The organism is Streptomyces changchenzhani (assembly GCF_039766235.1).
Taxonomy (GTDB): domain Bacteria; phylum Actinomycetota; class Actinomycetes; order Streptomycetales; family Streptomycetaceae; genus Streptomyces.
The window spans coordinates 1-112,034 of sequence record NZ_JBDHNH010000014.1 but is presented as its reverse complement, the minus strand read 5'-3'; the positions used below and the strand labels follow the sequence as shown (position 1 = coordinate 112,034).

Annotated in this window: 101 protein-coding genes, 1 other RNA gene and 10 pseudogenes (1 of these 112 running past the window's edge); 52 read left to right on the top strand and 60 right to left on the bottom strand. The window is 70.0% G+C overall.

The genetic code is table 11. The features are described 5' to 3' along the window. The 7 genes and pseudogenes from pulA to ABCR94_RS33715 form a co-directional block, all read right to left on the bottom strand. Positions 1-197: the beginning of a pullulanase-type alpha-1,6-glucosidase gene (pulA, locus tag ABCR94_RS33745; protein WP_521978416.1), read on the bottom strand. It extends 5,140 nt beyond the left edge of the window; 197 of the gene's 5,337 nt are visible here — the first part of the coding sequence; its start codon is at positions 195-197; its stop codon lies beyond the left edge, outside the window. A gap of 17 nt (positions 198-214) precedes the next feature. Further along, a pseudogene (locus tag ABCR94_RS33740) lies at positions 215-1,594 on the bottom strand (alpha-amylase); the annotation flags it as partial. A 617-nt stretch (positions 1,595-2,211) separates the two neighbouring features. Next, positions 2,212-3,273, bottom strand: a complete 1,062-nt coding sequence (locus tag ABCR94_RS33735; RefSeq protein ID WP_347124710.1) for a LacI family DNA-binding transcriptional regulator — start codon at positions 3,271-3,273, stop codon at positions 2,212-2,214. Continuing rightward, entirely contained in the window at positions 3,258-4,928 is a 1,671-nt protein-coding gene (locus tag ABCR94_RS33730; RefSeq protein WP_347124708.1) for a glycoside hydrolase family 13 protein, read from the bottom strand. The genes ABCR94_RS33735 and ABCR94_RS33730 overlap by 16 nt, the downstream gene beginning before the upstream one ends. A gap of 77 nt (positions 4,929-5,005) precedes the next feature. After that, positions 5,006-5,860, bottom strand: coding sequence for a sugar ABC transporter permease (locus ABCR94_RS33725; RefSeq protein ID WP_347124769.1), 855 nt, complete (start codon positions 5,858-5,860; stop codon positions 5,006-5,008). A gap of 23 nt (positions 5,861-5,883) precedes the next feature. Then, a complete protein-coding gene (locus tag ABCR94_RS33720) occupies positions 5,884-6,894 on the bottom strand; it encodes a carbohydrate ABC transporter permease (protein ID WP_347124707.1) in 1,011 nt (336 codons plus the stop codon). Positions 6,895-6,918: 24 nt separating this feature from the next. Further along, complete coding sequence (locus ABCR94_RS33715) at positions 6,919-8,196, bottom strand: extracellular solute-binding protein (protein ID WP_347124706.1); 1,278 nt, start codon at positions 8,194-8,196, stop codon at positions 6,919-6,921. Between the two features lie 336 nt (positions 8,197-8,532). Between ABCR94_RS33715 and ABCR94_RS33710 the strand changes: the two genes are divergently transcribed. The 4 genes from ABCR94_RS33710 (at position 8,533) to ABCR94_RS33695 (ending at position 12,432) form a co-directional block, all read left to right on the top strand. Continuing rightward, entirely contained in the window at positions 8,533-10,134 is a 1,602-nt protein-coding gene (locus tag ABCR94_RS33710) for a glycoside hydrolase family 13 protein (protein WP_347124704.1), read from the top strand. 25 nt (positions 10,135-10,159) lie between these two features. Continuing rightward, on the top strand, positions 10,160-11,179 hold the full coding sequence (locus ABCR94_RS33705) for a LacI family DNA-binding transcriptional regulator (protein ID WP_347124703.1): 1,020 nt from the start codon (positions 10,160-10,162) through the stop codon (positions 11,177-11,179). A gap of 123 nt (positions 11,180-11,302) precedes the next feature. Continuing rightward, positions 11,303-12,199 carry a phosphatase PAP2 family protein gene (locus ABCR94_RS33700; protein WP_347124702.1) on the top strand — a complete coding sequence of 299 codons (897 nt, stop codon included), beginning with the start codon at positions 11,303-11,305 and terminating at the stop codon, positions 12,197-12,199. 71 nt (positions 12,200-12,270) lie between these two features. After that, positions 12,271-12,432 carry a carbohydrate-binding protein gene (locus ABCR94_RS33695; RefSeq protein ID WP_283516339.1) on the top strand — a complete coding sequence of 54 codons (162 nt, stop codon included), beginning with the start codon at positions 12,271-12,273 and terminating at the stop codon, positions 12,430-12,432. A gap of 30 nt (positions 12,433-12,462) precedes the next feature. Here ABCR94_RS33695 and ABCR94_RS33690 read toward each other — a convergent pair whose 3' ends face one another. From ABCR94_RS33690 to ABCR94_RS33680, 3 genes are all read right to left on the bottom strand, one after another. After that, complete coding sequence (locus ABCR94_RS33690) at positions 12,463-15,450, bottom strand: bifunctional [glutamine synthetase] adenylyltransferase/[glutamine synthetase]-adenylyl-L-tyrosine phosphorylase (protein WP_347124700.1); 2,988 nt, start codon at positions 15,448-15,450, stop codon at positions 12,463-12,465. 353 nt (positions 15,451-15,803) lie between these two features. Continuing rightward, a complete protein-coding gene (glnA2, locus tag ABCR94_RS33685) occupies positions 15,804-17,165 on the bottom strand; it encodes a gamma-glutamylpolyamine synthetase GlnA2 (RefSeq protein ID WP_347124698.1) in 1,362 nt (453 codons plus the stop codon). A 261-nt stretch (positions 17,166-17,426) separates the two neighbouring features. Then, on the bottom strand, positions 17,427-17,855 hold the full coding sequence (locus tag ABCR94_RS33680) for an ANTAR domain-containing protein (protein WP_347124696.1): 429 nt from the start codon (positions 17,853-17,855) through the stop codon (positions 17,427-17,429). 305 nt (positions 17,856-18,160) lie between these two features. On the opposite strand from ABCR94_RS33680, the gene ABCR94_RS33675 reads away from it, so the two are divergent. The 3 genes from ABCR94_RS33675 (at position 18,161) to ABCR94_RS33665 (ending at position 20,763) form a co-directional block, all read left to right on the top strand. Continuing rightward, positions 18,161-18,439, top strand: coding sequence for a helix-turn-helix domain-containing protein (locus tag ABCR94_RS33675; protein WP_347124767.1), 279 nt, complete (start codon positions 18,161-18,163; stop codon positions 18,437-18,439). Positions 18,440-18,712: 273 nt separating this feature from the next. Beyond that, positions 18,713-18,916: a cold-shock protein gene (locus ABCR94_RS33670; RefSeq protein ID WP_028811307.1), complete on the top strand. Its 204-nt coding sequence runs from the start codon at positions 18,713-18,715 to the stop codon at positions 18,914-18,916. A 311-nt stretch (positions 18,917-19,227) separates the two neighbouring features. Continuing rightward, entirely contained in the window at positions 19,228-20,763 is a 1,536-nt protein-coding gene (locus ABCR94_RS33665; RefSeq protein WP_347124694.1) for a DEAD/DEAH box helicase, read from the top strand. Positions 20,764-20,816: 53 nt separating this feature from the next. On the opposite strand, the gene ABCR94_RS33660 is transcribed toward ABCR94_RS33665, so the two are convergent. The 3 genes and pseudogenes from ABCR94_RS33660 to ABCR94_RS33650 all read right to left on the bottom strand — a co-directional run. Further along, positions 20,817-21,323, bottom strand: coding sequence for a DUF6328 family protein (locus ABCR94_RS33660; protein ID WP_347124692.1), 507 nt, complete (start codon positions 21,321-21,323; stop codon positions 20,817-20,819). 56 nt (positions 21,324-21,379) lie between these two features. Continuing rightward, positions 21,380-21,961 (bottom strand): hypothetical protein, encoded by a 582-nt coding sequence (locus tag ABCR94_RS33655; RefSeq protein ID WP_347124776.1) that lies wholly within the window; start codon positions 21,959-21,961, stop codon positions 21,380-21,382. After that, positions 21,960-22,073 (bottom strand): annotated as a pseudogene (locus tag ABCR94_RS33650) (LLM class F420-dependent oxidoreductase); the annotation flags it as partial. The pseudogene ABCR94_RS33650 and the gene ABCR94_RS33655, both read right to left, overlap by 2 nt. A gap of 99 nt (positions 22,074-22,172) precedes the next feature. Between ABCR94_RS33650 and ABCR94_RS33645 the strand changes: the two are divergent. From ABCR94_RS33645 to ABCR94_RS33635, 3 genes are all read left to right on the top strand, one after another. Next, positions 22,173-22,550 carry a hypothetical protein gene (locus ABCR94_RS33645; protein WP_347124690.1) on the top strand — a complete coding sequence of 126 codons (378 nt, stop codon included), beginning with the start codon at positions 22,173-22,175 and terminating at the stop codon, positions 22,548-22,550. 64 nt (positions 22,551-22,614) lie between these two features. Further along, positions 22,615-23,265, top strand: a complete 651-nt coding sequence (locus tag ABCR94_RS33640) for a thioredoxin-like domain-containing protein (RefSeq protein WP_347124688.1) — start codon at positions 22,615-22,617, stop codon at positions 23,263-23,265. Then, the gene (locus tag ABCR94_RS33635) at positions 23,265-23,924 is read left to right on the top strand and encodes a DUF305 domain-containing protein (protein WP_347124687.1); all 660 of its coding nucleotides are present in this window, start codon (positions 23,265-23,267) and stop codon (positions 23,922-23,924) included. Before ABCR94_RS33640 ends, ABCR94_RS33635 begins: the two co-directional genes overlap by 1 nt. A gap of 42 nt (positions 23,925-23,966) precedes the next feature. Here the strand turns inward: ABCR94_RS33635 and ABCR94_RS33630 are convergent, their stop codons facing one another. The 3 genes from ABCR94_RS33630 to ABCR94_RS33620 are packed head-to-tail and all read right to left on the bottom strand — an operon-like array spanning position 23,967 to position 25,953. After that, a complete protein-coding gene (locus tag ABCR94_RS33630; RefSeq protein ID WP_347124686.1) occupies positions 23,967-24,443 on the bottom strand; it encodes a DUF5990 family protein in 477 nt (158 codons plus the stop codon). Next, positions 24,440-25,294, bottom strand: coding sequence for an alpha/beta fold hydrolase (locus ABCR94_RS33625; protein WP_347124685.1), 855 nt, complete (start codon positions 25,292-25,294; stop codon positions 24,440-24,442). Before ABCR94_RS33625 ends, ABCR94_RS33630 begins: the two co-directional genes overlap by 4 nt. Further along, positions 25,291-25,953, bottom strand: a complete 663-nt coding sequence (locus ABCR94_RS33620; RefSeq protein WP_347124684.1) for a DUF998 domain-containing protein — start codon at positions 25,951-25,953, stop codon at positions 25,291-25,293. Before ABCR94_RS33620 ends, ABCR94_RS33625 begins: the two co-directional genes overlap by 4 nt. A gap of 171 nt (positions 25,954-26,124) precedes the next feature. Here ABCR94_RS33620 and ABCR94_RS33615 point away from each other — a divergent pair, with 171 nt between their 5' ends. Continuing rightward, positions 26,125-27,879 carry an NAD+ synthase gene (locus tag ABCR94_RS33615; RefSeq protein ID WP_347124683.1) on the top strand — a complete coding sequence of 585 codons (1,755 nt, stop codon included), beginning with the start codon at positions 26,125-26,127 and terminating at the stop codon, positions 27,877-27,879. 112 nt (positions 27,880-27,991) lie between these two features. On the opposite strand, the gene ABCR94_RS33610 is transcribed toward ABCR94_RS33615, so the two are convergent. The 3 genes and pseudogenes from ABCR94_RS33610 to ABCR94_RS33600 all read right to left on the bottom strand — a co-directional run. Next, positions 27,992-29,212 (bottom strand): MFS transporter, encoded by a 1,221-nt coding sequence (locus tag ABCR94_RS33610; protein ID WP_347124682.1) that lies wholly within the window; start codon positions 29,210-29,212, stop codon positions 27,992-27,994. Positions 29,213-29,336: 124 nt separating this feature from the next. Beyond that, positions 29,337-30,359, bottom strand: a complete 1,023-nt coding sequence (locus tag ABCR94_RS33605; protein WP_347124681.1) for an endonuclease/exonuclease/phosphatase family protein — start codon at positions 30,357-30,359, stop codon at positions 29,337-29,339. 183 nt (positions 30,360-30,542) lie between these two features. After that, positions 30,543-30,761 (bottom strand): annotated as a pseudogene (locus tag ABCR94_RS33600) (TetR-like C-terminal domain-containing protein); the annotation flags it as partial. Between the two features lie 241 nt (positions 30,762-31,002). Here ABCR94_RS33600 and panB point away from each other — a divergent pair. From panB to ABCR94_RS33585, 3 genes are all read left to right on the top strand, one after another. Continuing rightward, the gene (gene panB, locus ABCR94_RS33595; protein WP_347124679.1) at positions 31,003-31,866 is read left to right on the top strand and encodes a 3-methyl-2-oxobutanoate hydroxymethyltransferase; all 864 of its coding nucleotides are present in this window, start codon (positions 31,003-31,005) and stop codon (positions 31,864-31,866) included. Positions 31,867-32,012: 146 nt separating this feature from the next. After that, on the top strand, positions 32,013-33,071 hold the full coding sequence (locus ABCR94_RS33590) for an efflux ABC transporter ATPase subunit, DrrA-related (protein ID WP_347124678.1): 1,059 nt from the start codon (positions 32,013-32,015) through the stop codon (positions 33,069-33,071). Continuing rightward, on the top strand, positions 33,068-33,901 hold the full coding sequence (locus ABCR94_RS33585) for an ABC transporter permease (RefSeq protein ID WP_347124676.1): 834 nt from the start codon (positions 33,068-33,070) through the stop codon (positions 33,899-33,901). Before ABCR94_RS33590 ends, ABCR94_RS33585 begins: the two co-directional genes overlap by 4 nt. 100 nt (positions 33,902-34,001) lie before the next feature. Here the strand turns inward: ABCR94_RS33585 and ABCR94_RS33580 are convergent. Then, positions 34,002-37,647, bottom strand: a pseudogene (locus ABCR94_RS33580) (AfsR/SARP family transcriptional regulator). 247 nt (positions 37,648-37,894) lie between these two features. On the opposite strand from ABCR94_RS33580, the gene ABCR94_RS33570 reads away from it, so the two are divergent. Continuing rightward, positions 37,895-38,692, top strand: a complete 798-nt coding sequence (locus tag ABCR94_RS33570; protein ID WP_347124672.1) for a site-2 protease family protein — start codon at positions 37,895-37,897, stop codon at positions 38,690-38,692. On the opposite strand, the gene ABCR94_RS33565 is transcribed toward ABCR94_RS33570, so the two are convergent. Together ABCR94_RS33565 and npdG are read right to left on the bottom strand one after the other, a co-directional pair. Beyond that, positions 38,682-38,906 carry a hypothetical protein gene (locus ABCR94_RS33565; protein ID WP_347124670.1) on the bottom strand — a complete coding sequence of 75 codons (225 nt, stop codon included), beginning with the start codon at positions 38,904-38,906 and terminating at the stop codon, positions 38,682-38,684. The two genes, ABCR94_RS33570 and ABCR94_RS33565, sit on opposite strands and share 11 nt — an antisense overlap. A 127-nt stretch (positions 38,907-39,033) precedes the next feature. Continuing rightward, positions 39,034-39,738: an NADPH-dependent F420 reductase gene (gene npdG / locus ABCR94_RS33560; protein ID WP_347124669.1), complete on the bottom strand. Its 705-nt coding sequence runs from the start codon at positions 39,736-39,738 to the stop codon at positions 39,034-39,036. 92 nt (positions 39,739-39,830) lie between these two features. Here npdG and ABCR94_RS33555 point away from each other — a divergent pair, with 92 nt between their 5' ends. Further along, a complete protein-coding gene (locus ABCR94_RS33555; RefSeq protein ID WP_347124667.1) occupies positions 39,831-40,433 on the top strand; it encodes a hypothetical protein in 603 nt (200 codons plus the stop codon). A 224-nt stretch (positions 40,434-40,657) separates the two neighbouring features. Here the strand turns inward: ABCR94_RS33555 and ABCR94_RS33550 are convergent, their stop codons facing one another. Continuing rightward, positions 40,658-40,891: a hypothetical protein gene (locus ABCR94_RS33550; RefSeq protein ID WP_347124665.1), complete on the bottom strand. Its 234-nt coding sequence runs from the start codon at positions 40,889-40,891 to the stop codon at positions 40,658-40,660. Between the two features lie 58 nt (positions 40,892-40,949). Between ABCR94_RS33550 and map the strand changes: the two genes are divergently transcribed. Further along, positions 40,950-41,807, top strand: coding sequence for a type I methionyl aminopeptidase (gene map / locus ABCR94_RS33545; protein ID WP_347124663.1), 858 nt, complete (start codon positions 40,950-40,952; stop codon positions 41,805-41,807). Between the two features lie 226 nt (positions 41,808-42,033). Next, positions 42,034-42,702 (top strand): biliverdin-producing heme oxygenase, encoded by a 669-nt coding sequence (locus ABCR94_RS33540; RefSeq protein WP_347124661.1) that lies wholly within the window; start codon positions 42,034-42,036, stop codon positions 42,700-42,702. 97 nt (positions 42,703-42,799) lie between these two features. On the opposite strand, the gene ABCR94_RS33535 is transcribed toward ABCR94_RS33540, so the two are convergent. The 4 genes from ABCR94_RS33535 to ABCR94_RS33520 form a co-directional block, all read right to left on the bottom strand. After that, positions 42,800-43,186 (bottom strand): PIN domain-containing protein, encoded by a 387-nt coding sequence (locus ABCR94_RS33535; protein ID WP_347124659.1) that lies wholly within the window; start codon positions 43,184-43,186, stop codon positions 42,800-42,802. Further along, on the bottom strand, positions 43,183-43,461 hold the full coding sequence (locus tag ABCR94_RS33530) for a hypothetical protein (protein WP_347124658.1): 279 nt from the start codon (positions 43,459-43,461) through the stop codon (positions 43,183-43,185). Before ABCR94_RS33530 ends, ABCR94_RS33535 begins: the two co-directional genes overlap by 4 nt. 136 nt (positions 43,462-43,597) lie before the next feature. Beyond that, the gene (locus tag ABCR94_RS33525) at positions 43,598-45,166 is read right to left on the bottom strand and encodes an HtaA domain-containing protein (protein WP_347124656.1); all 1,569 of its coding nucleotides are present in this window, start codon (positions 45,164-45,166) and stop codon (positions 43,598-43,600) included. A 46-nt stretch (positions 45,167-45,212) separates the two neighbouring features. Next, on the bottom strand, positions 45,213-46,649 hold the full coding sequence (locus ABCR94_RS33520) for an HtaA domain-containing protein (RefSeq protein ID WP_347124654.1): 1,437 nt from the start codon (positions 46,647-46,649) through the stop codon (positions 45,213-45,215). A 142-nt stretch (positions 46,650-46,791) separates the two neighbouring features. Here ABCR94_RS33520 and ABCR94_RS33515 point away from each other — a divergent pair, with 142 nt between their 5' ends. The 7 genes from ABCR94_RS33515 (at position 46,792) to ABCR94_RS33485 (ending at position 54,644) form a co-directional block, all read left to right on the top strand. Continuing rightward, positions 46,792-47,841 (top strand): heme/hemin ABC transporter substrate-binding protein, encoded by a 1,050-nt coding sequence (locus ABCR94_RS33515; RefSeq protein WP_347124653.1) that lies wholly within the window; start codon positions 46,792-46,794, stop codon positions 47,839-47,841. Positions 47,842-47,888: 47 nt separating this feature from the next. Next, a complete protein-coding gene (locus ABCR94_RS33510) occupies positions 47,889-48,980 on the top strand; it encodes a FecCD family ABC transporter permease (RefSeq protein WP_347124766.1) in 1,092 nt (363 codons plus the stop codon). Positions 48,981-49,261: 281 nt separating this feature from the next. Beyond that, positions 49,262-50,119 carry a heme ABC transporter ATP-binding protein gene (locus ABCR94_RS33505; protein ID WP_347124652.1) on the top strand — a complete coding sequence of 286 codons (858 nt, stop codon included), beginning with the start codon at positions 49,262-49,264 and terminating at the stop codon, positions 50,117-50,119. Positions 50,120-50,307: 188 nt separating this feature from the next. Next, positions 50,308-51,450, top strand: a complete 1,143-nt coding sequence (gene efeO / locus ABCR94_RS33500) for an iron uptake system protein EfeO (RefSeq protein WP_347124650.1) — start codon at positions 50,308-50,310, stop codon at positions 51,448-51,450. Between the two features lie 12 nt (positions 51,451-51,462). Beyond that, on the top strand, positions 51,463-52,764 hold the full coding sequence (gene efeB, locus ABCR94_RS33495; protein ID WP_347124649.1) for an iron uptake transporter deferrochelatase/peroxidase subunit: 1,302 nt from the start codon (positions 51,463-51,465) through the stop codon (positions 52,762-52,764). 16 nt (positions 52,765-52,780) lie between these two features. Further along, the gene (gene efeU / locus ABCR94_RS33490; RefSeq protein ID WP_347124647.1) at positions 52,781-53,776 is read left to right on the top strand and encodes an iron uptake transporter permease EfeU; all 996 of its coding nucleotides are present in this window, start codon (positions 52,781-52,783) and stop codon (positions 53,774-53,776) included. Continuing rightward, complete coding sequence (locus ABCR94_RS33485) at positions 53,709-54,644, top strand: SCO2278 family lipoprotein (RefSeq protein WP_347124764.1); 936 nt, start codon at positions 53,709-53,711, stop codon at positions 54,642-54,644. Before efeU ends, ABCR94_RS33485 begins: the two co-directional genes overlap by 68 nt. A gap of 148 nt (positions 54,645-54,792) precedes the next feature. Here the strand turns inward: ABCR94_RS33485 and ABCR94_RS33480 are convergent, their stop codons facing one another. Then, the gene (locus ABCR94_RS33480; protein WP_347124645.1) at positions 54,793-55,557 is read right to left on the bottom strand and encodes a bifunctional DNA primase/polymerase; all 765 of its coding nucleotides are present in this window, start codon (positions 55,555-55,557) and stop codon (positions 54,793-54,795) included. A 150-nt stretch (positions 55,558-55,707) separates the two neighbouring features. Between ABCR94_RS33480 and ABCR94_RS33475 the strand changes: the two are divergent. Beyond that, a pseudogene (locus tag ABCR94_RS33475) lies at positions 55,708-56,481 on the top strand (glycerophosphodiester phosphodiesterase); the annotation flags it as partial. A 138-nt stretch (positions 56,482-56,619) separates the two neighbouring features. Here the strand turns inward: ABCR94_RS33475 and ABCR94_RS33470 are convergent. Further along, positions 56,620-57,234 (bottom strand): TetR/AcrR family transcriptional regulator, encoded by a 615-nt coding sequence (locus tag ABCR94_RS33470; RefSeq protein WP_347124644.1) that lies wholly within the window; start codon positions 57,232-57,234, stop codon positions 56,620-56,622. A 183-nt stretch (positions 57,235-57,417) separates the two neighbouring features. On the opposite strand from ABCR94_RS33470, the gene ddaH reads away from it, so the two are divergent. Further along, positions 57,418-58,263, top strand: a complete 846-nt coding sequence (gene ddaH / locus ABCR94_RS33465) for a dimethylargininase (RefSeq protein WP_347124642.1) — start codon at positions 57,418-57,420, stop codon at positions 58,261-58,263. 63 nt (positions 58,264-58,326) lie between these two features. Here ddaH and ABCR94_RS33460 read toward each other — a convergent pair whose 3' ends face one another. Continuing rightward, positions 58,327-59,343 (bottom strand): small ribosomal subunit Rsm22 family protein, encoded by a 1,017-nt coding sequence (locus ABCR94_RS33460; protein WP_347124641.1) that lies wholly within the window; start codon positions 59,341-59,343, stop codon positions 58,327-58,329. A gap of 167 nt (positions 59,344-59,510) precedes the next feature. On the opposite strand from ABCR94_RS33460, the gene ABCR94_RS33455 reads away from it, so the two are divergent. Further along, the gene (locus ABCR94_RS33455; RefSeq protein ID WP_347124639.1) at positions 59,511-60,815 is read left to right on the top strand and encodes a hypothetical protein; all 1,305 of its coding nucleotides are present in this window, start codon (positions 59,511-59,513) and stop codon (positions 60,813-60,815) included. Positions 60,816-60,981: 166 nt separating this feature from the next. Here the strand turns inward: ABCR94_RS33455 and ABCR94_RS33450 are convergent, their stop codons facing one another. Next, entirely contained in the window at positions 60,982-62,268 is a 1,287-nt protein-coding gene (locus tag ABCR94_RS33450; protein ID WP_347124637.1) for a Bcr/CflA family multidrug efflux MFS transporter, read from the bottom strand. Between the two features lie 78 nt (positions 62,269-62,346). Here ABCR94_RS33450 and ABCR94_RS33445 point away from each other — a divergent pair, with 78 nt between their 5' ends. Further along, entirely contained in the window at positions 62,347-63,342 is a 996-nt protein-coding gene (locus ABCR94_RS33445; protein ID WP_347124635.1) for a Gfo/Idh/MocA family protein, read from the top strand. On the opposite strand, the gene ABCR94_RS33440 is transcribed toward ABCR94_RS33445, so the two are convergent. After that, positions 63,339-64,958 (bottom strand): alkaline phosphatase D family protein, encoded by a 1,620-nt coding sequence (locus tag ABCR94_RS33440; protein WP_347124634.1) that lies wholly within the window; start codon positions 64,956-64,958, stop codon positions 63,339-63,341. The genes ABCR94_RS33445 and ABCR94_RS33440 overlap by 4 nt on opposite strands. Before the next feature lie 98 nt (positions 64,959-65,056). Here ABCR94_RS33440 and ABCR94_RS33435 point away from each other — a divergent pair, with 98 nt between their 5' ends. From ABCR94_RS33435 to ABCR94_RS33425, 3 genes are all read left to right on the top strand, one after another. Further along, positions 65,057-65,836, top strand: a complete 780-nt coding sequence (locus tag ABCR94_RS33435; protein ID WP_347124632.1) for an SDR family oxidoreductase — start codon at positions 65,057-65,059, stop codon at positions 65,834-65,836. A gap of 43 nt (positions 65,837-65,879) precedes the next feature. Continuing rightward, entirely contained in the window at positions 65,880-66,755 is an 876-nt protein-coding gene (locus ABCR94_RS33430; RefSeq protein WP_347124630.1) for a PhzF family protein, read from the top strand. A 75-nt stretch (positions 66,756-66,830) separates the two neighbouring features. Beyond that, positions 66,831-67,280: a lamin tail domain-containing protein gene (locus ABCR94_RS33425; RefSeq protein ID WP_347124629.1), complete on the top strand. Its 450-nt coding sequence runs from the start codon at positions 66,831-66,833 to the stop codon at positions 67,278-67,280. A gap of 46 nt (positions 67,281-67,326) precedes the next feature. Here ABCR94_RS33425 and ABCR94_RS33420 read toward each other — a convergent pair whose 3' ends face one another. From ABCR94_RS33420 to ABCR94_RS33410, 3 genes are all read right to left on the bottom strand, one after another. After that, entirely contained in the window at positions 67,327-67,650 is a 324-nt protein-coding gene (locus ABCR94_RS33420) for a nuclear transport factor 2 family protein (protein ID WP_347124627.1), read from the bottom strand. Between the two features lie 91 nt (positions 67,651-67,741). After that, a complete protein-coding gene (locus ABCR94_RS33415; RefSeq protein WP_347124626.1) occupies positions 67,742-67,906 on the bottom strand; it encodes a hypothetical protein in 165 nt (54 codons plus the stop codon). 410 nt (positions 67,907-68,316) lie between these two features. Next, positions 68,317-69,354, bottom strand: coding sequence for a TerC family protein (locus ABCR94_RS33410; protein WP_347124624.1), 1,038 nt, complete (start codon positions 69,352-69,354; stop codon positions 68,317-68,319). A gap of 159 nt (positions 69,355-69,513) precedes the next feature. Between ABCR94_RS33410 and ABCR94_RS33405 the strand changes: the two genes are divergently transcribed. Next, complete coding sequence (locus ABCR94_RS33405) at positions 69,514-69,654, top strand: hypothetical protein (RefSeq protein WP_347124623.1); 141 nt, start codon at positions 69,514-69,516, stop codon at positions 69,652-69,654. 211 nt (positions 69,655-69,865) lie between these two features. After that, positions 69,866-70,270 carry a hypothetical protein gene (locus tag ABCR94_RS33400; RefSeq protein WP_347124621.1) on the top strand — a complete coding sequence of 135 codons (405 nt, stop codon included), beginning with the start codon at positions 69,866-69,868 and terminating at the stop codon, positions 70,268-70,270. Positions 70,271-70,843: 573 nt separating this feature from the next. Here the strand turns inward: ABCR94_RS33400 and ABCR94_RS33395 are convergent. Beyond that, positions 70,844-71,059 (bottom strand): hypothetical protein, encoded by a 216-nt coding sequence (locus ABCR94_RS33395; RefSeq protein ID WP_347124620.1) that lies wholly within the window; start codon positions 71,057-71,059, stop codon positions 70,844-70,846. A 457-nt stretch (positions 71,060-71,516) separates the two neighbouring features. Here ABCR94_RS33395 and ABCR94_RS33390 point away from each other — a divergent pair, with 457 nt between their 5' ends. Further along, positions 71,517-71,663 (top strand): hypothetical protein, encoded by a 147-nt coding sequence (locus ABCR94_RS33390; protein WP_347124618.1) that lies wholly within the window; start codon positions 71,517-71,519, stop codon positions 71,661-71,663. A gap of 93 nt (positions 71,664-71,756) precedes the next feature. Here the strand turns inward: ABCR94_RS33390 and ABCR94_RS33385 are convergent, their stop codons facing one another. The 3 genes from ABCR94_RS33385 to ABCR94_RS33375 all read right to left on the bottom strand — a co-directional run bounded on the left by ABCR94_RS33385 (position 71,757) and on the right by ABCR94_RS33375 (position 73,614). Then, positions 71,757-72,500: an EamA family transporter gene (locus tag ABCR94_RS33385; RefSeq protein WP_347124616.1), complete on the bottom strand. Its 744-nt coding sequence runs from the start codon at positions 72,498-72,500 to the stop codon at positions 71,757-71,759. 33 nt (positions 72,501-72,533) lie between these two features. Next, a complete protein-coding gene (locus tag ABCR94_RS33380; protein ID WP_521978397.1) occupies positions 72,534-73,112 on the bottom strand; it encodes an IS630 family transposase in 579 nt (192 codons plus the stop codon). Positions 73,113-73,422: 310 nt separating this feature from the next. After that, positions 73,423-73,614, bottom strand: coding sequence for a hypothetical protein (locus tag ABCR94_RS33375; protein WP_347124614.1), 192 nt, complete (start codon positions 73,612-73,614; stop codon positions 73,423-73,425). Positions 73,615-74,172: 558 nt separating this feature from the next. On the opposite strand from ABCR94_RS33375, the gene ABCR94_RS33370 reads away from it, so the two are divergent. Together ABCR94_RS33370 and ABCR94_RS33365 are read left to right on the top strand one after the other, a co-directional pair. After that, positions 74,173-74,460 (top strand): chaplin, encoded by a 288-nt coding sequence (locus ABCR94_RS33370; RefSeq protein WP_347124613.1) that lies wholly within the window; start codon positions 74,173-74,175, stop codon positions 74,458-74,460. 573 nt (positions 74,461-75,033) lie between these two features. Further along, positions 75,034-75,396 (top strand): annotated as a pseudogene (locus ABCR94_RS33365) (nucleotide sugar dehydrogenase); the annotation flags it as partial. A gap of 22 nt (positions 75,397-75,418) precedes the next feature. Here the strand turns inward: ABCR94_RS33365 and ABCR94_RS33360 are convergent. Further along, the gene (locus tag ABCR94_RS33360) at positions 75,419-76,447 is read right to left on the bottom strand and encodes an IS630 family transposase (RefSeq protein ID WP_347122526.1); all 1,029 of its coding nucleotides are present in this window, start codon (positions 76,445-76,447) and stop codon (positions 75,419-75,421) included. Here ABCR94_RS33360 and ABCR94_RS33355 point away from each other — a divergent pair. Both ABCR94_RS33355 and ABCR94_RS33350 read left to right on the top strand, forming a co-directional pair. Continuing rightward, positions 76,446-76,964 (top strand): UDP binding domain-containing protein, encoded by a 519-nt coding sequence (locus ABCR94_RS33355; protein WP_347124612.1) that lies wholly within the window; start codon positions 76,446-76,448, stop codon positions 76,962-76,964. The two genes, ABCR94_RS33360 and ABCR94_RS33355, sit on opposite strands and share 2 nt — an antisense overlap. Positions 76,965-77,290: 326 nt before the next feature. Continuing rightward, positions 77,291-77,842, top strand: a complete 552-nt coding sequence (locus tag ABCR94_RS33350; RefSeq protein WP_347124610.1) for a hypothetical protein — start codon at positions 77,291-77,293, stop codon at positions 77,840-77,842. 67 nt (positions 77,843-77,909) lie between these two features. On the opposite strand, the gene ABCR94_RS33345 is transcribed toward ABCR94_RS33350, so the two are convergent. The 5 genes and pseudogenes from ABCR94_RS33345 to ABCR94_RS33325 form a co-directional block, all read right to left on the bottom strand. Then, positions 77,910-78,122, bottom strand: coding sequence for a DUF397 domain-containing protein (locus ABCR94_RS33345; RefSeq protein ID WP_347124608.1), 213 nt, complete (start codon positions 78,120-78,122; stop codon positions 77,910-77,912). Then, positions 78,119-78,610: pseudogene (locus ABCR94_RS33340) on the bottom strand (DUF5753 domain-containing protein); the annotation flags it as partial. The pseudogene ABCR94_RS33340 and the gene ABCR94_RS33345, both read right to left, overlap by 4 nt. Positions 78,611-78,637: 27 nt before the next feature. Further along, on the bottom strand, positions 78,638-79,504 hold the full coding sequence (locus ABCR94_RS33335) for an IS3 family transposase (protein ID WP_347118397.1): 867 nt from the start codon (positions 79,502-79,504) through the stop codon (positions 78,638-78,640). Between the two features lie 50 nt (positions 79,505-79,554). Beyond that, entirely contained in the window at positions 79,555-79,884 is a 330-nt protein-coding gene (locus ABCR94_RS33330; RefSeq protein ID WP_347116874.1) for a transposase, read from the bottom strand. Positions 79,885-79,936: 52 nt separating this feature from the next. Continuing rightward, positions 79,937-80,287, bottom strand: a pseudogene (locus tag ABCR94_RS33325) (helix-turn-helix domain-containing protein); the annotation flags it as partial. 488 nt (positions 80,288-80,775) lie between these two features. Between ABCR94_RS33325 and ABCR94_RS33320 the strand changes: the two are divergent. Both ABCR94_RS33320 and ABCR94_RS33315 read left to right on the top strand, forming a co-directional pair. Continuing rightward, on the top strand, positions 80,776-80,988 hold the full coding sequence (locus ABCR94_RS33320; RefSeq protein WP_347124607.1) for a hypothetical protein: 213 nt from the start codon (positions 80,776-80,778) through the stop codon (positions 80,986-80,988). 571 nt (positions 80,989-81,559) lie between these two features. Then, positions 81,560-82,678: an rRNA adenine N-6-methyltransferase family protein gene (locus tag ABCR94_RS33315; protein WP_347124762.1), complete on the top strand. Its 1,119-nt coding sequence runs from the start codon at positions 81,560-81,562 to the stop codon at positions 82,676-82,678. Positions 82,679-82,832: 154 nt separating this feature from the next. Here the strand turns inward: ABCR94_RS33315 and rnpB are convergent. Then, positions 82,833-83,236: RNase P RNA component class A (rnpB, locus tag ABCR94_RS33310), an RNA gene on the bottom strand. A 124-nt stretch (positions 83,237-83,360) separates the two neighbouring features. Between rnpB and ABCR94_RS33305 the strand changes: the two are divergent. Both ABCR94_RS33305 and ABCR94_RS33300 read left to right on the top strand, forming a co-directional pair. Then, positions 83,361-83,654, top strand: a pseudogene (locus tag ABCR94_RS33305) (MerR family transcriptional regulator); the annotation flags it as partial. Further along, on the top strand, positions 83,599-84,159 hold the full coding sequence (locus ABCR94_RS33300; RefSeq protein ID WP_347124605.1) for a hypothetical protein: 561 nt from the start codon (positions 83,599-83,601) through the stop codon (positions 84,157-84,159). The pseudogene ABCR94_RS33305 and the gene ABCR94_RS33300, both read left to right, overlap by 56 nt. On the opposite strand, the gene ABCR94_RS33295 is transcribed toward ABCR94_RS33300, so the two are convergent. Continuing rightward, the gene (locus ABCR94_RS33295; RefSeq protein ID WP_347124603.1) at positions 84,110-85,549 is read right to left on the bottom strand and encodes an RNB domain-containing ribonuclease; all 1,440 of its coding nucleotides are present in this window, start codon (positions 85,547-85,549) and stop codon (positions 84,110-84,112) included. The two genes, ABCR94_RS33300 and ABCR94_RS33295, sit on opposite strands and share 50 nt — an antisense overlap. 396 nt (positions 85,550-85,945) lie before the next feature. On the opposite strand from ABCR94_RS33295, the gene yaaA reads away from it, so the two are divergent. Together yaaA and eda are read left to right on the top strand one after the other, a co-directional pair. Next, positions 85,946-86,749 carry a peroxide stress protein YaaA gene (gene yaaA, locus ABCR94_RS33290; protein ID WP_347124601.1) on the top strand — a complete coding sequence of 268 codons (804 nt, stop codon included), beginning with the start codon at positions 85,946-85,948 and terminating at the stop codon, positions 86,747-86,749. Between the two features lie 60 nt (positions 86,750-86,809). Further along, a complete protein-coding gene (gene eda / locus ABCR94_RS33285; protein ID WP_347124600.1) occupies positions 86,810-87,427 on the top strand; it encodes a bifunctional 4-hydroxy-2-oxoglutarate aldolase/2-dehydro-3-deoxy-phosphogluconate aldolase in 618 nt (205 codons plus the stop codon). Positions 87,428-87,628: 201 nt separating this feature from the next. Here the strand turns inward: eda and ABCR94_RS33280 are convergent, their stop codons facing one another. Continuing rightward, positions 87,629-88,648 carry a serine aminopeptidase domain-containing protein gene (locus tag ABCR94_RS33280; RefSeq protein WP_347124598.1) on the bottom strand — a complete coding sequence of 340 codons (1,020 nt, stop codon included), beginning with the start codon at positions 88,646-88,648 and terminating at the stop codon, positions 87,629-87,631. A gap of 101 nt (positions 88,649-88,749) precedes the next feature. On the opposite strand from ABCR94_RS33280, the gene ABCR94_RS33275 reads away from it, so the two are divergent. Together ABCR94_RS33275 and ABCR94_RS33270 are read left to right on the top strand one after the other, a co-directional pair. After that, positions 88,750-89,340 carry a GNAT family N-acetyltransferase gene (locus ABCR94_RS33275; RefSeq protein WP_347124597.1) on the top strand — a complete coding sequence of 197 codons (591 nt, stop codon included), beginning with the start codon at positions 88,750-88,752 and terminating at the stop codon, positions 89,338-89,340. Continuing rightward, positions 89,337-90,212: a PaaX family transcriptional regulator C-terminal domain-containing protein gene (locus tag ABCR94_RS33270; RefSeq protein WP_347124595.1), complete on the top strand. Its 876-nt coding sequence runs from the start codon at positions 89,337-89,339 to the stop codon at positions 90,210-90,212. The genes ABCR94_RS33275 and ABCR94_RS33270 overlap by 4 nt, the downstream gene beginning before the upstream one ends. A 28-nt stretch (positions 90,213-90,240) precedes the next feature. Here ABCR94_RS33270 and ABCR94_RS33265 read toward each other — a convergent pair whose 3' ends face one another. Genes ABCR94_RS33265 through ABCR94_RS33255 form a run of 3 tightly spaced genes read right to left on the bottom strand, consistent with a single transcriptional unit; the run spans position 90,241 to position 93,138 of the window. Beyond that, positions 90,241-91,509 (bottom strand): bifunctional RNase H/acid phosphatase, encoded by a 1,269-nt coding sequence (locus ABCR94_RS33265; RefSeq protein WP_347124593.1) that lies wholly within the window; start codon positions 91,507-91,509, stop codon positions 90,241-90,243. A 4-nt stretch (positions 91,510-91,513) separates the two neighbouring features. Continuing rightward, entirely contained in the window at positions 91,514-92,257 is a 744-nt protein-coding gene (locus tag ABCR94_RS33260) for a zinc ribbon domain-containing protein (RefSeq protein ID WP_347124760.1), read from the bottom strand. Next, positions 92,254-93,138 carry a Nif3-like dinuclear metal center hexameric protein gene (locus ABCR94_RS33255; RefSeq protein WP_347124591.1) on the bottom strand — a complete coding sequence of 295 codons (885 nt, stop codon included), beginning with the start codon at positions 93,136-93,138 and terminating at the stop codon, positions 92,254-92,256. Before ABCR94_RS33255 ends, ABCR94_RS33260 begins: the two co-directional genes overlap by 4 nt. Before the next feature lie 238 nt (positions 93,139-93,376). Here ABCR94_RS33255 and ABCR94_RS33250 point away from each other — a divergent pair, with 238 nt between their 5' ends. Beyond that, on the top strand, positions 93,377-94,519 hold the full coding sequence (locus ABCR94_RS33250) for a hypothetical protein (protein ID WP_347124589.1): 1,143 nt from the start codon (positions 93,377-93,379) through the stop codon (positions 94,517-94,519). Positions 94,520-94,905: 386 nt separating this feature from the next. Here the strand turns inward: ABCR94_RS33250 and ABCR94_RS33245 are convergent, their stop codons facing one another. Genes ABCR94_RS33245 through chsH3 form a run of 3 tightly spaced genes read right to left on the bottom strand, consistent with a single transcriptional unit; the run spans position 94,906 to position 97,843 of the window. After that, positions 94,906-95,847: a 3-oxoacyl-ACP reductase gene (locus ABCR94_RS33245; protein ID WP_347124587.1), complete on the bottom strand. Its 942-nt coding sequence runs from the start codon at positions 95,845-95,847 to the stop codon at positions 94,906-94,908. Positions 95,848-95,896: 49 nt separating this feature from the next. After that, positions 95,897-96,973: a Zn-dependent alcohol dehydrogenase gene (locus ABCR94_RS33240; RefSeq protein ID WP_347124585.1), complete on the bottom strand. Its 1,077-nt coding sequence runs from the start codon at positions 96,971-96,973 to the stop codon at positions 95,897-95,899. A 15-nt stretch (positions 96,974-96,988) separates the two neighbouring features. Continuing rightward, complete coding sequence (gene chsH3 / locus ABCR94_RS33235) at positions 96,989-97,843, bottom strand: enoyl-CoA hydratase ChsH3 (RefSeq protein WP_347124584.1); 855 nt, start codon at positions 97,841-97,843, stop codon at positions 96,989-96,991. 394 nt (positions 97,844-98,237) lie between these two features. Between chsH3 and ABCR94_RS33230 the strand changes: the two genes are divergently transcribed. Continuing rightward, the gene (locus ABCR94_RS33230) at positions 98,238-99,392 is read left to right on the top strand and encodes a sensor histidine kinase (RefSeq protein ID WP_347124758.1); all 1,155 of its coding nucleotides are present in this window, start codon (positions 98,238-98,240) and stop codon (positions 99,390-99,392) included. After that, a complete protein-coding gene (locus ABCR94_RS33225) occupies positions 99,389-99,994 on the top strand; it encodes a response regulator (protein ID WP_347124582.1) in 606 nt (201 codons plus the stop codon). The genes ABCR94_RS33230 and ABCR94_RS33225 overlap by 4 nt, the downstream gene beginning before the upstream one ends. A gap of 23 nt (positions 99,995-100,017) precedes the next feature. On the opposite strand, the gene ABCR94_RS33220 is transcribed toward ABCR94_RS33225, so the two are convergent. The 3 genes from ABCR94_RS33220 to ABCR94_RS33210 form a co-directional block, all read right to left on the bottom strand. Further along, positions 100,018-101,448 carry an MFS transporter gene (locus ABCR94_RS33220; RefSeq protein WP_521978396.1) on the bottom strand — a complete coding sequence of 477 codons (1,431 nt, stop codon included), beginning with the start codon at positions 101,446-101,448 and terminating at the stop codon, positions 100,018-100,020. A gap of 222 nt (positions 101,449-101,670) precedes the next feature. Then, positions 101,671-102,861 (bottom strand): lipid-transfer protein, encoded by a 1,191-nt coding sequence (locus tag ABCR94_RS33215; RefSeq protein ID WP_347124578.1) that lies wholly within the window; start codon positions 102,859-102,861, stop codon positions 101,671-101,673. A 43-nt stretch (positions 102,862-102,904) separates the two neighbouring features. Continuing rightward, a complete protein-coding gene (locus ABCR94_RS33210) occupies positions 102,905-105,115 on the bottom strand; it encodes an acyl-CoA dehydrogenase family protein (protein ID WP_347124576.1) in 2,211 nt (736 codons plus the stop codon). Between the two features lie 285 nt (positions 105,116-105,400). On the opposite strand from ABCR94_RS33210, the gene ABCR94_RS33205 reads away from it, so the two are divergent. After that, positions 105,401-106,018, top strand: a complete 618-nt coding sequence (locus ABCR94_RS33205; RefSeq protein WP_347124575.1) for a TnsA-like heteromeric transposase endonuclease subunit — start codon at positions 105,401-105,403, stop codon at positions 106,016-106,018. A gap of 111 nt (positions 106,019-106,129) precedes the next feature. Beyond that, positions 106,130-107,035: pseudogene (locus ABCR94_RS39295) on the top strand (integrase); the annotation flags it as partial. 459 nt (positions 107,036-107,494) lie between these two features. Here the strand turns inward: ABCR94_RS39295 and ABCR94_RS33195 are convergent. The 3 genes from ABCR94_RS33195 to ltrA form a co-directional block, all read right to left on the bottom strand. After that, positions 107,495-108,073, bottom strand: a complete 579-nt coding sequence (locus ABCR94_RS33195; RefSeq protein ID WP_347124571.1) for a dienelactone hydrolase family protein — start codon at positions 108,071-108,073, stop codon at positions 107,495-107,497. 90 nt (positions 108,074-108,163) lie between these two features. Next, complete coding sequence (locus ABCR94_RS33190) at positions 108,164-108,757, bottom strand: tyrosine-type recombinase/integrase (RefSeq protein WP_347124569.1); 594 nt, start codon at positions 108,755-108,757, stop codon at positions 108,164-108,166. A gap of 123 nt (positions 108,758-108,880) precedes the next feature. After that, positions 108,881-110,641, bottom strand: coding sequence for a group II intron reverse transcriptase/maturase (ltrA, locus tag ABCR94_RS33185; RefSeq protein WP_347124351.1), 1,761 nt, complete (start codon positions 110,639-110,641; stop codon positions 108,881-108,883). Positions 110,642-112,034 lie beyond the last annotated feature (1,393 nt).

The window sequence follows — 112,034 nt, the reverse complement described above, 5'->3', positions numbered from 1 at the left end:
CGGTCGGGCAGGACGAAGTAGAACTGCTCGCGGTTCAGGTCGTGCCGGGCCGGCTCGGCCGCGAGCTTCGCGTCGGACGGCGGGGCGGGCGTCGGCTTCGGCCTGGCGGCCGCGGCCGGGACGGCGGGCGCGAGCGCGGCGCACAGGGCCACGCTGACGACACCGATGGCCGCTCTTCGCAGGGGCGGGCGTATCACTGGGGTTCCCTTCAGGGGGTGCAGGTACGGGCGTCGGCGTGCAGCGCGACAGCCGTGTTGGCGCCGAGGGACGCGGTGAACCGGCCGGAGCCGTCCACGTTCACACCCCTGCCGCTCTGGACGTCGCAGTAGGTGCCTGCGGGCAGCGAGGTCTGGAAGGTGCGGTTGAGCGCCGAGCCCTCATGGTTGATGGCGACGTACGCCTTGCTGCCACGGCCGAAGGCGATCTGATCGCCGCCGTTGTCCCACCAGTTGGTGACGGACTGCCCTCGGGCGGCGTTACGGAAGGCCACCATGGAAGAGATCTCCCGCCAGTTGTGCTGGCACTTCCAGCCGTCGCTGTAACAGGCGTTCACCGTGCCGCCGTTGGGCGGTCCGGCGTCCCGGTCGGAGAACTCATAGCCCGAGTGCACGTCCGGTGAGCCGTAGGGCCAGGCCAGCATGAAGACGTTGGCCAGGGTGTAGTTGGCGCCGTCCTTGTAGCTGAGGGTGTCGCCGCCGCGCTCGGTGTCGTGGTTGTCGACGAAGACGGCGGACTTGCCGCTCTCCATGAAGCCCCAGCCCTCGCCGTAATTCTTGAGGTAGGCGAGGTTCTCGTTGTTGAAGACCTGCTTGAGGCTGCGGGCGTAGCGGAACTCCTGGACATCACCGGTGCCGAGGTACTCGGCGGGCGAGACGGCCTCGCCGCCGCCGAAGATCGCCTCCTGCTTCCAGTAGGCGCCGGGGTTGCTCAACTTCCCCTTGATGGCGGCCAGATCACCGGCGGGGATGTGCTTGGCGCCGTCGATCCGGAAGCCATCGACGCCCAGCGACGACAGATCGTTGAGGTACGCGGCGATCCTGCCGCGGACGTACTCCTCGCCCGTGTCGAGGTCCGCGAGGCCGACGAGTTCGCAGTTCTGGACGTTGCCGCGGTCGCCGTAGTTGGTGATGTGCGACCGGCAGTCGTCCAGGTCGGCGCCCGAATAGATCCCCGGGTAGGTGTACTTCTGGTACGAGGAGCCGCCGGTGCCCGTTCCGTCGCCAGCCGCCATGTGGTTGATCACGGCGTCGGCGACGACCTTGACGCCGGCGGCGTGGCAGGTGTCGACCATGTTCTTGAACGCGGCGCGGTCGCCGAGCCGCCCGGCGATCTTGTAGCTGACGGGCTGGTACGACGTCCACCACTGGCCGCCCTGGATGTGCTCCTGGGGCGGCGACGCCTGGACGTAGCCGTATCCGGCCGGGCCCAGGGTGTCCGTACAGGCCTTCGCCACCGAGGCGAACTTCCACTCGAACATGACGGCGGTGACGTCCTTGACGCCGGGCGGGGCCGCCTGCGCGGAGCCTGCGGGGACGACGAGGGCGGCGGCGCCGGCGGTGAGAGCGAGCGCGGTGGACAGGAGTCTGCGAGCCATGGGGTGTTCCTCCTGCATGGGGGGAGGTGCGGGTGGCGGGTGTCGGTGGGCCTCGCGTGGCAACGCGCCCTGCCCTCAAGACTCCTGAATGTTCTTGCTGCAAGAAATGAAAAGCTTGCCGCGGAGCAGACCGTACGAGCCCTCACCAGCGGGGTCAACCCTCTGGACACGGTCCGCTAACCCCCCGGAAATCTCCGGGATTTCTTGCTGCAAGGTCTTTCGCAAGCAATTGCGGCCCTGTTACGTTCTTCTCGACTCCGGCTCGGCCGGCCGGGGGTCCCGGCACGCCCGGGTCCCACGCGCCCGACCGGCCGGGCCGGGCCGACAGGGAGACCCCGGGGCCAAGAAACACCCCGCCGCCCAGCCTGGGCGGGCGCCGGGGGCTCCCTGCGGGTGACGACGCCTGCGGCGGGCTTGTCCCCTACCCGCCCCTTCCCGAAGTCCTCAAACGCCGGACGGGCTGAAGTGAGCAGGGTTTTCAGCCCGTCCGGCGTTTGAGGACACGCCCGAAGGGCGTCCGGGGGTCTGGGGGCTTGCCCCCAGTTTCGGGAAGGGGCGGGTAGGGGACAAGCGCCGCAGGCAACCCGCACCCACGCACCGGCCCGCACCCCGCCCCCTCAACGCCCCCGCACCTGCGCAGTAGACCCCCGCACCACCAGCTCCGGCTGGAACACATACTCCGTGCGCTGCACCGGACTCCCCCCGATCTCCTCCAGCAGCGCTCCCACCGCCGCCGTCGCCATCGCCTGCACCGGCTGTCGCACCGTGGTCATCGGCGGGTCGGTGAAGGCGATCAGCTGCGAGTCGTCGAAGCCCACCACCGACACATCACCCGGCACCTCAAGACCGCGCCCCCGCGCGGCCCGCACCACCCCGAGCGCCATCATGTCGCTGCCGCAGACAATGCCCGTGCACCCCCGGTCGAGCAGCGCCCCCGCCGCGACCTGCCCGCCCTCGACGCTGAACAGCGTGTGCTGCACGGCGGGTTCGGCCTCGTCGCGCGAACGCCCGAGCACAGCGGCGAGCGCTTCGACGAAGCCCTCCCGCTTACGACGCGAGGGCACGTACCGCCGCGGCCCGAGCGCGAGCCCGATCCGCTCGTGGCCAAGCTCGGCGAGGTGCCCGACCGCCATCCGCATCGCCGCGTGGTCGTCGGGCGACACGAAGGGCGCGCTGATCGCCCCGTTGAAGCCGTTGATGAGGACGAACGGCACACCCCGCGCCGCCAGCGCCGCATACCGCGCGGGGTCCGCCGACAGGTCCGCGTGCAGCCCGGACAGGAAGACGATGCCGCCCACCCCGCGCTCCACGAGCTGCTCGACCAGCTCGTCCTCCGTCGCCCCACCGGGCAGCTGGGTGCACAGCACGGGCGTGTAGCCGTGCCCGGCGAGGACCTGTTCGATGACCTGCGCGAAGGCCGGGAAGATCGGGTTGGTCAGCTCGGGCGTGACCAGCCCGATCAGGCCCGCACTGCGCCGCCGCAGCCGTACGGGCCGCTCGTAGCCCAGTACGTCGAGCGCCGCCAGCACTCGCTGGCGTGTGGTGTCGGCGACGCCCGGCTTGCCGTTCAGGACCCGGCTGACGGTGGCCTCGCTGACGGAGGCCTGCGCCGCGATGTGCACCAGCCGCGGGGAGGCGGGGCCGCCCCGCGGCGCGGGAACGGTCACACCGCCCACCACACGGCAGTGTCGGCGGGCAGCTCGAAGTCGCCCTCACCCGGGGCGACTTCGCCACTGGCGAGCAGCATGCGGCCGGGCGCGGGCAGAGTGACGGGCGCCCGCGTCGTATTGACCGTGCAGACAAACCCGTCACGGGCGAAGGCCAGCACCCCATCGGGCGCGGCCAGCCACTCCACCGCGGTCCCGGCACCCAGGCCCGGATGCTCGCGGCGCACGGCCAGCGCGCGGCGGTACAGCTCCAGCGTCGATTCCGGGTCGCCGCTCTGCGTCTCGACGCTCAGCGCGCCCCAGCCCTCGGGCTGCGGCAGCCAGCTGCCGCCCGTGCCGAAGCCGTACGAGGGCCCTGCGGCCGTCCACGGGATCGGCACCCGGCAGCCGTCGCGGAAGCCGTCCTGGCCCTCGGCCCGGAAGAAGGACGGGTCCTGGCGGGCCTCGTCGGGCAGGTCGGTGACGTCCGGCAGGCCGAGCTCCTCGCCCTGGTAGACGTACGCCGAACCGGGGAGCGCCAGCATGAGCACGGTCGCGGCGCGGGCCCGGCGCAGGCCGAGTTCGCGGTCGCCGGCCTCGCGGAGCTGGGTGCCGAGGCCGGGCGGGTTGGCGAAGCGCGTGGTGTGGCGGGTGACGTCGTGGTTGGACAGCACCCAGGTCGCGGGGGCGCCGACGGGGTGCATCGCGGCGAGCGAGGTAGTGATGACCTCGCGCAGCGCGACCGCGTCCCAAGCGGTCCCCAGGTACTGGAAGTTGAAGGCCTGGTGCATCTCGTCGGGGCGTACGTAGTTGGCCGTGCGCTCCACGGTCGGCGTCCACGCCTCGGCGACGGCGATGCGCTCGCCCGGGTACTCGTCGAGGATCTGCCGCCAGGAACGGTAGATCTCGTGGACACCGTCCTGGTCGAAGAACGGCATCACGTCATTGCCGAGCAGCTTGAGCTGGTCGTGCGCGCCCAGGTCGGGCAGCCCTTCGGCCTTGACCAGGCCGTGGGCGACGTCGACGCGGAAACCGTCGACGCCCATGTCCAGCCAGAACCGCAGGATCGAGCGGAACTCGTCGGCGACGGCGGGGTGTTCCCAGTTGAAGTCGGGCTGCTCGGGGGCGAAGAGGTGCAGATACCAGTCGCCGGGCGTGCCGTCCGGGTTGACCGTCCTGGTCCAGGCGGGGCCGCCGAAGATGGACTCCCAGTCGTTGGGGGCCAGTTCACCGCTCACACCCTTTCCGGGAAGGAAGTGGTAGCGGTCGCGCAGCGCGGATCCGGGGCCCTCCTCGATGGCCCGCTTGAACCACTCGTGCTGGTCCGAGGAGTGGTTGGGCACCAGGTCGACGATGATGCGCAGGCCCAGCTCGTGGGCGTCGCGGATCAGCGCGTCGGCGTCCAGGAGCGTGCCGAACATCGGGTCGATGGCTCGGTAGTCGGCGACGTCGTACCCGGCGTCGGCCTGCGGCGACGCGTAGAAGGGGCTGAGCCAGACGGCGTCGACGCCGAGCTCCTTGAGGTACGGGAGCCGTCCGCGTACCCCTTCGAGGTCGCCCATGCCGTCACCGTTGCCGTCGGCAAAACTGCGCGGATAGACCTGGTAGATCACCGCGTCCCGCCACCAGCCGGTGCGCCGGTCGCCAGTGGTGGGGGCGCTGGTGGGAGCAGCGAGGTGCTGGGTCATGTCGTCCCTGGTTGTGAGGCGTGGGGGCGGCTCGGGCCGGTCGGGTCCGGAGCCGCCGCAGGAGTGCTTAGGGGGTGTCAGGACTTCGTCGCTCCGGCGGTCAGTCCGGACACGAGGTGGCGCTGGGCGAGCGCGAAGATCACCGCGGCGGGTACCGCGACGATCACGGCTGCCGCGGTGAGCGAACCCCAGTCGCTGGTGTACTGGTTGACGAAGGTCTGCAGGCCGCCGGCGAGGGTGAGGTTCTCCTCGCCCGTCATGAACGCGGAAGCATAGGCGACTTCGGCCCAGCCTGTGATGAAGCTGTAGAAGCCCGTCACCACCAGACCCGGCTTGGCGAGCGGCAGGATCAGCCGCCAGAAGACACCGAAGGGGTTGAGTCCGTCGACCCGGCCCGCTTCGTCGATCTCCACCGGGACGGTGTCGAAGTACCCCTTCATCATCCAGGAGCAGAACGGCACGGCGATCGTCAGATAGGTGACGACCAGGCCGACGGGCTGGTTGAGCAGACCGAGGTCGGCCATCAGGTTGTACAGCGGCACGATCAGCACCGCGACGGGGAACATCTGGGTGATCAGCAGCAGCCACATCAGGGGCCGCATGCCGGGGAACCTGAAGCGGCTGACGGCGTAGCCGGTGGTGGCGGAGATGAAGACGGCGAGCACGGTGGTCATGCCGACGACCAGCACGGAGTTGCCGAACCAGCTGAGGAACTCGGTGTCGTTGACGACGTGGTCGTAGTTGCTGAGGGTGAAGTCCTTCACCAGGTCGGTGGAGAACGCCTCGTCCTTGGGCTTGAACGAGGTGACCAGCAGCCACAGCGGCGGGAAGACCGCGACGACGGTGGCGATGAGCAGGGTCGCGTGCAGGCCGAAGGAGGCCAGTCGGCTGCGCTCGCCCCGGTTGTGGCCCTTTTTGCGCGTGTTGCGCATGGCCGACTTGTTCGCGGTGTTGGTCACCACACTTCTCCCTGCTTGCGGAGCGCACGGCGGTAGACCACCGCGAAGAGCGACAGGAGCAGCAGAATCAGCACGCCCCAGGCCGCGGAATTGGCGAAGTCGCGTGGGCTGACGACGAAGGACAGCCGGTACGCGTAGGTCACGAGGATCTCGGTGGAGTCCCCCGGGCCGCCCCTGGTGAGCAGATAGATCACCGGGAACATGTTGAACGTCCAGATACTGCTGAGCAGGACCACGGTGCTGCTGACGGCGCGCAGCCCCGGCAGGGTGATGTGGCGGAAGCGCTGCCAGGGGCTCGCGCCGTCGATCTCCGCGGCCTCGTACAGCTCACCGGGGATGGACTGGAGCCCGCCGAGCATGGCGACCAGCATGAACGGCACACCGAGCCATACGTTCACCGCGATCACGGAGAACTTCGCCCAGGTCGGGTCGTTCAGCCACGGCACGGCGTCGATGCCGCCGCCGGACAGCAGCGAGTTGAGCAGGCCCTTCTTCTCGTTGAAGAGCAGCCGCCAGGTGAAGACGGAGATGAACGCCGGTACGGCCCAGGGCAGGATCAGCGAGATCCGGTAGAAGGAGCGCCCGGCCATCTTGCGGTTGAGCATGTTGGCCAGGGTCAGGCCGAGTGCGAAGGTGACGGTGACGCAGCAGACCGTCCAGATGACGGTCCAGCTGAGCCGGTCCCAGAACACCCCGTCCTGGAGGATGGCCGTGAAGTTGTCGAGACCGACGGACTCGTACGTCGCCGGGATGTGGTTGACGCCGATGGAGCGCTCGACGTTCGCCTCGTTGGCGTTCGTCGTCGACAGGTAGATACCGCGCGCCAGCGGATAGCCGATGATCACGCCGATCACGATCACCACGGGGGCGATCATGCTCCAGGCGTACCAGTGGGTGGACAGCGACCTGCGCAGCCGCCCGGGTGTCTTGTCGGTCCCGCGGCCACGGCCGCGGGCGCTGTGTGCGCCCGCGGCCGTGGCTGCCGACCGGCCGGTCTCGACAGCCATGGATCGGTCAGCCTCTCCCGTGAATTACTTGTAGCCCTTGAGCAGCTTGCGGTAGGCGTCGCCGACGCCCTTCGCACCCTGCTCGGGGGTGGCCTTGCCGCTGAGGACCTTGCCCATTTCCAGCCGGATGGGCTCGAAGAGCGCGTTGGCCTCGGGGATCCAGGGCCGCTGCACGGACTTCTCGACGGCGGGGAGGAAGAACTGCACCATCTGGTTGTTCTCGACGGTCGGCGCCGAGTAGACGGAGGTGCGGGTCGGCAGCAGGCTGAGCTTCTCGGTGGTCTGCTGCTGGACCTTGGCGGAGCTCATGTACTTGATGAACTCGTAGCTGGCGTCGAGGTTGCCCGACCCGGCGTAGGCGGCGAGGTTCCAGCCGCCCTGCGGGGAGGCCTGGCGTGCGGTGCCGGCCGGGACCGCTGCGACGCCGAGGTTGTCCTCGTCGTCCTTGAACTGCTTGCCGGCGAGAGCGCCCTCGATGGACCAGGGTCCGTCGAGCATCATCGCGACGTCGCCGTCCTTGAACGCGTTCAGCTGGTTGTTGTACCCGTCGCTGGCGTCGGTGACGGCCGCCTTGGAGTCGACCAGGTCCTTCATCACCTCGAACGCCGCGGCGCCCTCGGCGTCGTCGACGAGGATCTCCTTCGACTTGGTGTCGAGGAGGTCGCCACCCTCGCCGTAGAGGTAGGGGAGGTAGAAGTACGGGTCGTCGCCGCGCAGGTACAGGCCGGTCTTGCCGCTCTTCGACCGGACCTTCTTCGCGGCTTCCTTCACGTCGGCGAAGGACGCGGGGACGTCCACACCGGCTGCCTTGAGCATCTTCTTGTTGTAGAAGAGCGCGAGGCTGTCGATGGTCTGCGGGGCGGCGTACGTCTTGCCCTTGAACTTGGTGCTGGCCGCCGCCTGCTTCAGGTAGTCCGCCTCCTTGTCGAGCGCGGAGGTGCCGTCCAGCGGGGCGAGGTAGCCGAGGTTGGCGAAGTCCGCGACCCAGGCGACCTCGGTGCGCATCACGTCGGGGGCGCCGGAGTTGCCGCCGGCGGCGTTCTTGAACTTGGCGTTGGCCTCACCGAAGGGCACGCTGACGTACTTGACGTCGACCTTCTTGTGCTCCTTCTCGAAGCTCTCGGCGATCGCCTTGTACGTCGCCTTCTCGGCGTCGTTCGAGGTGTCCCAGAAGGTGACCGTGCCGGAGAGCTCTCCGCCGGAGCTCTTCTTGCCGCCCTCGTTGTCGCTGTCCCCGCCGCACGCTGTCGCCGCCAGTGCCAGGGCCGAGACCAGCGCGGTGGCCGCTATGCCACGCCGCATGTGAACTCCTTCAACAGATGCCCGAGATGACAGATGCCGGGTGCAGCTCCTGCCGACCGCTCCCTTGCGGCGCCGGGTCGTCGAGGAACGTAACAAGGATGAAAGAAGTCCGAAAGACCTTGCGAAGATTTTCCGCAAGAGCAGCCGATCGTTACATCCACGTGTCCTCAAGGTTGCCGTATTACCCCTTGCCAGGCAGGCTGCACAAGGGTTGATGACCTTGCTGCCGACTCTGAAAGCACTACCGCAAGGACTTGCAGGACTGTTACTTTCGGAGGGCGCCAGCGTTGATCTGGTAGTTGCAGATCCATCCGCCCGCACGAGAGGGACCCCAACATGTCGCAGGAGCTCACGACCCCGCAGACCACACCGCGCGGCTGGTGGCGCGACGCCGTCATCTATCAGGTGTACGTGCGGTCCTTCGCCGACAGCAATGGCGACGGCATCGGAGATCTGCGCGGAATCCGCGAGCGTCTGCCGTACGTCGCACAGCTGGGCGCCGACGCGGTGTGGCTCACGCCCTTCTACGCCTCCCCGCAGGCGGACGGCGGCTACGACGTAGCCGACTACCGCGCCGTCGACCCGCTCTTCGGCAGCCTCGACGACGCCCGCGAGCTGATCAACGCGGCGCACACGCTGGACCTGCGCGTAATCACCGACATCGTCCCGAACCACACCTCCGACCAGCACGTCTGGTTCCGGGCGGCGCTCGCGGACCCGCAGGGGGGACCGGCCCGCGGGCGCTACCACTTCCGCCCCGGCCGGGGCGCGGGCGGCGAACTGCCGCCCAACGACTGGGAGTCCGTCTTCGGCGGGCCCGCCTGGACCCGCACCGCCGACGGCGACTGGTACCTGCACCTGTTCGCACCCGAGCAGCCCGACCTCAACTGGGAGAATCCCGAGGTCCACGAGGAGTTCGACTCGATCCTGCGCTTCTGGCTGGACCTGGGCGTGGACGGATTCCGTATCGACGTGGCCCACGGCATGGTCAAGGCCGCCGGCCTGCCCGACATCGGCGCCCGCGAGCAGGCGAGGATGATCGGCTCGCAGGTCCTGCCGTTCTTCGACCAGGACGGTGTGCACGACATCCACCGCGGCTGGCGCAAGCTCCTGGACTCGTACGACGGTGAGCGCATCGGCGTCGCGGAGGCCTGGGCCCCCTCCCCCGAGCGGCTCGCGCTGTACGTACGCCCCGACGAGCTGCATCAGGCCTTCAACTTCCAGTTCCTCAACTGTCCTTGGGACGCGTCGGCGATGCACGCGGTCATCGACGCCTCGCTCGCCGCGACCGGCTCCGTCGGCGCCCCCACCACCTGGGTGCTGTCCAACCACGACGTGGCCCGCCATGTCACCCGCTACGGCGGCGACCACCACCCGCTGGGCCTGCGCCGCGCCCGCGCCGCCGCGCTGCTGATGCTGGCGCTGCCCGGGTCGACGTACATCTACCAGGGCGAGGAGCTCGGCCTGCCCGAGGTCACCGATCTGCCCGACGCGGTCCGCCAGGACCCGTCGTTCTTCCGCAGCGACGGGCAGGAGGGCCTGCGCGACGGGTGCCGGGTCCCGCTCCCCTGGTCCGGCGACCAGGCCCCGTACGGCTTCGGTTCGGGCGGCAGTTGGCTCCCGCAGCCCGACAGCTTCAAGGGGCTGACCGTCGAGGCCCAGACCGGCGACCCCCGCTCCACTCTGGAGCTCTACCGCTCGGCGCTCGCCCTGCGCCGCGAGCTGCCGGGTCTGGGCGACGGCCCGATGAGCTGGCTGCCGGCCACGGACGGCGTGCTGGTCGTGGGCAGGCCCGGCGTCGTCTGCACGCTCAACACCACCGGCGATACGGTCGAAGTGCCCACCCCGGGAAGGCTCCTGATCGCCTCCGTGGCACCCGCCGTTTCCGGTGCCACGACTGCCCTATCGGCTGATTCCTGCGCATGGTGGGCAATCTGACATGCGACCGGTACAGTCCATTCCCATGACCGCACGGCTTGCCGACATCGCAGCTCAGGCGGGGGTCAGTGAAGCGACGGTCAGCCGCGTGCTCAACGGCAAGCCGGGGGTTGCCTCGGCCACCCGTGAATCCGTACTTGCCGCACTAGACGTCCTCGGATACGAGCGCCCCGTCCGGTTGCGCAGGCGCAGCGCCGGGCTGGTCGGCCTGATAACCCCCGAGCTCGAAAACCCGATCTTCCCGGCCCTGGCCCAGGTCATCGGCCAGGCCCTGACCCGCCAGGGCTACACCCCGGTCCTCGCCACCCAGACGCCCGGCGGCTCCACCGAGGACGAGCTCACCGAGATGCTCGTCGACCGCGGTGTCTCCGGCATCATCTTCGTCTCGGGTCTGCACGCGGACACCACGGCCGACATGCAGCGTTACGAGCAGCTGCGCGCCCAGGGTGTCCCCTTCGTCCTCGTCAACGGTTTCTCGCCCAAGGTCCAGGCGCCGTTCATCTCGCCCGACGACCGGGCCGCGATGCGGCTGGCCGTGACGCACCTGGTGGCCCTGGGGCACACCAGGATCGGTCTTGCCGTCGGCCCCAAGCGGTTCGTCCCAGTGCTGCGCAAGATCGAGGGCTTCCGGGCCGGCATGCAGGAGCAGCTCGGTCTGGCATCGGAGGAGACGGAGGAGCTGATCCAGCACTCCCTGTACACCCTGGAGGGCGGCCAGGCGGCTGCCTCGGCCCTTATCGAGCGGGGCTGCACCGCGGTGGTGTGCGCCAGCGACATGATGGCGCTCGGTGCGATCCGGGCCGCCCGCCGGCTGGGTCTCGACGTACCGCGTGATGTCTCCGTCGTGGGCTTCGACGATTCACCCCTGATAGCGTTCACCGACCCGCCACTGACGACCATCCGCCAGCCGGTGACGGCGATGGGACAGGCCTCGGTGCGGGCGCTCCTCGAAGAGGTCGGCGGGACGCCTGCGCCGCACAGCGAATTTGTCTTCATGCCGGAATTGGTCGTACGCGGTTCAACAGCTTCGGGGCCCCGGTCGTAAAAATCCCCAGGGATCCCTAGGGACTCCTACAGCCTGTCTAGTCCTTGAGCCGTAGAGCATGCGTGCGAGATCCGACCGGGGGATGATCGGTCTGGGGATGCACATCTGGCAAACTCTCTCCACATGGGTGACGTGACCGTGAAGACTCTGGAAGGCCGTACGGCCACCGCTCCCGCACCCGAACGGGAGGCGGAGCGGAAGCGGCCGTCGGCGCGGCGCACCGTGCTGACGGGGCTGAGGAGACTGCGTTCGCCCGGCCGTCCCCGGATCTGGTTCGAGGTCCTGCTGATCGCGGTGAGTTACTGGACGTACTCGCTGATCCGCAATGCCGTGCCGGAGCAGAAGGCCGCGGCGCTGCGCAACGCGGACTGGATCTGGCAGGCCGAGAAATCGCTCGGCATCGCCTTCGAGCAGTCGGTCAACCACGCCGTGGATTCGGTGACATGGCTGATCGTGTCGATGAACTACTACTACGCGACACTGCACTTCGTGGTGACCATCGGCGTCCTGGTCTGGCTCTTCCGCAGCCATCCCGGCCGTTACGCCGCGACCCGCACGGTGCTTTTCGCGACTACGGGGGTCGCCCTGCTCGGTTACTTCCTGTATCCGCTGGCGCCGCCCCGGCTGATGAACGGGCAGAACTTCATCGACACGGTCCTGGTGCACCACACCTGGGGCTCCATGGCGTCGGGCGACCTCAAGCACATGTCCAACCAGTACGCCGCGATGCCCTCGATGCACATCGGCTGGTCGCTCTGGTGCGGCCTGACGATCTTCGCGCTGGCCGCCGCGCCGTGGGCGAAGATCCTCGGTCTGCTCTACCCGACGGCCACCCTCGTGGTGATCGTCGCGACCGCCAACCACTTCTGGCTGGACGCGGTGGGTGGCATGCTCTGCCTGTCCTTCGGCCTCGCCGTCAGCTACGCCTGGTACGGCGCGCTGCCGCACCGGCTGCCCAAACTGGTCGACGACGAGCGGCCCCGCCCGCGCCGCAGCCTGCGCAGCCGCCTCCGGGTCTGATCCCGCGCACGGCCGTGGGAAGATTCCTCCTGGGGCGGCAGCGAGCCGCCCCAGCGGAGAGGCGTCATCACATGGCAGCGGGATTCTCGGACTGGAAAGTCAACAAGCAGTACTCGGAGAGCGACCGCGTCGCCTACCGGGGCAAGCAGTACCGCTGCGTGGCGCCGCACAAGTCGAACTCCGCGAACAACCCGAAGACGGCCGTCACCCTGTGGAAGAAGGACACCCCCTAGCCAGGTGGCCCGGCCGCGCCCTACTGCGCCCTACCCGCCGTAGAACAGCTCCTCCATGACACCCCGGGCCCTGCGCGTCGTACGCCGGTAGTCGTCCAGCATGTCCCCGACGTGCCCGGGCTCGTACCCCAGGTAGCGCCCCATCGCGCCCAGTTCCTTGCCGTCCGAGGGGAATGTGTCGCCGGCCCGGCCGCGCACCAGCATCACCGCGTTGCGCACCCGCGTCGCCAGCACCCACGCCTCGTCGAGTACCGACGCGTCCTCCGTCGAGATGAGCTCCGCCGCGTGCGCGGCGGCCAGCGCGTCACGGGTCCGGGTGGTGCGCAGGCCCGGCTCGACCCACCCGTGCCGCATCTGCAGCAGCTGCACCGTCCACTCCACGTCGGACAGGCCGCCCCGGCCCAGCTTCGCGTGCAGCGTCGGGTCGGCGCCGCGCGGCATGCGCTCCGACTCCATCCGGGCCTTGAGCCGCCGGATCTCGCGCACCGCGTCCTCGCCGAGGCCCTCCACCGGGTACCGCATCGGGTCGACGAGGTCGATGAAGCGGGCACCGAGTTCCGCGTCGCCCGCCATCGGCACGGCGCGCAGCAGCGCCTGGCTCTCCCAGACCAGCGACCAGCGCCGGTAGTACGCCTTGTACGACTTCAGGGTCCGCACCATCGGCCCGCTCTTGCCCTCCGGGCGCAGATCCGCGTCGATCATCAACGGCGGGTCGGACGTGGGCAGTTGGAGCAGCCGGCGCATCTCGGCGACGACCGTGTTGGCGGCCTGCGCCGCTTCCTGCTCGTCGGCGCCCTCGCGCGGCTCGTGGACGAACAGGACGTCCGCGTCGGAGCCGTAGCCCAGCTCGTGGCCACCGAACCGCCCCATCCCGATGACCGCGAACTTCGTCGGCAGGGTGTCCCCCCACTGCTCGCGCACCGCGGCCCGCAGCGCGCCGGACAGGGTGGCCGCGTTCAGGTCGGTCAGCGCGTTGCCGACCCGGTCGACGAGCGCGCCGGGGTCGGACTCGGCGGGGCTCTCCTCCGTGCCGTACGAGCCGATGAGGTCACCCGCCGCCGTACGGAACAGCTCGCGGCGCCGCACCCCGCGCGCCACGGCGACCGCGGCCTGCGCACCGTCCGCGCGCCCCACGGCGGCCAGCACCTCCTGCTCCAAGGGGGCCCTGCCGCGCGGCTTCAGCCCCTCCGGGTCGCCGAGCAGGGCCACCGCCTCCGGGGCCCGCAGCAGCAGGTCGGGGGCGAGCCGCCCGGCGGACAGCACCCGCGCCAGGTTCTCGGCGGCGGCGCCCTCGTCCCGCAGCAGCCGCAGGTACCAGGGCGTCTTGCCGAGCGCGTCGGACACTTTGCGGAAGCCGAGGAGGCCCGCATCCGGGTCGGCGGAGTCCGCGAACCAGCCGAGCAGCACCGGCAGCAGGGTCCGCTGGATCGCGGCCTTGCGGGTCACGCCCGACGACAGGGCCTCCAGGTGGCGCAGGGCGCCCACCGGGTCGGCGTACCCCAGCGCTTCGAGCCGCTGCCCGGCGGCCTTGGGGCTGAGCCGGATCTCGCCGGGCGCGAGCTGCGCGACGGCGTCCAGGAGCGGCCGGTAGAAGATCTTCTCGTGCAGCCGCCGCACCACCGACGCGTGCCGTTTCCACGCCCGGTTCAGCTGTACGACGGGCTCCACACGCAACCCCAGTGACCGCCCGAGGCGCCGCAGACCGGGCTCGTCCTCGGGGACGAGGTGGGTGCGCCGCAGCCGGTAGAGCTGGATGCGGTGCTCCATCGAGCGCAGGAAGCGGTACGCCTCGTCGAGCTGCGCGGCGTCCGCCCGCCCCACATAGCCGCCCGCCGCGAGCGCGCCGAGTGCCTCCAGGGTCGAGCCGCTGTGCAGGCTGGCGTCGCTGCGCCCGTGCACCAACTGGAGGAGCTGCACGGCGAATTCGACGTCGCGCAGGCCGCCGGGCCCCAGCTTGAGCTCGCGCTCGATCTGGGCCGGCGGGATGTTGTCGATGACTCGGCGGCGCATCTTCTGCACGTCGGGCACGAAGTGCTCGCGTTCGGCGGCCTGCCACACCAGTGGTGACACGGCCGCCAGGTACTCCTCGCCGAGCCCGGGGTCGCCGGCCACCGGGCGGGCCTTGAGCAGCGCCTGGAACTCCCAGGTCTTGGCCCATCGCTGGTAGTAGGCGAGGTGGCTGGAGAGGGTCCGTACCAGCGGCCCGTTGCGTCCCTCGGGCCGCAGATTGGCATCCACCGGCCAGATCGTGCCCTCTTCGTTGGTCTCCGAGCAGATCCGCATCAGATGGGAGGCGAGCCGGGACGCCGCGCGTACGGCCTTGCCCTCGTCGGCGCCGTCCGCCGCCTCACCCACGAAGATCACGTCGACGTCGGAGACGTAGTTGAGCTCGTGGCCCCCGCACTTGCCCATCGCGATGACCGCGAGGCGGCAGATCGCGGCGTCTTCGGGCGCGGCCCTGCGGGCGATGGCGAGCGCCGCCCGCAGCGTGGCGGTCGCCAGGTCGGCCAGTTCGGCGGCGGCCTCGGCGACGTCGGTCGTACCGCACACGTCGCGGGCGGCGATGGCCAGCAGGCAACGGCGGTACGCGACCCGCAGCTTCACCGGGTCGTCGGCCTGCGCCAGACCACGCTCGAACTCGGCCACCCCGGGGTGCAGGTCCGCCGCCTCGTAGGTGACGAGCGCGTGCCAGTCGCGCGGGTGGCGCGCCAGATGGTCGCCGAGCGCCTCGGAGGCGCCGAGCACCCCGAGCAGCCGGTCCCGCAGCGGCTTGGCGGTGACCAGCGTGTCGAGCAGGACATGGCGCTCACCCGGGTCCTGCGCCTCCACCAGGCGCAGCAGGCCCAGCAGCGCCAGATCGGGGTCGGCGGTCGCGCCGAGCGCGTCCAGGAGCACCGGATCGGTGCGTACGCCGGACAGCTCAGGGGCGTCGAGATGCCGCTCGGCGGTGGCAGGATGGGTGAATCCGTGCCGCAGCAGCCGCGTGAAAGTGCTGCTTCTGCGCCCCGGCACCGCCATGCCTGCCTCCCGTGCGACCGTCGGACTGTCCCGTCCGATCAAGGTCCGGTTCCTGAGCCTAGCCCCAAGCCTCGGCGGACGGCCCGTCCCAGGTCCGTCCGCAGGTCAGGCGCCCGCGGATGCAGCGACATGTGCCACATCAACTGTTTTCGGCAGCGATGAACGCGATGCCCCTTCCGTCGTCTTCACAGCTGCTCACACGGAAGGCCGTGGACAGCAGCATGTACGAGGGCACCGGTTCCGCGCCGGACGGCCCACAGACGGCCCAGGCCGCGTGACACACCTCCGGGCCAGTAGCCGCACGGCACTGGCCCGGAGGTGTCGTATGGCGGGATTAGCCGCCTGACCTGCGCCTACAGCACCGGCAGGTTCTTGCGCAGCTCGAAGGCGGTGACCTCGGAGCGGTACTCCTCCCACTCCTGCTTCTTGTTGCGCAGGAAGAAGTCGAAGACGTGCTCGCCCAGCGTCTCGGCAACCAGCTCGCTGCGCTCCATGAGCGTGATGGCCTCGCCCAGGTTCTGCGGCAGCGGCTCGATGCCCATCGCGCGGCGCTCGGCGTCGGACAGCGCCCATACGTCGTCGTCGGCGCCCGGGGGCAGCTCGTAGCCCTCTTCGATGCCCTTGAGGCCGGCGGCGAGCAGGACGGAGTACGTCAGATACGGGTTGGCGCCGGAGTCGATGGAGCGGACCTCGACGCGGGCCGAGCCGGTCTTGCCTGGCTTGTACATGGGGACGCGGATCAGCGCGGAGCGGTTGTTGTGGCCCCAGCAGATGTACGAGGGGGCCTCACCGCCGGAGCCCGCGGTGCGGGTGGAGCCGCCCCAGATGCGCTTGTAGGAGTTGACCCACTGGTTGGTGACGGCCGAGATCTCCGCGGCGTGCTTGAGCAGGCCCGCGATGAAGGACCGGCCGACCTTGGAGAGCTGGTACTCCGAGCCGGACTCGTAAAACGCGTTGCGGTCGCCCTCGAAGAGGGAGAGGTGGGTGTGCATGCCGGAGCCGGGGAATTCGCTGAACGGCTTCGGCATGAAGGTGGCCTGCACGCCCTGCTCCAGCGCGACCTGCTTCATGACGAGGCGGAACGTCATGATGTTGTCGGCGGTGGAGAGCGCGTCGGCGTACCGCAGGTCGATCTCCTGCTGGCCGGGGGCGCCCTCGTGGTGGCTGAACTCGACGGAGATCCCCATGGATTCGAGCATGGTGATCGCCTGGCGGCGGAAGTCCATGCCGACGTTCTGCGGGGTGTGGTCGAAATAGCCGGAGTTGTCGGCGGGGGTGGGCCGGGTGCCGTCGAGCGGTTTGTCCTTCAGCAGGTAGAACTCGATCTCGGGGTGGGTGTAGAAGGTGAAACCCAGGTCCGAGGTCTTGGCGAGGATCCGCTTGAGCACATAGCGGGGGTCGGCGAAGGACGGCGAGCCGTCGGGCATCAGGATGTCGCAGAACATCCGCGCCGTGCCGGGGGCCTCGGCGCGCCAGGGCAGGATCTGGAACGTGGCCGGATCAGGCTTGGCGATCATGTCGGACTCGTAGACGCGGGCGAAGCCCTCGATCGCCGAGCCGTCGAAGCCGATGCCCTCGTCGAAGGCCTGCTCCAGCTCCGCCGGTGCCACCGCGACCGACTTCAGAAAGCCGAGTACGTCGGTGAACCACAGGCGCACGAAACGGATGTCGCGCTCCTCAAGCGTACGGAGCACGAATTCCTGCTGCTTATCCATTTCCACCCATCCTTGCTGGTCAAGCGCCTGCTCCCACGCCGCGGGCACGTCGGGGTCTCTGAGCATCCCACCACACGGTTTCCAACACATTGCGGGTCCTCGGCCGAACAACCCGTGTCGACCGGGTGTACCGCTTCCTGCCCATAGTGCCTGCTGGCAGGCGCCCCGCGTAACGCACGGTCGAGGGCCCGTCCTCCGGTACGTCGACCCGCGCATCGACCAGTACCTCGACGGGATACAGCGCCCGGGCTCGCCGGGCCGTCAGCTCTCGGGGTGCCCCGGAGATACGGGGCTCAGGAGTGCCGGGTCGGCGGTGCCGTCGAGAACCTGGCCGGCGACCACGGTGAGCCGGGACTGGTGGGCGCGGGCGTAGACCCGCATGGCCTGGAAGGCCTCCTCCACACCAACCTTGCGGCGCTGGGAGAGGAACCCCTTGGCCTGCTCGATGATGACCCGGCTGTCCAGGGCGCACTGCAACTGCGCAGTCACTGTCTTCTGTTCGGTGACCGCGCGCTGCTGGAGGATGCCGATGGTCGCGGTGTCCGCGAGCGCCTGCCCCAGCCGCAGCTGCGGGGGGTCCAGCGGGCCCGGCCGGTCGCGGTAGAGGTTGAGCGAGCCGATCGCCTGGCCGTGCAGACGCTGCGGGGCCGGGTGTGCGGCCCGCCCGATGGCGCCCGTCAGCGTTCTCACCCTGCGTTGTCAAGGTCTCGCGCACAGTCCCTGGCGCACAAGGGCGCACAAGGGCGCACACGGACAGCCCTCGTGCCGCAGGAACGCCATTCCCGGCCTGCCACGGGCGGCTCACCCGGTCCGGTCCGAGGCTCCGGAACAGGAAATCTGTCACGGCCGGAGCAGACATGCCACACTTGGAGTGACCCGCTCCACGCGTATTGGAAAGCGCGTTTCAGAAGATGGTGCAAGTGACCGCAGAGATCCACCGCGACACCCGGGACACCGGGGCAGACCGGTTCGACGACGACTACCCCGCCTACACGATGGGCCGGGCGGCCGAGATGATCGGCACGACCCCCGCCTTCCTGCGGGCCATCGGTGAGGCACGGCTGATCGCCCCGCTGCGCTCCGAGGGCGGCCACCGCAGATACTCCCGCTACCAGCTGCGTGTCGCCGCCCGCGCCCGCGAACTGGTCGACCAGGGCACTCCGATCGACGCCGCCTGCCGAATCGTCATTCTTGAGGACCAGTTGGAAGACGCCCTGAAGATCAACGAGGGGCTGCTCAGACATGCCGATGAGCCCACGAATCGCAATATCTAGTCCCGCAGCTACAGAATTTAAAGCGCGGGCGGGGAGGGTTTATGGCGGCACGGCAGAGTGACGTAGCCCTCCCCGCCCGTCCGCCCACACCGTGCTACTGTTGATCTCAGTTGCAGTTGTGGTTCCCAAAAACTTCAAGTGCTCCCGCAGCCTCCTGCTGCTGGGTGCACTTTCGTATTTCCGGTGCTTTTTCCGGACGGGGCAATCATCGCGGCAACGCGACGCGAGGTCCACACAGGGTGGTCCTCCAGCACAGCTCCAAAGGAGAAAAAAATGGCTTCTGGCACCGTGAAGTGGTTCAACGCAGAAAAGGGCTTCGGCTTCATCGAGCAGGAGGGTGGCGGCGCTGACGTCTTCGCCCACTACTCCAACATCGCCACGCAGGGCTTCCGTGAGCTTCAGGAAGGCCAGAAGGTGACCTTCGACGTCACGCAGGGCCAGAAGGGCCCGCAGGCCGAGAACATCGTTCCCGCCTGACGCTGACGCGTACACGAGTGGGGCCCGCACCCGAGGGTGCGGGCCCCGACTCGTTGCCCCGGATCGTTGCCCCCATTCGATCGCCGTATGACGCGATCGTGCATGAGCGGTCGGCCACGATTCACGCCGATCCCATTCCCTCCGCTTTTCATGAGCGGATCCCAGCCACTTCGAAGCGTCTGATCCAAGGTATTCACCTTTCAGCACGGACTTCATTTCGGCTTTTTTATCTCGGCTCGTTCTTGCGGTTCCTTGCGGCACTATCTGCTGCCCGGAATTCCTCGATACGTGCCCATCGAGGAAGGTTCAGCATGAACCGCACAGCACGCTCCAACGACCGTTTCGCCCGCCCCCGTTCCGGCGGTCACGCCGGTGCAGCCGGTGGTAGCCGCAGCGGTGGCAGCAGCCCCGAGCGTTTCCGCTCGCAGGCTCCCACCCGCTCTTCCGGTGGACGCCCGCCGGCCCGCCGCCAGTCCGTCGCTCCGCAGGGCGAGTTCGCCCTGCCGGTCAGTACGACTCCGGCACTGCCCGCCGTCGAGGCTTTCGCCGACCTGGACATGCCCGCGGCGCTGCTCGCCGCGTTGACCGCCCAGGGTGTGACCGTTCCGTTCCCGATCCAGGCCGCCACGCTGCCGAACGCGCTCACCGGGCGCGACGTCCTGGGCCGCGGCCGCACCGGCTCCGGCAAGACCCTCGCCTTCGGTCTGGCCCTGCTTGCCAGGACCGCCGGTCAGCGCGCCGAGCCGCGTCAGCCGCTGGCCCTGATCCTGGTCCCGACCCGCGAGCTGGCCCAGCAGGTCACCGACGCGCTCACCCCTTACGCCCGCGCCGTCCGGCTGCGTCTTGCCACGGTCGTCGGTGGCATGTCCATCGGCCGCCAGGCCGGTGCGCTGCGCGGCGGTGCCGAGGTCGTCGTCGCGACGCCGGGCCGTCTCAAGGACCTGATCGAGCGCCGTGACTGCAGCCTGGACCAGGTGAAGATCACGGTCCTCGACGAGGCCGACCAGATGACCGACATGGGCTTCATGCCGCAGGTCACCGAGCTGCTCCAGCAGGTTGCGCCGGGCGGCCAGACGATGCTGTTCTCGGCCACCCTGGACCGTAACGTCGACCGGCTCGTCCGGAACTACCTGGAGGACCCGGTCGTGCACTCGGTCGACCCCTCCAAGAACGCCGTCACGACCATGGAGCACCACCTCCTGCACGTCCACCCCGCCGACAAGCAGGCCACGACCACCGAGATCGCGGCCCGCGAGGGCAAGGTGATCATGTTCCTGGACACCAAGCACGCCGTGGACCGGCTGACCCGCGACCTGCTGCACAGCGGTGTCCGGGCAGCGGCGCTGCACGGCGGCAAGTCGCAGCCGCAGCGCACCCGGACGCTCGACCAGTTCAAGAGCGGTCATGTCACCGTGCTGGTGGCGACCAATGTCGCGGCGCGCGGCATCCACGTCGACAACCTCGACCTGGTCGTCAACGTGGACCCGCCCACCGACCACAAGGACTACCTGCACCGCGGCGGCCGTACCGCCCGCGCCGGTGAGTCCGGCAGTGTCGTGACGCTGGTGCAGCCCAACCAGCGCCGCGAGATGACCCGCCTGATGATGGCCGCCGGGATCACCCCGCACACCGCCCAGGTCCGCTCCGGCGACGCCGAGCTGGCCCGGATCACCGGTGCGCAGACCCCCTCCGGTGTCCCCGTGGTCATCTCCTCGCCGGTCTCGGAGCGCCCGAAGCGCAGTGCCGCTTCGCAGCGTGGCCGCCGCAGCGCGCCGGCGCAGTCGCGCCGCACCGCGTACGGTGCCGGCACCGGCACCGGCACCGGCACCCGTGGCGGCGCCGCGTAACGACGCGTGAACGCGCGTAACGCTTGACCTGTACGGCCAAGGACTGACTCCGGTCAGTCCTTGGCCGTACTTGCGTACCGAGCCCAGGCGGGCAGCACGAACCAGCACAGTACGAACCACAGCACCAGGCCCCCGACCAGCCACAGCGCGAAGGTGTTGTGCAGTGCGACGCGGAGTATGAGCAGCAGCGACGAGGCCATCGTGCAGAGCAGCAGGAGCAGGCCGCAGACGGTGAGCCGGGAGGCCCAGACCACCGCCTCCTCCTTCATCCGCTGCCCGGCGACCAGCCGGTGGAAGGACACCGGGCCGACGAGTGCGCCCATCGTGGTCGCGCCCAGGATGACGGTGACGACGTAGATGTTCCGGTCGACGTCCGACAGTTCGGTGAAGCGCGGTTGGAAGACGACCGTGAGCAGGAACCCGAAGAGGATCTGCACGCCGGTCTGCGCAACCCGCAGTTCCTGGAGCAGTTCCGCCCAGCGGCGGTCAGCGCGCTCCTCGGGCGATTCGTCGCGCCCGCGTCTCGCGCCCTGGCTGTCCTGAGTCTTGTCGGCCGGCATGGCAGAGCTCCCTCTTTGTGCACCGGACTTCCGTACGCCCGGTGTCTGTTACGGAGCTACTGCCCGCTTTCCAGCCGCAGTTGCAGCTCCTTTTCCTGATCTCCCGAGACGGCGCCTTCCTCATGCACGCTGAACGCGGCGTCGAGCTGCTCGCGCAGCCGGTCCACCGCCTTGTAGCCGCCCTGGACGGTAGCCGGAACGGAGCCCGTCAGCGGCGTGGGCCGGGCCTGCTCCCGTACGTCCGACACTTCGAAGGTCGCGCTCCACACCATGGGGCGGGATCCCGGCTGCTCGACGGGTACGTCGTCGGAGTCACGGTCGGACTCGAAGGAGGTGCGCAGCGCTATTAACACGGTGTGCGCGTCCTCCTTGGAGCATCCGGTGAGCTCCACCAGGACCTTGGTGTCGGACTGTTCTGCGGCGTTCACCGTGGTTCTTTCCTCTCTTCCGTGCACTGCTGTGGCTCTTCGGTGCACTGCTGTGGCTTTTCCGTGCACTGCCGGGGCCGGCGGCACTTCCAGCCTGGCCCGGTGCGCCCGCTCGCGCGACCGCTGGACCGGGTCCGGGCGCCGGACGGTCTCACCGGGCGGGTACCCGCCCGCGCCGAGGCGGAACCGGCCCTCGGCGAGCCGTGGCATGGTCCGAGGGTACGGAGAAGTCGAACCCGGCGTGTTCCGCACCGACCACCTGCTCGACGAGGTCTCGGGGGCCGGCCTCTTCCGCCGTCATCGCGTATCCGATTTGCACCATGAACCACGGATTGACGATCCGCCGGATCCAAAACATCCGGTTGTCTCCGGGCGACCCGTATGACGTGGGAAAGGCGCGCGCCCACTACGATCTCGGGCCATGGGGGGACTGCGGCGATTCCGCACCGGGCGCGTCACGCGCACCACAGGTCCCATGGCGCTGCTGAGCGTCGCGGCGACCCTCTTTGCCGCGCTCTTCGTCTGTCTGGGCGCCGCCGAGTCCCGTGAGCAGCACGCCGCCGTCACGGTCGCCGTTCAGGCACCGGGCGCCCAGGCGTACACCTGCCCGTACGACTCCCAGCACTGCGGCGTCTTCGCGCACCTCTCCCCCGCCGTGCTCACCGCTCCGCCGCCGGCCACCCCGGTGGCCGCCGAGCCGCTGTACGGGGCGCCGCCGCTCACCGCGAACCCGGTCCGCGACGCCGGGGCGCTGCCGCGCGCGCCGGGCCGCCATGTCCTTCAGGTGATGCGGACGTAGCAGGGCCCGCCCGCAGCAGGGCTTTCGTCATCCCCCGACCCTTTCCCCAGAAGGACACAACACGATGGCTAGCAACAAGGGCTCCAACACGTCACGCAAGGCCCGAATAGAGGAGATGCGGCGCGCCGAGCAGTCGCGCGAGCGCCGCAACCGGCTCATCGCGGTCGTCACCAGCGCAGTGGTCGTCGTCGGCCTGGTCGGCTTCGGGTCGTACCTCTTCATGAAGGAGTCCGACAAGAAGGAGGACCGGGTGGCCCAGGCCAAGGCGCCCGTGACGGGCGAGAAGTCCTGGGACGCGAAGAAGCTGGGCCGCAACCACGTCACCAAGGAAGTCTCGTACCCGATGACGCCGCCGGTGGGCGGTGACCACAACCAGGCGTGGATGAACTGCGACAGGAACGTCTACAAGGAAGAGATTCCCAAGGTCAACGCGGTGCACTCGCTGGAGCACGGCGCGGTGTGGGTGACGTACAACGACAAGGCATCGGACGCCGACGTCAAGAAGCTCACCGAGAAGGTCGGCAAGACGTCGTACTCGCTGATGAGCCCGGTCAAGGCCCAGGCCGGCGCGCTGATGCTCAGTGCGTGGGGCAAGCAGCTCACCGTGGACAGCGCGTCGGACAAGCGGGTCGAGCAGTTCTTCACCAAGTACGTACAGGGACCGCAGACGCCCGAGCCCGGCGCGGCCTGCACGGGCGGGCTGGGCACACCGTGATGACCCGCACGTACTGGGCGGCCGTCACGGCCGTCGTCCTGGCGCTGCTGTTCGCGGCGGGGGCCGTCACGGTCGCCGTCGGGAACGGGAACGACGACGCCTCCGGTACGCCCCGTACGCCCGCGGTCGACTCCGCGGACGCGGGGTTCGCCCGGGACATGTCGGTGCACCACCAGCAGGCGGTGGAGATGTCGTTCATCGTGCGCGACCGCACGAAGGACGAAGAGGTGCGCAGGCTGGCGTACGACATCGCCAACACTCAGGCCAACCAGCGGGGCATGATGCTCGGCTGGCTGGATCTGTGGGAGCTGCCGAAGGTGTCGTCGGACGAGCCGATGGCGTGGATGGCGTCCGGTGAATCCGGCCGCTCCGCCCACGGGACGCACAAGGCGCGTGACGGGTCGCTGATGCCCGGCATGGCGACCAGTGCCGAGCTGGCGAAGCTCGGCAGGGTGGACGGCAAGCAGGCGGAGATCCTCTACCTCCAGCTGATGACCGACCACCACAAGGGCGGGGTCACGATGGCGCAGGGCTGCGCCGACCGCTGTGAGGTCGGTACGGAGCGCCTCCTCGCCCAGGGCATGGTCGATGCCCAGCAGTCCGAGATCGGCCTGATGGCGGACCTGCTCAAGGCGCGCGGCGCGGCCCCGCGTCCCTGACGGGCCCGGCTCACCCGGCAGGCGAAGCTCACGCGGCTGCCGTCATCCGTCCGCCCCGGCGCTCCACGCGATCCGGGGCGGACGGACGGCGGCGCAGAGCGGCAGCCCGCAGTCGTCCGTGAGCCCGAGCGTCCCTTCCAGCACGCCGCTCGCGGCGATCAGCTCGGCGGGCAGGTCCGCGAGGAAGATCTTGATCCGGCGGAACATCGCGAACTCCCCGCCCGGCGGCTGCTCGCCCCAGGTGAGGTAGACGAAGCGGACCCCCGGCCGCCCCTGGACGTACGGTCCGCGGAAGTCTGCGTCGAGGGCTCCCTGCGGGTCGGCGAGGATCTCGACGGGGATCTCGAAGAGCGCCTGCCGTGCGTCGGCCGACACCACCTGGTCCGGCTCGCGGCCGCACTGCGTCCCGACATGGACGTGCCGGAACTCGCCGCAGGTCGCGCCGGGCAGGTCGCTGCCGACGATCCGCAGCGTGATCCGCCGGCTCACCCGGGTGGCTACCGCCTTACTGCTGCTCATGCTTCTCCTCCCACGGCGCGGGCCACCGCGTCCGGGCGGTCCAGCATCATCAAGTGCCCCGAGGGCCCGACCGCTTCGAAGCGGGCACCGAGCACGCCCGCCTGGTCCCGCTGCCGCTCCAGCCAGCGCCGCGTGAAGCGGCCGTCCCGGCCGTCGTGCGCCGCGAGAACGACGAACGGGACCCCGTCCGGCAGCGGGAAGCGGTCGCGCAGCGCGAGGAGTTCGGCGGCGACCGCGCGATAGTGCGTGTTCTCCAGGAGCGCGCCGCGCAGGACACGCGAGGTGCGGTAGCAGCGGCGCACCAGGGCGTCGGCGGCCGGGTCGGGCGCCAGGCCCGTGCGCGACGCGCGGACGACCGCGTGGCGCACCGGTGGGCCGAGCGCCGCCGGTGCGCCGACCGCGGACAGGGCCGCGCCCAGGGCGCGGGCGGCGGCGGTGCGCAGCGCGGGGGCCGGGGGCGTCCGCACGTGCTCCTCGACGCTGGAGTCGAGGAGCACCACGGAGGCCGTACGGGCCGGGTGGAGGCGGGCGAACGCCTCGGCGTGGAAGCCGGCGATGGAGTGACCGACGACGGTGGCCGGCCCCGGCAGGGACAGCGCGTCGAGGATCGCGGCGATGCGGTGCGCCTCGCCCGCGGCGGTGGGCGCCGTGGCCGCGGCGCCGCTGAGGCCGTGGCCAGGACGGTCGAAGCGCACCACCGTGCGCGAGGGCGCGAGCAGGGGCACGACGGGGTCCCAGTCGAACCAGCTCATCGCGAGCCCCGCGCTCAGCACACACACGGGGCCGCTGCCCTCCACGACCACATGGTGGGGCACCCCGCCGATCCGGATGAAGCTGCGCGTCGATGTCACTCGTACAGCTTCTCGCGTGCCACTGACAACGCGAGCACCGCCAGCCAGACGGCCACCAGCAGCACTTGGAGCCGCTGCCCGGCGCCCAGCAGCAAGGTGCCGTTCCCCGCTTCGAAGCGGGCGACGGACGTCAGCGTCCAGACGGTGGCGGCCAGTTCCGCGGCGACGAGAGCGGGGCCGACGCGGGCGAGGGGCGGCCACCAGCCGTAGCGGCGGGCGGCGACCGTGAGGGCCACGACTCCGACGATCGCGCCGGTCGTCGCGAGGCTGCTGCTCCACGCGTGCGCGGCGTGCGTGGCCGGGACGAGGCCGGCCGTCTCGCGGGCCGCGCACGCCGGGTCCACGGTCGGCGCGCAGCTCAGGGGCAGCCGCGAATCCGTCGCGGTCGCCGCACCGAAGAGGACCAGGCCCGTCCAGCCGACGACCGCCCAGGGTCTGTCCGGCCTCCGCACGGCCAGGGCCGTCAGCGCGCCGGCGAGGACGAGGAGTCCGGCGAGCAGGTCCGTGGCCCGGAAGAGCCCGCCGAGGGGCTGGTCGGCGGCGGCCAGTTCACTCACGTAGGTCCGGACGGGGTCGAGGCCGGTCGCGAGGACGACTTCGAGGACCCACGAGGTGTACGCGACCGCGCCGAGCGCGAGGAGGGCGGCTACGGACCGCATTCCGTAAGGGGACATAGGGGGCTTATGTTACGTAGTCCGACGGCCCGAACGGCGATCCCGGGACCCCCACCGGTCCGGCCGCAAGCGCCGATACGGCCCCGCGCCCGCACGTGGGGCGCCCCACACCTATCCATCCGGACATCGCGTCGCACTGACGATTACACTGACCCCGTGCCTCAACTACGCCTCGCTCTGAATCAGATCGACTCGACCGTCGGCGACCTCACCGGCAACGCCGAGTCGATCGTGCACTGGACCCGGCATGCCGCCGAGCAGGGCGCCCACCTCGTGGCGTTCCCCGAGATGGCGCTGACCGGCTACCCCGTCGAGGACCTCGCGCTGCGGTCGTCCTTCGTCGAGGCCTCACGCGACGCCGTGCGCGCGCTCGCGGTGCGCCTCGCGGACGAAGGCTTCGGTGAGATCCCGGTCGTCGTCGGCTATCTGGACCGCTGCGAGAAGGCCCAGCCCCGCTACGGGCAGCCCGCGGGCTCCCCGCAGGACGCCGCCGCCGTGCTGTACCGCGGCGAGGTCGCGCTGACCTTCGCCAAGCACCATCTCCCCAACTACGGCGTCTTCGACGAGTTCCGGTACTTCGTGCCGGGCGACTCGATGCCGGTCATCCGGGTCCACGGCATCGACGTGGCCCTCGCCATCTGCGAGGACCTCTGGCAGGACGGTGGCCGGGTCCCGGCCACCCGGTCTGCCGGTGCCGGTCTGCTGCTGTCCATCAACGCCTCGCCGTACGAGGTCCACAAGGACGACAGCCGCCTCGACCTGGTGCGCAAGCGCGCCCAGGAGGCGGGCTGCACCACGGCGTACATCGCGATGACCGGCGGCCAGGACGAGCTGGTCTACGACGGCGACTCGATCGTCTGCGACCGGAACGGCGAAGTCGTCGCGCGCGCCCCGCAGTTCTCCGAGGGCAGCATGCTGCTCGACCTGGACCTGCCGGCCGCCGCCCCCGACGCGCCGACCGGCATCGTCGACGACGGGCTGCACATCGACCGCGTGATCCTCTCCGAGGACCCCCTCCCGGCGTACGAGCCCGAGCTGGCCGGTGGCTACGCGGAGCGTCTGGGGGACGACGAGGAGGTGTACACGGCGTTGGTCGTCGGCCTGCGCGCGTACGCCGCCAAGAACGGCTTCAGCTCCGTCCTGATCGGCCTGTCCGGCGGCATCGACTCGGCGCTGGTCGCCGCGATCGCCTGCGACGCGCTGGGCGCGCAGAACGTGTACGGCGTCTCGATGCCGTCGAAGTACTCGTCGGACCACTCCAAGGGCGACGCGGCCGAGCTGGCCCGGCGTACCGGACTGAACTACCGGACCGTGGCGATCGAGCCGATGTTCGACGCGTACATGGGTGCGCTGGAGCTGACCGGGCTCGCCGAGGAGAACCTCCAGTCGCGGCTGCGCGGCACGACGCTGATGGCCATCTCCAACCAGGAGGGCCAGATCGTGCTCGCGCCGGGCAACAAGTCCGAGCTGGCGGTGGGCTATTCGACGCTGTACGGCGACTCGGTCGGCGCGTACGGGCCGATCAAGGACGTCTACAAGACGTGGATCTTCGCGCTCGCCAAGTGGCGCAACAAGGCCGCCGAGGAGCGGGGCCAGACCCCGCCGATCCCGGAGAACTCCATCGCCAAGCCGCCGAGCGCGGAGCTGCGGCCCGGCCAGGTCGACACGGATTCGCTGCCGGACTACGACGTGCTCGACCGGATTCTGGAGCTGTACGTCGACCGGGACCAGGGCCTGGAGCAGATCGTGGACGAGGGCTTCGACCGGGAGCTGGTCGCGAAGATCCTGCGGATGGTGGACACGGCGGAGTACAAGCGCCGGCAGTACCCGCCGGGCACGAAGATCTCCGCGAAGGGCTTCGGCAAGGACCGGCGGCTGCCGATCACCAACCGGTGGCGCGAGTCGGTCTGAGCGAGGAGAAACGGTACGGCGCGGGGGCAGGCCCCCGGCCGCCGATCACCGGTCCTCGAACGCCGGACGGGCTGAATTTCGGCCCGTCCGGCGCTTGAGGACTTGGCCCCCGTCAGGAAACCGAGTCCCGCTCCCGTTCGCGCACCGCGCCCGACGCCACCACCCGGGACGGGCTCGGCGTCCGGTCGAGCAGTCCCGCCGTCACCGCGATCCCCAGACCCACGGCGGCCAGCACCGCCCCTACCAGCGTCGGGGACATCCAGCCCCAGCCCGCCGTGATCGCCATGCCACCGAGCCAGGCGCCGCCCGCGTTCGCGATGTTGAACGCCGAGTGGTTGGAGGCGGAGGCCAGCATGGGGGCGTCCTTGGACTTGTTCATCACCAGCATCTGGAGCGGTGTGGTGGTCATGAAGCCGACCGCGCCCAGCACCACGACGGTGACCAGCGCCGCCCACTGCACATGCACGGTGTAGTTGAACGCGAGCAGTACGACCGCCAGCGCGCCCAGCGAGCCGTACAGCGTGGGCCGCAGTGCCCGGTCGGTCAGCGGGCCCGCCACCAGTGCGCCGAGCGTCATGCCGATGCCGAAGAGGGCCAGCACCACGGTCACGGAGGACTCGCCGAAGCCCATCACCTCGGTCGTCATGGACGCGAGGTAGGAGTACACGGCGAAGACACCGGCGAAGCCGAAGACGGCGGTGAGCAGGCCGAGCAGGACCTGCCGGTTGCCCAGCGCGCGCAGCTCGCGGCCCAGGCTCTGGTGCGCGTCCACGGGGATGTCCGGGATCAGCCGGGCGAGCGCGGCCATCGCCACCAGGCCGATGACGGAGACCACCAGGAATGTGGCGCGCCACCCCAGGTGCTGCCCGAGGAGCGTCGCCAGGGGAACGCCGACGACATTGGCGACCGTAAGGCCGAGGAACATCGTCGCGACGGCCCGCGCCTGGCGCCCGTCGGTGACGAGCCGGGCAGCGACGACCGCCCCGACGCCGAAGAAGGCGCCGTGCGGCAGCCCGGCGAGCACCCGGCCCGCCACCAGCCAGCCGAAGTCGGGGGCCAGCGCGGAGGCGAGGTTGCCGACGATGAAGAGCGCCATCAGGAGGAGCAGCATGCGCTTGCGGGGGATGCGCGAACCGAGGGCCGTGAGCAGCGGGGCCCCGATCACGACGCCGATCGCGTACGCCGAGACGAGGTAGCCGGCGGTGGGCACCGAGGTGCCCAGGTCGTCCGCGACATTGGGCATCAGGCCCATCATCACGAACTCGGTGGTGCCGATGCCGAAGGCGCCGACGGCTAGGGCGAGCAGGGCTACGGGCCGGGGCGGCCGGGGCATGGCGAACCTTTTCGACGAGAGAGGGGAGGGTGCGTACGAGGACTACGTTCCCGTACTGAACAAAGTCTCTCAGGTGAATTGTTCCGCGACGTAAACGCGAGGTTGCGGCAGCCGGGCCGGAACGTCAGATCTGGACGCGGGCCGCGATCGGCAGATGGTCGCTGGCCGTCTCCGGCAGCGTCCAGGACGACACCGGATCGATGCCCTTCACCATGATCTGGTCGATCCGCGCCATCGGGAACGACGCGGGCCAGCTGAAGCCGAAGCCGTCGCCCGCCGCGCCCTGCGTGGAGCGCATCTGCGAGGTGACGGCGTTCAGGGAGCGGTCGTTCATGGTGCCGTTGAGGTCACCGAGCAGGATGATCTTGTCGAGCGGATCGCGGGCGATGGCCTCGCCGAGCGCGTCGGCGCTGGCGTCGCGCTGTCCTGCGGTGAAGCCCGCGTTGACCTTGACCCGTACCGAAGGAAGGTGTCCGAGATACACGCCGACCTTGCCCGCGGGCGTCGTCACCGTGGAGCGCATGGCCCGGGTCCAGCCCATCTTGATGTCGACGGACCGGGTGTCGGTCATCGGGTACTTGCTCCACAGCCCGACGGTGCCCTGCACCGAGTGGTACTTGTACGTGCCCGACAGGGCCTGCTCGTACGACGGCACCGCGCTCGCCTTGAGCTCTTCGAGCGCCACCACATCGGCCCCCGACTCGGCCAGCACCCGGGCGGTGCCCTCGGGGTCGGAGTTGGCAGCGTTGACGTTATGGGTGGCGACCGTGAGGTTGCCGCCGCTGTGCGACTTGTCGGTGAACAGGCCGCCGAAGATGTTGAGCCAGAAGAGGGCCGGCAGCAGCAGGGCCACCAGCGCGGTCGCTGAGCGCCGCACCACGCCGATGATCAGCAGGACAGGGACGCCCAGGCCGAGCCAGGGCAGGAAGGTCTCGTTGAGGCTGCCGAGGTTGCCGATGGTGTTGGGGATCTGCGCGTGGAAGACCATCAGCAGCGTCAGCAGCACCGCGCAGAGGGCGAGGACGATGCCGCGCCGCCAGATGCCGCGGCTGCGCCGCAGGCGGTCGAACAGACGCCGGATCCGGGGTCCGGAGTGCTCGCCGTCGGAGCTGCCAGTCCCGGTGTCCGTCATGTACGCCTGCGTCATTCCGCTGCCCTCACTGCCTTGCCGTGCCACGCCCGTGACTGACCCTAGGCGATGACCGACGACTTTCCCCGCCGTCCCGCGCGACGGCCGTACTGCCACGAGGACGACATCGGGCCGTGGCGGGTTCCAGGAGTTACGGCCGACAGGGCCCGCTGTGACGAAACGCGCATATGAGGACTCCGGTCAGCGCGGCGGGCGCAGCCCGTCCAGTACCGCGTCGACGATGCGCGCGGCCAGGTCGTCGTCGAGTGTCGCGGCGGGCCTGATGACGGTCCGCACCAGCATGGGGCCGACCACCAGGTCGTTGAGCAGCTCGATGTCGAGGTCGCCGCGCAGTTCGCCCTCGGCGATGCCCCGGCGCAGCACTTCCAGCGTCTGGCGGCGCCGCGCCTCGATCACCGTGCCTGGGGAGGCCGGGAGGTCGACATGCCGAGACCGCACCTCCATTTCGATACGGCACCGTCTCGTTTTGTAAAGACTTCGCCCTCCGAATGCCCTCCGCATGCCCTCCGGATGCTTTCCGGGCGCTTTCCGGGCGCTTTCCGGGCGCCGACCACTTCCCGTCGGGCGACGGTTGATGCCACCATGGGAGTGATCCGGGGACGCCGTCAGGGCGCCTCGAGATGACGAAGGAGCACTGGCCATGTCGCTTCAGGCTGCCCAGAAGACATCCGCCGACAGCAGCAAGGCGCTGTACGGCGGCAGGGGGACCCGCCGCATCACCGTCCACGACATCGCCGCCGCCAAGGAGCGCGGCGAGAAGTGGCCCATGCTCACCGCCTACGACGCGATGACCGCCTCCGTATTCGACGAGGCAGGCATCCCGGTCATGCTCGTCGGCGACTCCATGGGCAACTGTCACCTCGGCTACGAGACCACCGTGCCCGTCACGATGGACGAGATGACCATCCTCTCCGCCGCCGTCGTACGGGGCACCAAGCGCGCCCTCATCGTCGGCGACCTGCCCTTCGGCTCGTACCAGGAGGGCCCGGTACAAGCGCTCCGCAGCGCGACCCGGCTGGTCAAGGACGCGGGCGTGGGCGCGGTGAAGCTGGAGGGCGGCGAGCGTTCGCTGGCCCAGACCGAGCTGCTGGTGCAGGCCGGAATCCCGGTCATGTCGCACCTGGGCCTGACGCCACAGTCCGTTAACACCCTGGGCTACCGGGTGCAGGGCCGCGGCGACGAGGCCGCGCACCGGCTGGTGCATGACGCGAAGGCGGCGCAGGACGCGGGCGCTTTCGCGGTCGTACTGGAACTCGTGCCCGCCGAAGTGGCCGCCGAGGTCACCCGCTCGCTGCACATCCCGACCGTCGGCATCGGCGCCGGGCCCGACACCGACGCGCAGGTCCTCGTCTGGACGGACATGGCGGGCATGACGGGCGGCAAGGTGCCACGCTTCACCAAGCAGTACGCGAACCTGCGGCAGACCCTTGGGGATGCCGCGAAGGCGTTCGCCGACGATGTTGTCGGAGGAGCGTTCCCGCAGGAGGAGCACACCTTCCACTAAGAGCTGCCGCCACCGCTTCCACCAGCGCTCTCACCAGAAGTTTCCTCAGCCACTGTCGCACCACGGCGGCCCGCCGACTCCCCCCCGTCGGCGGGCTGTCGGCATTCTGTCGGCCGAATGTCAGAGGCGGGTGCTTCCATGGCGGCATGACGCGAATCAACAAGAGCCCCACGGACGGCGCGACCAACGCCGTCGAGGTGCGGGGACTGGTCAAGCACTACGGCGAGACCAAAGCACTGGACGGCGTGGACCTGAACGTCCGGGAAGGCACCGTGCTCGGTGTCCTCGGACCCAACGGCGCCGGCAAGACCACACTCGTACGCTGCCTCTCCACCCTGGTCCAGCCCGACGCCGGCACGGCCGTCGTGGCCGGCTTCGACGTGGTGAAGCAGCCCCGGCAGCTCCGCCGCACCATAGGCCTGACCGGGCAGTACGCCTCGGTCGACGAGAAGCTCGCCGGCTGGGAGAACCTGTACATGATCGGGCGGCTGCTCGATCTGTCCCGGGGCGCCGCCCGCAAGCGCGCGGACGAGCTGCTTGAGCGGTTCTCGCTCACCGACGCCGCCAAAAAGCCGGTCATGCAGTACTCCGGCGGTATGCGGCGGCGGCTGGACCTGGCGGCATCGATGATCGGACAGCCCGCCGTGCTGTACCTGGACGAGCCGACGACCGGCCTCGACCCCCGCACCCGCAACGAGGTGTGGACCGAGGTGAAGCGGATGGTCGGCGAGGGCGTCACCGTCCTGCTCACCACGCAGTACATGGAGGAGGCCGAGCAGCTCGCGAGCGAGCTGACGGTCATCGACCGCGGCCGGGTCATCGCGGGCGGCAAGGTCGACGAGCTGAAGGCGAAGGTCGGCGGCCGCACCCTGGAGGTCCGCCCGGTCGACCCGGGCCAGCTGCCCCTGATGGCACTGGCACTGAGCGAGGCGGGCCTCGACGGCATCGCGGGCTCGCAGATCGTCGACAGTGAGAATCTGCTGTACGTGCCGATTCTCAGCGACGAGCAACTGACCGCGGTGGTCGGCCTGCTGGGTGCACGCGGCTTCGGCATCGCGCACATCGGCACCCATCTGCCCAGCCTGGACGAGGTGTTCCTGGCCATCACGGGCGAGAAGACCAGCGAAGCGACCGAAACCACGCAGGGCACCCAGGACGAGGACGTTCAGGGCGAGAGCATCCAGGACAAGGAGTTCGCGGCATGAGCGCGGCGACAGTGACACCGGCCGCGACACCCGCGAAGGTGAGCGACGACGAGGGCCGGATCGGCCTGCGGGCCAATCTGCGGCACATCAGCGCCCTGGCACGGCGCAATATGCTGCAGATCAAGCAGGACCCGGAGTCGATGTTCGACGTCCTGTTCATGCCGATCATCTTCACCCTGCTGTTCGTGTTCGTCTTCGGCGGCGCGATGGCGGGCAAGGGCAATCAGGCCGAGTACGTCAGCTATCTGGTCCCCGGCCTGATGGCGATGATGGGCATGAACGTCGCGATGGCCGTCGGCACCGGCATCAACGAGGACTTCCAGAAGGGGGTCATGGACCGGTTCCGGACGATGCCGATCGCCCGGTCCTCCGTCCTCGTGGCGAAGATCGTCGTCGAGGTCGGCCGGATGATGGTGGCCTTCACGATCCTGCTGATCGTGGGCTTCCTGCTGGGCCTGACGGTCGAGACGGGACCGCTGCATGTGCTGGGTGCGATCGGTCTTTCGCTCGCCTTCGGCGCCTCGCTGATGTGGATCTTCATTCTGATCGGGCTCTCCGTCAAGACGGCGCAGGCCGTGCAGGGCATCGCGATGCTGGTGCTGATGCCGCTGCAGTTCGGCTCGTCGATCTTCGCGAAGCCGGCCACGATGCCCGGCTGGCTGCAGAACTTCACCGACTACAACCCCCTGTCGAACCTGGCGGACGCGGCGCGCGGACTGTTCAGCGGCGGCCCGATCGCCCAGGACGTGTGGATGACGCTGGGGTGGGCGGCGCTCATCACGCTGATCACGGCGCCGCTCGCGATCTCCAAGTTCCGCAAGAAGACCTGACGGACGGGCCCGGCGGATGTGCCCTACGGACGCGAGCCGACGGATGTGCCCGACGGATGGGAACCGACGCCGGGGGTGGGGGCCGTCCGCCGGTCCCGCGTCAGACGAGGGCGGCGGCCTCCTCCAGGGTGAGGGCGCCGCCCTCGGCGTACGCCGTCTCGTAGGCCGCGTCGCCCAGTGCGGCGCGCACCACCGCCTCGGCGTCGTCCCTGGCTTCACGCTCCTGCCCGGTCGCGAAGTGGCCGGACGGCAGCAGAGCACCGTAGGCGCCGAGCAGCCGGGCGGCGTCCGAGGTACGCCGGGGACCGCCGAGACCCGCCAGTGCGCGGGCGGCCATCATCAGGTGGACCGCGGGCATCTGCGGGGCGACCATCCGCGACAGGGGCTCGCCGGAGCGCACCAGGGCTCGGCGCACCGTGGAGAGAGCGCGGGCGTACTTGCCCTCCAGGTTGTCCAGCCAGCCGAGGAGGCCGAGGACAAAGCCCTCGAAGATCGCCAGGTTGGAGCGCTTGAAGTCCTGTCTGAGCTGATCCAGTTGGGCGCGCGCCTCGACGGTCCGACCCGTCCGGCCCAGCCACATCGCCAGATACAGCCGGGCGGCCGGCTTCGACTCCTGACCGCGGTGCTCGACCCTGGCCAGGATGTCCCGCAGCATCACCTCGGCCTGCTCGCCGTCGCCCGTCTCCATCAGCACCCCGGCCAGCCGCGCCCGCAGCAGGGACACCTGCACATGTGCGCCGAGTCGCCGCGCATGCCCGACGGCGGCGCGGAAGTCGCTTGCGGCGAGGGCGAATTCGCCGCTGCGTTCGTGCGCCTCGCCGCGCGCGGACAGCGCTTCCGCCGCGCCCCACGAGTCGCCGAGCCGGGTGAAGATCTCCAGGCTCTCGTCGGCGTCCCGGCCCGCGTCGCCCACCCAGTCGCTGCGGTTGGCGAGGATGTTGGCCCGCGTTTGGAGGGCGGCGGCAAGCTCCCACTCGTAGCCGAACGCGCGGCTGGCTTCGACGGTCGCGTCGATGACCTCCTTCAACTGCCCGACCTCGCCGGTCAGCATGATCGCGAAGAACCAGAGTGTGCCGGGCGCGCGGCAGGTCTGCGGCAGACCCGGCCGGTAGACCTGTACGACGCGGCGCAGCTTGGCCAGGCCCTCGGTGGTGGTCCAGTCGTCGAACTCGTGGTTCATGCTGGCCAGATGGATCAGCCGGGCGCCGCGCCGGGCCTCCAGGAGCTGCTCGGGTGCCATCGGCGGCGGGGCGTCCGTGCAGCGCTCGTGCAGGGCGGGGGCGGGAGTGAGCGGCGGGTCGAAGGGGTCGGGGCCGAGCTCGGCGGCGGCCAGGGACCAGTGCCGGGCTTCGGCGCGCAGGTCGCGGATCTGCCAGTACCAGGCGAGGGAGTGGACGAGGCAGAGCGCCTCGTGCTCGTCGCGGGCGGCTATGGCGCGGCGCAGTGCGGTGCGCAGATTCTCGTACTCGACCTGGAGGCGGCTGATCCAGACGCGCTGTCTGCTGCCCCGCAGCAGGGGGTCGGCGTGGCGGGCCAGCTCGCGGAAGTGGACGAGGTGGCGGCGCTCGGCACCGGCGCGCTCGCCCGCTTCGTCGAGGCGCTCGGCGGCGTACTCGGCGACGGTCTCCAGGAGGCGGTAGCGCATTCCGGTATCGGCCGTGTCCTGGGCGTCCTGGGCGTCTCCGGCGTTCTCGGGGCCCTCGGCCTTCTCGGGGCTCTCGGCCTTCTCGGGGCTCTCGGCCTTCTCGGGGCTCTCGGCCGCACCCGAAGGGGCCGCCACCACCAGGGACTTGTCGACCAGGGAGCCGAGCAGCTCCAGCGCGTCGGGGCCGCAGACCGCCTCGGCGGCGGTCAGGTCGCAACCGCCCGCGAAGACGGACAGGGCGCGCAGTGCCGCCCGCTCCTTCTCGTCCAGCAGGTCCCAGGACCAGTCGACGACCGCGCGCAGCGTCTGCTGGCGAGGCAGCACCGTGCGGCTGCCGCCGGTGAGCAGCCGGAAGCGGTCGTCGAGGCGGTCGGCGATCTGGCGCGGGGTGAGCATCCGCAGCCGGGCGGCGGCCAGTTCGATGGCGAGCGGCAGCCCGTCCAGGCGGCGGCAGATCTCGGCGGCCGCCGCCGGGTCGTCCTCGGTCAGGAAGCCGGGCTTCGCGGCGGCACCGCGGTCGGCGAGGAGTCGCAGGGCCATCGGGTCGGGAAGTGGCTCCACGGGCCGTACGACTTCGCCCGGCACGCCGAGGGGCTCGCGGCTGGTGGCCAGTACGGTCACCCCCGGGCAGCGGGCGAGGAGTTCCTCGGCGAGGCGGGCGGCGGCGCCGATGACGTGCTCGCAGTTGTCGAGCAGGATCAGCAGGTGGCGGCGGGCGCAGTGCTCGGTGAGGAGGAGCAGCGGGTCGTCGCCGTGCCGTTCGGCGGCGCGCAGCCCCTCGGCCCCTGCCCCGCGCAGCACGGTCTCGCGAGCGCCGAGCGCGGCGAGTACGGCTTCGGGCACGGCTTCGGGGTCGTCGACGGGCGCCAGCTCGGCCAGCCACACCCCGTCGGGCCAGGCCTCGTTGCCGGCCTCGGCGGCCTCCTGGGACAGCCGCGTCTTGCCCGCGCCGCCGGGGCCGAGCAGCGTGACGAGCCGGGCGCCCGCGAGGTCGCCCCTGATGACCTCGATGTCGGTGTCGCGCCCCACGAAGGAGGTCAGCCGGGCCCGGAGGTTGCCGGGGGCGGCGCGGGAGGTGTGCCCGGGGCCGGGGGGCACGGCCGTTCCCCGCCGCCGCGCCCCTTACCGAAACCGGGGGCGGGCCCCCGGACCCCGTTGCGCGCCCGTCGTGCGTCGCCGCCGTCCCGGCTGCCGAATCGCCTCCCGCGCCAGGTCCACCGGCGTCGATCCCGTACGCCGGGACGCGCGCGCTTTCCACGCCCCGCCGGCCGCCTCCGCCCTCCGGACCGTCCCACACACCGCTGCCGTTGACAGCGGGCCCGTGCGCAGGGGGCCGTCCCCCGGCTGTACCGGGGTCGGTCGGCGTGGGGGTTCCGAGTGTGGACGGGGTCAGCAACTCGGCGTGCAGGGAGCGCAGTTCGGGTCCCGGGTCCGCGCCGAGGCGGGCGGCCAGGTCCCGGCGGATCTCCTCGTACGCCGCGAGTGCCTCCGCCGTGCGGCCGGCGTCACGCAGCGCGCGCAGGCGCAGGGCCTGGAGCAGTTCGTCGATCGGGTGGTCGTCGCAGAGCGCGGCGAGTTCCGGCAGGGCCTCCTCCGCGCGGCCCAGCGCGAGCGCGGCCGTGAGGCGGGCGCGGCGGGCGGTCAGCCGGCGGGTCTCGCAGCCCGCGGCCTCGCCCGTACGGTCGGGGAGGTCGGCCAGCGCCGGCCCGTGCCACAGGCCGAGAGCATCGTCCAGCAGGGCCGCCGCCCGGCCCGGGTCACCCTCGCCCAGGGCCCGTAGGCCCTCCGCCGTGAGCCGCTCGAAGCGGTACAGGTCGACGTCCTGGGGCTCGGCGCACAGCTGATAGCCACCGTCCACGGAGGTGATCGCCGCATGGCCGAGCGCCCGGCGCAGCCGACTGACCAGCGCCTGCAATGCCCCGGTGGCATCGGCGGGGCATTCACCGCCCCACACCTCGTCGGCCAGCGCGCCGACCGGCACCGTGCGCCCGGCCCGCAGCGCCAGCACCGTGAGCAGCGCGCGCAGCCGAGCCCCGCCGATGGCGACGGGCGTACCGTCGTCGCGGAGTACCTGCGTGGGGCCAAGAATGCGGTAGCGCACTCGCCCATTGTCCGGGACGCACAACCGCCCACCCACCGCGCTCTCCGGGCGTGGCGCCTGCGAGCTTCGCGGCTCCGGCGGCCCGGCGTCGTCGTACTGGATCCTGCGTGGCTCCATGAATGCAGCTTTGCCGGAACTACCACTGCCGCGCGAGACGTTTTCGCAGTGTCACCGGTACGGTCGGGCACCACGCCCGAGCGGTGTCCGCCCAATGCCCGCCCGATGCCCGCACCCCAGGAGTCCGCGCATGACCACCGCCATTACCCGTCGCGACCGGCGGATCAGTCCCGTCTTCCTCGGGATCGTCGCCGTCATGGCGGTCTCCGGCTGGGCGGTGTGGACGGAGTTCTCGGTGAGCGTCGGCTTCGCCGCCTTCCTCTTCGTCACGTCCGCGTGGATCGTCTCGCTCTGTCTGCACGAGTACGCGCACGCCCGCACCGCCCTGCACAGCGGGGACATCTCCATCGGTGCGAAGGGCTATCTGACCCTCAACCCGCTGAAGTACACGCACGCGCTGCTCAGCATCGTGCTGCCGGTGCTCTTCGTGATCATGGGTGGCATCGGGCTGCCGGGTGGCGCGGTCTTCATCGAGCGGGGGCGCATCCAGGGCCGCTGGAAGCACAGCCTGATCTCGGCGGCGGGGCCGCTGACCAATGTGCTGTTCGCGGTCGTGTGCACCGCGCCGTTCTGGCTCGGCGCGCTGGACGGTGTGCCGAACGTGTTCCGTTACGCGCTCGGGTTCCTCGCACTGCTCCAGGTGACGGCCGCAATCCTGAACTTCCTGCCGGTGCCGGGCCTCGACGGTTACGGCGTGATCGAGCCCTGGCTCTCGTACAAGATCCGCCGGCAGGTCGAGCCGCTCGCGCCGTTCGGGCTGCTGCTGGTCTTCGGTGTGCTGTGGATCCCCGGGGTCAACCACATCTTCTTCGACGCGGTCGACGCGATTCTGCGGGGCCTGGGCGTCACCGATTGGGACACGTACTGGGGCCAGCAGTTCTACCGCTTCTGGCAGGGCGATCCGAATGTGCCGTCGATCACTCCGTAGCGGACCTGGTGGTGGGCCCCGTGGTGGGCCCCGTGCCGGAGACCGCCGTCCGGTCGGCCTTCGCCTTGCGGTGGTAGTACCAGGCCAGGTTCGAGGCGACCGCGGCGAGCAGGATCCAGACGACGCCGATCCACCTGCCCTGGACAAAGGCAACCACCGCGGCAGCGACGGCGAGGACGCATACGACAAGGGCGTACACGGCGAGGCGGGGCATGGGAGTTGGCTCCTGTCCGGGGGCTGACTGCTTCCCGACCAGTGTCCCCCATGCCCCGGACGTGCTCATACGCCGGTCTTACGTCGGTCTTTGGACGCGGTTTCGGTCGCGGTTTCGGACGCGGGTCCTACACGTCGGTCACGCGCAGGCCGGCGTGCGCCTTGTAGCGGCGGTTGACCGAGATCAGGTTGGCGACCAGCGACTCCACCTGGTGCGCGTTGCGCAGCCGCCCGGCGAAGACGCCCCGCATGCCGGGGATGCGGGCCGCCAGCGCCTGCACGAGGTCGGTGTCGGCGCGGACCTCGCCCAGCACCATCACATCGGTGTCGATCTCCTCGACGGACGTGTCCTGGAGCAGCACCGCCGACAGGTGGTGGAAGGCGGCGGTCACCCGCGAGTCGGGCAGCAGGGCGGCGGCCTGTTCGGCGGCGCTGCCCTCCTCCGGCTTCAGCGCGTACGCACCCTTCTTGTCGAAGCCGAGCGGGTTCACGCAGTCGATCACGAGCTTGCCCGCGAGCTCCTCGCGCAGCGACTCAAGCGTCTTGGCGTGCCCGTCCCACGGCACGGCCACGATCACGATGTCGCTGCGGCGCGCGCACTCCGCGTTGTCCGCGCCCTCGACACCGAGGCCCAGCCCGGCGGCGGCGCTCTGCGCGCGCTCGGCGGCCCGCGAGCCGATGATCACCTGCTGGCCGGCCCTGGCCAGCCGGTACGCGAGCCCGCGCCCCTGGTCCCCGGTCCCGCCGAGCACGCCGACGACCAGCCCCGACACGTCGGGGAGGTCCCAGGGGTCCTTGGCCGCGGGCTTCTGCGCACTGTCAGTGGAAGTCATGAGCCGACCCTACTTGTTGGTAGCGCGCTCTTCCGGGTGAGGCACGGTCATTCGGCGGCGGCCCCCGGCGGGGGTCCGACAGGATGCGGGACATGGATGCCGTACGTGTGGCGCTGCTGCGTGAAGTCCTGGCGGGGACCGAATGGTTGGGGTCCACCCGGCGGTTCGCCGGGGCGTTGCGGTCCTCCGTCGTCCCGCAGGGCGGGGGGTTGTTGCTGGTGGGGACCCAGCAGTACGAGCCCTGGCATCTGGCCGCGCATCTCGTCGACGAGGCGGCCTGGTCCGGGCTGACGGAACTGAACCCCACCCTCGTACGCCATCGGGTGCGGCCCGCGGAGCCCGCGCATCTGTCGGTCGGGCTCGGCAGGATCGAGGCGGCGCGGCGGGGCGAGACGCTGCTCGTCGTGGCGCCGGGGCCACCGGAGGCGGGGCTGCTGGAGCGGGTGCACGACGCGCGGCGAGCCGGGGCGACCGTGCTGTCGCTGGACGGGGGCGACCGCGAGATCCGGGGGCTCGCGCACGAGTCGCTGTCCGTGCCCGCGGGGGGCGATGTGAATCTGGACACCGTGCAGCACCTGGTCAGTGCGGCGGCCGGGGAGAATGTCCTGCCTGCGCCCCGGGGGCGGCGGCGGTTCCGGGACCGGCTGTCCCGGCTCGCCGATCAGCTGACGGCGCCGCCGCCGGAGCGGTGGTAGCCCGAGCGTGCGGGTCGCGGGGGCGCGGGTGGCGCGGGCGTGCGGGTCGCCGGGGGCGCGGGGCTGCCCCCTACCCGCCCCTTCCCGCTGCGTCATTTACGGCTGCCGCCGCGTGGCGGGGCTCCGCCCCGGATCCCGGTCCTCAAACGCCGGACGGGCTGAAATTCAGCCCGCCCGGCGGGCCCCAGGCCCTACGGACCCTGCCCCTACAGGCCATACACCCCCTACCCCCCGTCCTCCCCCGGCGTCGCGTTCTTGTCGTGCCACTTGGGATCGTTCTCCCACTGGAGGTTGCGGGCCGCCGCCGTCTCCATCGCGTGCCTCGCCTCCTCCCGACTCGCGTACGGCCCGAACCGGTCCTTGCCCGGACAGTCCGGGCCTTCCTCTACGGTCTTGTGCTCCAGGCAGTAGAACCACTCGCCCGGCTTTCCGACCGTCCGCTTCTTGAACAGGGCCATCGTCGGCTCCTTCCTCTGCCGCCATGCTGCCCGATAGCGGCTGGATACACTCGCTGGCATGTCTGGCCAGTCACTGCTCGTACCCGGAGAGATCTCTCCCATCCGTTCCGTCCCCGGCAACATCCGGCGTCCCGAGTACGTCGGGAAGCCGATGCCCACGCCGTACAAGGGCCCGGAGGTGCAAGAACCCGAACTCGTCGAACGGATGCGCATCGCGGGCCGCATCGCCGCGCAGGCGATGGAGGAGGCCGCCAAGCACATCTCGCCCGGTGTCACCACGGACGAGCTCGACCGGGTCGCGCACGACTTCATGGTCGATCACGGCGCGTACCCCTCGACGCTCGGCTATCGCGGATACCCGAAGTCACTGTGCAGTTCCGTCAACGAGGTCATCTGCCACGGCATCCCGGACTCCACGGTGCTGCGCGACGGCGACATCGTGAACCTCGATGTGACGGCGTACATCAACGGTGTACACGGCGACAACAACGCCACCTACCTGTGCGGCGACGTCGACGAGGAGTCGCGGCTGCTGGTGGAGCGCACCCGCGAGTCCCTCGCCCGCGCCATCAAGGCCGTCAGGCCGGGCCGCCAGATCAACATCATCGGGCGGGTCATCGAGTCCTATGCCAAGCGCTTCGGTTACGGCGTGGTGCGGGACTTCACCGGTCACGGCATCAACACGTCGTTCCACTCCGGGCTGATCGTCCCGCACTACGACAGCCCGAACGCGACCACCGTCATGCAGCCCGGCATGACCTTCACCATCGAGCCGATGCTCACGCTGGGCACCCACGACTACGACATGTGGGACGACGGCTGGACCGTGGTGACGAAGGACCGGAGGCGGACCGCGCAGTTCGAACACACGCTCGTCGTGACGGAGACCGGGGCGGAAATTCTCACGCTGCCGTAGGGGAAGCCGGGGAAGGGGGCCTCGGGGGAGCCCCCGAGGAGGCACAAAGGGAGCTTCAGAGGGAGCCGTAAAGAAAATTGGGGCGTAGCGTTTTTACCGACAGATCGTCGGGAACCAATTGACTTAGGCATACCTAAGTAGGAGGATCGGAGCTGGCGGCTCCCACAGCTGCCGACGCGCGCCCCTCTCTTCCTTTCCCGTCCCCCTCGGTCCCCGGAGGCCCGCCTTGGACGCAACCGCCACCGCCGTCACCCCGTTCTCCACGCTGATCCGCACCGTTACGCACGAGCAGCACACCGAGGTGAACACCTCCACCTTCATGAGTGACCTGCTCGACCGCCGGCTCGGTGTGGACGCGTACACGCGCTACACCGAGCAGCTGTGGTTCGTGTACCGCGCGCTGGAGGACGCCGCCGAGTCCCTGCGGAACGACCCGGTCGCGGGCCCGTTCATGCAGACCGAACTGATGCGCACCGCCGAGCTGGAGCGCGATCTGGCGCATCTGCGCGGCGCAAACTGGCGCGACGGCCTGGCGCCATTGCCCGCGACCGCGGCGTACGCGGCGCGGGTCACCGAGTGCGCGCGTACCTGGCCCGCCGGGTATGTGGCGCACCACTACACGCGCTACCTCGGGGATCTGTCGGGCGGTCAGGTTCTCCGTGACACGGCGGAGAAGACCTGGGGCTTCGAGCACAAGGGCGACGGCGTGCGCTTCTATGTCTTCGAGAAGATCACCAACCCCGCCGCGTTCAAACGGGGTTACCGCGAGCTGCTCGACCAGGTGAACGCGGACGACCTGGAGAAGCAGCGCATCATCGACGAGTGCAAGCGCGCCTTCGACTTCAACGGCGCGATCTTCCGCGAGCTGAGCGGGGAGTTCCCGCTCAGCGCGTAGCAGTTGCCTTTGCGACGTCGGGCCCGTGCCGCTGCTGCGGTACGGGCCCCACTCGTGGCGAGCCGCTGGTGCGGGGCGAAGCCCCTCCCCGGCTTGGTCAGGCGATCGCCGTGGGGTCGATCGGGTCGACTCCGGTGTCCTTGTAAAGCGCCGGCTGCAAGGACACGACAACCCGTCCGCCTGGCCACTCGGCGCAGGGGCGTGACAGATGCACCGCTTGCGTGACGCGCCAGTCCACACCGGCCCCGATGAGTACACCGGCGGCCAGGGCTGCGGTGAGATCGACGGGCTCCACTTCGAGGCCGGGCAGGCTGGCGACGTGCTCGCCCAGCCCGGTGCGGTCGCCTTCCGCGGCTGCGAGGGAGAGCGCCGGAACATGGCCGACGGCCTTCCCCTCGGCAGCTGCGACAACGAGCGCGGACAGCTGCCGGTGCCCGGCTCCGAGAGTCAGCAGCGCCGTATGGTCGAGAACGAATGGGATCACGCGGCGCCCCCGCCCTGATTCCCACGGGCCGCAATCGCGTCCAACAGGCGTCCACCGGCGGCCTCGTCGGCCGTGGTGAGCTCCACGCCCATGTGCTTCCGAAGGTAGGCGCGGGCGGCTGCACCACGGGCCTTGAGCTCCGCGTGGGTGGGCTTGGAGTTCGCGAGGTCTTCCACGAGGCCACGGATCGTGGTGCCCTGTTCCGCAGCCAGTATGCCGAGCCGGTCCCGGGCGGCCTTCGAGACCTTGATGCTGGTGTCGATGTCATCCTTCATGCAGCCACTCTACCCGCGGTAGAGCCACAGGCGCAGCCCACTCCGTACAGCGGGACCCCGACGGCGGGGCCGCACCGCCGTGTCGCGCGGTGCGGCCCCGCCGTATGGGGACTTGGGGCGGGGTGTCCGGGCCCGATCAGGCCTGGGTGCGGCGCCTGCGGGCGGCGAAGACCACTGCGGCGCCCGCGGCCACGACGATGCCGGAGGCGCCGATGAGGGTCCCGGCCGGGACCTCGGAACCGGTGGAGGCGAGGTTGCCGCCCGTGGAACCGCCTGTCGTGCCCGCGCCGCCGACAGTGCCGCCGCCGGTGAGCGAACCGGTCGTGGAGCCCGTGGTCGAACCGGTCGTGGAGCCGGTCGTGGAGCCGCCCGTGCCGGTGCCGCCCGTGGTGCTCGTGCCGCCGCTGCTCGCCGGCAGCTGCCCGCCCTCGGTGACGGAGACCGCGACGGCGACCTTGTCGAGCTGGTCGCCCGCCTTGTAGGGCGCGCCGAAGATCTTCGCGCCGTCGGCGGTCAGGGTCGCCGGGACGCCGGAGAGCGCGACGACGCCGTCCTTGGCCTTGAGCGAGCCCGCCTTCAGGGTCAGGTCGGCGAGGGGGCGGTCCTTGAACGTGACGGCCTTGTGGGTCTCACGGTCGTTGGAGACGCCGTCCACCACGATCCTGCCCTTGGTGCCGCTCGCCTCGACACGGAAGTTGGCGAACTTCGTGTCCAGGACCCACTTGCCGCTCGCGTCCTTGTGGCCGAGGAAGCGGACGGAGCCGCCGAAGGCCGCGTCGAGGGTGTTCTTCCCGGCGTCGAAGGTTCCCGTGCCCTTGGGGAAACGCCAACCCGCGCCCTGCTTGACGGCGCCGCCTGCGAGCTCGATCTTGCCGTGCGCGATGGGGCCGTTGATGTAGTCGACGAAGCGCTTGTAGAGACCCCAGTCGAGGTTGCCGTCGACGATCTCGCCGGCGGCGGCGGTGGGCTTGTCGGTCGGCTTGTCCGTCGGCTTGTCCGTCGGCTTGCCGGTCGGGGGGTCGGTGGGCTTGTCCGTCGGGGGGTCGGTCGGCTTGCTGTCCACTGCCTTCACCGAGAGCGTGGCCGGGTCGAGCGGGTCGCCCGCCTTGTAGAAGCCGCCGAACGCGCCGACGCCGGCCTCCGTCAGTTTCGCCGGGATGTCCTTGAAGACCATCGCGCCGCCCGCGCCCTGACCGGGCCGTACCGCCGACAGGTCGAGGTCGGCGACCGCGACGTCGTCCGTGATGACGACCTTGCCCGTCCCCATGTCCTTGGACGAGACATCGGCGGTGATCGCACCGGCCTTGCCCGCCGTGCTGAGCTTCAGGTCGGAGAACTTGAGGTCGAGCGCGCCCCCGTGGGCGGTGAAGCGCACACCGCCCTGGAAGGTCGTGTCGGTGGCGTGCGTCGTGGTGTTGTAGGTGCCCTTGCCGTCCACGAAGGTGAACACACCGTTGTCCGCGGCCTGCTTGGCGCCGCCCTCGGTGGTGATCTTCCCGGACCCGCCGACGTAGTCGCGGAACGTCTTCTTGATGCCCCAGTCCAGCGTGCCGTCCTTCAGTTCCATCGTCGGAGCGGCGGCCCCGGGCCGGCCGGTCGTGGGCTCGTCCGCCGCGAGCGCGGGGAAGGCGAAGGCGGTCGCGCCGAGCGCGGTCACGGTGGCGACTGCGGCGGTGATGGCTATCGGGCGGCGGGTGGCTGCCATGGTCGGTCGTCTCCTTGGGGAAAGTGAAAGGTACTGCGGGGGAAGGTCAGTTCTGGTCGGAATCGGCAGCGGCTGCCGTCGGTGTGCGGCGCTTGCGGGCGATGAACAGCCCGAGCGCGGCGGCGAGGAGGACCCCGGCGCCGATCGCCACGTACACACCGGTGGGGTTCGAGGAAGAGGCGGCGGAAGCGGCCGGAGCCGGGGAGGCCTCGGCCTTCTTCTCGGGCCGCGCGGTGGGCTTCGCGTCACTGCCGAGGTCGGGCAGGGCGGGGAGCTGCGCCTTCTTGTCGACGGCGACAGCCAGCGAGACCGGGTCCATCCCGGTGCCCGCCTTGTACATGGCGCCGAAGGCCTTCGCGCCGCCCGCGGTCAGTTTCGCGGGGGATTCGGTGAGGGCCAACAGGCCGTCCTTGGGGCGAAGTTCCTTCGCCTCGAAGGTGATCAGGGGGACGGCTTTGTCCGTCGGGCCCTCGGCTGTGGTGACGTCCGCGACGAGCGTGCCCCGGCCGTCCTTCACGCCGACCGTGACCTTCGCGAGGGTCAGGTCCAGGTGCTGCCCGGTGAAGCGGACACTGCCGGCGAAGTCCGCGGCGAGGGTCTGCTTCTTCTCGTCGTACGTTCCCTTGCCCTTGGGGAAGCGGAAGAGCGCCCCGCCGTCCTGGGCGCCGTCGGTCAGTTCCCACTTGCCCTTGGAGATGGACCCGGTGACGTACTCGCGGAAGGTGCGGCGTACGCCCCAGTCCACAGCCGCGTTCTGGAACGCGCCCGTGGCCTTGGGCTGCTTCTTCGCCGGCCTCGGCTTCTTGGCCTTCGGGTCCTTCTTGCCGTCGGGCTCGGCCGACGGGGCCTTGGTGGGCGCTGCCGCCACATCGGCCGACAGGCTCACCGGGTCGAGCTGTGTACCGGCCGCGTAGTACCCGGCGAAGGCCTTCGCGCCCTGCGAAGTCAGCGTCGCGGGGAGGCCGTTGAGGGCGATCGGGCCGCCGGCGCCCTTCATGTTGATGCCGGAGACGCCGAGGTTGGCAAGCGGCACCTGTGAGGACGTGGTGACCCGGCCGGTCCCCTTGTCCTTGCTGACCATGTCGGCGAAGAGCGTGCCGCTGCCACCGGATATCCGGACCGTGGGCCTGCCGATCGTCAGGTCCAGGTCATGCCCGCCGTCGGGCTTCTTGTGGCCGGTGAAGTGGACCGCGCCCGAGAAGGCGGCGCTCAGGGTGCCGCTGCCGGGGTCGTACGTACCGGCTGCCGAATGGAAGCGGAACTGGCTGCCGCCGACCGTGGCGGCCCCGCCCTGCAGGCTCCAACTGCCCTTCGCTATCGGTCCTGTGACATAGCTCTGGAAGGAGGACTTGATGCCCCAGTCCAGCCTGCCGCCCTGCACGGTGCGGTCCGCCGCCCGGGCGGCGGTGGCTGGGATCAGGGCTCCCAGCAGTGCCGCGAGAAGTGCGGCGGCGAACGCGCGGGCCGGTCTGGACGACAACATCAGGGTCCCTCCGAGGTCTGGTGAGCGAGGTAAGGCTAACCTAAGCTAACCCTCCTCGGTCCGTAACCCTCGGACCTCGGCAAACTTCAACACCCTCATCAACCACATCGGATCCCCACAGAACGACAGGACGGTGCCCTTAGTGCGATCGCCAGCCGCGTCCCCGCGCATCCCACGCCTGGCAGGTGCACTGCTGTCCGTGCTCGCCCTGGCCGTCGCCGCCACCGGCTGCGGCGGTACGTCATCGGGCTCGGACACGGGCTCGGACACGGGCGCGGACACCAAGGCCGCCGCCGGCGCCGCCGACCGCGTCGAGCCGCTCCCGGCCGCGCCGGAGCCCCGGCTGCCCGTCACCGTGCAGTCCGCGGACGGCAAGCAAGTGAAGGTCGCGTCCACGGCCCGGATCGTGCCGCTGACCGGCAGCCTGAGCGAGATCGTCTTCACGCTCGGCCTCGGCAAGCAGGTCGTCGCCCGGGACATCACCGCCACGTTCGAGCAGGCCAAGGATCTGCCGGTAGTGACACGTGCGCACGACGTCTCGGCGGAGAGCGTGCTCTCGCTCCGGCCGACCCTCGTACTCGCCGACACCTCGACGGGTCCGGCCGAGGCCATCGATCAGATCCGCGACGCGGGAATCCCTCTCGTGGTGGTCGAGCCGGCCAAGAGCCTCGACGATGTCGGCCCGCGCATCGCCGCGGTGGCGGGCGCGTTGGGCGTCGAGGCCGCCGGTGACGCGCTGGCCGAGCGGACCGCGGACCGGATCGCCGCCGTACAGAAGGACATCCCCGAGCCGGCCGCGGACGGGAAGAAGCCGCGGGTCGCGTTCCTCTACTTGCGGGGTACTGCGTCGGTGTATCTGCTCGGCGGGCTTGAATCCGGGGCGAGTTCACTGCTTGAGGCGGCGGGTGCGGTCGACGCGGGCAAGGCGTCCGGGCTGAGGAAGGACTTCACCGCGATCACGAGCGAGGCCCTGGCGAAGGCCGCGCCCGACGCGATCCTGGTGATGGCGAAGGGCCTCGACTCGGTCGGTGGCATCGACGGCCTGGTGAAGATCCCCGGTGTGGCCGAGACGCCCGCCGGCCTGGACCGCCGCGTCGTGTCCATCGACGACGGGGTGCTGCTCAACTACGGTCCGCGCACCGACCAGGTGCTGCGCTCACTCGTCGAGCAGCTCTACGCGAAGGGGAAGTGACGGTGGCCGTCTCCCCTCCTTCGATTCCCTCGATACGTTCCCAGTGCCTGGGCGACGCACCCGAAGCGGCCGATCCGCGGCCGGCGCCCGCCGAGAAGCGGGGGCGCCGGCCGCGCGGCACCGCCTTCGCCCTCACCTTCGGGCTCATCGGCGCGCTGGTCATCCTGGCGCTGCTCTCCGCGGGCATCGGCTCGTACCACATCGCCCTCGGCGACATCGTCGCCTCCGCCCAGCACCGCGTCGGCCTCGGCGGTGCGCCGCTCGACCGGGTCGGGGAGAGCGTCCTGTGGAACGTGCGGCTACCGCGCGTCGTGCTCGCGCTGCTCGTCGGGGCCTCGCTGGGCTGCGCGGGCGCGCTGATGCAGGGCGTGTTCGGCAATCCACTCGCCGAACCGGGCGTCATCGGCATCTCCGCGGGCGCGGCGGTGGGCGCGGTCGCCTCGATCGCGCTCGGGCTGAGCTTCTTCGGCAACTGGACGGTGACCATCTGCGCGTTCATCACCGGGCTGATCACCGTGCTGCTCGTATACGCGCTGTCCCGGTCCGGCGGGCGGACCGAGGTCGTCACACTCATCCTCACCGGCATCGCGGTGAACGCGTTCGCAGGCGCGCTCATCGGCCTTTTCATCTTCTTCGCGGACAACGCGCAGATCACCCAGATCACCTTCTGGCAGCTCGGCTCGCTCTCCCAGTCGACCTGGCCCAAGGTCCTCGCGGTGCTGCCCTGCGCGCTGCTCGGCCTCGCCGTCGCTCCCTTCTACGCCCGCAAGCTGGACCTGCTGGCGCTCGGCGAACGTCCGGCGCGGCATCTCGGTGTCGACGTCGAGAGGCTGCGAGTCGTACTGGTCCTGGTCGTCGCCCTGCTCACCGCGGCGGCGGTCGCGGTGGCCGGGATCATCTCCTTCGTCGGCCTGCTCGTCCCGCATCTGCTGCGGATGGCGAACGGACCTGCGCATCGCTTCCTGGTGCCCGCGAGCGCGTTGGGCGGGGCGCTGATCCTGGTGGCGGGCGACCTTGCCGCGCGGACGGTCGCATCGCCCGCGGAGTTGCCGCTCGGGGTGCTGACCGCGCTGTTCGGCAGCCCGTTCTTCTTCTGGCTGCTGCGGAGGACGCGGCGGCGGCAGGGTGGGTGGGCGTGAGGGGGGCGGCGGGTGCGGGTCGCCTGCGGCGGGCTTGTTCCCCACCCCGCCCCTTCCCGAAACCGGGGCAGGCCCCGGACCCCTGGACGCCCTTCGGGCGTGTCCTCAAACGCCGGACGGGCTGAAAACCCTGCCCACTTCAGACCGTCCGGCGTTTGAGGACCGGGGTCTGGGGCGGAGCCCCAGTTACGGGAAAGGGCGGGTAGGGGATCAGCGCCGCAGGCAACCCGCACCCGCCCCACCATTCGCACCCACCACCCGACCACCCCAAAGGCGCCCACATGATCCGCAACCTCTTCGCCCCCCGGCCCCGCGCACTCCCCCTCCCCCACTCCCCCGGCACACCCGCCGCCGAGGCGCACGCTCTGCATGTCCGGCTCGGGGCCCGCGAAGTGCTCAGCGGTATCGACCTGACCGCCCGCTCCGGCGAGGTGCTCGCGCTCGTCGGGCCCAACGGGGCCGGCAAGTCGACCCTGCTCGCCGCCCTCGCCGCCGACCTGCCCGCCGCCGCCGGAGAGGTCCGCATCGACGGGCGCCCCGCCCCCACCTGGTCCGCGCCCGAGCTGGCCCTGCGCCGCTCCGTGCTGCCCCAGTCCGCCGACCTGTCCTTCCCGTTCCCCGTCGAGGACGTCGTACGGATGGGGCGGGCGCCCTGGGCCGGTACCGACCGGGAGGACGAGGACGACCCGGCGGTGGCGGAGGCGATGGCGGCCACCGAAGTCGCGGAGTTCGCCGGCCGCCCCTTCTCCGCCCTGTCCGGCGGCGAGCGCGCCCGGGTCGCGCTCGCCCGCGTACTGGCGCAGCGGGCGCCCCTGCTCCTGCTCGACGAGCCGACCGCCGCGCTGGACCTGCGCCACCAGGAGCTGGTGCTGCGGATCTGCCGGGACCGGGCGGCGGCCGGGGACGCCGTGGTCGTCGTACTGCACGATCTGGGGCTGGCATCGGCGTACGCGGACCGGGTCGCGGTCCTGCAGGGCGGGCGGGTCGCTGCGGAGGGGCCGCCGGCCGAGGTATTCGGTGAGGCGTTGCTGAGCGAGGTGTACCGGCAGCCCGTCGAGGTGCTGGCGCACCCGCGGACCGGGGCGCCCCTGGTGCTCCCCCGGCGGGACCCCCGCCCCGGCCGGAACACCGACTATTGACCTGCGCTTGACCCTTCCGTGGGCTCTCCGAGGGGCAGCTGTGACCGTCCCGTATCCGGACATGACCCATGAGAGCCGAATCACTGGACGACCGGGGTTGGGTCAGGTAAGCCTCGGATAAGTTAGGTCAGCCTCACCCGAGGCTCCGAGGCCCTTCGCCTCCCCGATCCAGCCGCATGGAGCCCGAAATGCGACCCGTCCGTCTCTCTGCCGTCACCGCTGTCGCCACCGTGGCGGCACTGGCCGCCATCACGGGCTGCGCCGAGAAGAGCGATACCAAGGGCGGCGACGGCGCCGTCCAGGTCACCGCCAAGGACGACTCGTGCGAGGTGTCGAAGAAGGAGTTCCCGGCCGGCCATGTCGAACTGGCCGTGGAGAACAAGGGGTCCAAGGTCACCGAGGTCTACCTCCTCTTCCCCGACGACCGCATCGTCACCGAGCGCGAGAACATCGGCCCCGGCACCAAGGCCACCATCACCGCCGAGGTGAAGGCCGGCTCGTACGAGATCGCCTGCAAGCCCGGCATGAAGGGCGACGGCATCCGGCAGAAGGTCGAGGCGACCGGCGGCGGCAAGGTTGCCAAGCGCAGCCCGGAGATGGACGCGGCCGTCGCCGCGTTCCGTACGTACGTACAGGCGCAGGCGGACGAGACGCTGCCCAAGTCCAAGGTCTTCGTGGACGCGGTGAAGAAGGGCGACATCGAGGCCGCGAAGAAGGCGTACGCGGACTCGCGCATCGGCTGGGAGCGCACCGAGCCCGTCGCCGAGTCCTTCGGTGACATCGACCCCAAGGTCGACCTGCGCGAGGACGGCCTGGAGAAGGGGCAGGAGTGGACCGGCTGGCACCGTCTTGAGAAGGCCCTGTGGCAGGACAAGAAGATCGGCGCCGAGGAGAAGACCCTCGCCGACACCCTGCTCAAGGACCTCACCGACTGGCAGAACCGGGTCGGCAAGGCCGAGATCACCCCGACCTCGATGGCGAACGGCGCCAAGGAGCTCCTCGACGAGGTCGCCACCGGCAAGGTCACCGGTGAGGAAGAGCGCTACAGCCACACCGACCTCGTCGACTTCAAGGCGAACGTCGAGGGCGCGGAGAAGTCGTACGCGCTGCTCAAGCCGATCGCGTCAAAGAACGACCCGAAGCTCACCGCTGAACTCGACACCCAGTTCAAGGCGTTGAACGACCTGCTCGACAAGTACCGCGAGGACAAGACCTCTTACGTGTTCACGTCGTACGACAAGGTCGGCAAGGCGGAGCGCAAGGAGCTCAGCGACGGCGTCAACGCGCTCGCCGAGCCGCTGTCGAAGCTCGCCGCAGCAGTCGTGAAGTAGGAGGGCCCCGGCATGCCTGACGAGACCAACTCATCGACCCCATCGACCTCATCGACCCCATCGACCTCACTGACCGAGACCAACTCATCGGCTCCGTCCCGTCGTTCGCTCCTCGGCTGGGGCGGCGCCGGGCTCGCGCTCGGCGCCGCCGCGGCCGGTGGCGCGGCGGCCGCGCTGACCTCGGGGGACAACACCGCGCCCGCCGCGTCCGTGGGCGCCGCGGTGCCCTTCCACGGCCCGCACCAGGCCGGGATCGCCACCGCCGTGCAGGACAGGCTGCACTTCGCCGCGTTCGACGTGACGACGAAGGACCGTGCGGCCCTCGTCGAGCTCCTCAAGGAGTGGACGGCGGCAGCGGCCCGTATGACGGCGGGGCACGCGGTCGGCGAGGGCGCGTACGGCGGTCTCGCCGAGGCACCGCCGGACGACACCGGCGAGGCGCTCGGCCTCAAGCCGTCCCGCCTGACGCTGACCATCGGCTTCGGCCCGTCCCTGTTCGCCAAGGACCGCTTCGGACTCGACGGCCGGCGCCCCGAGGCGCTCGTCGACCTGCCGGTGTTCCCCGGCGACAACCTGGACGCGGCGCGCAGCGGCGGCGACCTGTGCGTACAGGCCTGCGCGGACGACCCGCAGGTCGCCGTGCACGCCATCCGCAACCTGGCCAGGATCGGCTTCGGCAAGGTCGCCATGCGCTGGTCCCAGCTCGGCTTCGGCAAGACCTCGTCGACAACGCCCGACGCGCAGACCCCGCGCAATCTCTTCGGCTTCAAGGACGGCACCCGCAATGTCGCGGGCACCGACGCCGCCGAGCTCGACAAGCATGTGTGGGTACGGGAGAAGGACGGGCCGGCCTGGATCGCGGGCGGCTCCTACCTCGTCGCCCGCCGCATAGCGATGCGCATCGAGACCTGGGACCGCACCTCCCTGTCCGAGCAGGAGGACATCTTCGGCCGTGACAAGGGCGAGGGCGCGGCGGTCGGCAAGGCGCGCGAGCGCGACGAGCCCAACCTCAAGGCGATGCTGCCGACTTCGCACGTCCGCCTCGCCCACCCGGACACCAACAGCGGCGCCCGGATGCTGCGCCGCGGCTACTCCTTCACCGACGGTACGGACGGGCTCGGCCGCCTCGACGCGGGGCTGTTCTTCCTGGCGTACCAGCGTGATGTGCGGGAGGCGTTCATTCCCGTACAGCGCAGTCTGGCGCGCGGTGACGCGCTCAACGAGTACATCCAGCACGTGGGTTCGGCGCTCTTCGCCGTCCCGCCGGGCGTCCGTGACAAGGGCGACTGGTGGGGCCGGGCGCTGTTCGAATAGGAGAAGGAGACCCGCCGTGTTCAGCAACTACCTGATCGGCTTGCGCGAGGGCCTCGAAGCGAGCCTCGTCGTCTGCATCCTGATCGCCTATCTGGTGAAGACGGAGCGACGCGACGCGCTGCGCCCCATCTGGATCGGCATCGGGGTGGCCATCGCCCTTTCGCTCGCCTTCGGCTTCGGCCTCGAATTCGGCTCGCAGGAGCTGACGTTCGAGGCGCAGGAGCTGCTCGGCGGCTCCCTGTCGATCATCGCGGTCTGCCTGGTGACCTGGATGGTCTTCTGGATGCGGCGCACCGCACGGCATTTGAAGGCCGACCTGCACGGCAAGCTGGACGCGGCTCTGCAGATGGGCACCGGCGCGCTGGTCGCGACGGCGTTCCTGGCGGTGGGGCGCGAGGGCCTGGAGACGGCATTGTTCGTCTGGGCCTCGGTGCGGGCGGCCACCGAGGAGTCGGGGTCGACCTCGGCGCCGCTGACGGGTGTGCTCCTCGGCATCGCCACCGCGATCGCGCTGGGCTGGCTGTTCTACAAGGGCGCGGTACGGATCAACCTGGCCAAGTTCTTCACCTGGACCGGCGGCATGCTGGTCGTGGTGGCCGCGGGTGTGCTCGCGTACGGCGTGCACGACCTCCAGGAGGCGCGGTTCCTCGGCGGGCTCGGCAGCAAGGCGTTCGACATCAGCACGACCGTCCCGCCGGACAGTTGGTACGGGACCCTGCTGAAGGGTGTCTTCAACTTCCAGCCCGACCCGACCGTTCTCCAGGTCACGGTGTGGGCGCTGTACCTGGTCCCGACGCTCGTGCTGTTCCTGTCCCCGGTAGGGTTCCGGACATCGGTGGGCACGAGCACGACGTCGGTGGGCACGAAGACACAGAAGGCAGCGCATGAGCAGGCTGAGGCTGGGGCGGCTGGCGGCGACGATCGCGAGCGCGGCGGCGTTGTCGATGACGGCGAGCGGGTGCGTGACCGTGCACGGCGAGCTGGAGATCGTACCGGCGGCGACGGAGACTGAGGCCGCGCAGGCTCTCAAGGACTTCACGCTCGCCTACAACAAGGCGGACAAGGCCTACGATCCGGCTCTCGACGCGGGCCGGGTCACCGGCCCGCTCGGCGCGATCAACCAGGCCGGGCTGAAGGCGCGGCAGATACAGAACCCGGACGGCAATCCGCGGCATCAGCCGCTGGAGCTGGCCGACGCGCAGTTTGTGCTGCCCAAGAAGGCGGGCTGGCCGCGGTGGTTCGTCGCGGACACCGACAGCAACCGTGACGAGGACGGCGGCCGGCAGGACAGCCGCTGGCTGCTGGTCTTCGTACGGGGCGGCCCGAACCAGCTCTGGGAGGCGTCCCACCTGGCGGTCCTCGCGAACGCCCAGGTGCCGCAGTTCACGAAGGACAAGGACGGCTTCGCCGAGCCCGTCGTGGCGGACGCGGCGGACTTGGCCGTGGCGCCGGAGGATCTGAGCGAGCGGTACGCGGCGTATCTGCGGGACGGTGAGGCGGGGAGCTTCGTGCCAGGACCGCACACCTCCGGGCTGCGCAAGACCCGCGCGGCCACGGCGCGGCGGCCTGGACGGGCCGTGCAGTACGTCGACCAGCGACTGGACACCGGGACGTACGCGCCGCTGGGCCTGGCCACGGAGGACGGCGGGGCCGCGGTCTTCTTCGCCACCCGCCAGTTCGAACAGCAGACCGTGGCCAAGGGGGTCCGGCTGGAGCTCAACGCGGATGTGCGGGCGCTGATGACCGGCACCGCGCGGACCAGCCTCACCAAGGAGCGCGTCTCCAGTCAGATCGCGCAGGTGGCGCCGAGGGACGCGGACAAGCCGCTGGTCGCGGTGCTGGCCCAGATCCAGGGGCTGACGGCCGCGAAGGGCGCGTAGCCTGCGGCGCGTAGCCCGGGGGTACGTGGCGTGGCGGGCGAATGTGGGTGCGGGTGCCGCTGGGTGCGGGCAGGTGCGGGTCCGGGTGCGGGTAGGCGAAAGCCCCCGCACCGTTGGGCGGCGCGGGGGCAGAGGCGGGGTCCGTTCGTCAGCGGCCCAGTGGCCAGGCCACCGCGTGGTGGTCCTCCGGGTCGTCCTCGCCGACGAACCGCGCACAGGCCTCGGTCAGCGTCTCAAGCAGCGTGAGCGGATCCGGCAGCGGATGCTCGGGACCACGTACCCAGCTCACCTCGTGGCCGCCGGGCAGCTGCGCGGGCGGCACCAGGACATAGCTGCCGCGGCAGTGCCAGCGCAGGCCCGGATGCGCGTCCATCGTCTCGGGGTGGCAGTCCAGCTCGCACGGCCACCACTCGTCCTCGTCCTCGGGGGTGCCCCGGGTGGCGGTGAAGAAGAGCAGGCGCGCGTCGCCGTTGCTGCCGCCGAACTCGGCGACAGGACCCACCTCGATACCGGCCGCCAGCAGCCGCTCCAGCGCACCCAGACCCGCTTCGAGCGGGACGTCGAGCACGTCGTTGACCATGCCCGTCGCGGTGATGAAGTTGGCCTGGGGCTGACCCTGGGCCCAGCGGGTGATCTGCGCGCGGTCAGTGGTGGACTGCGTCTGCCAGGCGAAGGAAATCGGGTGTCTGGCCGGAGTGGGACAGCCGACCCGGTCGCACGAACATCGGTAGCCCACCGGGTGCGCGGCAGGGGAGAGCGGCAGACCGGCGGCAGCGGCGGCCAGGAGCAGCGTCTGACGGTCGACGCCGTCCGGGTCGGTCGCCTTGGGGCGTCGGCGCAGCCACTGGGGCAGCCTGCTCTCCAACGAAGGCCTGCTCTCTGTGCCGCCGTAGCGGCCGAAATCGGCGCCCATTCAACCCCTCACCTCAGCGTTGCACTCTCCATGCTGCCACCATCCTGCGCCTCAGGTGGCCGCAGTGCCCATCCGGGGTACGCGGGCCGATATCACAAGGGTGGTGTCATTGACGACTTTGTCACGATAAGTGGCCCTACCGTGGCGGCCATGATCACACGCACCCCGCTGGCGGTCGCACTGATCGCGCTTGTCCTGCCCTGTTACGGACAGACCGACACGGGTCCCGTGACCGCGGGCCCGCTCCCCCGCCCCGTGTACACCGCACACCGCGGCGGTTCCCTCGAAGTGGCCGAGAACAGCATGTCCGGGCTTGTCGCGGCGTACAAGCGCGGTACGGCGCAGGTCCTGGACGTGGACACCCGGATGCTGCGCGACGGGACGCCGGTGGCACTGCACGACGCGACGCTGGACCGTACGACGCACTCGAAGGGGCCCGTGAGCGAACTCACTCCCTCGCAGTGGCGGAAAGTGCGGCTGCGCGGAGGTGAGTTCAACGAGCGCCCGCCGACGGTCGCGGCCGTCCTCGACCGGCTCGGCGGGAAAATCGTCCTGTCCCTGGAGGCCAAGGACCCCGGGAGCCTGCCGGGGCTGGCCCGCGCGATCCACGACCGGGATCTCGACCGCTCGGTCTTCGTCAACTCCAACCAGCCCGAAGTGGTCCTGGGGGCTCACCGGCTCGGTCTTATGGCCCAGTTGTGGCGCTCCGCGAAGCAGTTGCGGACGGACGACCCGAGCGCCTGGAAGGGGTACGTCGATGTCCTGGACGTCGATCACCGGGCGCCGGACGCGGTGCTGCGGCGCGCGGCGCGGTCCGGCGTCCCCCGGGTGTGGGCGCACACCGTGAACACCCCGGCGGCCCGCGACCGGGCGCTGCGCCTTGGCTGCGACGGAATCGTCACGGACGCGCCCGCGCTGCTGGCGCACGGGACGGGGGTCCGGTCGGCGCGGGGCGGTTCGGAGATGGATGGTTCGGCGCGGGCCGGTTCAGCGCGGGCCGGTTCAGCGTGGGCCGGTTCAGCGTGGGCCGGTTCAGCGTGGGCCGGTTCAGCGTGGGCCGGTTCAGCGTGGGGCAAGGCCGCCCAGGGTGTAGTCGACGATCGCGTCGGCGTACGCGTGGCTGAGCGGCAGCGTCCGCAGCAGCCAGCGGTGCGCGAGCGGCGCCACCAGCAGCTCCAGGGCGATGCGCGGGTCGATGCCGTCCCGCACGTCCCCCGCCTCCTGCGCCGCCCGCAGCCGCTTCACGTACAGCTGGAGCTGCGGTTCGAGAAGCTTGACCACGAACTCGGCGCCCAGCTGTGGATCCACGATCCCCGCCGCGGTGAGCGCCCGGCTGGGCGCCTCGTACTTGGGGTCGAGCAGCTCGTCCACGGTGGCCCGCAGGACCGCCTTGAGGTCGGCCGCGAGATCGCCGGTGTCCGGGATCTCGTACTCCCCTTCGCCCGCCGCGGCGGCGGCCCGGTCGCCGAGGTCGATGAACGCTTCGAGCAGGACGGCGGCCTTCGACGGCCACCAGCGGTAGATCGTCTGCTTGCCGACGCCGGCGCGGGCCGCGATGCCCTCGATGGTGGCCCTGCCGTAGCCGACCTCGCCGACCAGCGAGAGGGCCGCGTCGTAGATCGCCCGGCGGGAGCGCTCGCTGCGGCGCGAGGAGTCCGGTGACTTGGTCTCTGCCATGGGGCCAATTCTAGCAGCGGTACGAGACGACGCGTCTCGCTGCGGTGAGTGGGGTGGTGACAGGTGCGAGTGCGACCCGGTGCGGGTGGTGACCGAGTGTGAGTGGTGACCAGCTGTGAACCACCCGATCGGTGCACAGCGCGACGCCCTCTCGCGGCGGACCATGGCTGTCACGCACACTCGGTGCCCCATGCCGCTCGTGAGGAGCCCTCATTGCCTCGTGACGCCTCGCCCCGCCGCTATCTGATGTGCCCCCCGGAGCACTTCAGGGTGACGTACTCCATCAACCCCTGGATGGATCCGGCCAAACCGGTCGACCTGCCGCTGGCCCTCGCCCAGTGGGAAGTCCTGCGCGACCGCTACCGCTCCCTAGGCCATACCGTCGAGCTCCTGACCCCCCGGCCCGGACTGCCCGACATGGTCTTCGCCGCGAACGGGGCCAGTGTTGTCGACGGACGGGTGCTCGGCGCCCGCTTCGCCTATGCCGAACGGACCCTGGAGGCCGAGGCACACCTGGAGTGGTTCCGGGCGCACGGCTTCACCGAGGTCCACGAGCCCGTGCACATCAACGAGGGCGAGGGCGACTTCGCGGTCACCTCGTCCTGGATCCTCGCCGGGCGCGGCTTCCGCTCCAGCCCGCTCTCGCACGACGAGGCGCAGGAGTTCTTCGGCCGTCCCGTGATCGGCCTGGATCTGGTGGATCCGCGCTACTACCACCTGGACACGGCGCTTTCGGTGCTCGACGACCGCACGGACGACGTCATGTACTACCCGGGCGCGTTCTCGCCGGGCAGCCGGGCCGTCCTCGCCCGGCTCTTCCCCGACGCGATCGTCGCGCAGGAGTCGGACGCGGCGGCGCTCGGGCTGAACGCGGTGAGCGACGGCCGCCATGTGCTGCTGCCGCAGGGCGCGGTCGGGCTCTTCGGGCCGCTGCGGGAGCGGGGCTTCGAGCCGGTCGCGATGGATCTCGGCGAGCTGCTCAAGGGGGGCGGCAGCGTGAAGTGCTGCACGCAGGAGTTGCGCGGGTAGCGGCTGTCCCCGAGTGCGCCGTACGGGCCCGAGTGCGCCGGTCCGTACGGCGATTCGTGGTGCTCAGCTTTCCGGCTGAGGCGGCCACTCGTCGCCCCAGTCGATGTCCCGGGCCGCGCGGTACAGGTCGCCGTGGCGCTTCTTGGTGACGGTTTCGCGCGCGAGGCCGTCGCTCTCGGTGCAGAGCTCCAGCTGGACCATGCCCTTGCGGATCTGCGGCCTGCGGACGATGCGGGCCGCGACCGGGTCGGCGTCGAAGCGGACCGCCGCGACATAGCTGAACTTCTCGTCCTCGTACGCGAGCGAGCCGCCCTTGACCTGCCGGTGCAGCGAGGAGCGGCTCACCCGGGCCGAGAAGTGGCACCAGTCGCTGCCGCCCTCCTCGTTGAGCGCGGTGATGGGGCAGGCGCCACTGTGCGGGCAGGGCGCGGCGATGCGCAGGCCGGCCGCGAGCAGCAGGTCCCTGGCCTCGATGACACGGCGATAGCCGTCGGGGGTGCCGGGCTCGACGACAACCACGGCCTGGGCGGCGCGGGCGGCCTCCGTGACGACGCTCGCGCGGGCCTCGGGGGTGAGCTCCTTGAGGACGTACGAGATGGTCACGAGATCGGTGCTCTCGATACGGAGCGCCGGTCCGATGCGGGCGCGTTGCCAGTCGGCGGCGCGCAGGGTGGGGGAATCGGAGGCGGCGGCCAGTTCGCGGCCGAGGGTGAGGGCGGGCTCGGCCCAGTCCAGGACCGTGCTGGCGGGTCCTGCCGGCCAGGCCTCCGCGACGGCCCAGCTCGCGGCCCCCGTCCCGCCGCCGATGTCCGTGTGCGTCGCCGGGGTCCAGTCCGGAGCGGCGTCGCGCAGTGCGCCGAGGACGGACCGGACCGCCTCGAAGGTCGCGGGCATCCGGTACGCGGCGTACGCGGCGACGTCGGAGCGGTCGCGGAGCACGGGGGTGTCGGTGGGGGTGGTCCCCCGGTAGCTGGCGATCAGCCGCTCGACGGCCAGGGTGGCCTGCTTGGGCGGCAGCCCGTCGAGGAGCCCGGCGAGGGCGGTGCGCAGGGCTTCCGCGGTGGGGAGGGTGGAGTTCACCGGCCGATTCTAGGCGGGGTGGGGGTGGGGTGTGCGCGGGGCGGGTCGGTGAAGGGCGGTGCGGGGCGGTGCGGGGCGGTGCGGGGCGGGGGGCTGTGCGCGGTCTGTGCGGGAACCTGCTTTTAACTGGTGTGGTGTGAGCGATAGTTGTCGCTGCGGACGGGACTATGACCGGGGGGACCATGGAACAGCGGGTCGTACGGGTGGCTCTGGTGGCCGGTGTGATCGTGCTCGGCCTGCTGGTCCTGCTGGCCACCTGCGGTGGGGGCAGCGGCAAGGACAGGTCCGGTGCGGCACCGCGGGAGCCCGCCAAGCGCAGTGCCGATCCCTCTGTTCGGTTGCCCGTTCCCGCCGAGTACGACGCCGCGCCGCGGTGGCAGGTTCGTGGTGCCTCGCCCGAGTACGCCATCGCCCGGGGCGCGGACCGGATCGGCCTCGTCGAGCGGGTCCGCGCCGACCGGTTCAGGCTGCGGGCCATCGACGCGGCGTCCGGCGCGACCCGGTGGAAGAGCGAGGCCTGGCGGCCGCTGTCCGATCCGCGCCACTTTCCCCGGCTTCTGTCCGTCGGCAAGGACGGGCGGGAGTACTTCGTCACGTGGTCGTACGGGAAGGTGCTTGGACGGGACGATGCCTTGGCTGAGGCGAAGGCTGTTGTTGTTTTGGATGCGTACGCCGTGGAGGACGGTTCCCGGCGCCGGGTCGAGCTTCCCTGGGCCGGTGTGCCCAGCGTCGACGGCTCGGGCCCCGGCATCCTCGTCAGCGACGGGGGCGCGGACAGTGCGGTCGTGGACCCCGCCACGGGGCGGGTCTCGCGGGTCGCCGCCAAGGCGCTCGGTGCTCCCAAGGGGTGCCGGGACTGCCGGGTGCAGACCGAGGTGCGGGCGGTTACCGACAAGGGGCTGCTGGTGAGTGGGCGGCGGGAGTTCTGGGTGCGGGGCGGCTGGCACAGCCGGAAGGCCGCCCCGGCGGGGACCGTTGCGGCGTCCGGCGTGCCGATTTCGGTGGCGGGCGGGCACGTTCTCGCCACGTGGCAGAAGAAGGGCCGGGCGGGTGCGGCGGACTTCGAGGTGTGGGCAGTGCACGACGCGGCTGGCGGCCGGGTGTCGGCGCGGGTCGAGTGCCGCAAGCCGGCCATAGCTTCGGGCAGCCGTGCGCGGGCGGTGCTCTCGCCCGAGGGGCGGTATCTGGTGGCCGGGCGGGTGGGCTTCGACCTGGAGACCGGTCGGGGGCGCTGCTTCGAGGCTGTGGACGGTACGAAGCCGCTGTGGCTGACGGTGGTCACTGATACGGGGGTTGCTTACGGCACTACGGGGGCGCGGGTGCCTGTGCGGGTTGATCTTGGTGGTGGTTTGGCGACCGCGCTTCCGGCCAGTGTCTCTGTTCCTGATGCGGAAGTGGCCGGTGTGGGGGTGTTCGTGTGGGCTGATCGTATGGACCGGCCCTATCTGTTCGGGCATGCCCGGCGGGGGTGACGGGCGCCGGGGCCTCCGGGAGCGGCGTTCGGGACTGCATGATTTAGGCGCACTGCGGGGTCGCCCAAGGCCCTGGCGGGGAAGAGGCCCACAAATCACGCTTTACGTCCCGAACACCACTCCCTGCGGCCCCGACCCCCTCCCGGGGTCGGCGACCCCCACCCCGCTAGAGCGAAGCCTTCTGCCAGGGGCGGCAGAGCAGGAGGAAGCAGGCCAAGGAGGCCAGGGCGCAGGTCAGTTGGACTATCGCCATCGGGACTGCTGTTGATTCGCCCGCTATGCCTACGAGCGGAGATGCGATCGCGCCGATCAGGAATGACGATGTGCCCAGCAGCGCGGACGCCGAGCCTGCTGCGTGCGGGGTGCGCATCAGAGCCTGGGCGTTGGTGTTCGGCATGGCCAGGCCCATCGCCGACATCAGGACGAAGAGGCCCGCCGCGATCGGGAACAGGCCTACCTCGCCGAAGACCCCTGTCGTCATGAGGAGGAGCGCGAGTGAGGCGACGGCTATGGCGGACAGGCCGAAGGTGAGCACCTTGTCCATGCTGACTCGGCCCACCAGGAGCCTGCCGTTGATCTGGCCGACGGCGATCAGGCCGATCGAGTTGATGCCGAACAGCAGGCTGAAGGTCTGGGGTGAGGCGCCGTAGATTTCCTGGATCACGAACGGGGATGCGGCGATGTACGCGAAGAGCGCGGCGAAGGCGAGGCCGCCCGCCAGGACGTAGCCGGTGAAGACCCGGTCCGCGAGCAGGCCCCGCATCGTGCGCAGGGCCACCTTGACGCCGCCCTCGTGCCGTCGCTCGGGCGGCAGCGTCTCGTGCAGCCACTTCCATACGACGAGGGTGAGGAGTACACCGATGACGGTCAGGACTACGAAGATGCCGCGCCAGTCGGTGAGCCGCAGCACCTGGCCGCCGATGACCGGTGCGATCACCGGAGCCACGCCGGAGATCAGCATGAGGGTGGAGAAGAAGCGGGCCATCTCGACGCCGTCGAAGAGGTCGCGGACGACCGCGCGGGCGATGACGATGCCCGCGGCGCCGGCCAGCCCCTGGAGTAGCCGGAACGCGATGAGGAGTTCGACGGAGGGCGCGAAGGCGCAGATCGCGGTGGCGACGACGTACACGATCATGCCGAGGAGCAGCGGGCGGCGGCGGCCCCACCGGTCGCTCATCGGGCCGACGACCAGCTGCCCGAGCGCCATGCCCGCCAGGCACGCGGTCAGGGTGAGCTGCACGGTCGCCGCGGGCGCGGTCAGGGCCTGGGTGACCTGGGGAAGCGCCGGGAGGTACATGTCCATGGAGAGCGGCGGCAGTGCGGTGAGTCCGCCGAGCACCAGGGTGACCAGCAGGCTCGTACGGCGGGCGATGGCGGCGGAGCCGTTGGCGGCCTTGGTTTCGGCGTCCGCCCCGAGTATGTGTCCTTGCTTGGTCTGGCCGCTCACCGGCATCACTTCTCCATGTCGTCGAATCTGTACCTATGCTCTCAGCTCGTCCGGTGTGGTTGAGACCTTTTCTTTGGGGCTGAGATGGACAAGACACGCGTGCGGTGGGGTGTGCTGGCGACGGGCGGGATCGCGTCGGCGTTCACGGCGGAGCTGCTGAAGATGGACGATGCCGAGGTCGTCGCGGTGGGATCGCGTACGGAGGCCTCAGCGAAGGCCTTCGCTGACCGGTTCGGGATAGCGCGGGCGTACGGCAGCTGGGCGGAGCTCGCGGCGGATCCGGATGTTGATGTGGTGTACGTCGCGGGTCCGCACTCCGCGCACCGGGCCGCCGCGGGGCTGTGTCTGGCCGCGGGCAAGGCCGTGCTGTGCGAGAAGTCGTTCACACTCAATGCGGGCGAGGCCGAGGAGCTTGTTGCCCTGGCACGGCAGCACGACCGCTTCCTGATGGAAGCCATGTGGATGTACTGCAACCCGGTGATCCGGCGGCTCGCGGAGGTCGTGAAGGACGGTGCGATCGGTGAAGTGCGCACCGTGCACGCCGATTTCGGGCTGGCCGGGCCCTTTGCCGCCGAACACCGGCTGAGGGATCGTGGGTTGGGCGGCGGTGCGCTTCTTGACCTTGGCGTGTATCCGGTTTCCTTCGCGCAGTTGTTGCTGGGTGAGCCCGATCGCGTACAGGCGGACGCACTGTTGTCGCCCGAGGGCGTCGATCTGAATACCGGCATGCTGCTCGGCTGGGAGTCCGGTGCGACGGCGCTGCTCAGCTGTTCCATCACCGCCGACACTCCGATGACGGCGGCCGTCACCGGGACCGGCGGCCGTGTCGAGTTCGAGCGCGGGTTCTTCTATCCGGAGCGGTTCGTGCTGCATCGGGAGGGACGGGAGGCGGAGGAGTTCACCGCCGGGGACGGCGATCGTCACAGCCTGCGGTACGAGGCCGCCGAGGTGATGCGTTGTCTGCGTGCGGGTGAGAAGGAGTCGCCGTTGGTGCCGCTGGCAGGGAGTCTCGCGGTGATGCGGACGCTCGACGCGGTGCGTGACCGCATCGGCGTCCGCTTTGCCGGAGAGCGGCGCTAGGAGAGTTCCAGGCCCGGCTTGCCTGCTTGGGTGGTGAGTGAGGCCGCTGTGGTGATGGGTGCGGTGGGTGTGGTGACCGTGGGCACCGTGCGGAAGTCCGCGCGGGCCTCCTTGGTGCCCAGCGTGATGCGGGTGTAGCCGCGTCTGCCGTTGTAGAACTTCAAGTGCGTGTTGCCCTGCATCAGGTTGTTGTAGTTGGCGGGTCTGTCCGCGCCGTCCTTGCCGCTGGAGACTGATGTGGTGACCAGTTCGGTGCCTACGGTGGGTGAGGTGGGGTTCTCGAAGTCGCGCTTGATGTCGAAGGCGTACGAGACGTGTACGTCTCCGGTGAGCACCATCAGGTTCTCGACGCCCGCGGCCCGCGCCCCGTCGAGGAACCGGGTACGTGCGGCCGGGTAGCCGTCCCAGGCGTCCATGCTCACCTTCGGGTCGTTCACGCTGCGCCGTCGGGCGAAGGTGACCTGTTGGGGTACGACGTTCCACAGGGCCCGGGACTCGTGCCAGCCGTTGAGCAGCCAGCGCTCCTGCGCCTTGCCCATCATGGTGCGCGAGGGGTCGTCGGACTCCGGGCCGGGGAACTGCCAACCGTCGCCGTAGGCCTGGTCCGAGCGGTACTGGCGGGTGTCGAGGATGTCGAACTGCGCTAGCCGACCGAAGCTCAGGCGGCGGTAGAGCCGCATGTCGGCGCCTTGGGGCCGTTGCGGGGCGCGCAGCGGCTGGTTCTCCCAGTACGCGCGGTACGCCGCGGCCCTGCGCAGCAGGAACTCCTCGGGCGGTACGTCGTTCTCGGGGGTGCCGCCCGCGTAGTTGTTCTCCGTCTCGTGGTCGTCCCAGGTGACGACGAAGGGGTGCGCGGCGTGTGCGGCGCGCAGGTCCGGGTCGGACTTGTAGAGGGCGTACCGCAGCCGGTAGTCCTCCAGGGTCGTCGTCTCGTGGTTGAAGTGGGCGGGCAGTGTGCGGTCGGTGTAGGCGCGGGCGCCGCCGGTCGCGTTCACGGCGTACTCGTAGAGGTAGTCGCCGAGGTGGAAGACGACGTCGAGGTCCTCTTCGGCGAGGTGCTTGTACGGGGTGAAGTAGCCGTCGTGGTAGGCCTGGCAGGAGACTGCGGCCAGTTTCAGGTCGTTGATGCGCGCGCCCGGGGCGGGCGCCGTGCGGGTGCGGCCGACCGGGCTGATCCAGGTGCCCGCGCGGAAGCGGTAGTAGTAGACGCGGTCCGGGGCGAGCGCCTCGGCCTCGGCGCGCACGCTGTGGTGGAGCTCGGGGTGTGCGGTGACCGTGCCGCGCCTGACCACGCGGGTGAAGCGCGCGTCGTGGGCCAGCTCCCAGCGGACTTCGATCCGGGCTCGGGGCAGGCCGCTGTCCGGTTCGTACGGCTTCGGGGCGAGCCTGGTCCACAGCAGTACGGACCCCGGGAGCGGGTCGCCGGACGCGACGCCCAGGGTGAACGGGTCCTCGGTGATCCTGCTGGCGTCGACCTCGGCGGCCTGCGCGGTGCCGGGCAGGTTCGTCGCGAAGGCGAGCGCGGCGGCGGCCCCGGTGACGGTGATGAATCTGCGGCGGTTGATGTGCCGTGCGGCGGCCCTGAGTTCCTGTTCGTGGCGCGATGCGATGGTCATCTGCCCCTCCCCTGACGGCTGTTGTCAGGGGAATTGGAGTGGCACGGGACGTCGCGCCGCTTTCGTGTACGTGTACGGGTCACGTACGCTGCGGGGCCATGAGCCATGAAACCCCGCAGACCCCTCCGTTTCACCGGTCGCAGATCGCCGTCGTGACCGGAGCGGGCTCGGGCATCGGCCGGGCCATCGCACTGGAGCTGGCCTCGGCGGGCTGGTCGGTGGCGCTGGCGGGGCGGCGCGTCGAGGCGCTGGAGGAGACGGCCGCGGCCGCCGGGGGCGAGACCTTGTGCGTACGGACCGATGTATCGCGTCCCGACGAGGTCGACGCGCTCTTCGGCGCGGTGCGTGAGCGGTACGGGCGGCTCGATCTGCTCTTCAACAACGCGGGCACCTTCGGGCCGCGCGGTGTGCCCCTTGAGGACATCGGATACGAGGAGTGGCGCTCGGTCGTCGACGTGAATGTGACCGGCGCCTTCCTGTGTGCGCAGGCCGCCTTCCGGCAGCTGAAGAACCAGTCGCCGCAGGGTGGCCGGATCGTCAACAACGGCTCGATCTCGGCGCACACACCCCGGCCGGGGTCGGTCGCGTACACGACGACGAAGCACGCGATGACGGGCCTCACCAAGTCGCTGTCGCTGGACGGGCGTCCGTACCGGATCGCGTGCGGCCAGATCGACATCGGCAACGCGGCGACCGACATGACCGAGCGGATGCGGACGGGGGTCCCGCAGGCGAACGGCGAGCTGATGGCCGAGCCGGTGATGGATGTGCGGGACGTGGCGCGCACGGTGCTCCACATGGCGGAGCTGCCGCTGGAGGCGAATGTGCAGTTCGCGACGGTCCTGGCAACGACGATGCCGTACGTGGGGCGGGGCTGAGCGCGCCGGGAACACTCGGGCCGCTTCGGCGGTTGGGCGCGTTATGACTTCCTTCACCGATGCCGAAGTGCTGCGCTACACCGCCTTCTCCAGCGACCCGGCGGGCGGCAATCCGGCCGGGGTCGTGCTGGACGCCTCCGGGCTCGACGCCGCCCGGATGCTCGCCGTCGCCGCCGGACTCGGCTACAGCGAGACGGCGTTCCTCACCGAGGAGCTGGAGCCCGGCCGCGCCTACGCCGTCCGCTACTTCAGCCCCGTCGCCGAGGTCCCCTTTTGCGGCCACGCCACCGTCGCGACGGCCATCGCGCTCGCCGAGCGCAACGGCCGGCCCGTCGACCTGGTCTTCGAGACCCCGGCGGGCACGGTCCCCGCGACGGTGACCGTGGCCGAGGACGGTACGTACCGGGCGACGCTCACCAGCGTCGAGCCGCGCGTCGAGGAGATCTCCGCGGACGACCTCGCGGAGGCGCTGGCCGCGCTGGACTGGCCGGCCGGCGATCTCGACCCGGCGTTCCCGCCGCGCATCGCGTTCGCGGGCGCCCGGCATCTGGTCCTCGCGGCCGGCACCCGTGAGCGGCTCGCGGACCTGTCGTACGACTTCGAACGGCTGACGGCGCTCATGCACCGGCTCGACCTGACGACACTTCAGCTGGCGTGGCGCGCGGACGCGACGACCTTCCACGTCCGCGACCCCTTCCCGGTGGGCGGTGTCGTCGAGGACCCGGCGACGGGCGCGGCCGGTGCCGCCTTCGGGGCATACCTGCGGGAGGTCGGATCCGTACCGGACGACGTGGTACTGACACTCCATCAGGGTGAGGACATGGGCCGACCGGGCGTACTGACAGTCGAAATCCGCGCGGGTGACCGACGAATCCGGGTGGGTGGACCGGGCGCTCGGATCCCGGACGGGTCGGCCTGACCGGAGTGGGTCCCTCCGCAGGGTTACGCGACTAGGCTCCACTCCTCTTCACGTTTCACACACACGGAGTGCACCTTGCGCATACATGTTGCCGCCTTCGCCGTCCTGGCAAGCTCCTTGCTCGTCGCCACCCCCGCCCAGGCGGCCCCGCACCAGGGCGGCCTGCACCTCGGCAAGATCCAGTACGACAGTCCGGGCAGCGACCGCGGCAGCAACGCCTCGCTGAACGCCGAGTGGGTCGAGATCCACAACAACACCCGTTCGGCGATCCAGCTCAAGGGCTACAAGCTCAAGGACAACACCGGCTACACGTACACCTTCGGTACGTACAAGATCGGCGCCGGAAAGATCGTGCGCGTGCGCTCGGGCAAGGCCACCAACACCGCGGCCAACCGCTACTGGGGCCGCGCCTGGTACGTCTGGAACAACACCAGCGACAAGGCCCGCCTGATCAAGCCCAGCGGCACGCAGGTCGACTCCTGCGCCTGGACGACCCGCGACCCCGGCACCAAGATCTGCCACTGATTCAGCGGCTGGTTGCCCGCCCGGTCAGGAGCGGGCAACCGGGCCGTCAGGCCTGCCCCGTCTCGAAGCGGGCGATCTTGCCGTTCTCCACGATGAACACCCAGGCGGTGCGCATCTCGCCCCACGCCTCGTTGCGGTAGCGCACCACCAGGGACAGGCCGCTCGCCTTCTGCGACTCGACCTCCATGTGCCCGCTCGACGAGAAGATCTCCCGCTCCGTCCAGTCGGCGAGGTCCCGCTCGGTCCCGTCGTCGGACATGGTCGCGCCGGGCGCCAGTGCCTGCTGGAACGCGTCGCGGTCATTGGCGTTGACGGCGGCGACGAACGCGCGCACGGCCGGTTCGGACAGCTGTTGGGCGGAAACGGTCACAGCACTCTCTCTCCTTCAGTACGTCCCCGATGTCCCAGGGGCTCCCACCCTGCCCCGCCCCTCGTGTGCCCGCACCCCGAACGACGAACCGTCAGCGCTTGAAGGACCCGGAGGTCAGCACAGCAGGGCCGCCCCCGGCACGGCGGCGAAACCGGCCGCGCACCCCCAACACTGCGGCGAGCAGCGAGAACACGGCCGGGGCGAGCCCCAGCCGGTACAGCGCGCGGATCGTCGCGGTCTTCGCAGACTGTTGCATCGGTTCTATGGCGCGCACCGCCCGGAAGGCCTTTCCCGACCGGACTCCCCGGAGGTTGAGACTGCCCCTCACTCCGTGGCGGTCTTACGAATGGGCTCTTGGCCTCTCTGGTTCGGCGTGTACTCGTGGCAGGCAGGGTTCCGACACGGGCCTGGACGCCAGATGGGCACAAAGACACCGAGCGTCTTGTGCCGCTGGATCTCAGTCGGGAGGGGCTGTTGGCAGGCTGGACACACGTGGTCGGCCCGCGGCTGGGTTTCACGCTCTTTGCTGGCCAATCCAGCGGAGTTTTTGGAAAGGCTTTACCCTGCTTTGTCCTTATATTGCCTCCGGAGGTCCCAGCGCCGCCCAACTGCTGATGGAGCAGAGCGTTGGCGAACGGCAAGACCCCAGCCCCCCAGGCCCAAAAACTACTCGCGGGTATGCGGTTCGTCCCGCCCATTCCCTTCGCTGCCGGCAACCGGCTTTCCGTCACGGGCACCCTCGGCCTGCCCCGTGGACTCGGCAGGGCCTGGATCGAGGGGGCGCCGCACGCTCAGCACCACCGACGTGGCGAGGACGACGACGATCACCGCCAGGCTCACGGGTGAAGGGATTTCAGGGATGGCGCTACTGAAGATCTTGTGTGATGCCTGCAGGATGAGCTTGACACCAATAAAGGCCAGGATGATCGCGAGGCCCATGCTCAGATAGTGGAAGCGATCCAACAGTCCCGACAGCATGAAGTACAGCGCCCGCAATCCCAGAATGGCGAATGCGTTACTCGTGTAGACGATGAACGCGTCGTCACTGACCGCGAGCACGGCGGGCACACTGTCCACGGCGAAGATCAGGTCGGCAGCCTCGATCGCGGCGACGACTGCGAGGAGCGGCGTGGCCACGCGCTTCCCGGCTTCCTTGACGAAGAACTTCGCGCCGGCGTACTCGTCCCGGACCGGGATGATCTTACGGAGCAGCCGCACAGCAAAGCTCTTCCCGGGATCGAAGCTCTCTTCCTCCCCTTTGAGGATCTTGTACGTGCTGTAGAAGAGGACGGCCGCGAAGGCGAACAGAACAGCGGTGAAGCGGCTGACCACCGCCACGCCGGCGGCGAGAAAGACGCCGCGGAAAACCAGGGCGCCGATGACACCGAAGAACAGAACCCGGTGCTGGTAGGCGCGGGGCACCTTGAAGTAGGCGAAGATCAGGGCGAAGACGAACAGGTTGTCGACCGACAGGCTCTTTTCCAGCAGCCAAGCGGTGGTGTACTCCGTGCCCGCTGTTCCGCCGAGGACGAGGAAGACAACCCCGGCGAACAGGAGCGCAAGTCCCACCCAAAGCCCGCTCCACAGGGCTGCTTCCTTGAAGCCGATGACATGCGCACTGCGATGGGCCAGCAAATCCACCGCCAGCGACACGATCACGGTCGTGGCGAACGCTCCCCAGAGCCACAGCGGCACATCGAGCACGCGTGAAACCTCGCAATGATCTGCCGGAAACCGACCTCTTTAACCGAGTATGCCCCCCCAGTCCTCCCCATCGCTGTCCGAGGTTGCAGGGCCCAATGCAGACGCCCGCCCCCGCCCGCCGGACCACCAGCACCCGCCGAGCACACCCCGGCGCAGCAGATGCCCGCCCCGGACACCGGTGACGACGCGATCGCGTTCCTGCAGAACGTCCTGGCCCGAGCCGTGTACCTCGAAGACGTCCTTCCCGCCCCCTGCCCGCGCGCCTCTCCGACCGTCAGCTCGGTGAACGCCTACGCCTGACCACCATCCGCCGACTCACCAACGCCATCAACCACCTACAAACACACAGCACCAACAACAGCTGAGCCACAGCACCCACCGCACGGGGCCGCTTCTCCCACACACGGGAAAACCGGCCCCCAGCACATTGCCCCTCCCCTCGTCAGCCTGGCCGATGTGCTCGGCCTCAAGTCCGGCGAGACGCGTGAGACGGTCCACCTGACCGGCCGCCGTGAGGTCACTGGGAGGGCTGCCGTCCGGGGACGAGGGCAGCGAAGGGGGACTGCTTCTGACGACCGCCTCGCTCCTCCTGGAAGGCGTCAGCGACCTGCTCGGTGCCGTCACCATCACCCTTGACCAGGACTGGCCGTCGCCCGGCTGGCTGGTCCCGACCAACCGCGACGACGCGTTCCCCGTCCTCGTGACCCTGCACTCTCAGATCCGCGTTGCCGTCGAGAACTTCCCCGGCCTCCAGCTCGCCAGCAACCAGTCGTCCGAACTGCTGGGCCGCGACGTCACGACGCTCAACAGGGCGTCCCTCGACAGCAGCCAGGTGCTCCCGCTCCACGACAACCCCAGGCAGCCCTGCCTGGTGATCGAGGGCTACGCGCCCACGATCCGCCTGACCACCGAGTAGGCAGCAGCCCGTCGCCGCCCTCGTCAGCTCACCCGACCAGTGCCGTGAGCAAGGCTCACCGCAACGGTCTTGCCCACGGCAGCGTCACAGCCGCATCCGAGCGCCGCCACGGCCCCAACAGGGGGCCGGGGCACAGGACCATCCCTCACGTGCCGAACCTGTCTGAATAGCCCTCGTTTATCAGCAAGGCACGTTGCGAAAGAGCTACTTGTCTCACATGCCTCAATGGTTCCTGGCACCCGAGACAACCGCCCCGCAGAGCGGAATTACCGCGGCATTCGGATAAGTGCTCTCCACCAGTCGCCCTGCCCTCCGGCCAATGACGCTGACTTCGAAACGGTGCTCGATGTGAACGCGTCGCCACACCTCATGATGGCGACCGACGGACGCAGAACCCGGCCCTTGGAAGCTTTCGTGACGACGTGACAGCCCGTACTCGGAGTGCCTATGTCCGGAACATGCATGAACCCCGGAACTGGAGGTTCCGGGGTCCTGGCCAACCTACTGGTGTTCAGATGCTCCGGCAGGTCGAGTAATGCCCCAGGCCATAACGCCTTGTCGCAAACGTCACTGTCAGATGCCGGTGGTCTGCACCGTGACAAGACCGGCGAGCTGCGAAATGGGCACGGCGGGCGCGAGGGACTGGGCAGTCCCGACGACGTCGCCGATGCTCACAGAGCCGCCGTTACCGGCGACCTCGGCACCGGCGCTGGCCATACCGCCGGAAACATTGTCCAGCTCGCTGTCGGAAATCTCGCCGGTCTCGATGGGGGTGAGGTCCTTACGCATAACTTTCCCTTCCTTTCAATGTTCTGGGGTTCCTGAAATGGCGTCGGCCGGGTCTACGGAAAAGCAAATCCGACCGGCTCAACGGTCGCCTGATGCCCGAAAATCAGGCACCAATAATTACGACTCCCGGCAGGATGGAAGCACACCACCGGACCGCCCAGCAACTTACTGTCCGGTTCTTTTCGGGGCACACACTTCGTCACCACAACATGCCCTGAAGTGCAGTTTTGCCCAACAGTGGGTGGCGAACTCCATCACATGGAAGCTACTGCCCAACGCTCACAGAAAAGCCCCGCACATGTCCCCGATAGGGGCATATCTGCATTTGCGGTTCGCCGGAGACCCAGCGAGGCGAGATGCACAAGATGTCCGCTTCTTCCGCTTATCGATCTGTAGGTGAACCGAAAATGGCATTTAGCGGCGAGGCCCCTGGCGCACATGCCGTTTCCAGTTCTGCATGAGCGCGACAGCCATCCTGCCGGCGAGCGCCGAGCCGGCCGCCTGGCCGACTGCATTGCCCTCTCTGGCGACCGGAGACAGCCTCGGCGGCATCGATTGCGACGTTGTGCACGGTCAACTGATTCACCTCGATGATGGGGAATGAGTTTCGGATTTTTTGGCTGCTCTTCCCACTCTGTGCTGGAGGAGCAGCACGTTCGTGACCTCGCCCGGCAGGGCGGGCCGGCGGGTCATGGCTTTATAGCCCCGAGCGTTCGTGCGTCGCCGAGTATTTTGGCTGTGGCATGGTGTCAGGGCCGTGACCCTTCTCGGCAGCCGCGCGGGTGGAGCCGATGGATGCTGCGGCGACGGCGGCGATGCCGACGGATTGCAGAGCGCTGAGGTGCTGGCCGAGCAGCACGAGTCCGACGACGGCGCCGACTGCCGGCTCGAGGCTGGTCAGGATCCCGAAGACTCGGGGCGGCATCCGGCGCAGCGCCTCCAGGTTGAACGAGTACGGCAGGACGCTGGAGAGCACTGCGACGGCCGCGGCGAGCAGCAGCACGCGCGGGTCCAACAGCTGACTGCCGCCCTGCGCGATGCCGTACGGCATGCTGAGCAGTGCGCCCCACGCGACGGCCAGTGCCAGGCCGCGTCCGTCGCTGACGCGCTGGGCCAGGCGGGCGGAGACCAGGATGTACCCCGCCCAGCACGCGCCGGCGGCCGCGGCGAAGCCGATGCCCGCGAGGTTGAGTGATATGCCGCCCTTGCCCAGGATCAGGACGCCGATCGCGGCGAGGAGCGGCCACAGCAGGTCCAGCGGGCGCCGTGAGGTGGCGAGGGTGATAGCGAAGGGGCCGAGGAACTCGATCGTGGTGGCCGCCCCCAGGGGGATGCGGCCTACCGCCTCGTAGAAGGCGAGGTGGTGGACGGCGAGCAGGGTGCCCGCGGTGACGATGACTCCGAGGGTGCGGGGCTCCCAGCGCCATCCGGGACGCCACAACGCCCCCAGAATCATGGCGGCGATGCATATTGATCAGAAACTCAAAGGGTTCTGGTTGAGGGTGTAGCGGACGTGGGGGCCGTGGAAGTAGCCGCGGACGATGTGGGGCTGGCGTTGGCGTCTGCGGAAGAAGCGGCGGGCCTCGGCGGCGAGTTCGGCGTGGTTCCGGGCCCGGTGGCCTTTGGGCAGGCTGTGCTTGAGGTCGGCGTTGACGAGTTCGTCGGGGTTGAGTTCGGGCGAGTACGGCGGCAGGAAGTGCAGCTCGATCTCCTCGGCGTGCGCGGCGATCCAGGTCCGGACGGTCTTCGAGCGGTGGGCGGAGTGCCCGTCTACCACGAGGTGGATCTTGTGGTCGAAGTGCCCGACGAGCCGTTCCAGGAAGCGGCACATCACAGCGGCGTCGAAGGTGCCGGGGAAGACCATGAAGTGCATCCGGCCCTTGGTGCTGATCGCGGACATCGCGTTCACCGAGAACCGGTTGCCCGTGCGCCGCACGATCAGAGTGCGGCCCTTCTCGCCAGCCACCGTGCACCGGGCCTCGACACGGACGACCGTCCCGCCGCCCGTGTCCACGGCCACGACCGCGACACCGGCGACCGCCGGGAACAACAACTCCTACACAAAGGATGACATCTCGCTCAAGGCGACCGAATGTCAGCCACATCAGCCGAACGAGGAGCGAAATCAAGGCGACTTCCGAACCGACCCAAGCAAGATCAACGACTACAACGCGTAGTCGGTTCACACAACTTGGGCCAGACCCCAACTGAACCTGTCACAAACAGTGACGGCCTTGGGCCTGCTCCCGCATCGGCCGTTGGAGCTCTCCCTGTTGCGGCACACGGCCGCTCCCGGCCACCTCCTGCGCGTCCTGTGGGGCGACGGGCGGGTAGTGCCACCGGGGAGCGGTCATCGCGTGCGGTCAGTGCTTGAAGCTGCCTACGGTGTTGTCGTGGCCCGCGTTGAACAGGTCGTCGCCGGCGAACTGGAGCCAGTCACCGAAGACGATGGTGTAGGAGGGGTCGCCGGTGTTGACGGTCACGTCGGCGCTGGCCGCCGACGCACCGCCGAGGATGATCGCACCGGCGGCGAGGACGCAGAGTACAGAGCGCATGGTTCCACCTTTCGAGAGGACATAAGGGCACCTTGAAGCTAGAGAGAAGGCGTCCCGCTGTCCCTGCGCCATGCCGACGCCGACACAAGACCAAGCCGATTGGCGGAACCGGCGGCCCTCGAACAGTGCAGCGCCGGACGATCGTCCCGCGCCAGTCCTCGCTGCAGCGCGTCCGGGCTGAGGGCCTCGCCGCCCCTCACGCGCGCACACGAACACACTCCCGGCCGATCCGGGGGCCCGCGGCCTTCCCGCCGCCCGCCCCCGCCCTGCCCCATGGCGGGGGCGGGCGGCGGGGGACTTCCACCGTGGGCTTTCGCGGAACCGGATCACGCACTGCTGCTCAGCACGGGGGCCCCTCTCGTTGCTGTGATCGCCGCATGGCCCACTCCGGGAGGTTCTGCGGGCGACCGCTGGGAGATGCCGGCCCGGGGGCTGTTTCGGCGGCAGGGGAGGCCGGGTCACCATTCGGCCTAACTTCAGTGACCGGCGGGAGGGTCGTGCTGTTGGGGGGGCAATGCCGCATTCCCTGCGGCGGGTCCGTTTTCCAAGGAGATCTCGATGTCGCGTTTCGCAAAGTCAGTAGCCGTAACCCTCGCCGCTGGTGCGGTCGTGGCCGGCGGCGCCGGCATGGCCGCCGCCGACGCCAATGCCCAGGGCGCTGCCGTGGGCTCTCCCGGCGTGCTGTCCGGCAACCTCGTCCAGCTGCCCATTCACATTCCGATCAACATCTGCGGCAACACCGTCAACGCCGTCGGCGCTCTCAACCCGGCCTTCGGCAACACCTGCATCAACGGCGGCGGCTTCAAGGACGGTTACCACAAGGCCGGCCACAACGGCGGGTACTGACAATCACGGTCGTGACGTTCTGCTGAGAGCAGGGTCCGGCCGCAGATCCGCCAGCTTCAAAAACCAGTAGCAGGGCAACCGCTGAACAAACCGGCCTCCCCTCACCCTCCAGGGGAGGCCGGGCGGCAGTGCGATCGTCACAGACATCCGCCGTGGTGTCGTCTGGCTGCGCGCCGCCGGCCGCGACGAGTGGCCGGCGGCGGACCCGAAGCGGCTGAGGGTGACGTGGACACGCGTCCAGTTGATCGCGGCGGGCGACCTGTGAACCCCGCTGTTCGCTCGTCTCAGTGTTGTTCTTCGTGGTGATATAGACCCCGTCGGCCCGTGCCTCCTTCGCCATGGGTCGACGGATTGACGGTGCCGACGGCTCCTTCTCCCGCGTCGGCAGCCTCGACAACGTCGGCGACGAAGAACTCGCCCGGCTGCACCCTGACCGAGACGAAGACGAACAGCCGGCCCGGCCCTGCTCCCGGTGCGGAAGAAATCTCCTACTGCACTGGCACGGGCCGCTGATGACCGGCGTCTGGATGGATACTCTGCCCGGCCCTCGTACGGCCGTCTCGACGACGACGGCTCGGGTACAGCCCGGAACGTATCGACCCGGGCAACACCCGTTGGCATCTGGAGAACACCCCCAAGGTCGTCTCCGGCATCAACGACGACTCCCTCGAAGCGATCACGGAGTTCTACGACCGGATTGTGACCCGGACCGTGCCGGTCTCCTCCCCACGCACCGCCGAGTTGACCAAGCTGCTGGAGAACACCTTCCGGCAGGTGAACATCGCGCTCGTCAACGAGCTCGCCATGTGCGCCCGGCCCCTCGGTGTCGACATCTGGGAGGCGGTGGACGCGGCCGCCACCAAGCCCTTCGGCTACATGCCCTTCACCCCGGGGCCCGGGGTGGGCGGTCATTGCCTGCCGGTGGATCCCTCGTATTGAGCCGAAACTGGTGGGTTGCCTACTGAATCGTGTAGCGGACGTGCCGGGCGTGGAAGTAGCCGGAGACGATGTGGGGTTGGTGCTGTCGGCGGTGCAGGAAGCGTCGTGTCTCGCGGGCGAGATCGTCGGTCGAGGTGGTGCGGGCGGCGTGGACGTGGTGTTTCAGGTCGGCGTTCAGCAGCTCGTCGGGGTTGAGTTCGGGGCTGTAACCCGGCATGAGGTGCAGTTCGATCCGGTCGGTGTTCGCCGCGAGCCACCGTTTGACGGCCTTGCTGCGGTGTACGGGGTGCCGGTCGACGATGACGTGGACCTTGCGCCGGGCCTGCGTGGCGAGGCGGTCGAGGAAGGCACAGAACACCTTCGCGGTGAACTTCTCCGGGAAGACGGTGAACCACAGGGCGCCCCGTGAGGCGACCGCCGACATGATGTTGACCTTGAAGCGGCGGCCGTTGACCCGCACCAGCGGGGTGTGTCCGGCCGGGGCCCAGGAGCGTCCGGGCGGGGCGGTGTCCGAGCGCAGTCCGCACTGGTCGGCCCAGACCAGCTCGGCCTTCTCCTTCCGGGTCCGCGCGGCGATCGCCGGGTACTCGTCCTCCAGCCAGGCCCGTACCTGTTCGTCCTGCTGCCGGTAGGAACGGCGTGCGGGACGCTGTGGCGTGAAGCCGTGCCGGCGCAGCCACTTGCCCACCCCCTGTTCCGTCATCGAGACCCCGCATACCAGCCGGATCAAGACCCGGACCGAGGCGCGGGTCCACATCACCCCGCTCTGCCCCAGATCGGCCGGGGTGTAGTCACGCATCGCCTGCAACACCGCACCGCGAGCGGAGTCGTCGATCAACTCGCCCCTGCCCGCCCTGGATTCACGCTCGGGTGCCAGCAACGCCTGCCTGCCGCCGGACTTGAACGCCCGCCACCAGGTGCCCACCGACCGCTCGGCAACACCGAACACCTCCGCGGCCTGGCCGTACGTCGCCACCCGCCCCGACTCCAACGCGGCCACCACCCGCAGCCGCAGATCCTCCTGCGCCCCAGGCGACAGCCGCCGCATGTCCCCACCCTCGATCACACCCGACCAACGACCAGGCAACCAATCAGTTTCGGCTCAATATCTCTCCTGGCAGGTACGGCAGAAGCTCCAGCATGACGTGCGCTTCGTCTCCCTCGCCCACGAGATCAACGAACACATGCCGGAGTACGTGGTGCGGCGCGTCGAAGGCGGCCTGGCCGGAATCGGACGGCCGCTGGCCGACGCACGGGTGCTGGTGTTGGGGCTCGCGTACAAGAAGAACACTGGGGACGTACGGGAGTCTCCCGCCGTCAGCGTCGCCGAACTGCTGATGGCGCGCGGCGCGCGGGTCCGGGCCGTGGAGCCGCACGCCGATCCACAGTTGCTGCCGCCCGGGGTGCTGTGCGTCGATCTGACCGAGGCGGAGATCGCGGCCACGGACGCGGTCGTAGTCCTGACCGACCACGACGACCTCGACTACGGTCTGGTGGAGCGCCATGCGACGTATGTCTTCGACGCCCGCAACCGCTGCCGGGGAGACCGGATCGACCGCCTGTAACCGGCGGCGGCATGAGAGGTCCGGCAGGCGTAGACCAGCAAAGAGCTGCATTTCGTCAACGCCTGTGCTTTCTCGATGATGACGGGCAGTGGCGGAGTCTCCGCCTTCCTCGCTTCGGCGAACTCATCGGCGAGCTTGTCGGGGCTCTCAGGACCGCCACGTCGGGCCGCCGCGGTGTACTGGCGGGTCCTGACGGTGCCGTTGTCGTAGACGGCGACGGCAGGGATGCCCTCGGGCCGTCGGTGGGGGTGACGTGACGTCACCGTGGCAGAACGCCGCCGGTCGCCCTCACGGAATGCGGCGGGACCCTGCCCGAGCAGCAGGCCGTGTTCATCGAGCGGACCGCAGAGCAGACCCTCAGGGTCGCGGCCTGCTTGGCCGCCTCCGAGTGCTCCGAGACCATCACGGAAGACTTGCTGTCGGCCGCCTTCACCCTCGTACGCCGTTCTGTGCAGGACACCGTCCGGATCACCAAGGGAGCCGACGCGCCGAAGGTGAAGCGTCAGCCGCTCAGCCTCACGGACAAGGTCCGCGCCCGTATCGAGATGCACGGCGGTCGGGCCACGTCGTCTCAGGTCCTCCCGTACGTGGGAGCAAGCGCGAGTGAGGTCAAGGCACTTTCCGAAATCGTCGTGACTGTCGAACGGTCGGGGAAGACTGGCCGCCCGGCCACCGTGTTCACTGTCCGCGATGACCATTCCCGTCACGCAGCGCCAGCCGTGGACCCGAGGCCGGCCGAGCGGACAGGAACGGAAGGCAACGGGGCCAAGGTCGTCCAGATGGATGCTCACCGACCGGAGCCGAACAACGCCCCCGCGCCGGTGAAACGGTCGCCCGTTCCTGCCCTTGCCGACAACCCGTTCCGCGCGCTCCTCTAACCAACAAAGCCAAGTGCCCCGGTTCCGGATCTCTCCGGCCGGGGCACTGCGCGTCCGTGGCTTAGTTCTAGAGAGTAGGGAACTCGTCGGCCTTGATGCCTGCGATGAAGCCCGTGAACGATGCGGCGGGGAAGGACAGAACGGGGCCCTCTGGGTCCTTGCTGTCACGGATCATGAACTCACCCGCGACCGATGCGTGCTGTGGTACCCATTCCAGGCAGTTGCCGCCGTTGTCGCTGTAGGAGGACTTTGCCCAGCGGGAAGATTCGTCGGTGGTCACGGGATGCCCTTTCGTACCTCTTCGATCATGGCCACGGATGCCGCTTGCGAGAGCGCTTCGGCCTGTAGTTGATGGTAGGTCGTCAACATGGGCAGTACGAACGTGGTGTCACGGTCTAGGTGCCCCTGCGTCTGGGACTCGGCATACGCAACCATTGACCGGTCGGACAACGTCAGCAAGTTGACGGGCAGGTTGAAGCCCCTCCGCTCGCCCATGCTGAAAGGTGCCACCTGCAAGACGGTGTTGGGGAGCGCAGCGAACTCAACCAAACGTTGAAGCTGAGCCCCCATGACCCCGGCCCCGCCGATCGGTCTACGGATACAGCTCTCGTCCATAACTACGAACACCAGCGGGGGACGTTGCCGCTCCAGAGCCTCTTGCCGCTCGGCGACGAGTGAGACCCGCTCGCTTGCCTGATCGGGCGTGATTGCCCCCCGCCGTACGGCGCTGTCGGCCAAGACCTGTGCGTAAGCCGGTGTCTGGATGAGGTTCCCCCGGTGTGCGGGAGGTGCTGATCAGCTGGTCAGGATGGGTTGACGTGGTTTCAGGTTCGCTTGTTCGGTCGTCGCCTGGTTGGCGTAGTGCTTCTCCTCGAACTCGATGGGACTGAGGTAGCCGAGGCGTTTCTGGATGCGTCGGCTGTTGTAGAAGCCGTCGATGTACTCGAACAGCGCGAGGTTGGCCTCGGCCCGGGTGACGAAGACGCGTCCGCGCACGCACTCGGTCTTGATCAGCATCCACAGATTCTCCGCGAGGGCGTTGTCGTAGCTGTCGCCCACGGACCCCATCGACCCCTCAATACCCGCACGTACCAGCCGTGTTGTGAGCTTGATGGACGTGTATTGACAGCCGTGGTCGGCGTGATGGATCAAGGTGCCGGGCACGGGCTCGCGGCTGGCCAGGGCGTACTCGAGGCAGGACAGGACCAGGTCGGCGTCCGCGCGGGCGGAGGTCTCCCAGGCCACCACCCGGCGGGAGAAGGCGTCGCGGATCGCGGAGAGCCACAGCGGTCCCTCACCCGTGGGGATCATGGTGAGGTCGGTGACCCACAGCCGGTTCGGCACGGGAGCGGTGAAGTCCCGCTGCACCAGGTCCGGGGCGAGCGTGGCCGTCGGGTCGCGGCGGGTGAAGCCCTTGCCCGTGCGGCGTGGGCTGAGGCCCGCCAGATCGGCCTCGCGCATCAATCGCTCGACCCGCTTGCGGCCGATGGCCACGCCCTCGCGCTTGAGCACGGCATGCACGCGGGGCGAGCCGTAGATCCCGCCGGAGTCGGCATGGATCTCCTCGATCTTGGTCGTCAACTCCGCGTCACGGCGGCGGCGTTCACACGGCTCCTTCTCCTGCCGGCGCCAGCGGTAGTAGGTGGACGAGGGGACGTGCAGTTCCCGGAGTACGGGCTCGACACCGAGGTCACTGCGTTCGCTGAGGAACGTCAGTACCTGCGCCGGGTCGTGTCGAGTTCCTGGGCGAAAAAAGCCGAGGCCGTGCGCAGGATCTCGTTCGCCCGGCGCAGTTCCTTCACCTCCCGCCGCAGCTGGCCCAGCTCGTCCTTCTCCTCGGTGGTCAGCCGGTCGTCGCGCTCGCCGCGGTCGGCCTCGGCCTGGCGGATCCAGCCGCGCAGTGCCTCCGGGTGGACCCCCAGCTCAATGGCCAGGCGCTTGATCTGGGGCTTCGGCTCGGCGGTGCGATACATCCGCACCGCACGCTCACGCAACTCCAGCGGATATTTCCTCGGAGCGGCCATGGTCAGAGTTCCTCTCATGAGAACCATCTGACCCGCTGTCATCGCCCTCCGCATCTCGGGGGAACCTCAGGAGCAAGCCAGGAATGATCCCGATTTCGTACAGCCGGAGTTCTACCGCCCGGCCCTCGTGCCCTACGTACTCCGGGAACCCCTCCAGCAAGCTGCCGGAACGGATCTCGCGCCACTGGTGTTCGAACGTGTCCGCTGTCCCTTCGAGACCAAATGCGTGGTCAGCACTGCGCGAAAATCGGGCAGTTGGCATCTTGCGGCCAGTTTCGACCGCTGAGATATGGGTGCTGCTGTACCCCATCTGCGTGGACAGGTCTTCCTGTTTCCAGCCGCGCGCTTCTCGCAAGCTGCGCAGACGCGCCCCGAACGCTGCTCTGGGGCCGCCCTCAGGGTTCAACTCCTTGCGGTTCAACGGGGGATCACCAACTCTCCGTTCTCATCTGACACGTTGAATAGTTCCCGACTGTAGGCCACCGTGAATCGCCCTGGTAGTGGTACCGCTACGGAGAGGAGCGGACGTTGTCCCGAAAGTGCACTCCCCTCAAGCTCCCTATCCCTCGCCCCCGCAGTGACGTGGACGAGCTGGCTGTGTTCATTGAGGCTGGCCCGTTCTGGCGACTGACCCCGGAGTGCGCGCGCCGAACCGGCTACGCAGAAGCAACTAGGCCAGTGGGTAAGAGTGTTGATTCGGTCCACTCCGGAGGCTGGGCAAGTGAGTGACACCACGGGCGTACCGGCGCTGCGCCTGCCCACCCTTGAACCTGTGCCCCTGGACGGCTGCGACGTGTGCGGAGCGCTGAACCGGCAGCGGGCGGCAGCGCACGCGGCAGGGAGCCCCGCCACGGTCCGACAGTGCAACGAAGAGATCTCCACCCACCCCCACAGAAGGGCGGACCAAGCATGATCACGAAGACCCAAGCCGAAGAGGCCACGGAGTGGGCAGCGGGCACGGTCGGAGAGGACGTGATGACTGTGCACAAGCTCACTGGTCCGCTCAGCGATCCCCAACGGGCCAAGGAACTCAAGTCGGCCTGTGGCGCTGGCAAGGCCAGTGACGCGAAAGACATGTGGGCGCGCGCTGTGAACTGCCCCCGCTGCCTCTCCGCCCCGTGACGGCCGTGCCGGTTCAGCATCTCGACATCCGGCCCCAACCGCCGACCGCAGGCGACGGCAACCACTGGGGTCGGGGTAGGTGCTTGCTCTACTGCCGCCGACTGGACACCGATGTCATGTGGATTGGTCCGGCTCTCACGCCGCTCGGAGTCGCGCGGCTGTTCGCGTGTGAGCCGTGCATCAATGAACTGACCTACAAGGCCGAGCTACAGATCCGGGAGCGCGATTTCGCGTCCCGCCAATGACTCCCGTCCCTGCCGGACGTATCCGGATTGAGGCTCCCCACGCAATCCATTCGGAATCCTGGCAGGGACGGGGCTTCACCCGTTCGGCAGCCCGCGTGACGGTCGGCGGTCGAATGGTTCCAAAGACGCCCGACGACGAAAGGGAAACAGTGATCACCATCATTGAGGCCAACGGCGGCGACGGATTGCCCGGCGAGCCTGCGCCCGCACCGCCCCCACCCACTCCGGACGGTGGCCCCGGCGTTCCCATGCCGAAGGTTGCCTAGACAGTGAGCGCCGACGCACACCAGGAGCGTGCCAGCCTCACCGAGCTGGGGCGTGTCCTCATGGCTGGGGGGGTCCTCTCTTCGGATTGGGCCCCCTCGTTCGCTGCGGTTCCCCGTGCCTCGTTCCTGCCGGATCTCATCTGGCCGTTCAACATGCAGACGGGGCAGAGCATCCCCGTTTCGCGGTCGGCAGATCCGAAAGCCTGGTACGGGTACGCAGACGCAGACGTCCCCGTGGTCACGCAATGGGATGACGGGAAGCATTCCGGTACTGAACCGGGGGACGTGTCAACGTCTTCCGCTTCCATGCCGTCCGTCGTATTCCGGATGCTCAGCGACCTTGACGTAAAGCCTGGTAATCGCGTCCTGGAGATCGGAACAGGTACCGGGTGGAACGCCGCGCTGCTGGCCCATCGGTTGCGCAGTGAGAACGTCGTCACGGTGGAGGTCGATTCCGTCGTAGCGGCAGAAGCACGAACGGCGCTGAATCTCTTCGGGCTCGCTGTACGGGTCATCAACCGCGACGGACTCAAGGGCTACCCGGAAGGCGGGCCGTACGACCGGATCATCGCCACGTGCGGCTTCCGCCAACTCCCCTTCGCCTGGGTCGAACAGAGCCGACCAGGCGCGGTCATTGTGGCCCCATGGGGGACTCCTTACGGCAATGGTGACGCGGTGGCCCGGCTGGTGGTCGCGGACGGCGGGGAGAGCGCCACAGGGCCGTTCACGGGTCCGGTGGAGTTCATGAAGGCGCGTGCCCAGCGTCTCTCACCCGTGGTGCACTCCGAGTACGTCATCGGCGACGTGGCCGACCGTGAGAAGTCATCCACCACGATCACGGAGGACGACTTCCTGGGAGACCGGTTCAGCCCTCAACGGTTCGCCGTGGGGATCAAGGTCCGCGACTGCGTTCACGTCGTAGCCGACAAGCGCGACGGCAAACGGCCGGTGTGGTTCTACGGACTCACGGACCGCTCATGGGCGTGCGTGATGTTCCGTGACAAGGACGACGCGCAAGTGTGGCAATCCGGCCCACGCAAGCTGTGGGATGAAGTCGATTCGGCGTACCGCTGGTGGGCGGGGAAGGGCAAGCCCGGATACGAGCGCTTCGGGCTTACCGTCGCGGCGGAAGGGCAGAGCGCATGGGTAGATGACCCGGCTGAATCCTGGCAGGTCTGAGACCCGCCCGCAGCGCCACACAATCGCCACAGGGCACCCAGGAACGGACGGAAATGGAACCGACCACCCAGGGTTGCCACATCCGTGTGCCTCACACGAGAAGGCCCCCTGACCTGCTTATTCGCAGCTCAGGGGGCCTTCACAAACCAACCGACAGACGAGACAGCCTATACGCCGGGTTCTGTCGCCGGCGGGCCTCGCGGCCCGTCGGGAGACGGTCATCCATCTAGGGCCGGCGTTGCCACCGGCCTCGTGCGGTCTACCCGCGGACTCGGGCGGGCAGCCCTCGAACGTCCGCGCAAGGCCGTCTTGCGACGGCCTTTCCTGACCTTGCTCCGGGTGGGGTTTACCTAGCCGCCTGAGTCACCTCAGGCGCTGGTGGTCTCTTACACCACCGTTTCACCCTTACCCGGGACCGGAGTCCCGGGCGGTCTACTTTCTGTGGCACTGTCCCGCGGGTCACCCCGGGTGGGCGTTACCCACCACCCTGCCCTGTGGAGCCCGGACGTTCCTCGGCAGTACCCCGAGGGGTACTGACGCGACCGTCCAGCCGACTCGTCTGCCGTGCCGACCATGCTACCCGCCCGGGCCGGACCGCCCCGACGCGGCGAAGGGGCCCTACCGACAGCGCCCGAAGGTTCGGGGTTGATCTTGCCGCAGCGTCAGGGTTTCTACTGGCCTCATGCGAATCGGAGAGCTCGCCGCCCTTGCCGGGGTCACCACCCGAGCCGTGCGGCACTACCACCATCAGGGCCTGCTGCCCGAGCCCCCGCGGCTGGCCAACGGCTATCGCGAGTACGGCGTACGGGACGCCGTCGAGCTGGCGCGGATCAGGCGGCTGACCGAGCTGGGGCTCGGCCTCGACGAGGTGCGGGACGTCGTCGCCGACGACGCCGGGCGCGAACTGGTCGAAGTGGTGCGTGAGCTGGACGCGGACCTGGCCCGGCAGGAGGTGGAGATCCGGCGGCGGCGCGCACCCGGCGCCGTACACCGGGCCGCAGACCGCGATGCTCTACGCCCTCGTCTTCGTCTCCCTCGTCGAGGCGGTGATGCTGGCGCTGCTCGTCCCGTGGCCGCTGGTGCACCAGATCGTGCTGTTCATCGACGTGTACGGGGTGGTGCAGGTGCTCGCGTTCCAGGCCGCCTGCGTGACGCGGCCCCATGTGGTGGAGGCCGACGGGTCACTGCGCATCCGGTACGGCGTGCTGTGGGACGTGCGGGTGCCCGCCGCGGCGATCGAGTCCGTACGGGTCGACCGGCGTTTCACCAAGGTGGACGAGGACGGGGTACTGACGCTCGCCGTGGGCCAGCAGAGCTCCGTGACCGTGGAGCTGACTGGGCCGGTCGGGTACGTACGCCCGCTCGGGGCGCTCGGTGAGGCGCGGGCCGTACGGTTTCACGCCGACGACCCACGTGCCTTCGTCGCGGCCGTCACGCGGGGGCGAACAGCACCTTCGCCGATCCCGGGTCCGCCCTCGTGAGCCGGACCCGCATGCGTTCGCCCAGCGGGAGGTCGGTGCCGCCCTCGATGCGGCCGACGACCGCCGGGTCCTCCAACTGGACGGTTCCGATGGCTGGTTCGTTGTCCTTGACGTCCACCACGCTGGCGTCGAACAGTTCGCCCACGCGGTCCTTGAGCAGCGCTGCCTCGACGAGGTCCACGCATTCGCGCTCAATGGTGTTCGCGCGCCGGGTGCCGTCGGCCATCTCCTGCGGGAGCGCCGCGAGTGCCACGCGCATCCATTCGGGCGGATCCTCGCCCGCGACGGCGGCGACGCACAGCTCCCCGGCGTAGCGGTCGACGAGGCGGCGCAGCGGGGCCGTGCAGTGGGTGTAGGCGGCGGCGACCGCGGCGTGAACGGCGGGGTCGGGGACCCGGCCGTTCTCGAAGACGGTGTAGCCGGCGCCGCGCAGCAGCGTCGTGCACTCCTGGAGGAACGCGGCGTGCGCGGGCCTCGTCGGGTCGAGGGAGCGGATGACCTCGGCGTACGGGACGTGGTGCGGCCAGTCGATGCCCAGGGCCTTCGCGGTGCGGCGCAGCCGGGCCACGGCGCCGTCGGGGGCGGTCGGCAGGGCGCGCAGGATGCCGGTGCCCGCGGCCGTCATCAGGTCGGCGGCGGCCATGCCGGTGAGCAGGGAGATCTGGGCGTTCCAGCCGTCGGCGGGGAGCGGGGCGCGATATTCGAGGAAGTACGCGTTGTCGCGCTCGACGACCTCCTGCTCGGGCACATTCAGGGAGATCCCACCGCGCTCGCGCTCCAGCGCCTCGCGGAGCAGCCCGACATCCTTGAGCAGCGCCAGGGGCTCCTCGGCCGTCCCCGCGTCGATCTGCCGCTGGACGCCGGCGTAGTCGAGCTTGGCCCTGCTGCGTACGAGCGCACGGCGCACGTGGGTCGCCTCGGTGCGGCCGTCCGCGTCGAGGTCGATGCGCCACAGCAGGGCAGGGGTGACCTGCTGGGGCAGCAGGCTCGCGGCGCCCTCGGAGAGCAGCGGCGGGTGCAGCGGGACCTTCCCGTCGGGGAAGTAGAGGGTCATCACCCTGCGGTGCGCCTCGGCGTCGAGGGCGCCGCCCGGGGTGACGAAGGCGGCGACGTCGGCGATCGCGTAGTGCACCCGGAAGCCGCCGCCCTCGCGTCGGGCCAGGTGCATGGCCTGGTCGAGGTCGACGGAGGTGGGCGGGTCGATGGTGAACAGTGCGAGGTCGGTCGCGTCGTGGGCGGGCAGCCGCGGTGCCTTGGCGGCGGCCGCCGCTTCCGCGAGTACCTCGGGCGGGAAGTCGCGCGGCACGTCGAGCCGGGTGCGCAGCGCGCTCAGGGCGGCCCGCAGGGGGGCTTCGGCGGCACCGGTCAGGTGGATATGGCGGCGGGGCATGGTCCGAGCGTAGGGGGGAGCGGGGGGTGCGGCGCGGTGGCCTGGCCGGCCGGGGGGCCGGTGCGGGTGCGTGGGTGGGTGCGGGTGCGCTTGTGGTGCGGGTTGCCTGCGGCGCCGTCCCCTACCCGCCCCTTCCCGCTGTGTCATTTTGCGGCTGCCGTCGCGTGGCGGGGCGGGCCCCGGGCCCCCGGGACGCCCTTCGGGCGTGTCCTCAAGCGCCGGACGGGCTGTTTTTCAGCCCGTCCGGCGCTTGAGGACCGGGGTCTGGGGCGGAGCCCCAGTTGTGGGAAGGGGCGGGTTGGGGAACAGCCCGCCGCAGGCGCCGTGCCCCGCTCCCGGAAGGCCCGCTCCGCGGACTACCGTTGTCTGGTTCGCGTCGTACGAAGGAGAACCCCTGTGCTCGTGCTCTTGCCGCCGTCCGAAGGAAAGGCCGCCGGGGGCCGCGGCGCGCCTCTGAAGCCGGAGTCGCTGTCGGTGCCGGGGCTGGCCGGGGCGCGGGCCGCGGTGCTCGACGAGCTGGTGGAGCTGTGCGCCGCCGACGAGGAGAAGGCGCGGATCGTCCTCGGGCTGAGCGAAGGGCTGCGCGGCGAGGTCGCCAAGAATCTGGAGCTGCGGACCGCCGGGGCGCGGCCGGCCGGGGAGATCTACACCGGTGTGCTGTACGACGCCCTCGACCTGGCCTCGCTGGACACCGCGGCGCGGCGGCGGGCCGGGCGTTCGCTGCTGGTGTTCTCGGGGCTGTGGGGCGCGGTGCGGGTGGGCGACCGGATTCCGTCGTACCGCTGCTCGATGGGGGTGACGCTGCCGGGGCTCGGCGCGCTCGGGACGTACTGGCGCAGGCCCATGGAGGCCGAGCTGCCCGAGATCGCCGGGGACGGGCTGGTTCTCGACCTGCGGTCGGCGGCGTACGCAACCGCGTGGCGGCCGGCCGGTGAGGTCGCCGGGCGGACCGCGACCGTGCGGGTGCTGCACTCGCAGATCGACGCGGCCGGGGTCGAGAAGAGGTCCGTGGTCAGCCACTTCAACAAGGCGACCAAGGGCCGGATCGTACGGGATCTGCTGATGGCCGGGGCTGCGCCGAAGGGGCCCCGGGAGCTGGTCGAGACGCTGCGGGACCTGGGGTACGCGGTGGAGGTGACGGCTCCGGCGAAGGGCGGGAAGGCGTGGGGGCTCGACGTGGTGGTCAGCCAGATTCACTGAGTGTTGCGCGGTGCGCAACACTCGTTGCATAGAACGCCTGGTGCGCGGCAAGATGGGCGCATGACTTCCGTGCTCGACCTTGCTCCCGTCGTCCCTGTCGTGGTCCTCGATGACGTCGCCGACGCGGTACCGCTGGCCCGTGCGCTGGTGGCGGGCGGGCTCCCGGCGATCGAAGTGACCCTCCGGACGCCCGCCGCCCTCGACTCCATCCGCGCCATCGCGGCGGAGGTGCCCGGCGCGGTGGTGGGCGCCGGCACGGTGATTTCCCCGGCCGGGGTGGCCGACGCGGTCGGCGCCGGAGCGCGGTTCCTGGTGAGCCCGGGGTGGACGGACGGGCTCCTTGACGCGATGAAGGCGTCCGGTGTCCCGTTCCTGCCCGGGGTCTCGACGACCTCGGAGGTCGTGGCGCTGCTGGAGCGCGGGGTGAGCGAGATGAAGTTCTTCCCGGCGGAGGCGGCGGGCGGCACCGCGTACCTCAAGTCCCTCGGGGGCCCGCTCCCCCAGGCCCGCTTCTGCCCGACGGGCGGCATCTCGCTCGCCTCCGCGCCCTCCTACCTGGCGCTGGGCAACGTGGGCTGCGTGGGCGGCAGTTGGATGCTGCCGGGCGACGCGATCGCGGCGAAGGACTGGGCACGCGTCGAGACACTGGCCCGCGAAGCTGCGGCCCTGCGCGGCTGACCCGCCACCGGCACCGCCACCACCACCGCCGCGGTCGGCGGTCGGCGGTCGGCGGTCGGCGGTCGGCGGTCGCGCTGAACGCCGGACCCCCTCGGGCCCGCCTTCAACCAGGCGCGCTTCGGGCCGACGTTCAGCGGGCCCCCGGCCCACGCCCGACCCGCCCACGAGCGGCCGGCTGCGGCACCCGCCCCTCTTCCCTCTTCAGCCGAGCTCCCGCAGAAAGCGCCGCTGGTCGCCGAGGAAGCCGTCCGCGAAGAGCGCCCGGGGCGCGAACAGCGCGGTGAGCGTCAGCCTGGTCTCCGACGCCTCCACCACCTGCTTGACCATGGAGTGCGCCGCGTCCGGGTAGTCGCGGACCTCCAGCGCGCCGGAGCCGTCGAGCACCTCCCGGTAGACCTGCCCGGTCTCGGCGGTATCCACGTTGATGTCACGGCCGGGGAGAGCCAGCAGCACCGGCACACCGCGCAGCGCGCGCAGGTCGGCCGTCGCGTCGGCGGTGTGGTTCCTGAGTACGAATCCCCAGCGGTCGGCGGTCATGCCGTCCGCGTCACCGCCCCGTGCGCGTACGTACTCCTCGAAGGTCGCGCCGCGCGCGAGTAGCCCACGAGTGGTGTCGCTCCTGGCTACCTCCCGCTTCTTACGGGCGGGCGACGCGCCGTCCGCGCGCAGCTCGGCGAGCAGGTGGTAGCGGCCCTGCCTGAGCCAGTTGACGGCGGGCGAGACGGCCACGACGAAGTCCACCCGGGTCAGGGCCGCGACCTTCGGCAGCACCCAGCCGGCCTGGCTGGCGCCCCACAGTCCGACGCGGTCGGCGTCAATGCCGGGGCGAGCGCGGGCCCAGGCGATGGCGGCCGCCGTCTCGTCCGCCCGGTCGTCCATGGACTGGTCGAGCCAGTTGCCCGGGGCGCCCGCCACACCGGGCTTGTCCCAGGAGAGCGTGGCGTATCCGGCCTTGGCGAACGCCTCCCACATCGGCCGGTAGCCGCCCTCGTGGGTGGCGTCGACAGGCCCGTCGCCGTGCACGAACACCACGAGTCCATGCGCGGCCGCACCGTCCCTGGGCGTGGCCAGCACCCCCTGGAGCCGGTGTCCGCCGTGCCGGATCGAGACCCGTTGCTCGTCCATGGCGTAGGTGTTCTGCCAGAGCACCACCCCACCGAGTCCTGCGGCCACAAGCACCAACACGGCAAGCGCGACGAACCACTTCCTGAACCTCCGCATGCGGAGACCGCCCTTCTGAATTCCGAATCATCCCCGAACCCTCTCCACAGAAGCTATCACTTCCGATACGATCGTTTTAGATACGAGCGATTGGAGAGCCCATGACTCACGAGGTCACCATCCGTCGAGGACTGCCCGCCGGGGCCGAGCACCGCGCGGCCGAGCTGTACTGGGAGGCGTTCGGCCGCAAGCTCGGCCCCGCCCTCAACCCGCCTGCGAAAGCAGTGGAGTTCATCGCGGCGCAGCTGAACGCCGACCGTGCGGTCTGCGCGCTCATCGACGGCCGGCTGGTCGGGCTCGCGGGCTACCAGCTGGCGGGCCGGTCCTTCAACCACGGCACCTGGCGCGACGTACTGCGTGCCTACGGGCGGGTGCGCGGGCTGCACCGGCTGCTGATCCTGGCCGTGTTCCACCGCGGGTCCGCGCCGCGCCGCCTGGTGCTCGACGGCATCGCGGTGGACGCGGAGGTCCGGGGCGCGGGCATCGGCGGGCAGCTCATCGAGGAGGTCGCGGCCGTCGCCGCCGAGAACGGCTGCCGCGAGATCAGGCTCGACGTGATCGACGTGAATCCGCGCGCCCGCGCCCTGTACGAACGGCGCGACTTCCACGTCGTACGGACCGAGAAGACGCCGTATCTGCGCGGACTGCTGGGCTTCGGCGCGGTGACGACCATGTACCGTCGGCTGCCGTGAAGTCCGTCGAGGTCCCTACGCGCACGCTCGTCCACGCGCTGATCCGCGCCGACGGAACGGTCCACGCGGATGAGCTGTACGACGTCGCGGCCCTGCTCGGCATGAGTGACCAGCAGGTGCGGCTGACCATCAAACGGCTGGTGACCGACGGCAGGTTCACCCAGGAGGGCCGTGGCCGCAAGGCCCTGCTGCGCACCACCGCCGACACCGAACGCACCCGCGCGCCCGACGTCGAGTTCGTCCGGCACGCCTTCCGGCAGGACGCCGGGCTCGCACCGTGGGACGGCGTCTGGCACCTGGTCGCGTTCGCGGTGCCCGAGGCGAGGCGCACCGCCAGGGACGCGCTGCGCGAGCAGCTGGGCCAGCTCGGCGGCTCACCGCTCCAGGGCGGGCTCTACGTCTGCGCCAACGCGTGGGAGCCGTACGTCGAGGACGAGGCCCGGCGGCTCGGCGTCCTCGACGGCGTCACCTTTGTCCGTACGGACAACCTGCGCCGCGGCGACGAGCAGGACCCCGTCGCACTCGCCCGCGCCCTGTGGCCGCAGCAGGAGATCGCCGCCCGCTACGAGCGGCTTGCCGAGGTCGCCCGGCAGCGGCTCGATCACTTCGGCGCCGCGCGCACGCCGGCCGAGCGGCTCACTGCCGGGGTCGAGCTCGCCGCCGAGTTCACCCGGGCCATGGAACCCGACCCGCTGCTCCCGCCCGAGTTGCTGCCCCGGCCCTGGGCGGGCGCGGTGGCCCGTGAACTCACCGCCCGTTGCTGGGCGTTGCTGGAGCGCCAGGAGACCGCCGACGGCAATACAGAAGCCCGGCCGCGCCTCTTCCAGTTGTACGACGACGTCGTACGGGAAGCGGCGGGCCGGGCCTCGTAGCACCGGCACCGGCACCGGATCGGTGCGGTCAGCGCAGGTGCGACGTGTCGTTGAGGACGCGCAGCGACGCGTTGCCGTCCGTGTAGTACGCCACCGCCGAGAACGACGCCGCCGAGAGTTCCATGCGGAACAGGGACTCGGGCGGGGCGTTCAGGGCCAGCCTGACCAGCGTCTTGACCGGGGTCACGTGGGTGACCAGCAGCACGGTCCGGCCCGCGTGACGCTCCAGCAACCGGTCACGCGCCGCCGAGACCCGGCGGGCCACCGTCTCAAAGCTCTCGCCACCGCCCGTCGGGGCCACCTTCGGGGAGGCGAGCCAGGCGTCCAGGTCGGCCGGGTGCCGCTCGCGGACCTCCGCGAACGTCAGGCCCTCCCACGCGCCGAAGTCGGTCTCGCGCAGCCCGTCCTCGATGCGTACCTCCAGGCCGAGCCGTGCGGCCACCGCGTCCGCGGTCTCACGGCAGCGGCGCAGCGGGGAGCTTACGATCTCCTGGACCGTGCCGCGCGAGGCGACCGAAGCGGCTGCCGCCTCGGCCTGCCGGCGGCCGGCCGCCGACAGCTGCGGGTCGGTGCCGCCGCTGCCGGAGAACCGCTTCTCGGGGGTGAGAACGGTCTCGCCGTGCCGCAGCAGGACAAACGTGGTGGGTGGGCCGAGGTCGGCCGCACCCCAGCCGACGGCGGGCGCAGCGGAGGCGTCCGCGGTGGTCTCCTCGTCGTCGACCGGCAGGGTCAGCAGCGTCTGGGCCGGGGCCCCCGCCATGGCCGCCCGCGCCTTGGCCGCGCCCGCCGCCGCGTCGCCGGGCGGACCCGACGGCGGCAGCACGCGCTCCCGGGCGGGACCGGACTTCAGGGCCGCCATGGAGGCCGACGGCTCCCACTGCTTGCCCTTCTTGCCCGCGTCCATCGCCTCGTTGGCGAGCCGGTCGGCGTGCTTGTTCTTCTCCCGGGGGATCCATTCGTACGTGACCTGGGCACGCGGGAAGATCGTCGCGGCCTCGGCCGCGAGCGGCTTCATGTCCGGGTGCTTGATCTTCCAGCGGCCCGACATCTGCTCGACGACGAGCTTGGAGTCCATCCGGGCGTGCACCCTGGCGTCGGGGTCCAGCGCCCTGGCGGCGCGCAGTCCGGCGATCAGGCCCTTGTATTCGGCGACATTGTTCGTGGCCACGCCGATGTACTCGGCGGCCTCGGCGAGCGTCTCCCCCGTGGTGGGGTCCAGTACGACAGCGCCGTAGCCGGCGGGCCCCGGGTTGCCCCGGGAGCCGCCGTCGGCCTCGATGACGAGGCTGAGTCCCATCCGCTTACAGACCGGACTCGGACGTACGGACCAGGATGCGGTGGCAGTTCTCGCAGCGCAGCACCTCGTCGCGGGGTGCGGCGCGCACCACGCCGATCTCGTGGATGTTGAGCTCCAGGCGACAGCCCTCGCAGCGGCGCTGGAAGAGCCGGGCGGCGCCGACGCCACCCTGCTGGACGCGCAGCTTCTCGTACAGCTTCAGCAGGTCGGCGGGGACGACGCCGGAGACGACCTCGCGCTCCTTGGTGAGCGTGGCCTGCTCGCCGTCGATCTCCTTGTACGCGGCCTCGCGGCGCGCGATCGAGTCGTCGGTCTTGGCCTGGACGGAGGAGACCCGCGCGGTCAGTTCGGTGATGCGCTCCTGGGCGGACTCGCGGCGCTCCATGACTTCGAGGACGACGTCCTCCAGGTCACCCTGGCGCTTGGCGAGCGAGACGATCTCGCGCTGGAGGTTCTCCAGGTCCTTGGGGGACATGGCGGCACCGGAGTCAAGGCGCTGCTGGTCGCGCGCGGCGCGCTGGCGCACCTGGTCGACGTCCTGCTCCGCCTTGATCTGCTCGCGGGCGGTGTCGCTCTCCTCGGTCTGCGCGGCGACGAGCAGGTCGCGCAGCTGGGTGAGGTCCTTGGTGAGCGAGTCGAGCTCGGCGTGCTCGGGCAGCGACGAGCGCCGGTGCGCGAGCTGCGACAGGCGTACGTCGAGGGCCTGGACGTCGAGGAGACGGATCTGGTCGGCGGGCGCGGCGTTCAGTTGGGGGCTCCAGAAGGATCAAGGGGGGCGCGCGGGGCGCTCGTCGGGAGGGCGGAGGACGGGGCGTGGTGGGAAGTCCAGGGGTCGGTGACCTGCGTCGAGACATGGACCCGCAGGTCCCATCCGTTGCGGTCGGAGATCTCGTCGAGCTGCGCGGCGGCCAGCTCGCACCAGGGCCACTCGGTGGCCCAGTGCGCGGCGTCGAGCAGCGCGAGGGGACTCTGTGCGCGGGCCTCGGAGGCCGGGTGGTGGCGCAGATCCGCCGTGAGGTACACGTCGACACCCGCCGCCCGTACGTCCGCGAAGAGGCCGTCGCCGGAGCCGCCGCTGACCGCGACCGTACGCACGATCGCGTCCGGGTCGCCGGCGACGCGGACGCCCTGCGCGGTGGCGGGCAGCCTGGCCGCGGCGCGGGCCGCGAAGTGGCGCAGGGTGGCCGGGGGGTCGAGCTCGCAGATCCGGCCGAGACCGCGGCGGCCCTGGGGGTCGGTGGGGTCGGGCACCAGGGGCCCGGTGACCTTCAGGCCGAGTGCGCCCGCGAGGGCGTCGGACACCCCGGGGTCGGCGGTGTCGGCGTTGGTGTGGGCGACGTGCAGCGCGATGTCGTTCTTGATCAGGGTGTGCACGGCGCGGCCCTTGAAGGTGCCGGCCGAGACCGTCGTCGTACCGCGCAGATAGAGCGGGTGGTGGGTGACGAGCAGGTTCGCGCCGAGCTTCACGGCCTCGTCGACGATCTCCTGGACGGGGTCCACGGCGAACATGACCCGGGTCACTTCGGCGTCGGGATCCCCGCAGACCATACCGACCGCGTCCCAGCTCTCGGCCCGCTCCGGCGGCCAGAGGGCGTCGAGCGCGGCGATGACTTCAGACAGACGGGGCACGGAGGAAAGGCTACCTGCCCACCGTGCCCCGTTGGCCATGGCTTGTATGCCCGGTCTGCGGGCGGGGCCAAAGGCCCCTGCTTGCGAGGTGACCGCCACCGGCGCATCGCCCAGCACACGCGCCCCCGCATTCTCAGCCGAAGCACGTAATAGCCATCCATTTGTGTGAAGAGGGAGGTCTCGTGTTGTTCGGCAGGGAGTGCGAAAACTAGCTTCAGTCACCGGAGGTGACTTATCGATGACAGCCTGTGCCATCGAGACCGCCCCGGCCGACGACGTGGTGGGAGCGGCCATGTTCACGATCACCGCGGACGGCTCCTACGCCGCGCGGCTGGCGGGTGAGGGCGAGGCCCGGTTCCCCGAGCGCTGGACGCTCGACGGACCCGAGCCCTACGCCGTACCGCTGCCCGCGGACCAGCCCGAGGAGCCGGACACCGGGCTGCTGCCGCTGACGGACGGGCGGGTGCTCATCCACCGCAGGGTGGCGGGGCGGCACGCCTTCTCGCTGCTCTACCCGACGGGACCCGCGACGGGGGAACTGCCGGTCGGCGCGGTGGAGTGCGGGCACCTGACCCTGCTGCCGCCCGCGCCCGACGGCGTCAGCGCCTACGCGCTGGCCGTGGGCGAGAGGTCCACGGCGGTGTGGCAGGTGGCGGGCGGCGCCTTCGGGCCCGAGCACGTCGCGGAGGTCGCCGGGCGCTGCTCGGGCGGCGTGTGGCTCGACCGCACGGGGCGGATGCTGGCCCTGGACCGGGAGAGCGAAGGGGTCACCAAGGCGGTGGCGGTCGACCTGGAGCGGGGCGGCGAGACGACGCCACTGCTGCAGATCGCGGAGCGCAGCAACGACCGGCTGCTGCTCGCCGACGCGGACAGCGGGCTGCTGCTGATCCGCTCGGACGCCCCGGGGCACGACCGGCTGGGGTGGGGGGTCCTGGGCAGCTACCGCCCGGTCCGCTTCCCGGAGTGCCTGCGGCTCGCGGACGCGGCGCTCTCCCCGTTCGCCGTGCAGCCGGGTCAGGTGCTGATGCCGGAGAGCTGCGCGGTGGCGCTGCGGGTCGACGGGGCGGCGGGGACCTGGCTGGGGATGTGGCGGCCGGCGGAGCGGCAGCTGACCCAAGTGGCGGCGCCCGATGGGTGGTTGGCGGGGGCCGGGACCTGGACGCGGGAGGGGGTGCTGCGACTGCCGTACGCGACCGCTGCCGTGCCGTGCGGGGTGGCCCGTACGCACGCGCCGCCGCCCATGGTCACCGAACCCGCACAGGCTGAAGCGGTGGTGGAAGCCGCAGGTGGGGAACCGTCCGGCGACTCTGTGCCTCTTGTGGTGTGCAAGCCGGTTCCACTGCAGCAGGCGCCGCTCACCGGGCGCATCACGGCTGGTTAGACTTTCGCTCTGGACGACGAGCCGTACCGGCCGGATACCCACGGTGACAATGCCGGTCATGGTTCATGTACGTGCAAACAGCGATCACTTTGGGGTGACTTCCCACCATGTACGAAACCGGAACCGACCCGGCCCAGGGGCGCTCTCAGGGCGAGGCCGACGGCTCAGGAAAGCACCGAGGCGGGGCGGCGACGATGGAGGAAACGGCGGCCGAGGTCCATGGCCGCCACCGCCTGACGCCGGGAGACAGCAGTAACCGATAGAGATGTGACGGCGAAGGGCCCGTACCGAATTGCTTTCGGTACGGGCCCTTCGCCGTTGGCCGTGCGCGGTCAGCGGCGCCTGCCGACCGCGTACGCGAGACCCCACGCGGCGGCTGCGGCCCCTCAGGACCGCTTGAGACCCAGTACCTCGGCCGCGGCGAACGTCTCGTGCGCGGGCCGCTCCTCGTAGTACGGGGAGAGCAGCTCGTCCAGCTCGTCGAAGGTGAAGGTCTCCTTCGCCGAGTCGAACTTGGCCGCCACCTTGGGGCGTTCGACGATCGCGACCATGCCGCCGTGGACAACAAGCAGCTGGCCGTTGACCTTGGCCGCCGCCGGGGACGCGAGATAGCCGACCAGCGGGGAGACGTGCTCGGGGGCGAGCGCGTCGAGCCGGCCGCCCGTCGGCTCGGCGAAGCCGGCGAAGACGTCCTCGGTCATCCGGGTGCGGGCGCGCGGGCAGATCGCGTTGGCCGTGACCCCGTACTTGCCCAGCGCCAGCGCCGTCGAGGTGGTGAGGCCGACGATGCCGCCCTTGGCCGCCGCGTAGTTGGGCTGGCCCGCGGAACCGGCCAGGAAGGCCTCCGACGACGTATTGACGATACGGCCGTAGACCGGTCCGCCCGCCTCCTTGGAGCGGGCGCGCCAGTGGACCGAGGCGAAGTGGGTGGTGTTGAAGTGCCCCTTGAGGTGGACCCGTATCACCGAGTCCCACTCGTCCTCGGTCATCGAGAACACCATCCGGTCCCGGAGGATGCCCGCGTTGTTGACCAGGATGTCCAGCTTCCCGTACGTGTCGACGGCCAACTGGACCAGCGCACCGGCCTGTTCATGGTCCGAGACATCACCGAGGTCCGCGACGGCCTGCCCGCCGGACGCGCGGATCTCGGCGGCGACCTCATCGGCGGGAGCGGCCGAGGCCTCGCCCGAACCGTCGCGCCCCGGCTGCCCGTAGTCGTTGACGACGACGCTCGCGCCGAGCCGGGCCAGTTCCAGGGCCTCCGCCCGGCCCAGGCCGCGCCCGGCGCCCGTGACGATCGCGGACAGGCCTTCGAGTGGCAGTGACATGCGAGGTCCCTTCGTGTCCTGTCGTGCCCTGTCGTATCCTGTCGTGTCCTCAGATTTCGATGCAGGTGCGCAGGGCCTCGCCGGTGCGCATCTGGTCCAGGGCGTCGTTGATCGAGTCGAGCCGCACCCGGTGGGTGATCAGGCCCTCCAGATCGATCCGGCCCGCGCGCCACAGGGCGATGGCCCGCTCGTACGAACGGAGCACGTCCCCGCCGCCGTACATGGACGGCAGGATCCGCTTCTCGTCGAAGAACAGCTCGAACATGTTGACCTGGAAGAGGTCGTCCATGGCGCCCGCGCCGACGATGCACAGGGTGCCGCCGCGACGGGTCGTCTCGTACGCGGTCCGCGCGGTGGCGGCCTTGCCGACGACCTCGAAGACGTAGTCGAAGCCCTCGCCCGCCGTGATCCGCTGCTTGGCGTCGCCGAGTTCGTCGGGCGAAACGGCCTCGGTCGCACCGAACCTGAGCGCCGCCTCGCGCCGCGAGGCGACCGGGTCGACGGCGACGATCTGCGCGGCGCCCTGGACCCGCGCGCCCTGGATCGCCGAGATGCCGACGCCGCCGCAGCCGATGACGGCGACCGACGAACCAGCCTCCACCTGGGCAGTGTTGATGGCCGCGCCGAGCCCGGTGGTCACACCGCAGCCGATGAGCGCGGCGATCTCGAACGGCACGTCGTCGGGGATCGGGACGGCGCAGCCGGCGCCGACCACGACCTCCTCGGCGAAGGTGCCCGTGCCGGCGAAGCCGAAGACCTCGCCGCCGGGGCGCTTGAAGTTGGGGACGCCGGAGTTCATGAGGCTGGTCAGACACAGATGGCTCTGGCCGCGCTTGCACGACGCGCAGGCGCCGCACGCGGGCAGCCAGCAGACCAGAACCCGGTCCCCCTGGCTCAGCCCGGTGACGCCGTCCCCGATGTCGATGACCTCGCCCGCGCCCTCGTGGCCGGGGACGAAGGGCGCGGGCTGCGGCAGCACGCCGTTCATCGCGGAGATGTCGGAGTGGCACAGTCCGGTGGCCCGGATGCGGAGCTTGACCTTGCCGGGACCGAAGCCCACGGTCTCGACGTCGTCGAGCACTTCGAGCTTGTCCTGCCCTATCTCGTGCAGTACGGCTGCGCGCACGGTACGGCTCCCTTCTCAGGTGTGTACGACGGTGGTGTCGGCCAGGACCGGTGCGTCGTCCCGCTCCACAGCGGTGACCGACACCTGGACGCGCCCCGGCGACTGCCACATACGGACGCGCAGGGTCTCGCCCGGGTATACGACCCCGGCGAAGCGGGTGTTGTACGACGTCACCCGTGCGACCTCGCCGCCGAGCACGGTGTCGACGACGGCCTTGAGCGTCATCCCGTACGAGCACAGGCCGTGCAGGATGGGCCGGTCGAAGCCGCCGAGCTTGGCGAACTCGGGGTCCGCGTGCAGGGGGTTCCAGTCGCCGGACAGCCGGTAGAGGAGCGCCTGGTCCTCACGGATGAACTTCTCGACGGTCAAGTCGGGTGCGCGGTCGGGGAGTTCGAGCCGCTGCGAGGGACCGCGCTCGCCGCCGAAGCCGCCTTCGCCACGTACGAAGATCTGCGCGTCGCAGGTCCACAGCGGCCCCGCGTCGTCGGCCGCCTCGGTGCGCAGCACGATGACGGCCGCCTTGCCCTTGTCGTACACCGCCTCGACCCTGGAGGTCTGAACGGCCTTGCCCTTGACGGGGATCGGCCGGTGCAGCTCGACGGACTGGCCGCCGTGCAGCACCTGGGTGAGGTCGACGTCGATGCCGGGCGCCGCGAGTCCGCCGAGCGAAGCCATGCCCGCGCCCGCGACGGTGGCGAAGCTCGGCAGTACGTGCAGCCTGGATTCAAGGGTGTAGCGCAGCTCGTCGGGGTCGGTGGCCGGAAGGCCGGCGCCGAGACCGAGGTGGTAGAGCTGGATGTCCTTGTGGTCCCAGGCGATCTCGCCGGATCGGGGCTCCGCGGCGACGGCCTTGGCGGCATCGATGGGCATGGATGCGTGCTCCTTGAGGGAGGGAAGACCTCGGTGCGACCGTCCGCACCGTCGGCCGCACCGAGGTCGTACGGGACCGGCCGCGAACCGCCCGTTCTAGAACGCGTTCTAGGCCGATGGCCCCTATATATAACGCACGCCCGGATACTTGTGAAGACTGCTGACGCAACGTCAGATAGCCCCGGTACTTTTGTCCCGCCCGAGTCCGTACAAGCGCATCTACCGGTGCACCGCCCGTCTCCGTAGCGTCCTGGGTATGACGACAACAAGGGATGAATCGCCCGCGGTGACCCTCGCGGGAGCGACCGGGAACGTAATCGCGGCGCCGCGCGCGGAGGACAGGTCGTGCGGCGAGGACGGGACGGCGTGCGGGGAGGACGGCATGATCTCCACCATGGACGGTCCGAAGAAGTGGAAGCGGTATCGGCTCCCGGGAGCGCCGGACGGCTACAAGATGCTGCCGTGGCTGCTGCTCGGACTCGGCGGGCTGGCCAGTCTCCTGCGGGGCGACGCCTCGAACCCCTGGCTGGGCGGGGCCGGGCTCCTCACCTTCAACACGCTCTACATCTACGTCGTATTCCGGTCCTTCGACAAGCGGACCCGGAGGAGCCGCTCGGTCCTGCTGGCCCTGGCCGGGATGGCGGCCGTCACCTACGGCCTCGCCATCGGCTACGGCGGCGGCTGGCGGCTCTTCTTCCCCCTCCTCGCGCTGGCCTGCGGCACCGTCCTGCCCAGGAAGGCGCTCGGCCCGGCGATGCTGGTCCTCGGCGCATCCGCCGGGGTCATCGCTACCTGGGACGGCGGCGACCCGTGGACCGCGGCGGCCGTCGGCTACGGCACGGCACTCTCCGGCGTGGTGACCTCCGCGATCCTCTCCCTCGCCGAAACGGTGCGTGAGCTGCGCGCCACCCGCGAGGAGCTCGCCCACGCCGCGGTCGAGAAGGAACGCCTGCGCTTCTCCCGCGACCTGCACGACCTCCTCGGGCACACCCTGTCGGTGATCGTGGTGAAGTCCGAGGCCGCCCGCCGCCTGGCCCCGCGCGACCTGGACGCAGCCCTGTCCCAGGTCTCCGACATCGAGTCCGTGGGCCGCCAGGCCCTCACCGAGATCCGCGAGGCGGTCACCGGCTACCGCGAGGGCAGCCTGACCACCGAGCTTGCCGGGGCCCGCTCGGTGCTCGACGCCGCCGGCATCAAGTCGCTCGTACGCCGCACGGGCTCCCCGCTCGCCCCGCAGACGGAGGCACTGCTCGGCTGGGTGGTGCGGGAGGCCGTCACCAACGTCGTACGGCACAGCGGCGCGACGCGCTGCGGGATCACGGTGGACAGCTCACCCGAACGCGTCCATCTGAAGATCACGGACAACGGCCGGGGCGTAGGCTCCGAGCAGCCGGTCGGCCGGATCGGCGACAACGGGCTGAAGGGCCTCACCGAGCGCCTCACGGCGGCCGGCGGCACACTCGACGCAGGTCCCTCCACCCACGGCGGCTTCCTGGTGAGCGCCGAACTGCCCGTCGGCACCGACCTGGAACTGGAGCCCACCCCGTGATCAGAGTTCTCCTCGCCGAGGACCAGGGCATGATGCGCGGCGCGCTGGCGCTGCTGCTCGGTCTGGAGGAGGACATCGAGGTGGTGTCGCAGGTGGGGGCCGGCGACGAGATCGTGAACGCCGCGCTGCTGTCGCGCCCCGATGTGGCGCTGCTCGACATCGAACTCCCGGGCATGAGCGGGCTCGACGCCGCGGCGCTGCTGCGCGACGAGGCGCCCGACTGCCGGGTGCTGATCCTGACCACCTTCGGCAGGCCCGGCTATCTGCGGCGCGCGATGGAGGCCGGGGCGGCGGGCTTCCTGGTCAAGGACGGGCCGGTGGAGGAGCTGGCGGAGGCGATTCGCCGGGTACTGACCGGCGAGACCGTCATCGACCCCGCGCTGGCCGCCGCCGCGCTCAGCGCGGGGCCGAGCCCGCTCACCGCGCGCGAGTGCGACGTACTGAACGCGTCCGTGGACGGGGCGACCGTCGCCGACATCGCGACGAAGCTGCACCTGTCGGAGTCGACGGTACGCAACTACCTCTCGGCGGCGATCGGCAAGACCGGCACCCGCAACCGCATGGAGGCGGTGCGGTCGGCGCGGCAGCAGGGCTGGCTGTAGCACCGGCTATTGAAAGGCCGCCTCTACGCCGCGCTCTTGCGCCGCGGCAGCCAGATCAGCATCAGCACCGCCCCGGCGAGCAGCGCCGCCGCTCCCGCCCGGAACGCCAGCGCGTAACCGGCCGTCAGCGCCTCCGGGGTCACCGCGCCGCCGGTCCTGGACGCCGCGATCGTCGAGAGCACGGCCAGACCCAGGGCGCCGCCCATCGTGCGCGAGGTGTTGATCAGGCCCGACAGGAGCCCGGCGTCACCCGGCGCTCCGGCCGAGGTGGCGAGCGAGGCCAGCGGGGTCGCGGCGAGCCCTGCGCCCACCATCATCAGGATGCCGGGGCCGAGGATGGCGCTCGCATACGAACCGTCGGCGCCCATCGTGGACTGCCACGCCATGCCCACGGCCGCCACCAGGGTGCCGGTGATCGCGACCTGGCGCGCGCCGGTCCTGGCCATCAGGCGCGGGGCGAGCTTCGCGCCGATGACCACACTCAGGGAGCTGGGGATGAGGGCAAGCCCGGCGCCGAGCGGGGTGTAGCCCAGCACGTTCTGGGCGTACAGCGTCATGAAGAACCACATCGAGAACATCGCGGAGCCGTTCACGAACATCGCCGCGTTCGCCGCCGACACTGCCCGGAGGCGGAAGAACTTGAGCGGCATCAGCGGCGCCTTCGTCCGCGCCTCCACGGCCACGAAGAGGCCGAGCAGCAGCAGACCCGCGACGAGCGGCACCAGCGTGGCCGCCGCCCCCCAGCCCTCCGCCTCGGTCTGCACGATCCCGTAAGTGAGGGTCGCGAGACCGGCCGTGACCAGCAGCGCGCCGGGCAGGTCGAGCCGCCGGCCGTCCTTGGCGTGGCTCTCGACGATCCACACGGCGGCCCCGGCGAGCACCAGCGCGCCGATCGGTACGTTGATCAGCAGCACCCAGCGCCAGGACAGGCCGTCCGTGAGTACGCCGCCGACAAGCCCGCCCGCGGCCCCGCCGCCCGCGCCCACCGCCGACCAGGTCCCGATGGCCCGCGCACGGGCCGCGCCCTCGGGGACGGCCGAGGTGAGGATGGTGAGCGTGGCGGGCGCCAGAACGGCCGCGCCCAGCCCCTGCACCGCGCGGGCGGCCAGCAGATGCCACTCCTGCTGCGCGAGTCCGCCCGCGAGCGAGGCCGCGGTGAACAGCCCGAGCCCGACCAGGAAGGTCCGCTTACGGCCGAAGAGATCCGCGGCGCGCCCGCCGAGCAGCATGAAGCCGGCGAAGGCGATCGCGTACGCGTTGACCACCCATTGCAGGCCGGCGGCGCTGAGCCCGAGGTCGGACCGCATCGACGGCAGCGCGACATTCACCACGGAGACGTCGAGGACCACGAGGAACTGTCCGGCGCAGGCGGCGAGAACGACGAGCCAGGTGCGGGTGGTGGGGCGGGTGGGAGGTATGACGGTTTCGGACGGGGCTTGGACCATGGGCGTCATGGTCGCAGCATTCGATTGCCCCGTACATGCGTATTTCGAAGCAGGGGATGCGGGCCGCAAGACCTAGGCCGCGGGGCGGGAATGAGGGGTGGGCGCCTGCGGCGGGCTTGCTCCCCACCCCGCCCCTTCGCGAAACGGGGGCGAGCCCCGGACCCCGGGACGCCCTGCGGGCGTGTCCTCAATCTCCCCCCGCAGGCAACCCCCACCCGCACCCCACCCCCCTCACCCCCGCCGCAACACCGTCACCACCGCCGCGCCCCCCAGCCCGATGTTGTGCGCGAGCCCGACCCGCGCCCCCGCCACCTGCCGCGCCCCCGCCTCCCCCCGCAACTGCCACGTCAGCTCCGCCGCCTGCGCGAGGCCCGTCGCGCCCAGCGGGTGCCCCTTGGAGATCAGCCCGCCCGACGGATTGACGACCCAGCGCCCCCCGTACGTCGTCGCCCCGCTCTCCACGAGCTTCCCGGACTCGCCGTCCGCGCACATGCCCAGCGCCTCGTACGTCAGCAGCTCATTGACGGAGAAACAGTCGTGCAGCTCGACGACGTCGACGTCCTCGATGCCAAGACCGGAGATCTCGTACACCTGCCGCGCCGCCGCCCGCGACATCGGCTTGCCGACCACATTGATGCACGAGCCCGAGGCGAAGCTCTCCTCGGTGTCCGTCGTCATGGACTGCGCGGCGATCTCGACGGCCTTGTCGTGCAGACCGTGCTGGACGACAAAGCGTTCGGAGACGACAACCGCCGCCGCCGACCCGTCGGAGGTCGGGGAGCACTGGAGCTTGGTGAGCGGCCGGTGGATGGTCTTCGCGGCAAGGATCTCGTCGACGGTGTACGGGTCCTGGAACTGGGCGTACGGATTGTTGACGGAGTGCCGGTGGTTCTTGGCGCCGACCGCGGCGAGCTGCGCCTCGGTCGTGCCGTACCGCTCCATGTGCTCGCGGGCGGCGTTGCCGAAGATCTGCGCGGTGGGCGGGGTCATCTCGAAGCCGTGCTTCGCGGCCATGACGCCGTAGTGGCGCGCCACCGGAGAGGTCGCGAAGTCTCCGCCGTCCGTGCCCCCGCCGAGCGCGCCCCGCTTCATCTTCTCGAAGCCGAGCGCGAGAACGCAGTCGCTGATGCCGCCCTCGACGAACTGCCTGGCCATCATCAGCGCCGTGGATCCGGTCGCGCAGTTGTTGTTGACGTTGTAGACGGGGACACCGGTCAGGCCGAGTTCATACGCCGCGCGCTGGCCGGCGGTGGAGGCCTGGAAGCAGTACCCGACGGGCACCTGCTGCACCTGGTCGTACGAAATCCCCGCATCGGCCAGCGCCTTGGTCCCGGCTTCCTTGGCCATGTCCCAGTACTGCCAGTCGCGGCTCTCGGGCTTCTCGAACTTCGTCATCCCGACACCGACGATGTATGCCTTCATCAGCTGGTCTCCCCTTCAATTTCAGTCGCGCTTCAGTCGCGCTTCAGTCGCGCGGCAGGCCGAGGATCCGCTCGGCGACAACATTGAGCTGAACCTGGGTGGTGCCGCCCGCGATGGTCAGGCAGCGCGACATCAGGAAGCCGTGCACGGCGCGCTCCCCCGCCCCCTCACGCACCGCGCCCCCGGGACCGAGCAGTTCGAGGGCCAGCTCGGCGACCTTCTGCTGGTGCGGGGTCTGGACGAGCTTGCGGACGCTGGCGCCCGCGCCCGGTTCGAGCCCGAAGACCTGCTGGATGGTCGTGCGCAGCCCGATGCAGGCGAGGGCGTGCGCCTCGGCCGCGAGCGCCCCGATGCGCGCCCGGTACGCGCCGTCCAGTTCCGCCGACCGTTCGATCAGCGCTTCGAGCCCGGTGTCGAAGGTCATCTGGTCGGCCATGTGGACGCGTTCGTTGCCGAGGGTGTTACGGGCGACCTTCCAGCCGTCGTCCACCTGCCCCACCACGGCGTCGGCCGGCAGCAGTACGTCGTCGAAGTAGACCTCGTTGAAGAGCGAGTCGCCGGTGATCTCCTTGAGCGGGCGGATGTCGATGCCGTCGGTGGCCTTCATGTCGAGGACGAAGTAGGTGAGCCCCTTGTGCTTGGGTGCGTCCGGGTTCGTACGGGCCAGCAGAATCCCGTAGTCGGCCCACTGGGCGGCGCTCGTCCACACCTTCTGGCCGTTGATCCGCCAGCCGTCGTCCGTCCGCTGCGCCCTCGTCCGCAGCGACGCCAGGTCCGATCCGGCCTCCGGCTCCGAGAACAGCTGGCACCAGAGCACTTCGCCGCGCAGCGTCGGCGCCAAGTAACGCTCCTGCTGCTCAGGGGTCCCGTACGCAAGGAGCGAGGGCACCACCCAGGTGCCGATCCCCAGGTCGCTCACCTTCACGCCCGCATCGCGCATTTCCCGCTGTACGGCGAGCTGTTGCACGGGCCCGGCGCCAAGACCGTACGGCTCGGGCAGGTGCGGGGCGGCGTACCCGGTGGGCGCGAGCGCGCGGCGGGCGGCGCCCGGGTCGAGCCCGCGCGCCCCCGCGATCGCCTCGCGCGCCTGGTCCCGGTACGCGTCCGCCGAGCGCGGCAGCTCCAGCCTGAGCTCCCGGCGCACGCCGCCCGCCGCGAGCCGTACGGCGCGCAGCCGGTGCGCGTCGCCCGCGCCGAGGAGCTGCCGGGCGACGAGCGCCCTGCGCAGATACAGGTGGGCGTCGTGTTCCCAGGTGAAGCCGATGCCGCCGAGGATCTGCACGCAGTCCTTGGCACAGCTGAAGGCGGCGTCGACGGCGGTGGACACGGCGAGCGCGGCAGTGAGCGTACGAACCTCCGCAGCCGCAGCAAGATCCGGAACCGGCGTGCCCACACCCGTCCCCGCGTCCTCGTCGGCCGCCCGCGCCGCGTCCCACACCAGGGCGCGCGCCTGCTCGACGCGTACGAGCATGTCGGCACAGAGGTGCTTGATGCCCTGGAACTGCCCGATGGGGCGCCCGAACTGCTCACGCACCTTCGCGTACTCGACGGCCGTGTGCAGCGCCCAGCCCGCCGTCCCGCACGCCTCCGCCGCGTACAGCAGCGCCGCCAGATCCCGCACGAGCGCCGTGTCGACGCCGAGCTCCCGGCCCGCGGGCACCTCCACGCCCCGCGCCACCACTTCGGCCGTCGGCCGGGTCGGGTCCGCGCTCTCCTGTGTGCGCACCGCGAGCGCCGAGGCGTCCACCGCGAGCCAGACCGGGCCGTGCGCCGCGTCGGCGGCCAGCACGATCAGGTCGGCCTGCGCCGCCCCGAGCACCGGGGGCGCGGTCCCGTCGAGCACATGCCCGCCGCCCTCCACGGCCACGGCGGTGAGGGTGCCGGGGCCGAGCGCCACGGCTCCGATCCGCTCACCGCCCGCGAGCCCGGCGGCCAGTTCCCGCAGCCCGGCCCGGTGCAGTACGGCGGAGGCGAGGACGCTCGGCAGGAAGGGCCCCGGCAGGGCGGCCCGCCCGGTCTCCTCAAGGACGACGGCGAGGTCGAGCAGCCCGCCGCCCCCGCCGCCGTACTCCTCGGGCAGATGCAGCCCGAGCAGCCCGAGCTCGGCCAGCCCGTCCCAGTAGGCGGGTCTGCCGGGCTGCCCCGGCTCCGCGTCGAGAAGTTTGCGCACGTCCTGCGGAGGTACGGTCCGCGCGACCCAGCCACGCACCGCCTCGGCCAACTCGCGTTGCTCACGCGTGATTCCGATACCCATGGCGCGCACACTAGAACACGTTCCATTCTGACGGAAGGTCAGATGGTAAAGCTGCTGGTAACCGGGGGCGGACTGCCGGTTGTCCTGTACCAGTGGATCTTGCATAGGTCGGCTCTACTTTGCACAAGATCTTGCATTGGTCAGCGTGACCTTGCATCGATGGGCAACGTTAGCTCGTCGTGATTCGGTCGTTAGATGCGTTGTATGGCGGAGCAACAGAACCTTCGGTGGGGAACTTCGAGGTCGGGTACATCGACCCGGACGGGTCGGAATTCCGGCGACCACGTGCCGGTACGCGCCTTCAACTCGTACAAGGGCCAGCGGAATCTGCCGGGATTGTGGTGGTCATCTACGGCCGGCGGGCACATCGGGTACGAGTCGTGGCTTGAGCGTGATCACTTGATGCTGCTGGACTTCGACCCGTCGGTGGTCGGAGTGTCCGCGCAGCCGTTCTGGCTCTTCTGGAAGTCGGAAAAGGGCAAGGTCATCTCGCACGCGCCGGACTACTTCGCGCGGCGGGATGACGCCACGGCAATCGTGATCGACTGCCGTCCTGCGGACCGGCGCCAGCCTCGGGACTGGGCGAAGTTCGAGGCGACGCAGGTGGCCTGTGATCGGGCAGGGTGGGAGTTCCGACTGGTTGGTGCCCCGGACGAGATCGTGCTGGGGAATGTGCGATGGCTCGCGGGCTATCGGCACCCTCGGCACCGGGTGGACCCGGTGGCTGCCCAACTGCGAGCGGTGTTCAGCGAACCGTGTCCGTTGTTGGACGGAGCTCTGCTTGTCGGTGATCCGATCGCGGTGCTGCCGGTGTTGTTCCATCTCCTTTGGCTCCACGATCTGGTGGTGGATGTGTCGGTCCCGCTGCATGCCATGTCACTGGTCTCACCGGGAATAGCGTGATGGCCCGTGAGAACGCCTCGGTGCTGCGGCCTGGCGACTGGGTGACCTACGACGACAGTGATCACCAGGTGGTGGCCCTGTCGGGAACGTCGGTACGACTGCGCTCGCAGGATGGGGCGGCTGCCGCCCGGCGCCGAGCCAGGCACAATCCCGCCGCCCGAGTACGACCCAGTGGTCCGCTCGGTGGCGGATCGGGTGATGACGAAGGCAACCGAGTTGGGCGTGAGTCTGCGAACCGTTCAAGGCAAGCGATCGCGCTACTCCCAGCAAGGGGTGTGGGGTCTGGTCGACCAGCGCACGGTGCGGATTTCCGAGGTGACGAGTCGGACCGATGCCCGACTGGTCGCGGCGATCCGGGAAGCCATCGACGCGGAGACTGAAACCTCCACCGGAACCCGCTCGCGGCTGATCCGCCGCGTGATCAAAATGGTTGAGGCCACCCACGGGGTCGGAGTCGTGCCACTGCCGAGCAAGAACACCTTCTACCGGCTCGTCGACGCGCTTTCCACCGGCCGACACACCTTCGGCTCCGCCGTCACCCGGCGCCAGACAGCCAACCGGCCCGAGGGGCCGTTCACACCGACGTTCGCGGCCAGACCTGGGGAACAGGTACAGATCGACTCCACCCCGCTGGACGTGATGGTGGTGCTCGATTCCGGACTGACCGCCCGCGCGGATCTGACGATCGCTGTCGACGTTTCCACCCGCACGATCTGCGCCGCCGTGCTGCGGCCGATGGGCACGAAGGCGGTGGACGCCTCGCTGCTGCTGGCCCGGATGCTGGTGCCGGAACCGATGCGTCCGGGCTGGTCGAAGTCGCTTCGGATGGCGGCTTCTCGGATGCCGCACCGGCGCTTGCTAGACGCGGATGCGCGGATGGAACAGGCCGCCGCGAAACCGGTGATCGTGCCGGACACTGTCGTCATCGATGGCGGGAAGGTATTCATCTCGGAAACCTTCATTCGTGCCTGCAACCGACTCGGGGTCTCAGTCCAAAGAGCACGTCCACGCACCCCTACGGACAAGGCCATCGTGGAGGCGACTTTCTCCGCGATCAACACCTTGTTCTGCCAGCACGTCGCCGCTTATACCGGCCCGAACGTCTCTCGCCGGGGCGATCGGGTGGAGGCGCACGCGGCCTGGACGATTCCCGAACTCCAAGACTTGCTGGACGAGTGGCTTCTCGACGGCTTTACCAACCGCAGGAGCTCGGATACCTGCTCTGAACTGCGACGATTCATAGACTACATGTCCGTGACGGCGTGTTGGGGTCGTTGTTGTAGCTCGTCCGGGTGGTCTCATGGGCCAGCCCGTCCACCGGGACGGTGGACGGGCCGTGAGGTGGTCAGCGAGGCAGGATCACGTCGCTGTTCCCGGGTCGGGGACGCGGGCTTCGAGGTCGGCGACACGCCAGTCTGGAAGTGGAGGTTGGAGCGGGCTGCCTTTGGCCTTGGTAGTCCTCGCCGAAATGCCGGGCTATTTGATGCGGTCGAGGAAGTCCAGCACTCGATCGGTAGCCTGCGTTGCGGCGTGTTCGTCGTGCGACGGCAGGCTGCTGTCGGTGAACAGGTGCCTGTCGCCGGGGTAGAGGAACAGTTCGGCATCCGCCGCCGTCGCGACGAGCGCCCGGGCTGCGTCCACATCGCCCTCCCTGGCGAAGAACGGATCCGCGTCCATGCCGTGGACCTGGACCGGGACATCGTGGGGCCAGGCGCCGCCGAACTCCGCGACCGGGACGCATGCCTCCAGCAGCAGCGCACCCTTTGCGCCGGGGCGGGTCTGGGCCAGCTTCTGCGCCGGCAGGACGCCGAGCGAGAACCCGAGGTAGACGAGTTCCGCAGGCAGCCCCTCGGCGGCGGCGGTTCCGCGCGCGATGACCGTGCCGAACCCGGCGTCCTCGGCGTAACCCATGCCCTCCCCGAGGCTGTCGAATACCTGCCCCTCGAACAGGTCCGGGACGTGGACGGTGTGTCCGGCCCGTCGCAGCTGCTCGGCGAACTGACGGACGCCGACGGTCAGCCCGTGCCCGTGGTGGAAAACCAGCACCTCAGCCATGTCGCTCCCCTCGTGCTGCGGCACCCGGGCGGCGCCGCAGCACGAGTATGGCCCGCACCACTGACATCTGCGGGTCGTAGCCGGACGGGGTCAGATCGTTGAAGCCGGATCGGTGAGGCGGGCTTCGAGGTCGGCGACGCGCCGGTCTTGGAAGCGGAGGTTGGAGCGTGCGGCCTTGAGGCGCTCGTCGAGGGTACGGTTGTCGGTGGTGAGCTGGCGGACTCGCTGCTTGAGGGTGGTGTTCTCGGTGGTGATCCGCTGGATGGCCTCCTCGGTCCACTCGGCCTGCAAGTCCCGCACCTGGCCGAGGAGTTCGCCGATACGGGTCCGCTGGGCGAGGATCTCGCCGTGAGCTGCTTTGAGGGCCTCTTCGGCGTTCAGGGCACGTTCGCGCCAGGTCGCCTCGCGCTCATCGTCCTGATCAGCGAGCAACTGGGTCCGGCGTTCGCCGACCTCGACCATCGCGGTAGCGACCGCGGTTCTGGCCTCGGCGTTGTCATAGAGGAAGGTGCGTGAGACGTCGGCGCGACGGGCGACGGCGGCGACGTGGCCGAGGTAGCGGCGGACGTGCGTCAGGCTTGCCCCGGCCCGCAGCAGGCTGGTTGCCAGACTGTGGCGGGCCTGGTGGGGGACCCACTTGGCTTTCCGTGTCACCGACCGGTTCAGGGCCGACTGGGAAGCCACACAGCAGTTCTGTGGTCGGGTAGCCGGATCACGTTGCCGTGACCCGGCCCCCTCAGAACCGGACGTGCGACTTTCACCGCATCCGGCTCAAGCAAGCCCCATGGGTTTCGCAGGTCAGCAGGGTTATGTGGTCCTTTCGCTGTCGCCAGCGTGATGCTGGCGGTGGCATTCGGAGTGCACGAGGCGAAGGTTGGTCCGCTCGTCCGTGCCGCCGTCTCGCCGGTAGGTGAAGTGATGCTTGTGGAGCATCTTCTTCGAGGCCGCGAACCAGTTGATCCACTCGCGTGGACTGTCCGGTTCGTACTCGGCTCCGGCGATCAGCGCCTGCTTGCAGAGAGGACAGAGCCCCTGCTGCCGGACCGCCAGGAGAAGACTCGTCTTGTCCATCGGCGGTGGCGCTTTCCTGCGGCGGCGGTTCCGCCAGTACTCGGTCAGAGCGGGGTCGTCCGGGGACGCTCCGCCCTTGACGAGCTGGTGGCGGACGATGCCGGTCCAGGCGAACTTGATGAGGAAGGCGCCGCTGTTGCGGTCGCCGAACACCCACCGGTCTCGCCGGGACGGGTGGAACCTGCCGAAGTACCGGTCCACGACCCAGTGACTCGACTTGTTGCGGTGACGCCGTCTGGCCCATTTGAAGGTCAGCCGCCACATGTAGTGATCCAGCGACGAGAACGTCGTCGTGGATGCCACCGCCCGGTAGTAGGCCGCCCAACCGCGAACGATCGGGATCAGCCTGCGCAACACGGCCTCGGCATTGGACCCGTGCAGGGTCTTCACCTCGGTTCGTAGTCGCGCCCGGAGCCTCGCGCAGGCTGCTGTGCTCGGCTTGATGATCAGCTTTCCGCCCGTGCGGCGGACGGTGAAACCGAGGAAGTCGAATCCCTTATCGAGGTGGACGACCTGGGTCTTCTCCTCGTTGAAGCGAAGCCCCCTCGGCTCCAGCCAGTCCTCCAGCCGGGCCCTGACCTGGTGCACCTGTTCTTCGTCGTGACAGAGCACGACGAAGTCATCGGCATACCTCACCAGCACCGGAGTGCCCGGCATCGCGCCGGGCTCACGCCCGGCCCGCACCGTGTATTGGCACCCTGCGGCCTGTTCCAGTCCGTGCAGAGCAACGTTCAGCAACAGCGGGCTGATCACACCGCCTTGAGGAGTCCCCTCCTCGGTCGGTGCAAACCGGCCGCGGTCGATCACGCCCGCCTTCAGCCATCCCACGATCAGATCCCTGGCGGGGAACTGGCCGAGCATGGTCATGAGGTGGGTGTGGTCGATGCGGTCGAACGCCGCCGACAGGTCCGCGTCCAGGACCCACAGACGCTTCGGGTTCTTGCCCTTCACCGTCCAGAAGATCGCGGATATCGCGTCCTGGCAGCTGCGGCCGGGCCGGAAGCCGTAAGACCTCGGCTCGAACCGCGCTTCCCACTCGGGTTCCAGCGCGTTCTTCACGCGGGCCTGGAGGACCCGGTCACGGATGACCGGGATGCCGAGCGGTCGCTGTTTCCCGTTGCTCTTCGGGATGAACACTCGCTTGACCGGCCTGGCCTTCCAGGGCTTCGACGACCGATGGATCTCGGCAGCCAAGGTGCCTCTCGCCTTCGGCGTGAGGGCCCGTTCCCCGTCGATGCCAGCGGTCATGCGACCACTGCTCTGCTGCGTCACCCGCTTCACGCTGATCAACGTGTTGCTGCGGCTTCGCAGCATGAGCTTCTGCAAGTTGCGGACCTTCTTCAGGTCCCCGTCCTGCGTCGCCTTGAAGATCCTCTGCCTCAGCCGCCGTACGTTCTCCTCGCAGGTGGCCCAGTCGATGCCGTGCCAGTCGAGTAAATCGTCCTCGGGTCCGTTCACCGCAGGCGAGAACGTCACGACAGGTGTCGTGATCTTCATGTTCGCCTCCGGTGTCTAACTTGTCCCTCGGTTCCGGCTTCCTTGCAGTGGTGACTTCAAAGGCTCACCTGATCCACGTGGGCGCCCTTTCGGGCCGGGCCACCAGGGCCCGTATCCGGCGAGTTATACGAGAGCGGGTGAAGGTCCCGATCTCCCGGTTTCCTCTGGCCTTTCGGCCCGCCGGCCTTCGCTTCTTGGATCTTCCTTCTCCCACCGGGGAGTTCAGCCTTCCTTACGGTTGGCCTACCAAGCCGGGTGGCTTGGACCCCGTCGGGGTTTCCACGTTCCGCACCAGTAAGACGCGGCTGGGGGTGGGCGCCCCCTCTACCCCGGAACCAGCGGTGTCCTCCCTCCGAGCTCAGTTACCCGGAGGTCGCTTGGTGCCTTCCAGCACCGGGTCCTGTGACCGCCGCCAACACGCCATCGACGCGGTCTTAAAATCACGAGGCATCATCGAGGGTTCACTTTCGTTCGCCCGTCCAGCCTTCCCCTCACCTGTTGCACCCCGATGGCCGGGACGCTCTCGGGCTTGAACGCTCCGCTTCACACCCCGCCGTTACCAGCGACGCATGGGAGCGCGGGGACGGGCCCTGGACACTGGCCCGAAGTCCAGCCTCCTCAACTTCCCTTCATACGACTGTCCTTACTTACCTGGTGCGACCTCGTGTCGCACACCGAGCGCTTCAGTTGGTGTCGGCGTACGCCTGAATGTGCACAGTCGCGTACAGCAGAACGTGCATGGCGGCTCCTACTGGCCATGGGCGTTCAGGGAAAGCCGTGTAAGTGCCCGCCGCGGAGGAAAGCAATCCTGCATGGACCAGGGGACAGCAGCAGTACTCGGTGCCGGCATCGGTGCAGCAGGTGCTGCCCTCACAGCCTTGGCAACCGCATGGGCTATCCGATGGCAGTCCCGCTTCCACGCAGCCACCGCGGATGAGCAGTGGCGGCGCGAAGCACGCCGGAGCGCCTACATCGGTGCCGTAACAGCTGGGCGCAACATGTCCTGGAACACGGGAAGACTGCGGGACAACCTCACTGAGGACCAGCGCAGCGAGGTACTGCTCGCGTCATTGCAAGCGCGATCAGACCTACTCCAGGCGGCACAGGTTGTGGGGCTGGAAGGCCCTGAATCCGTAGCCGATGCCCTCCGCCCCGTCGTCGCCCTGGCCTGGGAAGTGACCGCCGTCGCTCGTGACTCAACCAGTCCGGCGGAAGGGAGAACTCTTCACGATGTCCATAGGGAATTAGCCAGGGCGCTGGCTGATTTCCGTGTCGCGGCCCGTCAGATTCTTCACGCCGACGGGTGATGAGCCGATCATCCCCCTCTCGTCGCCGATGGCCTGGAGAATTCGTTCGCCCTGTGCACGTTCGCGTGTACCAGGCTGGGCATTTA

Coding starts and splice junctions, on each gene's coding strand:
- ABCR94_RS33730 (WP_347124708.1), bottom strand. CDS start 4,928: ATGACCCAGCACCTCGCTGCTCCCACCAGCGCCCCCACCACTGGCGAC.
- ABCR94_RS33725 (WP_347124769.1), bottom strand. CDS start 5,860: ATGCGCAACACGCGCAAAAAGGGCCACAACCGGGGCGAGCGCAGCCGA.
- ABCR94_RS33720 (WP_347124707.1), bottom strand. CDS start 6,894: ATGGCTGTCGAGACCGGCCGGTCGGCAGCCACGGCCGCGGGCGCACAC.
- ABCR94_RS33715 (WP_347124706.1), bottom strand. CDS start 8,196: ATGCGGCGTGGCATAGCGGCCACCGCGCTGGTCTCGGCCCTGGCACTG.
- ABCR94_RS33710 (WP_347124704.1), top strand. CDS start 8,533: ATGTCGCAGGAGCTCACGACCCCGCAGACCACACCGCGCGGCTGGTGG.
- ABCR94_RS33705 (WP_347124703.1), top strand. CDS start 10,160: ATGACCGCACGGCTTGCCGACATCGCAGCTCAGGCGGGGGTCAGTGAA.
- ABCR94_RS33700 (WP_347124702.1), top strand. CDS start 11,303: ATGGGTGACGTGACCGTGAAGACTCTGGAAGGCCGTACGGCCACCGCT.
- ABCR94_RS33695 (WP_283516339.1), top strand. CDS start 12,271: ATGGCAGCGGGATTCTCGGACTGGAAAGTCAACAAGCAGTACTCGGAG.
- ABCR94_RS33690 (WP_347124700.1), bottom strand. CDS start 15,450: ATGGCGGTGCCGGGGCGCAGAAGCAGCACTTTCACGCGGCTGCTGCGG.
- glnA2 (WP_347124698.1), bottom strand. CDS start 17,165: ATGGATAAGCAGCAGGAATTCGTGCTCCGTACGCTTGAGGAGCGCGAC.
- ABCR94_RS33675 (WP_347124767.1), top strand. CDS start 18,161: ATGGGCCGGGCGGCCGAGATGATCGGCACGACCCCCGCCTTCCTGCGG.
- ABCR94_RS33670 (WP_028811307.1), top strand. CDS start 18,713: ATGGCTTCTGGCACCGTGAAGTGGTTCAACGCAGAAAAGGGCTTCGGC.
- ABCR94_RS33665 (WP_347124694.1), top strand. CDS start 19,228: ATGAACCGCACAGCACGCTCCAACGACCGTTTCGCCCGCCCCCGTTCC.
- ABCR94_RS33660 (WP_347124692.1), bottom strand. CDS start 21,323: ATGCCGGCCGACAAGACTCAGGACAGCCAGGGCGCGAGACGCGGGCGC.
- ABCR94_RS33655 (WP_347124776.1), bottom strand. CDS start 21,961: ATGCCACGGCTCGCCGAGGGCCGGTTCCGCCTCGGCGCGGGCGGGTAC.
- ABCR94_RS33645 (WP_347124690.1), top strand. CDS start 22,173: ATGGGGGGACTGCGGCGATTCCGCACCGGGCGCGTCACGCGCACCACA.
- ABCR94_RS33640 (WP_347124688.1), top strand. CDS start 22,615: ATGGCTAGCAACAAGGGCTCCAACACGTCACGCAAGGCCCGAATAGAG.
- ABCR94_RS33635 (WP_347124687.1), top strand. CDS start 23,265: ATGACCCGCACGTACTGGGCGGCCGTCACGGCCGTCGTCCTGGCGCTG.
- ABCR94_RS33630 (WP_347124686.1), bottom strand. CDS start 24,443: ATGAGCAGCAGTAAGGCGGTAGCCACCCGGGTGAGCCGGCGGATCACG.
- ABCR94_RS33620 (WP_347124684.1), bottom strand. CDS start 25,953: ATGCGGTCCGTAGCCGCCCTCCTCGCGCTCGGCGCGGTCGCGTACACC.
- ABCR94_RS33610 (WP_347124682.1), bottom strand. CDS start 29,212: ATGCCCCGGCCGCCCCGGCCCGTAGCCCTGCTCGCCCTAGCCGTCGGC.
- ABCR94_RS33605 (WP_347124681.1), bottom strand. CDS start 30,359: ATGACGCAGGCGTACATGACGGACACCGGGACTGGCAGCTCCGACGGC.
- panB (WP_347124679.1), top strand. CDS start 31,003: ATGTCGCTTCAGGCTGCCCAGAAGACATCCGCCGACAGCAGCAAGGCG.
- ABCR94_RS33590 (WP_347124678.1), top strand. CDS start 32,013: ATGACGCGAATCAACAAGAGCCCCACGGACGGCGCGACCAACGCCGTC.
- ABCR94_RS33585 (WP_347124676.1), top strand. CDS start 33,068: ATGAGCGCGGCGACAGTGACACCGGCCGCGACACCCGCGAAGGTGAGC.
- ABCR94_RS33570 (WP_347124672.1), top strand. CDS start 37,895: ATGACCACCGCCATTACCCGTCGCGACCGGCGGATCAGTCCCGTCTTC.
- ABCR94_RS33565 (WP_347124670.1), bottom strand. CDS start 38,906: ATGCCCCGCCTCGCCGTGTACGCCCTTGTCGTATGCGTCCTCGCCGTC.
- npdG (WP_347124669.1), bottom strand. CDS start 39,738: ATGACTTCCACTGACAGTGCGCAGAAGCCCGCGGCCAAGGACCCCTGG.
- ABCR94_RS33555 (WP_347124667.1), top strand. CDS start 39,831: ATGGATGCCGTACGTGTGGCGCTGCTGCGTGAAGTCCTGGCGGGGACC.
- ABCR94_RS33550 (WP_347124665.1), bottom strand. CDS start 40,891: ATGGCCCTGTTCAAGAAGCGGACGGTCGGAAAGCCGGGCGAGTGGTTC.
- map (WP_347124663.1), top strand. CDS start 40,950: ATGTCTGGCCAGTCACTGCTCGTACCCGGAGAGATCTCTCCCATCCGT.
- ABCR94_RS33530 (WP_347124658.1), bottom strand. CDS start 43,461: ATGAAGGATGACATCGACACCAGCATCAAGGTCTCGAAGGCCGCCCGG.
- ABCR94_RS33525 (WP_347124656.1), bottom strand. CDS start 45,166: ATGGCAGCCACCCGCCGCCCGATAGCCATCACCGCCGCAGTCGCCACC.
- ABCR94_RS33520 (WP_347124654.1), bottom strand. CDS start 46,649: ATGTTGTCGTCCAGACCGGCCCGCGCGTTCGCCGCCGCACTTCTCGCG.
- ABCR94_RS33505 (WP_347124652.1), top strand. CDS start 49,262: ATGATCCGCAACCTCTTCGCCCCCCGGCCCCGCGCACTCCCCCTCCCC.
- efeO (WP_347124650.1), top strand. CDS start 50,308: ATGCGACCCGTCCGTCTCTCTGCCGTCACCGCTGTCGCCACCGTGGCG.
- efeB (WP_347124649.1), top strand. CDS start 51,463: ATGCCTGACGAGACCAACTCATCGACCCCATCGACCTCATCGACCCCA.
- ABCR94_RS33485 (WP_347124764.1), top strand. CDS start 53,709: ATGACGGCGAGCGGGTGCGTGACCGTGCACGGCGAGCTGGAGATCGTA.
- ABCR94_RS33480 (WP_347124645.1), bottom strand. CDS start 55,557: ATGGGCGCCGATTTCGGCCGCTACGGCGGCACAGAGAGCAGGCCTTCG.
- ABCR94_RS33470 (WP_347124644.1), bottom strand. CDS start 57,234: ATGGCAGAGACCAAGTCACCGGACTCCTCGCGCCGCAGCGAGCGCTCC.
- ABCR94_RS33455 (WP_347124639.1), top strand. CDS start 59,511: ATGACCGGGGGGACCATGGAACAGCGGGTCGTACGGGTGGCTCTGGTG.
- ABCR94_RS33450 (WP_347124637.1), bottom strand. CDS start 62,268: ATGCCGGTGAGCGGCCAGACCAAGCAAGGACACATACTCGGGGCGGAC.
- ABCR94_RS33445 (WP_347124635.1), top strand. CDS start 62,347: ATGGACAAGACACGCGTGCGGTGGGGTGTGCTGGCGACGGGCGGGATC.
- ABCR94_RS33440 (WP_347124634.1), bottom strand. CDS start 64,958: ATGACCATCGCATCGCGCCACGAACAGGAACTCAGGGCCGCCGCACGG.
- ABCR94_RS33435 (WP_347124632.1), top strand. CDS start 65,057: ATGAGCCATGAAACCCCGCAGACCCCTCCGTTTCACCGGTCGCAGATC.
- ABCR94_RS33430 (WP_347124630.1), top strand. CDS start 65,880: ATGACTTCCTTCACCGATGCCGAAGTGCTGCGCTACACCGCCTTCTCC.
- ABCR94_RS33415 (WP_347124626.1), bottom strand. CDS start 67,906: ATGCAACAGTCTGCGAAGACCGCGACGATCCGCGCGCTGTACCGGCTG.
- ABCR94_RS33405 (WP_347124623.1), top strand. CDS start 69,514: ATGCCCGCCCCGGACACCGGTGACGACGCGATCGCGTTCCTGCAGAAC.
- ABCR94_RS33395 (WP_347124620.1), bottom strand. CDS start 71,059: ATGCGTAAGGACCTCACCCCCATCGAGACCGGCGAGATTTCCGACAGC.
- ABCR94_RS33390 (WP_347124618.1), top strand. CDS start 71,517: ATGAGCGCGACAGCCATCCTGCCGGCGAGCGCCGAGCCGGCCGCCTGG.
- ABCR94_RS33375 (WP_347124614.1), bottom strand. CDS start 73,614: ATGCGCTCTGTACTCTGCGTCCTCGCCGCCGGTGCGATCATCCTCGGC.
- ABCR94_RS33370 (WP_347124613.1), top strand. CDS start 74,173: ATGTCGCGTTTCGCAAAGTCAGTAGCCGTAACCCTCGCCGCTGGTGCG.
- ABCR94_RS33355 (WP_347124612.1), top strand. CDS start 76,446: ATGTCCCCACCCTCGATCACACCCGACCAACGACCAGGCAACCAATCA.
- ABCR94_RS33360 (WP_347122526.1), bottom strand. CDS start 76,447: ATGCGGCGGCTGTCGCCTGGGGCGCAGGAGGATCTGCGGCTGCGGGTG.
- ABCR94_RS33330 (WP_347116874.1), bottom strand. CDS start 79,884: ATGAGAGGAACTCTGACCATGGCCGCTCCGAGGAAATATCCGCTGGAG.
- ABCR94_RS33320 (WP_347124607.1), top strand. CDS start 80,776: ATGATCACGAAGACCCAAGCCGAAGAGGCCACGGAGTGGGCAGCGGGC.
- ABCR94_RS33315 (WP_347124762.1), top strand. CDS start 81,560: ATGGCTGGGGGGGTCCTCTCTTCGGATTGGGCCCCCTCGTTCGCTGCG.
- ABCR94_RS33295 (WP_347124603.1), bottom strand. CDS start 85,549: ATGCCCCGCCGCCATATCCACCTGACCGGTGCCGCCGAAGCCCCCCTG.
- eda (WP_347124600.1), top strand. CDS start 86,810: ATGACTTCCGTGCTCGACCTTGCTCCCGTCGTCCCTGTCGTGGTCCTC.
- ABCR94_RS33280 (WP_347124598.1), bottom strand. CDS start 88,648: ATGCGGAGGTTCAGGAAGTGGTTCGTCGCGCTTGCCGTGTTGGTGCTT.
- ABCR94_RS33275 (WP_347124597.1), top strand. CDS start 88,750: ATGACTCACGAGGTCACCATCCGTCGAGGACTGCCCGCCGGGGCCGAG.
- ABCR94_RS33265 (WP_347124593.1), bottom strand. CDS start 91,509: ATGGGACTCAGCCTCGTCATCGAGGCCGACGGCGGCTCCCGGGGCAAC.
- ABCR94_RS33250 (WP_347124589.1), top strand. CDS start 93,377: ATGACAGCCTGTGCCATCGAGACCGCCCCGGCCGACGACGTGGTGGGA.
- ABCR94_RS33245 (WP_347124587.1), bottom strand. CDS start 95,847: ATGTCACTGCCACTCGAAGGCCTGTCCGCGATCGTCACGGGCGCCGGG.
- chsH3 (WP_347124584.1), bottom strand. CDS start 97,843: ATGCCCATCGATGCCGCCAAGGCCGTCGCCGCGGAGCCCCGATCCGGC.
- ABCR94_RS33230 (WP_347124758.1), top strand. CDS start 98,238: ATGGACGGTCCGAAGAAGTGGAAGCGGTATCGGCTCCCGGGAGCGCCG.
- ABCR94_RS33220 (WP_521978396.1), bottom strand. CDS start 101,448: ATGACGCCCATGGTCCAAGCCCCGTCCGAAACCGTCATACCTCCCACC.
- ABCR94_RS33215 (WP_347124578.1), bottom strand. CDS start 102,861: ATGAAGGCATACATCGTCGGTGTCGGGATGACGAAGTTCGAGAAGCCC.
- ABCR94_RS33210 (WP_347124576.1), bottom strand. CDS start 105,115: ATGGGTATCGGAATCACGCGTGAGCAACGCGAGTTGGCCGAGGCGGTG.
- ABCR94_RS33195 (WP_347124571.1), bottom strand. CDS start 108,073: ATGGCTGAGGTGCTGGTTTTCCACCACGGGCACGGGCTGACCGTCGGC.
- ltrA (WP_347124351.1), bottom strand. CDS start 110,641: ATGAAGATCACGACACCTGTCGTGACGTTCTCGCCTGCGGTGAACGGA.